The organism is Vibrio sp. 11986-1-5 (assembly GCF_963878025.1).
Classification (GTDB): Bacteria; Pseudomonadota; Gammaproteobacteria; order Enterobacterales; family Vibrionaceae; genus Vibrio; species Vibrio injensis.
The window spans coordinates 345840-446417 of record NZ_CAWNVW010000033.1; the positions used below are offsets into that span (position 1 = coordinate 345840).

Here is a 100578-nt window from a genome sequence, read left to right on the forward strand (position 1 = left end):
TTTTTATACCTTTGGTAAACATAATAGCTATGGATTAGGGCTGCCTTTTTGTCGAAAAGTCATGCACTCGTTTGGGGGTGAAATTGTTTGTCGTTCCGTCTTTGGTGAATGGACCCAATTTACTCTTCAGTTTCCCGATGTTGAGTCTGAACGCATCAAACAGATAAAACATGAGTTAGTAAAATCTAAATCGATATTATTGATTGGTGAACCGAGTTTATTAAGTCGACATTTAAATGAACAAGCGTTTTATTTAGGCTTGACTTTGCATACGCTAACACTCAATCAAGCGATGCAAAAGGAAGCGTACGAGTTTGAATTTGATCTTATCTTCGTTGATTTAGCGCCATTTGATACACAGTGGGATCAATTGAGCCAGTTGGAAGGTCAGTTGCATTTCACGGAGGCGAGAATATGTTATATTTACGACCAATCTCAGCGCTATCCGGTCAATATTTCTCGTTATTTAACGATTTATCCAATCGAGATACGTCATTTATTAAAAGATAGTATTGGAACTATTGAAAAATTACTATTTTCGATTGATGAAGTTGCAGTCGAACGGGGAAATATTCCACAACGAGAGATCAACTATCAACGAAGTATTCTGCTGGTTGATGATAACGACTCTTTACGTGCTTTCTCAGCTATTTTATTGGAAAGGCAAGGATATGATGTTTATCAAGCTCACGATGGTCAACAAGCCTTAGAGATACTAAAACAACATAAAATGGATTTAATCTTAATGGATGTTGAAATGCCCGTCATTGATGGATTAGAGGCGACCAATATCATCCGAAACTCAATGGCCGAATATCGTAAAACGCCTATTATTGGTTATACTGGGGATAACAGCTCAGAAACAATAAATTGCCTTTATCGTGCAGGCATGAACGATTACATCGTTAAGCCTGCTGATAAGGATAAATTATTAAATAAAGTCGCTGACTGGTTATAGGATATAGGAATCCTCCTATATCCTATAGTGATTTACACAGTATTTCTCAATATTAATAAAGTTGATTTTATATAAATTCTTGAGTTTATCTATAGTGATAAATTTAGAATGCTATAAATCTACTTGAGTTAATAGTTAATCATTTAAAATAGAGTTGTTTATTGTTTATCGCAGATTCGCACACTGAGAGAATTTTTTGAATATCAGATTCTTTTAGTGCACTATTTAATGATAATCGAATAATGTTTTTATTTTTTGCTGTAGCAGGTCGACAAAAGACCGCACCAAATACGCCATTCTCTTCTAGAAAATCACGCACGTTTTCGGTATTACGCTCATCACCTGTTTCTAACGCAATAATTTGCGATTGACTACGAATTGTAAAACCAAGATCAAGCAAACCTTGACGTAATCGCTCACTGTGGTGAAACAGCTGTCTCCTTCTATCATCCGCTGATTGTATTACCGATAAGGTAGCACTGAGCGCGGCGACTTCATAAGGAAGAATGGTTGAGCTAAAAATCGCGGGATAACCGACAAAAGGTAAACAGCGATCAACATGATTATTCGCCCAGATTGCGCCAGCTCGATAAGCAAAACTTTTCGCTAAGCTAACCGTCATAAAATCAACCTGTGATGATAAACCAAGTTCGGCGAGCAAACCGGCACCTTTAGGACCATGAGTGCCGAGTGAATGAGACTCATCAACTAAAATAGCGCAACCATACTGTTTGGCTATCGCGACTAAATCCGTTAATGGGGCGACAGTACCAATTGTGCTGTAAATAGAATCGACCACGATCAATCCTGGTCCATGGCGTTTAATGAGTTTCACTAAATGATCACAGTGATTATGCATAAAAGGATGCAGATGAGCGTTGGCATAGCGAGCGCCTTCCCAAAGTGACATATGAGCAAAAAAATCGATATAGACATTAGTGTCAGCTGAGCAGATCGTTTGTAAGAGTGCGGTATTCGCATTCCAACCAGACTGAGAAAGTAAACACGTATCAAATTGAGCAAATTGGGCAAGCTGTTGCTCAAGATCAGGTTTATCAGCATCATCTTGTAAAAAGATCGCTGACATAAATACGCTATCAGTACTGTCATCGATGGCTTGCTTTAAGTGAGCTTTAATGAGTGGATGATGAGATAAACTAAGGTAATCATTACTCTGCAAAATAATATCATTAGTGCTTGGACGCTTGCCAAGAACTAAGTGTTTACCATTATTATTGCTATCAATAAGGTCATTAATAAATACATCTAATCGTTGCTGAATAAACTCAGGTAGTTGTTTTTTTGAGGTGCCATATTTCATGGTTAATATCCTTTTTTGAAAGTAAGCGCCAGCTGACAAAGGATATATTGTCGTATAAAAAAATATTGTCATTATCGAAATATTATTATTTTGCGCGTATTAGCAAACTCAATTATAGTGCCTTTATTATGTGTTGTTGATCCGTAGGCTCAGAGAGCCTAATTAAATAGTAATCAATTTAATCGCTCTATTTATTTTTTGTCATTTGAAGGTGTAGTGGTGTAACCATGTTCATTTTTTATCTATGCTGAGGGTAGTGAAAGCTAGAATCACTCTCGGTAACGGTTGTTGTTGGATGAGAGAATTCATCACTGAGTGGTTATCTACTTATAAGATTAAGTCATTCGCAAATAAAGTGAGAATAGCAATAAAATAACCGCCGAAAACAGACGTTTTCAGCGGTATATTAAGTGTAGAGATTGAACGTTATTGGCTTTGAATAAGCGTGCCTTACTTTAAGCCAATTGGATTAAACGTTTAATTAATCGATCAATGCCGACTGCAGCTTGCGATAGATTTTCCGCAAGCATGTAAGCAGGAGTCGAGAGAACGTTATGGCGTTGATCGTAAACATAATCATCAACGGGACAATTCACGTGCTCTCCACCCATTTGATTAAATGCACTTGCTGTGTGTTGGTCATTGCCAATGGTGCCTTCTACGCCGGTTGGATAAATAAGCGGGATGAGTGCAGGCGAGATACATAAATAACCGGCGGGTTTACCACTTTGAGCAAAGTCACGACAGACTTTTGCGACCTGCTCATTGAGCGTGCAGTTGGCTCCTTTGGTGGCAAAATCGCTGAGGTTTTTGGCGACGCCGAATCCACCTGGGAGCAGTAATGCATCAAAATCTTGAACATTGAGCTCTGCCACATCTTGTACTTTGCCACGAGTCAATCTTGCTGCCTCGACCAGTACGTTTCGAGTTTCAAGCATGATTTCACCAGTGAGGTGATTCACCACTTGAGTCTGCTCAATATTTGGCGCAAAACAGGCCCATTGCGCACCTTGTTTTTCAATTGCATAGAGGGAAAGTACCGATTCATGAATCTCAGCGCCATCGAAAACCCCGCATCCACTTAATATCACAGCAATCTTTTTCATTACTCTGCTCCTTAATCAGTTAACGGATCTAATATGAGATTAACATCTTATTAAAAACAATCTACACTTGCTCAGCAAATTTGAGGAGTAAATGATGAAGTACGATTGGATTTTGTTTGATGCGGATGAAACCTTATTCCATTTTGATTCTTTTAAAGGAATGCAGTTGATGTTCTCCCGTAAAGGTGTGGATTTCACCGAGCAAGATTTTATTGAATATCAAGAGGTTAACAAGCCTTTATGGGTAGACTATCAAAATGGTGACATTACGGCAGCACAGCTAAAGCACACGCGATTCGAACAATGGGCAACAAAACTGAATACCACGCCAGCTGAATTAAATAGCGCATTTTTGACCGCGATGGCGGATATTTGTACTTTATTACCTGGCGCGCGAGAATTATTAGAAGCATTACGTGGTAAGGCAAAGCTTGGCATCATCACGAATGGATTTACCGAGCTACAAGATGTTCGATTAACCAAAACTGGTATGAAGCACTATTTCGAGCATATCGTGATTTCAGAACAGATTGGTATTGCTAAACCGGATGCAGGTATCTTCGCCTATGCCATGGAAATGATGGGGCATCCAGCTAAGGAAAAAGTATTGATGGTGGGGGATAACCCACACTCTGATATTTTAGGTGGGTTGAACTTTGGGCTTGAGACATGCTGGTTGAATACTCATCAACATCCAAAACCAAGTGGTATCAATGCGCATTATGAAGTGGCGTCATTACACGAATTAAAAACGATTTTGCTGGCGTAACTAAGATAGGCAAAACCTGATGCAAAGTTAACCTTTGCATCAGGTCAAAGCGTTTAGCGGTTATACTCGCCGTTGCGCTCTGGTTGATCGATAATATCGATGATTTCGATGGTGCGTTCAACGCCGTTTGGCATTGGCCAAGTCAGTTGCTGGCCTTTAGAAAGCCCAAGTAATGCGCTACCAACGGGAGCAAAGATTGAAATATCATCGTTACTCTTAACGTCATGAGGGTACACCAAGGTTTTTTGCATCACATCGTCACTGCCTTGAAACTTAAATTTCACAGTAGAATTCATGGTGACGACATCCGCAGGAATCTCTTCAGGCGCTAACACGGTGGCTCTGTCGAGTTCATTTTCTAGACGTTCTAACTCTTGAGACAACTTAGGTAGTTTGTCCATCAGTGCGCTAATTCGATCCATATCCAGAGTCGATACGATAATCGCGTTATTATTGTTTGGCATTTTGTTTTCTCCAAAAAGAAATACCGCCCTGAACGTATCAGGGCGGCATAGAAACTGATTTAGTGGTACCGCTTGGCACCTATTGTGATATAGAACATAAACCGAATGGAGAGAAAATACAATCTATATGCCCATAGTTTTACATTTTTGCGCTACTATCGACATGTCAGCTATGGTTGGACTCTTCCATTGGCGTTGTCGAGAGAGATATCGGCGCTATCATTTTAATCAAGGATTATCGTGCAGTATTTAGCGATTAAAGACATTATCATTGAACAGATAAGCTCTGGTCAGTTGTCTGCCAGACAAAAACTGCCTTCAGAGCGTAAGCTGGCTGAATCATTCTCAACCACTAGGGTAACTTTGCGTGAGGCGCTCTCTTTACTCGAAGCTGAAGGGCGGATTTATCGAGAAGATCGTCGCGGTTGGTTTATTTCTCCTTTGCCACTACGCTATGATCCAACACAAAATCTAACGTTTGAACAGCTAGCAAAAACTCAGCAACGTGTTCCAATGGTGCAATTACTCTCTGCTAAAAGTCGCTTAGCCAATCAACAGGCCAGTCACTTATTGCAGCTCAAGCCTTTTTCAGAAGTGTATCATCTTGAACGCGTTCGCTGTTTAGAGCAAAGGCCGGTTGCTTTTGTGACCCATTATGTTAATCCAGAACGTTTTCCGAACTTACTGACTTTAGATGTAAGTCAATCGTTGACTTTGCTCTATCAACAACACTTTTTTACCGAGTGTGCGACGATACGTTACCGTATTACCAGTCGATCACTGTTGGGTGAGATGGCACAAGCTCTACGTACGACGCAAGGAACACCGGCAACGGTTATCGAACGAATCAGATACGATGCAAAAGGTGAGTTAATTGATGCTGAAGTAAGTTATTGGCGTCATGATGCCATTGTGATTGAATCTTTATTGACGGTGCAGAGAAAGCACAGTGACGATTAACCATATTAAAAACACGACTGGATATAAGTTGAATATCCAGTCGTGTTTCAGTAAGCCAGTGGGGGGAAAACGGCGTTAGTTTTAACTGTTCGCTTCAGCGTCTTCTCGTTTTATCACTTTATGCCCATCTTCTGTTACGCCATTCTTCCAATAGCTGCTGATGTATATATGATCGCGATCCACTTGCTTGTCATTACGAAAGTATTGGCGAAGCTCGCGCATAGACTCAAACTCACAAGCACACCAAACGGTGCAACGTCCTGCTAACCAAGGTTGAGCTTTTACGGTCTGCGCTAGCGTTTCTCCTTGCTCAGTATGAGCCCAGATGATGTTGACTCCTGGTGGCGCGATTAACGATTGTTGATCGTCAGGATGAGTAATTTCAATCACGGCATAGCCTTGAGCCTGTGAGTCTAAGCTCGCGAGTGTTGTTGCCAGCGCGGGTAGTGCCGTCATATCTGCAGCTAAACAGACCCAATCGGCTGCCCAATTTGGGCCCTGGCTTTTACCTGGTCCGGCGATGAATATTTCATCTCCCACTTTTGCGTTTTCTGCCCAGCGAGCGGCAAAGCCACAGGACAGATCCTCGGTAATATGTCGGACGAAATCGACAGTCATTTGATTGGTTTGAGGATTAAATTCACGAATGGTATAAGTACGTAAAATTGGTCGCTCGTTTGGCATCAATCGCGAGAGATCAGGATCACCTTGTGGGGTGAAAATCAGTTTAAAGTAGCCGCCAATACTTTGCTCACCAAAATGGGCGATGGTATCGCCTTGCAGCACGATACGTTGAATATTGGGAGAAAGGCGCTGAGTCTCGGCCACAGTCACCAGATAGAAGTCACGTTGTTTTTCTTGATTTGCCATATACATTCATCAAAGTAGGGGGTTATTTTCTCTATTACCTTAGCGGTAAATGAATCATTCGGCAATGATAATCGTTGTCGTTTATATCTAAGCATAAAAAACCAGTGCAAGTCTCACGCCGTGTTGAGGATCATGATAAAATCCATCCTTAAGAAATAAAAAGGTCGTTTATGAAGCATTTACATACCTCTATTCATCCTGAGGTGGCTGAACTCAGTCAATATACTATTGTCCAACGCAAGGCTGCTCGTGCGATCGTTCTCGATGGCGATGATATTTTACTGCTCTACACTCAGCGTTATCATGATTACACCCTGCCCGGTGGTGGTATTGATGAGCATGAAGATATTATTCAAGGGCTCGTGCGTGAGCTGGAAGAAGAGACGGGGGCAAATCATATTCATCATATTCAACCCTATGGTATTTATGAAGAATTTCGCCCCTGGTATCGCGATGATGCAGATGTGATGCATATGATTTCCTACTGCTATTCCTGCAAAGTGGATCGTCAGTTAGGTGATACTCGTTTCGAAGATTATGAAATAAAAAATGGCATGCAGCCGATGTGGGTGAATATCCATCAAGCAATTGCTCATAACGAGCAGACGATGGCTTGTAGTGATAAAAAGGGTATGAGCATTGAAAGAGAGACCTTTTTATTACGTTTAGTCGCTAAAGAAATGGCGATGAAACCCTAAAATAAGTCATGATACCGCCTAATCGACAATGTTGTTGGCTTAGTAGGTATGACAAGCCTTGTTTCTGGTCTTGTCTGTGAGTGTATTCGGTATACACTAGCGCGAAATATTGAATGAGAAATGATCATGAGTCAAAGTGTTGACGACCAACAAGAAGTGGAAATTGAAGCGATTGGTGTAGAAGTTGATAATCAGCCGATTGAATTATATAAGGTGCTCAAGCTGGCTAATGCAGTTAGCGGGGGGGGAGAAGCGAAGCATGTCATCGCTGAAGGCTACGTTGTCGTTAACGGTGAGCTAGAAGCTCGTAAACGTCGTAAATTGTACGATGGAGACTTGATTGAGTTCAATCAAGAATATTATCTAGTGATTTGTGATGCGCCGGTGACAGAGCCGATTGAACGCCCATTAAGTGCAGAAAAAGCACCAACCAAGAAAAAATCAACCTCCTCGGCCCCTAAAGCAAAAAAATCACAATCTAAACTATCTCAAAGCTCAAGCCGCCAATCTAACCAGAAGAAGGCTAAAAGTAACAGTAAAAATAAGACAACTCATAAAGCGGCTGATGTGGTTACCGTTGATGAGCAATGTGACCACGAGAGCGGACGCAGTCGGATCCGCTTTTTTTAGTGCGATGTGGCAAGGGAGCCAGCGGCTCCCTTGCATTATTTATCGCCAATCATCATCAATAAACGTTCTTCCTTCGAGTGCGTAAGGATCTTCATCGAAAGGGTGTTCCATTTTGCCTCGAAGTTGCTCTAACTGTTTTTCAAGGTGGTTGACGGTTTGAAAATCACCTTCTGAACACGCAACGTAAATTTGTTGCTCTAAAGCATCGATGTTATCTCTAATGTTCATCTCACACCTCCGGTTATCTACGTGAGTTGGGAGTTACTGGCCATTCATGGTTAGTATATACCCTGTTTGGTGAATGTGCAGAGATGGCAACATTCATTATCTGAGGTATAAGTAAAAAATGAAAGGCACTGTTATTGATTTCAATCAGTTCGACCGCACTGGGCTTATTTCCGGTGAGGATGGTAACCGATATCCATTGACTATATACGAGTGGAAAGGCGAACAGGGGCCAAAAATTGGTCTTACGGTTGATTTTTTTGTTCAGGATGGTCAAGCCACCGCGATTTATCCGCTACCGAGCAGTAAGTCATCGAAGAAAATTGTTGCCGCTTTACTGGCATTTTTCTTCGGCTCGTTAGGGGTACATAAGTTCTATTTAGGGTATACCAAACAAGGATTGATCATGTTGTTTGCTTTTCTCTTAGGCTTTTTGTTACTGGGTATACCTTCGGCGATCATTGGCATTATCGCTTTTGTAGAGTTTCTTATTTACGTGACGAGATCCGATGAAGAGTTTGAGCAGACTTATATTTTGAGCCGTAAACCTTGGTTTTAGAGTATTTGGAGAAATAAAAACGCGCTGCTTTTTAAAGCGGCGCGTTTTTTTATAAGGAAGTGTTGAACCGTGAGATTAAGCAGTTTTCAACTCTAAAACCTCTGGACGAGTCACGGGTTTGGTCACTAAGGCCAGTACAATACACAGAGCCATCATTGCCGCTGAGATACTGTAAGCGAGCTGGTAACCACCGCCATGTGTCATGGAATAGCCAACCACCGCCGCGCCAATTGCGCCACCGATGCCCCATGACGTATAGAGAACACCGTAGTTAGTGCCGTAATTTTTTAAGCCATAAAATTCAGCCGTGATCGATGGAAATACGGCAAGTAGAGTACCGTAACCGACAGCGGCGATGGCTGTACCGATAATCAGTGTCCATTCAGAGTCAAATTGAGCAAACAACATCATATTGGCTCCTTGCAGTAAAAAGGCAATCAGTAAAGTCTTTACGCCGCCGATTTTGTCTGACAATACACCCGCAGCAATGCGCCCACCTGAGTTGAAAATCGCTAAAATAGAGGCAAGATAAACGGCATTAGGTAAGCTTGCTTGTACGCTGGCGATATTGGTTATATTGCCAATAACCATTAAGCCAACCGATGCGGCTAGGGCATACATGATCCATAAAGCGTAAAATTGTGGGGTTCTTAGCATGGCTCGCCAAGTCATATCATTATTAGCAGACACTTTTTTGGCTTGTTGTCCCGCTTTTAATACAGGTTCAGCGGGTACATAGCCACTTGGCGGATTATTGATAGTGCATGCCAACGGCACGGCGATAACCAACACGCCGATACCGAGTAAAATGAAGCTAGTTTGAATACCATAATGAGTGATCAGTGTTGAGGTTAAAGGAGCAAGATAAATAGCGGCTAAACCAAAACCTGCGGCAATGAGTCCATTAACCATTCCCTTCTTTGAAGGGTGAAACCACTTCATCGCAGAAGGAGAAAGGCAAGCATAACCAAAGCCGATACCAGCACCAGTGATGATGCCAAAAGTAATATTAAGCATGGCTACGGAGGAAACGAATCCAGAAGCAATCATGCCTAAACCAGTTAGTGAGGTGCCAAGAATAAGAATGTTACGTGGTCCCATTTTATCTTGTAGGACACCCGCGATCAGCAATGAAACTGAGAAAGCAATGGTTGCAAGGGCATAAGGGGAAGAGGCATCGGCTGCACTCCAGCCAAAATCATTAACGAGCGCTTTATTAAATACGCTCCAAGCATATAGGATGCCAAGACAAAGGTTGATACAAAAACCAGCTAGAAGAATACGTAGCGCTTTATCAATCTTGCTCATTAGTTGGGATACTCAAAGGTCAGTTCAGGAAAATGCCAACGGCATTAGTTAAAAATTAGTTTGCAATTATCAACACAAATCACAAAACGCGCGGATTATAACCAATATCGGTGTGATTGGAATCACTTTTCACATTTGATTGGTGAAAATTATTGATGCCGCTTGAGTAGAAGTGCGGACCATTGATTTGGGTGATGATATGGGGGGGGGTGAGACGAACAAGATCGACATTATGGGAGGGAAAATGCCTATCATTTGGCCTGGTAAGATTAAAACTTAACCCATTGATATTAGTTTGTTTATTTTACAAGCAAACAAACAGAAATTATTAAAAAAGGCTTTTCTTTTCTCATAACTATGGCAATATACACCACGTAAGCAAGCCAGACCAAACAAAGCGTGCGTCGTATAATGGCTATTACCTCAGCCTTCCAAGCTGATGATGCGGGTTCGATTCCCGCCGCACGCTCCAATCATAGTTAAAATCACCCAATAAAGCGCAAAATGCGCTGTTTTTTTGTCTTTTGTCCAGCAGATAGTCGTTTCCTTTATCATCACCGTTTTATTTACAAAGCAGTCCTTAGATTATTGTTGAAACTCATTGCATTTTCGTCGTAATAAAGAGTGTCTTTATCATACAAGTCTATTGTGACTTATTTCATTTCGCCTATTGCTGTGGTCGTAGCGTCGGGATAATTAAATGGAAAAGCTTCGATAGGAACGGGGCGAGAGAATAGATAGCCTTGGAAGTCTAAGCAGCCATAACTGGCGAGAGCGAGTCTTTGCTCTTGTGTTTCGACCCCTTCAGCAATAACTGATAAATTCATACTTTTCGCTAGTGAAACAATGGTACGAGCAATATCTGCATCATGAGTATTAGTTAATAAATCTCGCACAAAAGATTTATCTATTTTAAGTTGATCTAAAGGCAATCGTTTTAAGTAGTTGAGTGATGAGTAGCCGGTTCCAAAATCATCGAGGGAAAAGCTGACACCGTGCTTTTTCAGTTGCGACATTTTTGTGATGGTATCTTCAAGATCTTGATGAAGCATACTTTCTGTTAGTTCAAGTTTAAGACGATGGGGGTTTGTTCCATAACGTTTCAATGCATCTAGAACCTGTTGGACAAAACCAGTTTGATGAAATTGCTTGGCACTAATATTAATGGCTAAAACTAATGGTTCAGTTAAGGGTGAGTTTTGCCATACAGCCAGTACTTGGCAAGCTTGATCCAATACCCATTCACCTAAGGGAAGAATTAATCCAGTTTCTTCAGCAATAGGAATAAACTCCATTGGTGAAATCGTTCCTTGCTTAGGATGTTGCCAGCGAATGAGGGCTTCAGCGCCAGTAAGCGTACCATCATGGGTGACTTGTGGCTGATAATACAAAGTAAATTCATTACGAGTTAAAGCATGGCGAATATCATTGGCCATCGCAGCATGCTCTAACACTTTGGCTTGCATTTCTGGATTAAAGAATCGATGCGTATTACGCCCCGCTCCTTTGGCTTGATACATGGCCAAGTCGGCGTGTTTGAGTAATTCATCAATGCCTTTATTCTCTCCGAGAAACAGAGTAACACCAATACTTAATGTGCTAAAATGTTCAATGTTATCAATGTAATAAGGTTTAGATAGTGTATCTAAGATCTTATTGCACAATGAGTCGGCGCGTTGAGATGCAATGTCTGAATTGGTATCCAATTGTTCAAGAATAATGACAAATTCATCACCACCGATTCGAGCTACGGTATCTGTTCTACGTACACAATTAAGCAATCGTTGGCTGACTAAGGTTAAAAATTTATCCCCAGTATCATGGCCGCGAGTATCATTCAGAGTTTTAAAATCATCTAAGTCTAAATATAAAATTGCACCATATTGTCTACTTCTTTGGCTATTGAGTCTGGCGGATTCTAAACGCTCCATTAATAACTGACGATTAGGTAAGCCAGTTAATTGGTCGTAGAAAGCCAATTGCTTTATTTTACTTTCGGCAGCGTTGCGTTGGGTAATATCAATTAACGTGATAACATAATTAATAATCTCATTATCGTTATCACTCATCACGGCGGTGATCATCGTCCATTGTAGATATTCTTCACCATTTTTTCGCTTATTTAATATTTCACCCTGCCATGAACCTTGGGTTTGTAATTGTAGTTCAAGATTGTCATAAAACTCTTGATTATGACGACCCGAACGAATGACTTTAATATGGTGACCTAGTACATCCTTCGCTTGATAACCAGTGATGTCAGTAAATGCTTGGTTAACTCTGAGGATATATTTTTTCTCATCGGTTACCACCATACCTTCGGCGGATTCAAATACGGTCGCAGCAATTTTTAGATTCTCTACCATATGCTGCATGGCCTCTCCGACTTGATTGTATTCATAGACCCCAGTAGGAGAGAATCGTACTCTTAGTCCCTGTTGAACGCCTTGGATATAGTTAGTCAATTGGCTTATCGCTCGACTATGACTCAAATGTAAAAGCCAAGCGGCAAAGGTCAGTAATAGTAAAAATCCGCCAGATAATAAGACGAAAGTTTGCCAATAATGTTCAGAAACAGAACGAAATCGTTGCTTATCAATCCCCATTTTTAAGCTTAAGGGATAGACTTTATTTTGAATATTCAGAGGCGAATTTAATAGATATAGATTTTCGTAGACACGCATTTGTGATGAAGCAGCCTCTTCACTCGAACGTGCTGGAAGCGTGATACTTGGACTATATTGAATAAGTCTTGCCTGCTGATAATGAATAGACAGAGCATCTAAATCGGCCCGTTCCGCGAGCGTCTGAATAAAGCTACGGTTTTGTCCAATCGCCAAGCCAATAAACATATAACCGCGTAATTGGATACTCGCTGGGTCAAAAATTGGAGTCGCTTTGAGTAAAGCAGTTAAATTTGGACTGTGTACTAATGTCCATTCACTCGTATAGTGTAATGGGGAGCGTAGGGAGGTTAATATCGGTGTAATATTGTATAAAGGAAGTCCTGCATCCATCAAAACGGAGCCAGAAGCGTCGGTTAAAAAGAAGATATCAAGGTTGGCCCCTAATGCTGAATCTTGAAACATATAGATCATATCCTCAGCAATATTATTAAACTCAAAGCTTTCACCAGTTAATGAAGTGAACACTTGATTAGACGCCGTCGTGTGTAAATAAACCTCTAATAAGTCTAGGCGATTTTCTATTAAGCTTTGTACGGTTCTTTGTCGTTGTTCTAAACTGTTTTTAATTTCTGAATGTAAACTGACTTCTGCTGTGCGGATTGAATAAAACATCGAAACGAGCAGAGCAAACAGACTCAGAAAACCAAAAAGCAAAGTAATTCGGGTAGTGAATTTGAGTTCCCACCTGTTTCTTTTGCTTTTTTTTCCTATCTCTGAGCTCGGTGACATTAATGTGTCTCTCCTCGAATCTTATTATTCTATGATTCTGATTAGTGTATTTCAATCAGTGTTATAAAAATGTTCAACGAGACTCTGAGATTAATTGCTTATATTCTTTTACTTGGGCGTTGAATAATTCAATTAATGCTGGTTCATCCATAAATATAATGGGCATTTTTATTGTCTCTTCTGTGACTTGTTTAAATCGAGCGTCTTGAATCGCTGATTGCAGCGCTTTACTTAAAATGTCAACTTGGTCGTCAGGGGTATTCGCTGGCACGGCAATCACACGGATCGCATGCATACTGACGTCATAACCCAGTTCTCTTAAGTTGGGTACCTCTGGATAATGAACCAGTCTCTCATCGGCTAAACTTGCCAGCACACGCATCAGTCCTGAGTCAGTATAAGCGCTGTGTGTACCGCCACTAAAGGCAAGGTCGGCATCCCCAGAAAGAATTAATGGCGCCATACCCGCCCCTCCGGTGGTGGGCATAACACGTAATATAATACCCTCTCGTCGCATGATTCGATTGATTACGAATCGATCTTGAATGTTTTGTGAAGCATAAACCAACCCGGGATTGGCTTTGGCATAGTTAATAAACTCAGCCCACGTAGCAAATGGAGTATTGGGGCCGGTGACTAAAGCAATTTGATCCAGAGTAATGCCTGCTACATATCGAAAACTGTTGAGTTGGTAAGAAGCCGGTGTCGCTAACGGTGCAAATGTATAAGGCAGAGAAAGACCAAATTGAAAGGTGTAGCCTTGATCGCGGCTATTGGCCAGCATTGCAGCAGCAGAAGCACCGCCCGCGCCAGGGTGATAAATGATATTCACTGGTTGGCCGAGTTTTTCGGAAAGTACTTTCGCAAGGACTTGGCCTTGAATATCCGTACTTCCTCCAGGATTAAAACCGATCAACATAGTCAGTGGCTGACTAGGAAAATTAGATTGAGTGAACGCAGGTAGTGTGAATACCGATAGCAATAATAACCATAATAACTGAGTTAATCGTTTGGTTTGTCTCATTATCATGCTACCTATCTGGTTGAATTATTCTAAGTTTAGGAGTGGTTTATGGTTCTGTCTATGGCAAGCGATGATGATAAATAACCAATGACTCACCCAGTCGGCTAATTTTGCTGTATGGCATGCTAACGTTGTTTGGTGATGGTTTAACTTACTCTATCTAATGAGGAAGGCCAATACATTTTCCAGTACCCGCAAATAACCCAAGCGACCAACCCCGTCGCGACAAGCAGTTCAAATAAACCAAATAAATGTAACCAATACCAGTGTGGATAAGACTCTGAAAAATAATCGGTTAAACGGTGCATAGCAATAGCGCTGATCACCGAAGGAAAGGTAAGTGCCGCAATGGATGGTTGAAAGGCTAAGCGCAATAGTCTGAAATAACAGAGATAAATTAACAGGGTCATGGTAATAGCGATTCCTGCTAAGGCTCCCGTGAGGATGGGGTCGGGAGTTGCAAAATTGACCAGATAGGTGGCGAGAGTGAGGTTAATGGGTGCAGCCATAATCGCTAAGGTTGGCCGCGCGCGTCTGGGCAGCATGCCTTCAAAGACTAAGCGATAGAGCACGACGGGTAACATCACAAAATAGATAGCAATACAGAGACTAACCAGCGTTTCAGAGAAAACAGTATGACCAAACTGTGTCCCAGCAAGAGAGCTGCTGATCAGCCCTACTGGATAGAGAAACCAACTGGGGACAATATTGGATATTTTAAAATTCAGCAGTTGAAAACGGAAAAATAGCACCATCATGGTGATGTGTAGCAATAGAGCGAGAGCCCAGATCGGATAGGCAATAGATGGAGAAATGACCGCTAAATAATCACATAAAATCAGCAACGCCATACTCATCGGAGCCATTAAACTGCCATGTAAAGGATGGCGGAGATCATTAATAAAAGATGAATAGCTGGTGAGATATTTAGCTAAAACGGGCAGTAATAATAAACTACCAAACAGCGCAAAATAAGGATGGAAAAGAGAGCCCCAAGTGGGTGAGTAAAGTGTCCATGCTTGGCCTAAGCCGATAACGCCCAAGGCTAGAGCGGCTTGCGAAGCCGGTACGCTTTGTACGTGTAGTAATCTTTTCCAGTGCAATGTTCACTCCATTGAAACGCATAACCAGCCATAAAAACAGCGGCGATTCTAGCAAGTTTATGCGTTACATGGGTAATCAATCACGGGATAAGAGTCACAAAATGATCACATTTACCGATATTAGCTTTTGGGCAGCTCTTGTTGGCGCAGTTTTTCTTTTTTTATCGTTCTATGTAGAAGTTGACTATAAATAGGTTTACCACCTAAAAGCTGAGCAAAAATGACTGCACCGAGACTGGTAATGATCAAAGGTAAGATTAAATAATAATTATTAGTCATTTCAATCACTAATAAAATACCAGTGATCGGTGCTCTAACCGTAGCAGCAAACAGTGCTCCCATGCCTGCGATTGCAAACATTCCGGGTTCGATATTGAGTTCTGGAAACCAGCTTTGAACGATTAAACCAAAGGCGTAGCCAAACAGTGTCCCTAATGCCAACATGGGAGCAAAAATGCCACCGGGAGCGCCAGAGCCAAAGCAGAGTAGGGTGGTTATGATTCTCCCTAAAAATAATAACAGTAAGACGCCAGTGGTATATTCTCCCATAGCCACTGAAGGGATTAAGCTAATTCCTCCTCCGGTTAGGTCTGGGATATAGAGGAGAGTTAACCCAAAGCAACCGCCAAGTAATGACCCTGTGAGTAGATAACGATGGCGGATATTATGATGAAGGCGTATAAAAGCGTCTTGACTAAGGGTGATCAGCCGATTGAACGCGACTCCAAAAAGGCCAAATAATGCGCCAAGCAATAGGAAAAAACCGAGTGCAGAAAGTTCAGGGGTCGAATATTGTGGCAAAGTGATGACCGCTTGTTGGCCATTAATGACTCGGTACACAATATTGGCTGACACGGCTGCAATGATCACACTACGTACGGAAATGAAACTGTAGCGAAATTGTGGGCGCATTTCTTCCAAAACAAACATAATACCCGCAAGAGGGGCATTAAACGCAGCGGCAAGACCGCCAGCAGCACCAGCGGCAAGCAAAGAGTGTCGAGTATCATCGTTTTTTACTCGAAAAACATCAGATACCATTCGACCAACGGCACCGCCCATTTGTACGGTTGGACCTTCTCTTCCCAACACCATACCTGAGCCAAGCGCGCCCATACCGCCAATAAATTTAACCGGTAAAACGCGCCACCAGCGAACTGGGCGAATATTATCCATTGCTCCTTCAATTTCTGGTATACCAGAGCCTGCGGCTTCAGGTGCGAATCGATGAACGAGGTAGTAGCCGATTAAGGCTAGACCTGCACTGATCAAAAAAGCGGCTAACCAAAGAGGAACCAGTGAAGTAATCGAGCCCACTAACCATTCGGTGCGTGACTCTGAGACGAAATGCACGGCAAGTTCGAAATAAGTAGCGATCAGGCCTGCAAATATTCCGACTATCATCGATAAAAATAGGATGGGTAATGAAAGCTTATCGTTGGCAAGAAATTGGCTAAAGTTATCTTTAGGTATTTTATGGAGCAATCGATGAGAGAATTTCTCGCGGATAAGCATGTATACAATAGCCTTATAATATGTGACAAAATGTAAATTATACTTGGCGAATCTTTTAACTATAGCTTTAAAAATGAAATATTGAATTGGAAAAATAGCTCTTGTGTTATAGGTAATAATGATTTTTGGGATAAGATCGCAAAGTCGTATTTAAACTCAAAAATAGCTAAGAAAAAAATGGTGTTTTTCTAAAAATGAGCGATAGTTAAAGCGTAAGGCGAACAGAGTATTTCAACAGGAGGAAACGCAAGCCTTACCTACAACTTGGATGGATTCAACCTACAATTCAGATAGCCTCGATTATGATCAGGTTGCAACTATAGCCTTCCTGATTCGCACAACTCACGATTGAGTTACGAGGATTAAGGCGCGCTTATACAGTGCGCCTTTTACTATTCAAGTGCTTGTCTTCGGCTCGTTTCAGTCTACACCTCTTTGTTTTTTGTATATACTCCGCGAAAAGGAGTACCACGATGACAAAAAAAGTACCGACTAATATTATTACTGGCTTTCTTGGCGTAGGTAAAACGACCACGATTTTAAACTTATTGAAGCATAAACCGGCGGATGAAAAGTGGGCGGTGTTGGTGAATGAGTTTGGTGAAATTGGTATTGATGGCGCGATGATGTCTGAACAAGGGGCATTCATTAAAGAAGTCCCGGGTGGGTGTATGTGCTGTACGGCGGGTGTACCTATGTCAGTGGGGATTAATACCCTATTAAGACAGAAGCCCGATCGTTTATTGATCGAACCGACAGGCTTAGGGCACCCCAAGCAAGTTATCGCCACTTTAACTTCTGCCCAATATCAGCCTTATGTTGACCTCAAAGCGACCATTGCATTAGTTGATCCGTGTCATTTAAGTAATGATAAATATTTGACGAATCAAAATTTTAATGATCAATTAGCCAGTGCTGATGTGATTGTTGCCAATAAAGTTGATCAAGCAACGCCAACAGATATTGAGATTTTCCAGACTTGGTTCGCCAGACAGCAACCAGCGAAAGCGGCTTATCAGTTAGTCAGTCAGGGCAATTTACCGCTCTCGATGCTTGATATAGAACGTAGTGCGGAAAGTGCATCAAGCCATATCGAAGCTCATCACCATCATCATGCGCAATTAGAGCCACAGTTTGCTTTAGCACCGGGACAAGCATTCCTACGTAAAGAAAATCGTGGTCAAGGCTACTACAGTTGTGGCTGGCTATTCGGTGCGGAGTATCTATTTGATTTTGATGAGTTATTTTCAATGCTTAGTGCCCTAACCGCTGAACGAGTGAAAGGGGTGCTGAATACGAGTAAAGGTTGTTATGCTTTTAATGCCAATAACGGGGTGTTATCGGTTAACGAGTTAACCCTACAAGGCTTTGAATCTCGTTTAGAAGTCATTGATTCACAATTGATGCCGTGGGATCAATTGGAGTCAATTTTATTGACCTTAGCCAACATCAAATGATGATTGATTCAGAAAGATAAGAAGACCGTTTCTCAGCCTTCTTATCTTCTCTCTAAAGGGGGAGTTTAAGCGTCATTCGCTTTGATCGCAGGCTTATCCGATAACACTTTACCATCCTTAATAGTAATGATCCGCCGAGTGCGCTGCGCCAGTGCCACATCATGAGTGACAATAATCAGCGTTCGTCCCGCTTGATGGAGCTGATTGAACAAGGCTTCGATTTCAGCGCCTGATGTTGAATCCAGCGCTCCTGTTGGTTCATCGGCCAAAATGATTTGTGGGTCATTAACCAGTGCTCGAGCAATAGCCACTCGCTGTTTTTGACCGCCAGAAAGTTGATTGGGTTTATGATAGAGGCGATCACCCAAACCAACACTCTCTAATAAATACTCTGCCCGTTGACGCCTTTCTTTCAACTTTGTTCCGCTATATACCAGTGGCAGAGCGACATTATCAATCGCATTTGCATAATCGAGTAAATTAAAGCTTTGAAAAACAAAACCAATTTTTTGATTTCTTATCTTGGCTAATTGGTGATTGCTTAACGATGATACTGGTTTGTCTTCGAGTATATAGTTACCACTGGTGGGGGTGTCCAAACAGCCAAGAACATTCATTAAGGTCGATTTGCCTGAGCCAGATGGACCAAGAATAGCAAGGTATTCCCCTTTATTGATATTCAGTGAGACATTATCCAGCGCTTTGACGTGTTCTTCACCACTTCGATAATGCTTACAGATATTGGAGAGTTGCACGAGAGGAGATTGATCATTCACTTTGTAATGCCTCTAATGGAGTGATATTTGCTGCGCGATTAGCTGGAAACCAAGCCGCAATGACGCCGATGATAATTAATGCTGCCATAACCAAAAGCAGAATTGGCCATGATAGTTCTGGTTGAGGTTTACCCAACTGATCATAAAGAAAGTTACCTTGTAGTGGTAATTGTTGAATGAGACGGATCAGTGCGTAGCTAAAACTCAATCCAACGATTCCCCCCATAGCCATCGTTAGGATGGATTGCACTAAATAATGCAGACGAATATTGGTGCTGGTAGCGCCAACCGCCATTCTGACACCGATATCTCGCGTAGCGCGTTTGACGGTTGCATACATTACATTGGCAATCCCAATCCCTGCAACGCTTAAAGTCACAAGACCAATCACCCCTAAAAAGCTTTGCAGACCGAGTAAAAAGCGTTGCATGGTTTTTTGTCGGAGTAGCATGTCTTGGGTTTGAATTAACTGCTCATCACTGGGATCGGCAGAATATTTTCTGGCTAACACTTGTTTAATCACTTGAGCTAATTGTTCGCGATCAGCTTGTGCTGTGGGTTTGACATTAATCGCCGTAATCGCTTGATTGGGATAAAAACGTTGCCAAGTACTTAAAGGAACAAATAACGAATAATCAATGGGTAAGCCATCTTCTACTAGTGAGCTATTGGTTTTAATGACCCCAATTACTGTGAAATCTTCATCACCGACCTTAACGATTTTACCGACGGGATTGATGGTTAACACGGGCGATTGCAGGAAATCCTCATCGCTGTCTTGATTAAACAACTGACTTGCAGTGGTATAACCCAACACGATGACTTTACGCTGTTGCTGGTTATCTAATTGATTAAACCAGCGACCGCCGGGCATCATTTCTATCCCTGTCAATTGAGCATAATCAGGACTAACGGCATAGGGCGTTCGCCAACTGCTGTTTTCTTGGTAACTGACGGTTTTCTCCCACACAGCACTGACTTCTGCTTGTTGTACATTGGGCAATGCACGGATTACATCGACATCTTGAGCTTGTAAAGTCACGGCTTGACCACTAAAGAATCGCCCACTATTGATAGTGGCGTAGCCGGGAGTGATGTAAATCAGTTGACCATTACCGCTTTGCGAGGCGCGGGTTAACCCTTGTTTTAGCCCTTCGCCGCTGGCTAACATGATGCTAATGCACAAGGTCCCCCAAGCGACGGCAAGTATCGTGAGCAAAAGACGCTGTTTTTCTGCCAGCATTTCTTGAACAATTTGTCTGATTGGCAGCATGCTATCCTCTCGCACTTAAAGCTAACACTGGCGTTAAATGGGCGGCACGGCGCGCTGGAAAATAAGCGGCACATAACGCGAGGCAAGTGGTTATCAAGAGCGAACCAATGATCGATGCGCTGGTGATGATCGGCGTACCTAGCCATTCAGGCAAACCCAATTGATTGAGCGTTGCAATGGTTAAATACGAGAGGCCAATACCAAATGTACAGCCAAGAGCAACCAATAACGTGCCTTCGAGTATAAATTGCCAGAGGATAGTGTTTGGGGTTGCCCCGACCGCCAGTCTCACACCTATTTCTCGCGTTCGTTCTGTCACCGATAAAAACATAATATTCGCCACGCCTAACGCGCCAACGGCAAGTGTTATCATGCCACTCGCACCTAAAAACAGTTGAATACCGCGAAATAGCGCATTGATAAATTGAGCACCACTACTGAAGTCTGGTAAATAAACCGCTTCGCTATCTGTCGGATCATAGTGTTGCTGCTTGGCAAAAAACGTTTGTATGGTGTGACGTAAAGCCAGTCCTGGGATATCTGCTTTAGGTTTTACCAATAAAGAATAGGGTTTACTTTGCCATAAATCGGTAAAGGTCGTGCTAGGGATCATCAATTGATTACTTTCATTATTTAATGATACACCGCCTTCTTTTTGCTCAGTGATACCAATAATAAAAAAGGGTACGCCATTGACCTTAACGCTATCGCCGAGCGCCAATTGACCGACTTGGGCTAATTGCCAACCGATGATCGCTACTCTCGCATGATTGAGTACATCATTAGGGGATATCGCACGCGACGCCGGATGTAAGGTTAGACTTTGTAAAGCAAAATAATGCTGATCAACCCCAGCGACATAACCTGGTAGTGAGCGTCCTTGATCGTTGGTGACGTTGGCATCCCATTTTCCGTACATCACCGACAGTTGCTCTATCGCTGATTGTCTGGCTAACGCGTGCATTTGCTCCTCGGAGATCCGGATAGGTCGTTTCGCCGGTAGCCCTTGCCATGGTTTAGTCGTTTGACTAGGAAAAGCCATCTGAGTATCACTCATCAGTAACGCAAAGGATTGAGTATTCACTCGATAAAACCCTTCACCTAAAGCGACTAAAACCAGTACCGACAGCATTCCCCAGACAATGGCAATAATGGCTAATGTGCTGCGCAAGCGGTGTGCCAACAAAGTTTGGGCAACTTGTAAAAATAGGCTGTTCATTACTGCAGTGCTCGTGCGATTAACGCGATACTCTCATCATCTAATTTGCCAACGGTTTTTAGCAAGGCAATGCGATGATGCCAGTAGTCGTATAAACGAGTTTGTAAGGTATGTTTACTATTAAACAGTGCATTATGAGCAGTGATAACCTCAGAAGCTTCGGTCATCCCGGCGTTATACACCGCTTGCTTACTTTCTAACGCGGTTTGTCGCGCCAACACTTGTTGCTGGGCAATTTCAATCCGTTGCCATTCCAATTGCAGTTGATGAAAGCGAGTTTGAATTTCTTGTTGAATATCAATCTCAACTTTTCTCACCGCTTGCTTGTTGTTTAAGATAGTGAGTTGAGCGCGATCCACATTAGAACGTGTCGCCCCATTTAAATCGATAGGCACGCTGAGCGTCAGCCCTGCATTCAAATCACCATCACGACCTTGATCAGTACTTTGATAGGACACGCTACCTGATAACGTCGGGTAATATTTGGCTTTAGCGGCGTCATGTGCAAATTGAGCCGCAGTTAACTCTTGTATGCTGGCTAACAAGGTCGGACTGTTGTCTTTGGCAAGCTTAATCCATTGTTGTTCAGTCGCAAAAGGCAAAGTGGGTTGCTCTGATACCTGCGTATTGATTTCATTGATTTTATCAACTGGCTGATTAATGAGTGCCGTTAACGCATATTGTTTGCTAGCAAGAGCCGATTGTGCGGCGAGTAAAGCAGCTTGCTCATCAACATGATTGGCGCGCATATCTTCTAACTCTGTGGCGCGAATTTTACCGGCCAGATAGCGCTGCTCAGTGATCTGCAGTAATTGTCCACCTTCATGCCATTTTTCTTGAGCAAGATTCAAATCGCCTTGAGCGCTTGCCACATCAAGATAAGCGGTCAGTAAACGGGCAGCAAGGTTATTGTATTCCGCTTTTGCCCGCAGTTGCGTAGCGACATAGTGAGCTTGAGACTGATCAAGCGCAGACCAAGCAGAGCTATCCCAAAGGGTTTGACTTAATGTGGCGCCATAACCTCTTTGGTTGTCACCATCTTGGTTCCAACTGGTTTGCGCCGTGATATTCAGCGATGGGCGTAATACGCTAGTGGCTGTGGCGACGTCAGTTTGACTAATTTGCGATTGGATTTGTGCCTGCATGTAGGTTGGGTCAGCGGTTTTTGCCGCTTGCCAAGCTTGTTCTAACGTAATAGCAAAAGCGGGTTGACTGATCGCAAGTGCTAATAATCCATAACGGGTAAAATTGATCAAGGCATTAGTTGGCATAAGAATGACCCAGCATACTGTTATCAACAATGGTTTGTTGGTTTTCAAGTCCAGATATAATTTGCACATTGATGCCATCGGATAACCCTAATATTACTGGCTGTGCGGTGAATCCATGTTCTGAATCATCAGCAATTAATACTTCGGCTTGATTACCTTGAAAACGTAATGCACGTTCGGGGATCGTCACGACATCGTCGACTTTCTCTAAGATGATATGAGCAGTGGCTGAAAAACCGGAGCGAAGGGTAATTGTATCAGGAAAGCTCAGTTGGCTAATCTCGACTTCAAAACCATTATCAAACCCTGTGCTATTGGCCGAGCTAGGGTTATTAAGCTTTTCCGATTGCACGGCGACTTTACTTAATACGCCATCGATATTAATGGTTGGAAAGGGTGCAAGTACGACCGTAACTGGCATACCAACGGCTAATTGCGCGGCATCGTGTTCGCTGACACTACCTTTAAAAATCATGTTGTTCATATCGGCGATGGTCATTAATTCTGTCGCAGCTTGGCTGGAGGCGGTAGAGATGATTGGCTCACCCACCTCAACTTTTAAATTTAAAATAGTGCCGTCAATCGGAGCAGTTAGGGTTGAAGTTAATTTTGCGTCGCCAATTGAGGCTTCACCGCTACGAATTAATTCCAAGTTTTGACGTTTTTGCACCACATCAGCTAATTTTGACTTCAGATCCGCTTGAGCTTGGACATAGTCGCCGTAGTTTTTAGGAATAATATTTTGTTGTACCAACCGTTCTAAATTGGCAACGTTTTGTTTTGCTGATTCTAAGCTGGCTTCACTTTGCATTAACATGGTGGTTGCTTCGGTGAGTGCTTGCGGAGTTGGGTTAGGGTTAATTTTAATTAATGGCGTACCTGCAGTAACGTGTTCACCGACTTGGTGGAAGACCTCGCCAACGATACCTTCAATTTGCGATTTGACGGAAACCGAGTGAGCAGGAACGATTTTTCCTACCGCGACGGCTTGTTTTTCAATTTGACCTAATTGTGCCGTGAGGGTTGGCAGTGAAGCTTTGGGCTGAGAAAAATGTGAGTTAACCCAATAACCACTGCCGATTAATACGATGCCGACTGCAATCCAGCGTTTTTTCATGTTAGGTTCCGTAAGTGAGATAAGATCATGAACGTATGATGGTAAATTGATGATTAGGTTCCGCAGATAATCATCAGACAGTGCTTTATGAAAGCTATCTGTGGGTCTTAATACGCCAGATAGCCTAACTGACCATAACCTCGTTTGTCACTCAGTGGTGTGTCTTGAAATGTACGTTTGTGTATTGCTAAACACAGGAAGTGAGTGAATCAAAGCCTTAGACGATTAAGCGAGGGAGATAAAAAAAGCCACAACCTTAAGTGACGTTGTGACTTTTTGTGTGAGAGGTTTTGCGTTGTGCTCTCTACTCGCTAGCGTTTATTGCGTAAATAGCGTTTACGACGCTCTTCTTTTATTTTCGCTTTTTCTTCCGCTTTGCGGATTTCTTCTTGTTCGACTTCGATTAATTCATTTGGAATCATCTCTGGGTGTTCTAAGGTGATTTGCCCAAGTACCCCTTGACGAAGTTCATGTAGAAGAATTTCCGATGCTTTATGTAAATCTACTCGTCCACCAGAGCGCAGCGCGCCTCGTTTTTGGCCGATCGCTTCCATCCATTCAACGTCAGATTGCGGCGTGCCATCAACTTGATAACGTGCGGTGAGTTTGTCGGCATAATGTTTGGCGAGATACTCGACTGTGTAAAACGCGACATCTTCGTATTCCATTGCGGTATCTTTAATGGCGCCTGTCGCGGCAAGGCGAAAACCACTGTGAGGGTTTTCAACTTTCGGCCATAAAATACCAGGGGTATCAGATAGCACGATACCATTTTGTAAATTGATCCGTTGTTGACGACGTGTTACCGCAGGTTGGTTACCGGTTTGGGCTATCGCTCGACCAGCCAATGTATTGATGATGGTAGACTTACCCACGTTAGGGATCCCCATGATCATGGTGCGGACATTTTTACCCACTTCTTCACGATGGGGAACGAGTTTGCGACAAAAATCGAGAATTCGATGCACTTCTTGTGGATTTGCCGTGGTGATGGCCATGGCTTTCACCCCTTGCTCTTGCTCTAAATGAGCAATCCACAACTCGGTCATTTCAGGATCCGCCAAATCACGCTTATTCAGCACTTTAACGCAAGGTTTGTCACCGCGAAGCTGAGAAATGAGCGGGTTTTCACTGCTATAAGGGATACGCGCATCGAGCACTTCGATAATCACATCAATTTGCGGAATTGCTTCTTCAATCTCTTTACGAGCCTTGTGCATGTGGCCCGGAAACCATTGAATTTTATTATTAACCATTGGAGTTTGTAGCCTTTCGTTTTTTGGTTTTAGCTGGTGGGGTATCAGGTGGGCATCAAAACAATCGATGAGTTTGATTGGGTCGCCATACTAACCATAATGACAGCAGCTCTTATGTTGAGTATTTTAGCATTTTTATCATAGCGCGGGAATCTACATATGATGAGGTTTGGTTTAGCTCATTAGTGAAGATGAAAAGTGAAGCAATTAATCGGTTGTGAATAATGAAAAAGTTCACAGGAAAATGATAATGATAAAGCGATAAGCATTGAGCCCAACGAGAGCGTTGAGCTCAATGGCAAAGGATTAAGGAAGCTGAGTAACAAAGGTGCCTTGAGGGGTAACTGGTAAATATTTTTGATAGAAATCCAAATAGGCTTGCTCGGGGTGGAGATCAGTGAAGACATCAGGGTAGAGCGCCTTAGCATAAAACTGAATCATTGCGCCGTCCATAATGGTTCGACATGCACCATGATAGGCGGCATACATCCGGTTGTTTTTTACTGCATTAATGGAAGACCAACCCAGCCGTTGTTTAAAGCCCGCTAGCCGTTGTTTTGCCGTTTCTTCGGCGACGTCTTGCCCTATGAGCATTGCATTGCTGGCAGTGCCGGATTCATACCCTGTAATAACAATCACATCGGGATTGCTGGCAATAATTTGTTCAGGGTTAAGTTTTCCCCACCATTCGACATAAGGGACTGAAATATTATCGCCACCCGCCATGGTTGAGATAGCTCCCCACATATTTTTACCAAAGGTGTAGCCCACTTCATTTACCCCGCTTGCACCATATTCGGTATAGATTTTTGGTTGAGGTTTATTTGCCGCAGCCAGTCGTTGAGTTATCTTCTCGACACTTTCCTGATATTCATTCGCAATGGCTTCAGCCCGTTTTTCTTGTCCTGTGATGATGCCAATCAGTTGGGTGCTTTTTACATGCCGTTCTACCGTTTGAGCATTATAATCGACAACCACAATCGGAATCTCCATTGCTTCAAGGCGAGAGACTTCCGTGCTTAAGGCTTTATATTGCCAATCGGCTAATAGGATGAGGTCAGGGTTTAGGCTGATCACTTTTTCTATCGAAAATGAATTGGTATCTACTCGGCCAATTTCAGGGATATCATCCAGTGAGGGACGATGCTTAACATACATCTCCCAGTTGGCTGGCCGAGCTTGCCAGATGTATTTTGACATACCAACGACGTTGTCATAGGCCGCTTCTGTACCAATAGCCATATAGTCTTCAGGGTAAAAACCAACAATAACGCGTTGAGCGGGAGCGTTAAAGGTAACTTGCCTTTCTAATACATCAGTAACGGTAGTCACTGCTGAGAGAGCTGTGGTGCTAAAAGCCAGTGAAGCCATGATCAGGAATTTTTTGTACATACGATAAACTCTTCATTTGCTATTAAATGCATATTTGGCGCTGGAATGCGTCGGACTATTGACATGATTATAAGAATAAACTAAATAATTATGCAAATAGTTATTATTTAGATACTCAATGTGTGGTAATTATTATTTATTGAATGGTATTATTCACAGCCAAGGCCGCATAATGTGCGCTGATTCAATGCTAGTACGAGTCACGCATATACAGGCGTGTTCGAGAAAATAAGAATGAAAAGAAAGGCTTTGCTCACCTCTTTTATCATTATCCCAGTATCAGGTTTGATCACTGCAAAACCAAAAGTGCTCGATAGTGTTGTCTGGTTGTCATTGAATTTTTTCTCAACGAGTTGTTTTTGGCTACGAAAAACTGGATTAATAAAAAATGATCTCTGATACATTACAAGATGCTGTTATGACACAGCGAGAAAGTGAACGTCGCCGTAGTTGGATGTTATTTGGCTTCGGTTTATTGCTGATTGCTTCCTTTATTCTAGATATTATGACTGGTCCCTCGATGATCGATGTGACCTCGGTACTGCATGCATTATTAGAATGGATCGGGCTTCCTTTTCAGGTTGATGCTTCGACACAAGTGATTGTCAAAAATTTACGATTGCCTATTGCATTAATGGCTATCTTCGTCGGTGGATCGCTTGGGGTCGGCGGTGCAGAAATGCAAACGTTGTTGAATAATTCAATGGCGAGCCCTTATACGTTGGGAATGGCTGCCGCAGCTGGATTTGGTGCCGCTTTGGTACTTTATGTTGGTTCGCTAGGCATAGAGAACCATTTTGCGGTTCCCTTAGGCGCTTTTGTGTGTTGTATGCTTTCTGCTTGCTTTCTCTTTGCTCTTGCATCTGTACGTCATATTGGGTCTGGGCAGTTGATTTTGGCAGGCATAGCTTTGCTGTTTTTATTTCAATCTTTACTCTCATTAGTGCAGTTCATCTCTTCACCGGAGTTAAGCCAGCAAATTTTGTTTTGGTTGTTTGGCAGCTTATCGAAAGCAACGTGGAATAACTTGATGATCACCGCTGTCGTGGTCAGTTTGAGTGTTGTACTGTTACTAAAAGATGCTTGGAAGTTAACGGCATTACGTTTAGGGGAAGAGCGGGCAAAAAGCCTCGGAGTGAATATTGTTCGGCTCAGGTTAAAAACATTATTTCTCGTTGCACTGATGACGGCAACGGTGACCAGCTTCGTGGGTATTATTGGGTTTATTGGTATTGTCGCTCCCAATATCGCTAAGATTTTGGTCGGTGAGGATCAACGTTTCTTTCTTCCCTTATCCTTTTTAATCGGCGCATTTTTACTCTCTACCGCCTCTGTTTTATCGAAAGTAATTGTTCCAGGAGCGCTGTTCCCAATTGGTATTGTGACCGCCATTGTTGGAGTGCCCTTTTTCTTTTGGCTCATTATTGGCAAGGCGCGTTAATATGTTACAAGTTAACAATCTTCATGTTCGATTTGGTGATTTAGTCTTGGCGGATGGGGTGAGTTTTTCATTACAACCAGGTCAAGTAACGGCAATTCTTGGTCCCAACGGTACAGGAAAAAGTACCTTACTCAAAACCTTGTTTGGTGATATACGATGGCAAGAAGGCGAAATTCGCTTCCATCAACAAATACTCAATAAGCAGCATCTTGCGCAATGGCGTCAACAGTTTGGTTACATGCCACAAGATATTCATCTTGATGTCAACTTGTCGGTGATTGAAGTGATTTTGCTTGGGCGTTTGGATGCCTTGAGTATGCGCATTGATGATAGGATGTTGAATGATGGCCTGTCAATCCTTTCTCGTTTAGGTTTACGTCATTTGGCACATCGAGATGTCAGAACCTTAAGTGGAGGGCAGTGCCAGATGATTTTATTTGCTCAAGCATTGATGCGCAGCCCTTCCATCTTAATGCTGGATGAACCTGTTAGTGCGCTCGATTTGCACCATCAACATGTGTTGCTTGAGCATTTGGTTGAGCAAACTCGTCAGCATCAATACACTACGATTATGGTGTTGCATGATCTTAATCTTGCCGCGCAATATGCGGATAATCTTTTGGTGATGAAACAAGGGCAGTTGTTAGCCCAAGGGAAACCGCAAGATCTCTTGACTTCCGAATTGATATATCAACTGTATCAGGTGGATGCAGATGTACTGGTCGATGATAAAGGGATTCCTTTTGTTCGTACTCGACGTTCGGCATAGAAAGTTTTGATCTTCTGGTATTGTTGTGAGAATAAACCGATGAGGAGAGCCATCCTCATCGGTTTATTTAAATCATTCCGCTTTCATAAAAGGGGAAATGGATATTAATGATTTATTTTGGTAAGGCTCTGACTCATTGAACGGCTCTGTGAGCTCATAAAATAGAGACACCAGCCGAGAATAACAAGAGGTAGTAGAGGATCATAAATAGAGCCAGCGGTCCCAAAAATAAGGTTCAGTGTCATGATTAACGTACCGCCAATCGCCCAAGCAAGGGTGGTTGGAATGGTCCAAATCACCAATTGTTTGCGAACTTCTGTCACTCCCATTAGACGGTTGACAATATGGAATAGGCTGTCATTAAAATAGCCCGCGAATAGACTGCCCATTGTTGCAGCGGAAGCGGCAAAAAGCATGTTCACATCTTGAATTTCGGCTAAAACTGGCGCAGAAATGGATGCCGCGGTAATCATTGAAACCGTCCCACTGCCCTGAATAACTCGCACTAATGTTGCGATAATAAACGGGATCATGATTGGTGAGATGGGTAATGAGGCGACTTGGTTAGCAATTTCAGCCCCAGCGCCTGACTCGCGTAGTACGTTGCCCAGAGCACCGCCAGCACCAGTAACGAGAAGGATGATCCCTGATGTTGAAATGCCTTGTTCCAGCTTCGCAGTTGTCTCTGCTTTGTCTAGGTATGGCGTCAAAGTGTATACCGCCAGTAATGTACTGATCGATAGCGCAATGATCGGGTGACCAAGGAATTGAATAGCCTGGCCGAAAAAGCTGGTGCTAAATCCCGTTAATCCGAGTTGTTTCTCTGCCAGCTGTGTCAGCGAATTTGCTAGGATCAGTAAAATCGGTACCACGATAGGCATGATTGATTTAGTCAAAGAGGGTAATGCTTTTGCTGACTTTGACGCCATATAGTCCGCGTGAACTTTTTTCTGGTCTTCTGGTGCTTTAGCCAACGTCACTGGTGTCGCGTATTCGGGGAAATGCTTCTCTAGCCAACGCGCATACATGACAATTCCGGCCACTGATGGTAAAGCGATGATCAAACCAAAACCGAGCATCGAAGCGATATCTACACCAAAAATACTTGCTACTCCCAACGGTCCAGGTGTTGGTGGGATACAGTGGTGAGCCACGACAAGACCACCTGCTAATGCGACCGTAAGAGTGAGAATCGAACGTTGAGAAGTCTTAGCCAAAGACTTAGCAATTGGATAAAGGATGATTAAGGCACTATCGACAAAGACGGGAATACTGACAATGTATCCGGTGATCGCTAACGCCAGTTCTTCCTTTCGTTTACCTAGCCATTTAATGAAGTGATAGGCGATGGATTCTCCAGCGCCAGAGGTTTCCAAAATGGCTCCCATCATGACACCCAGACCAATGACAATGCCAATGCCACTTAAGGTACCGCCAAATCCTTGGCTGATGGCCGACATTGTTTCATTAACACTTAATCCACCAATCAAGCCCGCAATACAAGCGGCTGCAAGCATGGCGATCAAGACATGAACCCGAGTGCGCAGAACCAGAAATATCAAAACAAATACCGCGATGATCAAACCGATAACTGAAGTAGATAACATTATGCATCCTCCATTTCTACGACTGAGCAAGTCGTAAGGTAGCGAGAAAGAACGACATTAAAATTGGCATCAACACTGAAACCTAGGTTGAGTTCCTTTGTGTTATCAATGGCTTGAGGCCAGCTTGCTACGATCGATTCAATCGTTTTATCTTTTTTAATGGTGACGAGATCGGTGCGAGAAGGAGACACTTGCTCTGCCATGACAGCAAGCATAGTGCGTGGCGTAACTCTAATACCGGGTAAGTTAAAAGTTCGATAACCCTGGATAGCACTACGCTCCAGTCGGCTTGCGTGGATAATATTCTGAATGACAGTTTCTGGGCTGGATATCCACAGTCCGAGGTCAAGATCCACTGGACAGTTGGATGTTTGACCTTTTAGCGGTTCGCGAATCATGCCACTTACGAACGATGACGCGGCCTGATTGGGGACGCCGGGACGGATACAGATCGTTGGCAGACGAACGCTGATCGCATCAACCAGATTTTTGCGACCATAATCGTTCACCAACAGCTCGCCTATGGCTTTTTGTGTACCGTATGAAGAACTGGGCTGAGTCGCCGTCATTGGCGTCACTACCTCTGGTAATGCTCCACCAAACACCGCGAGCGAACTAGAAAATACAAAGCGTATCTCTGAATTGACTTGACGGCACTGTTCAAGCATTAACTGTGTTGCCGTCAAGTTAACCTTGATGCCAAGATCGAAATCTTGTTCTGCATGACTTGATACAATCGCAGCAAGGTGAAATACATGAGTGGTTGTCGGACCAATCAAGGTAGCCACTTGTTGTGGATCGGTGATGTCGGCGACGATGGCACTGACTCGTGGATCTTCAGTGATAGTACCGTTGGGTTTGACTCGATCGACAATCATTAAAGACTGAATCGAACCTGAATCTTGTTGGAGTAGGGTTTGAGCTAGTAGAGATCCGAGAAATCCGGCACCACCAGTGATTACGATGTTCATACACATGTCCTTGTTGTATTGCTTGTTATTATTGTTATGAGCGTTATAAGTAAGGCTTTACCCAGCCTAAGCCTTGTTCGGTAGTGGTTTTAGGTTTGTATTCGCACCCGATCCAACCGTCATAACCGGAGTTATCCAGTACATCGAAGAGATACGGGTAGTTGATTTCACCGTCACTAGGTTCATTACGGTATGGCACTGACGCAATTTGAATATGGCCAGTAAATGGCGCTAAATCGCGGATCAGAACATCTAGATCGCCATCCATGATCTGTGCGTGGTACAGATCGAGTTGTAATTTCACATTCGGACGATTAACCATCTGAATCAATTCAACGGCACGCCGTTGATGAGCAATGAAGTAATGAGGAACATCGCGCTGGTTTAAAGGTTCAATCAGTACATCAATGCCATGTTCGGCAAAGGTATCCGCAGCGTAACGAATGTTGGCGATAAAGGTATCGATGTGTTGTTGCTGGCTGTACGCTGGATCGATGATGCCTGACATAGCGTGTACTTTTTTGCAGTTGAGTGCTTTGGCATACATCAGTGTGGTGGTGACACTTTGCCTAAATTCTTGCTCACGCCCCGGTAGAGCCGCGAAGCCTTTTTCACCGGCATCCCAGTCGCCGGGAGGCATATTAAACAGCGCTTGTTCAAGCCCGTATTGCTCTAATTTTTTCGCCAACACTTGTGGTTCGAAAGCATAAGGAAACAAAAATTCGATCGCCTTAAAGCCAGCACGATGTGCATGCTCAAAGCGTTCTATAAAAGGCACTTCGTTGAACAGCATGGTAAGGTTCGCAGCAAATTTAGCCATTACTTTCCTCTCCCTTGTAGGTCTTCCACCTCGACATTTGTGAGATAACGAACTGGATGGTTATTGAGTAAAAACATTAACTTGGCCGTTTCTTCTAATTCTTCAGCGTTATCCACGGCATCTTCTAGATCGGCGCCAGTGATGACTGGGCCGTGGTTAGCCAGTAAGAATGCACGGTAATCGGCGGCACGTTTAGCCAGTTCTTCGGCAATACGCGGTTCACCCGGGCGCAAATAGGGAATGACAGGTAATTGGCCGATACGCATCACGTAGTAAGGTGTGAAAGGGCGAATAGCATTATCAGCATCGAGATTATCGAGGCAGGAGAGCGCTGTCAGATAAGTAGAATGCAAATGCACAATTGCGTTACATTTCGGATTGTTTCGGTAGATAGCCAGATGGAAGGCTATCTCTTTTGAAGCACGTTTGCCGGAGAGTTGATTACCCTCAATATCTACCACAGATAATTCTTCGGCGATTAAACGGCCAAATGAAGAGCCTGTTGGTGTAGCGAGAAAATGGCCGTTCGGTAATTTCAATGATAGGTTTCCTGCACCACCCGTGGCGTAACCACGTTCAAACATGGAGCGTGCAAGGCTAACCATCTGTTCTCTAAGTTGTTGTTCTGTCATAGATAAAAATCCTGTGCTTTTTCGAAGAAGCGTTCATCGCCGAAGTTACCTGACTTAAGTGCCAACGATAGTGAGCCGTCGATAGATTGGACCCAAGGCACACCTGGGGCGATTTGTGGTCCGATGTGAAAACCTGTGACACCAAGACTTTGGGTTACAATTCCGGACGTTTCACCGCCAGCAACAATAAAGTTTTTAACCCCAAACTCTTGCAATTGATGGGCAAGTTGACTGAAAAATTGCTCTACCGCTTCACTTGAAGTGGCCGCACCGTATTGCGCTTGAATGTCCTTGAGTTTGTCCGGATCTGCGGTGGCATACACCATGGGTGCGTAGTGACTATCAAGTTGCGCGGTGACCCAAATAAACGCTTGTTGTACATAGTTTTTATCGCGTAGGCACGCTTCGACGTCGACGGCAAAATGCGGTGCTACCGATTGATAACGGGCGACTTGTTGATTCGTCATGACTGAGCAAGATCCAGAAAGCACGACACCGGGTGCTTTTGTCGGTAAGCCTGCCGATTGAGCTTCGCTTTGATCGGCCAGTTTGTTGGCCCAATTTTGAGCGATACCTGCAGCTAAGCCTGATCCACCAGTGATCAATTTGAGTGATTTCACTGCCTGACCGATAGTAATCAGATGATTGCTATTAATGGCATCAACAACCGCGTAGCGTTTTCCCTCCTCTTGTAATTGAGCAAAACGTGCAACAACGGCGTCTACACCTTGCTCAATGACTTGATAATTAACCAGACCACATTCACCTTGAGATTGGTTATTCATCAGACGAACTAAGCTCGAATCTGTCATTGGTGTTACAGGATGGTGGCGCATGCCCGATTCGTTCAGGAGTTCACCAAGCACAAATAGATAACCATTGAATACGGTACGGCCATTAACTGGCAGTGCTGGGCAAACGATAGTGAAGGTTTCATTCAGTTCTGCTAGTAGGGCATCGATCACCGGACCGATATTGCCTTGTGCAGTACTATCGAAAGTCGAGCAGTATTTAAAATAAAACTGCTGGCAGCCCTGAGCTTGCAACCAACGAAGCGCTTTCAGTGATTGGTTGACGGCTTGTTCAGCGGGACATGAGCGGGATTTAAGGCTGATGACCACGGCATCGGCGTCTACATGAATGTTTTTCTTTGGTATGCCGTTGAGCTGTACAGTGCGCATGCCATTTTCAACCAGAAAACCTGCAATATCGGTTGCGCCAGTAAAATCATCAGCAATGACTCCAAGTAACATAATTATTTCTCCATGCCAGGTAGATTGATGCCATCAAAAATCTTGATCACTGCGCTGTCATCTTCTTGACCAAAACCTGCATTACTAGCAGAGATAAACATGTTGAGTGCTGTACTCGCCAGTGGCAGAGGGAATTTCAGATCTTGTGCGGTATTGGCGACCAGATTAAGGTCTTTAACAAAGATATCGACCATTGATTTTGGCGAGTAGTCACCATCAACAACGTGTTTCATTCGGTTTTCAAACATCCAAGAATTACCTGCTGCGTTAGTGACCACGTCGTACATTAAATCGAGAGGAATATTGGCACGAGCGGCCAGTGCCATCGCTTCAGCTCCGGCAGCAATATGTACACCTGCCAAAAGTTGGTGAATGATTTTAACAGTAGCACCAAGGCCAATTTCGGTACCGATGTTATAAACTTTGCCTGCCGTTGCCGCTAACACGGGAGCCAATTTAGTGAATGCCTCTATACTTCCGGATGCCATGATGGTCATATCACCGGCTTCGGCTTTTATTGCACCACCGGAAACGGGGGCGTCTAACATCAGCAAGTGGTAAGGCTTAAGGCCCGCTTCAATATCTTTTGCATCTTGGGCAGAGATGGTGGCAGACACCATGATAGCTGTGCCTGGTTTTAGGTTGGCGGCTAAACCTGAATCGAACAAAATCGATTTCACTTGCTTGGCGTTGATGACTAACAATAAAACCGCATCGAGTTCGTGAGCAAATAGATTGGCGTCGCTAGCTACCGCTTTCGCCCCGTAGTTACCTAGTGTTTCGAGAGCGATTGGGTTGAGGTCAATGCCGTACACATCGAGTCCTGCGCGAATACAGGATTTTGCAGCCCCCATTCCCATAGATCCTAATCCGATCACCGCTATCGATTTCACGGTTTGATTATCCATATACTTATCTCGCATTAAAGATTGATGTTAATTTGTGTTATTAATTGTGATTATATGTGATGCTTGGTGAGGTGTCATGCGTCTTCCGTCACAAAAATTAACAATTATTAGTAATAATATGGAAATTAACTAGATGTTCACACTTTATAGCTTCAGTCTTTCTCCAGAACTTGTTTGTTTTTAACAATAGTTAACACAACTTCACACCATGGCTGATGACTGGTAATATGAGTACACTCATTACTTATAGCTAAGTCATTATGATTCCAGCAGAACGTCACAAAACTATCCTATCTCTGCTTTCACAACAGGAAGTGATCAGCATTAACGAACTGGTTGAGCAATTAGAGGTGTCGCACATGACCATTCGTCGCGATATCGCTAAACTTGAAAAATTGGGTAAGGTATTGTCCGTGTCAGGCGGTGTGCAACTGACTAAAGTGCTGCATCAGGAGCCTTCTCATGATGCTAAAGCGACGCAACACGCTAACGAGAAAGCGATGATTGGCCTTATTGCTAGTCAGTTGGTGCCACAAAATGCTACGGTTTATCTTGATGCTGGGACCACTACACTGGAAATCGCTCATCAACTTGCTAGCCGTAATGATCTACTTTTCATTACTAACGATTTTGTTATTGCGGCTTTTCTGACCCATCACAGTAAAAGCGAGCTTTATCATACGGGCGGAAGAATTGATCGTGAGAATCAGTCCAGCGTAGGGAGTAAAGTGTCAGACTTTCTGGCGGGAATGAATGTGGATATCGCGTTTGTCTCAACTTCATCGTGGAATCTGCGCGGTATCTCTACGCCCAGTGAGCCTAAAGTCATTGTCAAAAAGGCAGTCGCAGCGGCAGCACAAAAAGTCATCCTTGTTTCTGACTCCTCTAAATATGGCAAAGTTGCCACCTTTCATGCGCTCGATATGCAGTGTTTTGATGTGGTGATCACTGACCGGGCATTTCCAATCAGTGTTCGACAAGAATTAGCAGAAGAAGGGATTTCTGTGTTGATCGAGAGTAAAAACTCTTAATCATTGCCCCATAAGCTCGTCATGTTTTTCAAGATTGGTGTCAGCTGCTAATTAGATCAATGGGTTAGCTGACGTCTACCTTTTTCGGCCAATAATTAACATCATAAAAACCATAAACACCATAAGCGGTACGGTAAAAAGTGTCCTTCCTCTCGTTAATTTACTTTATTGTCACTTAATGTAAACAAGTTGAAAACATTATAAGTTGTTTTAATTAACCATTTGTTAATGGAGCAACAATATAAGCCAGATTAAAAACTATAAAAATAATTTACATTAAATCAGACACAAGGATAGAATGATGAATAAATTAAAATATATCTCTGTAACATGGTTGATACTACTCAGCTCTTTATTAGGGGTATCCTCTGCTTTTGCGAAATCATATCCTCCAAGAACCATTAATATGGTTGCTCCAGCGGGTGCGGGGGGAGGATGGGATATTACGATTCGTACCGTAGCTAAGACATTAAAAGATGAGGGGATTATTAATGCTAATCTACCGGTGATTAATCGTCCCGGTGGTGGAGGCGCAGTCAATTTGGCTTATATGCAAAGTCAGAAAGGCAAAGGAGACTTAATTTCTGTTTATTCTCCTCCAATCTTACTGACTCATTTAGTTGGTTTAACACCATACAGTTACCAAGATACGACCCCTATTGCGCGTTTAATTACGGATTATGCCGCTTTTGTTGTGCCTAAAAATTCTCCTTATACCTCAATTAATCAGGTTATGGAGGCACTAAAAGAAGATCCTAAGTCTATTAAAATAGGTGGAACATCCGCTGCTGGCTCAATGGACCATATTCAATTTCTCTTAGTGGCGAAAGCTGCTGGGGTTAATAATTTAAAAAATATTGACTATATATCATTTCAAGACGGTGGAGTTGTTGCTCAGATTTTAGGCGGACACATTGATTTGATTTCAACAGGGTTAGGCGATGTAGCTGGTTTAATACAAAGTGGTGAGTTGAGAGCATTGGCTCAAACTGCTGATAAACGAGTTGGTGAAGGGATGATGGCCGAGATTCCTACCGTTAGAGAGCAGGGAATTGATGTAGTTTTTGAAAATTGGCGTGGTTTATTTGGGCCGAAAGATATGCCAGAAGAAGCCATCAATTATTGGCGTGATGCTTTAGAGAAAATGATTCATACCGATAGCTGGAAAGCCGCATTACAACGCAATGGATGGGATGATGCTTATCTGGATTTTGATGATTTTCAACCATTCTTAGAAAATACGAATCAACAATACAATGCATTGATTAAAGAAGTTTTCTAGAGTTATATAAATTTTCAATACAGAAATAAACCAATTTCCTAGATAAAAATTATAGTTATAGGTATTGGTTTATTCTCTTGTATATTTATGGATGATATAAATATGAAAGATTATAGTAAATCTAATTGGGATGGATTGACCGGTATTATCAGTGTTCTCTTTGGCTTAAGCTATGGTGGTTACGCCTATTTATTACCAAGACCTATATTTGGTAATGAGTGGGAACCAATTATTATGCCTTTATCGATTTCGGTATTTATGATTGTGATTGGATTATTATTGATCGTTAATGGTCGATTTTCTCCATCAATGACAGCAATAATGAAGACGATTGATGAGCATTCAAAAAATAAGATTAATACATATAGGGTACTATCAACGTGTTTAATTTCATTGCTGTATTCTTTTATGTTTGAGCCAGTTGGCTTTGTTATAAGTACGATATTTTTTATGCTGATGATGTTAATGGTTACATGTGGTATTAAACGTTGGAAGCAATCATTAGTCATTGGTGTGGTTTTTTCTGTTGGGATTTACTTCATTTTCAATGAATTATTATCCATTAATTTACCTAGCGGAACACTTTTTAGTTAAGGAAAATTAACTATGACAGATATATTTACGAATCTTTTTAATGGCTTTGGGATTGCTTTACAGCCTTATTATCTTCTACTGATAACACTTGGTGGGATCATGGGAACGATTATCGGCATGCTACCAGGTCTTGGTCCGGCGACGGGGGTTGCGGTTCTATTGCCCATGACTTATGCCATGGGGCCTACGGCATCATTAATTACGATGACAGGGATCTATATGGGGGCGATGTTTGGTGGTTCCCGTAGTTCAATTTTAATCAATACACCCGGAGACGGTGCTGCCTTAGCGGCAACCTTCGATGGTTATCCGATGGCAATGAAAGGGCGTGCAGAAGCGGCACTTGCTATCTCAGCAATCGCATCATTGATCGGAGGTACTATCGCTGCGGTGCTCATGACCTTTCTTGCTGAGCCTGTAGCCAACTTTGCGATTAGATTTGGCCCAGCAGAATATTTTATGTTAATGCTAGCCGCCCTTTCGATGACGGTTTCTATGTCTAAAGGCAATATGCTGAAAGGTTTCTTCTCTATGGCAATAGGATTAGCGATTGCAACAATCGGCATTGATGCTCAATCCGGATTAAGTCGTTTTACTTTTGGCTCCCTTGAGCTCCAAACAGGTGTTGACTTCTTGGTGGTGATCATTGGCATTTATGCATTAGGAGAAGTGCTGAAAAGCATGACAACTTTAGGTGATGGTAGTAAAAAAGCACAGACTCAGTTTAAACGGATTTGGATCAGTAAAGAGGATTGGCGCAGATCAAAATGGCCAATTTTACGCAGTGCCCCTGTTGGTTTTATTGTCGGAGCACTTCCCGGTGCAGGGGGAACAATGGCATCGTTACTTTGTTATAATAATGAGAAACAACTCTCACCCAACAAAGATGAATTTGGCAAAGGTGCCATAGAAGGGCTAGCCGCTCCTGAATCAGCGAATAACTCAGCATCCATTGGAGCGATGATTCCTATGCTCTCATTAGGTATCCCTGGTTCCGGTACGACGGCAGTCATGATGGGAGCCTTATTAATGTTAGGAATACAACCTGGGCCGCTTTTATTCACCCAGCATCCAGAAACAGCGTGGGGATTGATCGCAAGTTTATTTGTCGCGAATATTATTCTGGCTTTTGTAAATATTCCATTAGCAGGTGTTTTAGTTCGTATGCTCGCTATCCCTGCGAATGTTTTATATCCTATTGTTCTAGGGCTTGCATTCGTGGGCTGTTATGCTATTGGGAATTCAGTGGTAGATTTTTATATCTTAATTTTATTAGGTATCGTTGGGTTTATTATGCACAAACTGGTTATTCCTACCGCGCCAATGATTCTTGCTGTTATTGTTGGCAGCCAAATGGAACAGTCGTTTAGACAAGCATTTCGGATCTCTAATCAAGAGTTCAGTATTTTTGTTCAATCAGGAATTGCTCAATTTCTATTGATAGTGACGATTTTTTCAATCTGTTGGCCATTAATTAACGCATTTAGAAATAAAAGCCTTTCAAATATGGCTTAAGATAAATATTTCAAAGGGTAAAGTCATTTTGTGACTTTGCCCTTTTTTTTGTTACATGCTGGTAGCAAAGTTGTTGTCTTTAGGTATGCTGTGGAATAGAGGATTTGTGCAATTATATGAGTGAATATGTATAAAGTAATGCGTAAAAATCTGGATGTGGTTCAGATAAATAACAATCAAAACCGATGTTTTTATATACATTTACGCTTTCGTAATAAGATATTCTTATTGCTGACTTTTTTACTCCTGATTCAATTCCTTTACATGGCCTGGGGATTCTATCAAGCATTAGCTTCTTCTATTGATGATCAAGTTCGCACTCGTGCATTATTACAAGCTCAAGATATTGCTAGTGATCCAGAGTTGATTACTTTAGTAGAAACAAAAAACATTACAGAAATTCAAAAGGCGATTGAGCGTATCATGCATTATTCTGATGCGAGCTTTATTGTTATTGGTGATAAAAATGGTATTCGCTTATTTCATCCAGAGCCGGATCGTATAGGTTATCCAATGCAAGGTGATGATAATGCGGGGGCCTTATTAAGAAAGGAATCGTATACCTCTTTACGAGAAGGGAGTTTAGGTTATGGTATACGAGGGAAGTCACCGATTATTGATAGCCAAGGTAATATTATTGGTGTGGTTTCAGTCGGTTATCTATTAACACGGTTTCAATATTGGCTTAAAGACTATTTTCGTCCTTTGCTTGTTGATGCCTTATTATTAATTTCTATTTCATTATTATTAGTCTGGTTGTTTTCTCGGCACATACAAAGAAAAATGAATAATATGGAGCCAGAAGAAATTTCGCTCTCTTGGGAAATTCAGCAATCTATTTTATATGCTGTCTATGAGGGTATTATTGCGGTTGATTTACAAGGTAGGATAATTGTTATAAATCCAGCAGCAAAACGCTATCTTCCATGCGGTTTAGAAGAAAATATTAATATTAGAGATTATCTTAATGATTGTAGTTGGTTAGATAATAAGAGTTCGCTCATCGATAAGCAAAAAGATGAGTTTTATCGATTAAACCATCATCAAATTATCGCTAATCGAGAACCCATATTACATAATAAAAATCTTGTTGGTTGGGTTCTGAGTTTTCGTGAGCAGAATGATGTGTATGCGGTCTCCGCAAGCTTAACTCAAATTAAACAATATAGTGATAATTTTCGTGTTCTTCGCCATGAGTTTTCTAATAAATTAACGACACTTTCTGGATTGTTAAAAATGGGGAAAATCCAAGAGGCCATGATATTAATTAATAATGAAAGTAGTAGTAAACAAGAGCTTTTAGACTTTATTCAGCATTCTATTCGCGTCAATCAAGTCGCTGCATTTTTACTAGGGAAAGCTTTACGTGCACAAGAGTTAAATATTGATTTTCGTTTAGATCCAACTTGTCAGTTAAGTAACAATCAAACAAAGTTAGATGATCATCAATTATGTACAGTATTAGGAAATTTGATCGAGAATGCCTTTGATTCATGTCGAATAAATCAAACGAAGAATCCTTATGTCGGCATTTTAATTACTGATGCAGGACAAGATATTTTGATTGAAGTGTCTGACAATGGAAGCGGTCTGTCTAGACAGGAGAAGGAGATAATATGGAATCGAGGTGTGACTCGTAAAGATGATAAGGAAGATCATGGTCTTGGGCTATATCTTGTCGATCACTATGTAAAACAAGCGGGTGGTTTTATTAACATTGATAATGCTGAACCTCAGGGATGTATTTTTTCTGTATTTATCCCCAATTATATTAATAATTAGCATAAAATAAGGAGGGAGGAATGGAAACGATTGATATCGTTATTGTTGAGGATGACGTAAATATTACTAATATTTATTTGGATATCATTCAAGGTTTTAGTCGATTTACTGTTGTTGGGATCGCTGAAACCCAGAAGACAGCTCGCACTATTATTCAAGCTTATCAACCACAGCTTATCTTACTCGACAACTATCTGCCAGATGGTTTAGGTATTGATTTATATCGTGATATTCTTGCTCAGAAAAAGAAAAGAAAACAAGATGTTGTACTTATCACAGCATCAGATGACGTAAACACGGTTCAAGAAGCGATGCAGCTTGGTTGTTTTGACTATTTACTCAAACCTATATCTTTTGACCGATTTCAACAAACATTACAACGGTATCTAGATCTCAATAATGCAATGAAAGCTTATGATAATTTAAATCAAAAATACATTGATGAATTATTTAACATTCAGCATAGAAAGCAGCAAGTTAGCCTTCTACCTAAAGGTATAGAGCAGATAACATTAGATAAAATTATTCGTCTATTATCTTTAAATAATGGCGATAAGTTTACCGTTGAAAAGGTAAGTCTACATACTGGTGTGAGTAAAACGACAGCTCGGAGATATTTAGAATACTGTGCTACTCATGGTCTTATTATTAGTGAAAACGAATACGGTAAAGTTGGTCGTCCCGAGCGTGTTTATACTAAAAATTAACCCTTTTTATTTTAAATGATCATTTTTTCAGTAATACTGTATTCAAAATTGGATGTGTTTTTCATATTGATTACGGTTTATTGTCTATTTTGTTAGATGAACGATTTGTCTGCAAATTTAGGTGATATTTGTCACAAAAAGTGCTACCATCGGCGGCATTTTTTAAAGGTAAGTAAAACTAACCTTTTGTTTATCATCATCCAACAACTTGGAATTTTTTGTGTTAACGACTGCAAACATCACCATGCAATTTGGCGATAAGCCATTATTTGAAAATATCTCGATTAAATTTGGTAATGGCAATCGCTATGGCCTGATTGGCGCAAACGGTTGTGGTAAATCCACCTTTATGAAAATCCTTAGCGGTGAACTTGAACCCTCTTCTGGTACGGTTTCCACTGATCCCAATGAGCGGATGGCAAAGCTTGGTCAGGATCAGTTCGCTTTTGAGAACTATACCGTGGTCGATACGGTGATCATGGGTCATAAAGAATTGTGGAAAGTAAAAGAAGAACGCGACCGCATTTATGCGTTACCGGAAATGACCGATGAAGATGGTATGCGAGTTGGTGATCTTGAAACTGAATTTGCTGAAATGGACGGCTATTCAGCAGAAGCTCGCGCTGGAGAGTTGCTACTTGGGCTCGGCATTCCTGAAGCGCAGCATTTTGGTTTAATGAGTGAAGTGGCTCCAGGTCTGAAACTTCGAGTTTTACTGGCGCAAGTGTTATTCGCCGAGCCAGAAATTATGCTACTTGATGAGCCAACCAACAACTTGGATATGCATACTATCGCTTGGTTAGAGCAAGTGCTGTTGGCGCGCAACTGCACCATGATCATTATTTCTCACGACCGTCACTTTTTAAATACCGTATGTACCCATATGGCGGATTTAGACTATGGTGAACTGCGCCTTTTCCACGGTAACTACGATGAATATATGAGCGCCGCTGAACAAGCTCGTGAGCGTTTACATGCTGATAATGCCAAGAAAAAGGCGCAAATTGCTGAGCTACAAACCTTTGTGAGCCGCTTCTCTGCTAACGCTTCAAAAGCGAAGCAAGCTACGTCGCGTCAAAAGCAGTTGGATAAAATCCAGCTACAAGAGGTGAAGCCATCAAGCCGTCAATCACCGTTTATTCGTTTTGACCAAAAGAAAGAGCTATTTCGTAATGCGCTAGAAGTTGAAGGGCTTAAACAAGGTTACGGCGATAACATCTTGTTTGATAACGTGAACTTAATGGTAGAGGTGGGTGAGCGCATCGCCATCATCGGTGAAAACGGTATCGGTAAATCAACCATGCTCAATACCCTAGCGGGTGCAATGGAGCCGATGGCAGGCATGATTAAATGGTCTGAAAATAATAACATCGGTTTCTACGCGCAAGATCACGCTCATGATTTCAGTGACGATATGACGTTATTGGATTGGATGAGCCAGTGGAAAAACGAAGGTGAAGATGAGCAAACGGTGCGTGGCATCTTAGGTCGTATGCTGTTTTCGCAAAACGACATTAAAAAGTCGGTCAAAGTGATTTCAGGTGGTGAGCAAGGTCGAATGCTATTTGGTAAGTTAATCATGCAAAAACCGAACATTTTGTTGATGGACGAACCAACCAACCACATGGATATGGAATCGATTGAAGCGTTGAACTTGGCGTTAGAGAACTACAAAGGCACCTTGCTGTTTGTCTCCCATGACCGTCAATTCGTTTCGTCTATTGCAACGCGGATCATTGAGATCACTAAACAAGGCGTCAACGATTTCCACGGCACCTATGATGAATACTTAGCCAAACAAGGTTTGATAGGCTAATCAGGTAAATCATGAACCTTTACCAAGCCACCGCATTGCGCGGTGGCTTTTTAATCGTAAAGCGGTTTAGGGATGACTAATTATTTTCACCATCAATGAAATGATAAATTATACCGTACAGCGTTCAACCACTTTATCTATATAATGACGAGCCACCCGATTAGTTAATTTAATCGTTAATTCATAAGGAATGGTACCAATATGTTTCGCTACTGTTTCTACTGGTAAGTTTTTCCCCCACATCTCTACGTTATCACCCACTTGATCCATCGCATCAGGCCCAAGATCTACGGTTATCATGTCCATGGATACTCGCCCGACAATTGGCACTTGGCGACCATTAATAAATACTGGCGTACCTGCTGGGGCGGAGCGAGGATAACCATCACCATAGCCCATAGCGATAACTCCGATTTTCGTATCTCGTTTTGCATGCCAAGTTTCACCATAGCCTATAGGTTGATTCGCGGTATGTTGACGAACAGCAATTAAACGTGTACTGACGGTCATTACTGGCAGTAATTGGTGATCTATTCCCGAATGATAAAGGCTAGGGGAAATGCCGTACAAAGCGATCCCCGCTCTGGCGACATTGAATTGTGATTCTGGCCAAAATAAAATACCTGCCGAATTAGCCAAACTTTTCGGGCCGGAATACGGGAACGCCGCTTGTGAAAAACACTCGATTTGTTTCAGCGTCGCAGGATGAGAAAGATCGTCTGCACAGCTAAAATGGCTCATAAAACCGAGTTGACCTTTAAGTTTTCCGCATCTTTCAATGCGCTGCACATATTCTGTCACTTGTTCTGGACGAACGCCAAGCCGATGCATTCCAGTATCAATTTTCAACCAAATACTGATAGGGTTAGCCAAGTTACTTTGTTCTAAATCTCGTAATTGCTCTTCACAATGAATGACGGTTGCGAGCTTGAGTTCGGCGGCACGTTGTAAATCATCAGCACAGAAACAGCCTTCCAGTAGCAGGACTGGTTGATCAATACCATGAGCGATAAGCTCTTCTGCTTCTTCGACTCGTGCTACGGCAAACCAATCTGCCATTAGCAGTGCTTTTGCCAACTGGACGGCACCATGACCATAGGCATCGCCTTTGATGACAGCAATCAGTTTTTGCTGTCCAGATAGTGACTTTAAACGTAAATAGTTATGGCGAAGTGCGATTAAGTCTATTGAGGCCTGAGCGGTTTTCATACAACATCCTATGTACTTGAAATTCGTCTCTCTACATCAGAGATAACGGTCAACTTTTGGTTATTATGTAGCAAATTTGTATGGTTTGTTAGTATATTGTGGTTTCATTGACTGTGATCTTGCTAATAATGTTGTATAAAATGTTGTTTGTTTTTGCTTGGAGAGAACGCTGTACCTTTCTCAAGGTGATTTTCAATTAAAAATACTGGCTTTAAGATAAAAACAGAATGTTTGATTTTGGTTATATAAAGATAACTAATTGGAGATAGTTTCTGAAAGGGGGGGATAATTAAACCATCTCTATTGTATAAGTTTTTGTTTTAAAAATAGTTAATACGTGCTGCAGTTCATACTTTAAGCCATCATAATGGTCTGTGTCTTGATTCCGCTTTCCGACTATTAAAACCATTGGTAGCATAAGGTTATTGATGAGTAAACGATGTGGATACGATGATGACCGATGATCTTTTCTCTATTGTGACCAATCCAATCTTAAGCCCGAAACAAAAAACGCTTGCTTTAGCGGCTCAAGCAGAAGCCAGTTTACCTTATGTCTCTCGCAGTCAAGAATTAACCCAAGCAATGGAGCAAGGTATTATTTGCGATATGTATGAGGGGCATGCACCGTTTAAACCTCGTTATGTCTTACCCGATTATCAACGCTTTCTAACTCAAGGTTCGCGCTATTTAGAATTGACTCCTGCAGAAGATTTTGACGATGCATTAATGAAATTAATGGTGTTATATCATCATGTACCCTCAGTGACCAATATGCCGGTATTCTTGGGCTACCTTGATCAACTGTTGTTACCTTATTGTGATGATGTGACGGACGAGCATCTTTACCGTTCCTTAAAACGTTTTTGGATTCAATTAGATAGAACGCTTCCTGATGCCTTTATGCATGCGAATATTGGTCCAGAGGATAATCGTATTTGTCGCATGGTGTTAAACATTGATGCGGAACTGCAGCAGGTCGCTCCTAATTTAACGCTCATGTATGACCCACAGCGCACGCCAAACAGTTTACTTCGTCAAGCAACGGATAATATTATCCACTGCAGTAAACCACATATTGCGAATTGGCCTTTACATCAAGCCTTCTTTGCAGAGCAAAATAGGCAGCCAAGTTTCGGTATTGTCAGTTGTTATAACGCTTTGCCCGTGGGTGGCGGTGCGAATACCTTGGTACGCTTAAATCTTAAAGCGGTTGCTGAACAAGCACAAAATATCGATACGTTCTTAAATCATACGCTACCTTATTATTGTCACTTGATGTACGAATTAATTGAACAGCGTTGCCGCTTCTTACATGAACAATCCCACTTCTTTACGGGCTTTTTGGTCGAAGAAGGGCTCATTGAAGAAGCTCGCTTTGCACCAATGTTTGGTGTTTATGGCATGGCCGAAGCGGTCAATCATTTATTATCGGGTAAGGCAGAATATGGGCGCGACCCTGCGGCTAACCAACTCGCATTAACGATCAGCCAAACTTTAAGTGACATTGTCACCACAACGCCAGTCACTTATGGCTTAGCCAATCGAGCTTTACTGCATTCTCAAGGTGGGCTATCCATTGATACGCAGACCACCCCAGGAATTCGAATTCGTTATGGTCAAGAGCCAGACCCGGTTAGCCATTTATTAGCCTTAGCACCGCAGCACGCTTACTATCCTTCTGGGGTTAGTGAGATTTTAACTCTAGACGAAACCATTAAAGCGAATCCTCAGGCGTTAACCGATCTCTGCTTAGGCGCTTTCGCTCATGGAATGAGGGAGTTCACGGCTAATACTCACGGAAATGATTTAGTGAGAATTACGGGCTATATGGTAAAAAAATCGGACTTAGAAGCGTATTATCAACAAGGCTCTCGCACGAATACAACGGCGCTTGGTGCTGAAGCCTGCACTGAAACAAAAGTCACTCAACGAGCACCAAGAGTGGTGAGTCATGAATTTATTGCAGGTGAGTAATGCCGACCACAGTGATTCAGGATAATGATGAGATAACGATCCAGCGTTCAATAACGGGGCAAGTTGCTCGATTATTACCTTATTCTGTGGTCGATGGACCCGGCAACCGCTTGGTATTTTTTCTTCAAGGCTGTAATTATCGCTGCCCTGCTTGTCATAATCCGCAAACTATTGCTCGCTGTCATGAGGATTCTCAAGCGATGACGGTGTTTAACGCTGTTGAGCAGATCTGGCAGCGACGACACTTCATTACCGGCATTACTCTCAGTGGTGGTGAGGCGAGTTTACAAATCAAATTTGTTCGCGAGCTATTTAAAGCGGTGAAAACCACCCCAGAGCTATCGTCATTAACTTGCTTACTCGATAGTAATGGCAGTCTTTCGCTCAAGCACTGGCAAAGCTTGTTGCCTTGGATGGATGGAGCAATGATCGATTTAAAAGCGTGGCATGAAAGGTGTCATTATCAATTAACAGGGCATAGCAATGTGCCCGTTAAACGGTCGTTACACTTTCTGGCTGAACATGGCAAATTAAGCGAAGTACGTTTATTACTCATACCTGAAAAAACGGACTACGACTTATATAGTGACCCATTAGCGCAATTTTTAAATCAGTTACAACAGTTACAGTCAGCCAAAGGCTCGGCTTTTCGACTCCGCATTAATGCTTTTACCAATCATGGTGTTTCTGGCATTGCCAAGTCTTGGCCTGCGGCTACCGCAGAGCAAGTAAGCCGTTTGATGACAAAGCTTACTGGCGATGCTTTATCGAATAATCTTGAGCTAAATATCAGTTGTGTAATGGATTAGTGGTGGTTATGATTTCGTCTGCAAATTAATATCTAACAATGTCAGTAGGCTTAATATCACAAAAGCTAGGTGCTAACAGGCCTAGCTTTTTCTTTTCTTGTTAACTTCACCCCTCCTACTTGAAGCTGCAGCGGTTTTGGTTATGTTCGTTCACCCCAATCATACAGTCTGCCTATGCTCATGGGGACAAACTCACTTTCCACCTGCCACTCCAAGTTGTTTGGGTATACCCCTTTTGATGTTGCTCTTTTACAAACGGTGTTTATTTTAAGTTCGTTACGAAATGTGGAATAGAGTAACCATGTTTTGCTTTAGCTATTTTTTTCTCTTTATTACGTATCATTTTTGCGTGAGTTAACAAAAAATCAACGCTATTTTTGAATAACATTATGTTTTTTCTTATCGTTTTATATAATTGTTTGGCTACTTTTTGTCGATGTAGTGTATTGTTTAATATGTACTTTTCAAATAACAACGGTTAATTATCGTCCATTTTGACAGCGCAATGGACTCTCTTCACGTAAAACAGGAATAATGATGTTATTTATCAAGGATTTTTATCATGCGCTTTTGCATGCGCTAAAAAATTTATTGCCGATTGTTGCTGTCGTGCTTTTCTTTCAGCTCGTGATATTACGCCAAGTTCCGGATGATGTATGGACAATGACGTTTGGTTTATTAGTCGTAGCGATTGGTGTCGCTCTCTTTCTACAAGGATTAGAGCTAAGTATCTTTCCTATCGGAAAAAGCTTAGCCAACCAATTTGCATGGCGTGGCTCGATTCCTATTCTGCTCAGTTTTGGGTTTGCTATCGGCTTTTCTGCCGTGGTCGCTGAACCAGCACTGATTGCGGTGGCTGAACAGGCGCAAACCATCAGTGAAGGACGAATTGATAGTCTTACCTTACGTTTATTAGTCGCAACGTCGGTTGGTTTTGTTATTGCATTAGGCGTTTTTCGTACCATCATGGGATATCCCTTACGTTGGTTTATGATTATCGGATACTTATTAGCGATTGCTATTACGTATTTTGCACCGGAGGAGATTATTGGGATTGCGTATGATTCGGGGGGAGTAACGACCAATATTGTAACGGTACCATTAATTACCGCGATTGGTGTTGGCTTAGCGAGCTCGATTCGTGGGCGAAATCCACTGATTGATGGTTTTGGCTTAGCTGCGATGGCTGCGATGGCACCAAGACTAACGGTTCAACTTTATGGTATCTACGTCTATTCTTTTGATACATCTCAAGTTTCTTCTTTTATTAGTACTCTACCTACAGATGAACATTTGATTTGGTATGTCCCCTTTATAGAGCTTCTAGGAACCGTGAGGGATGTATTACCTATAATGCTAACTATTTTATTTTTCCAATATTTAGTGTTAAGGAGGAGATTAAATAATCCGAGAAGCATTATTTTTGGTTTTGTTTTAGTGGTTATTGGTTTGCACATTTTTGTTTTAGGTTTAAAACTGGGGCTTTTTCCAATAGGCAATTCTATGGCAGAACAGCTGATTATGAGCGGTAATGTACTTTACGTATATCTATTTGCTTTTATGATCGGTTTTTCGGCGACAATGGCTGAACCTGCTTTAATTGCGGTTGGCAAGCAAGCTGAGGAGTGTGCTTCTGGTAAAGTAAATGGTTCATTGATTAGAATATTTGCCGCTTTAGGTTTAGCGATAGGTATCACTATCGGAGCTTATCGAGTTGTCAATGGTGCATCGCTTTATGAATTTATTGTTGGTGGTTATGCGCTAGTTATAATATTAACATTAATGACGCCAAAATATATTATTGCATTAGCGTATGATTTGGGAGGGGTAACGACATCTGACATGACTGTTCCTCTTATTACCGCTCTTGGTATTGGCTTAGCGACTCATATCGAAGGCCGAAACGTATTGATTGATGGTTTTGGCTTGATTGCCTTTGCCTCAATTTTTCCGATAGTTACAGTAATGATCTACGCCATTTTCACACAATGGTATTTTCAATTTTCAAAGGTGAAATCATGAAGTTTTCCGTATTAGTTGCCGTCGTACCTGAAGAATTCGAGCAAGAAGCGATTGATACCGCTCGTGAGCAAGGCGCAGGTGGTATTACCGTATTGGCAGGCCGAGGGATCAGTAATGAGACCAGAAAAACGTTTTTTGGCTTAACCTACGATGGTAGTCAATCCGTTTTACTCATGGTGTTAGAAAAATCTCTTTCTTTACAAGTCTTAAAGTCGTTACAAGCACTGTTACGTCCAAGTGAAGAAGATTCAAGAGGAATTGCTTTTACGATTGGATTAGAACATTTAGCAGGGATTGACCTCAATCAACTGGATAAATTTGAACAGCAGCTGTTCCAACAGCAGTTAAAAGATACATTATAAGGATAAACACCCTATGTTAGTAAAAGATGTTATGATTCGTGACGTTGTCACAATATCGCCGTTCGCTAAGTTACGTGAAGCCATGATGTTGATGAAAAAACATCATTTAAAATCTCTGGTCGTTGAACAGCAAAATGCTAATGATGCGTTTGGTTTAATCACTTATACCGATATTGTCAAAACAGTGATCGCGGAAGGTGGTGATATTGACTTGTTGAATGTCTATGACGTATGCGCCAAACCGGCGATATCCGTTGGTGAAAATCTGGCGTTAAAACATGTAGCGACGCTGATGACTCAACAACATATTAAACGTCTACTGGTTTTAAATGATAATCAACTGCTCGGGTTTGTATCGATGGATGATATTATGGATGCCTTACTGGCGCGCATCGATTAATATCATGACAGGATCCAGCTTTGAGTACGGCTTAGGTGGACACCTAGGCCGTAGTATCTATGGTGTTAAGCACCCTGTAATACGGCATAAAGCTGAATGTATTTACGTACGAGTTGTTGATTTTTAGAGCGTTTAAGAGGATGCCCATATTTAATATAACAAGGTGTCATGGTAAAAGTGGATTCTAAGGTTTGCAGCAGTTGTGATTCACTTTCATAGAGAGTGATGCCCTGTGCTTGATAGTCAGCTAGCTCATCAGGCAAGCGGCCTGTCCACCAATGTAACAATTCACGACTCTTTTGGCTGCGACTAATCCAATGATCAGTGAGCAAGAGTAATAGATCGTTGGGTTGAATGGCATAAGCGTACTCTTGTTTCCAAGCACAAATATCTCGCAATAGTTTTGCGCGGCACGTTTTCCCAGCACTGACCATATGTTGCGTTATTATCCACACTGTCCCTGCATCACTACTGACTCTAAAATGATAAGGGAGATCATTGTTGGGCATAAAGTCTAACGGTATGTATTCGCAGGAATGACCAAACTCAGTTAATGTTCGCGCTAATCGTCGGGCAAAAGCATGGCTGAGGTGATGTTGACTCATTCCTTGATTATGAATAGTGGGGTAGTGCTTTTCACACAGTTTTAAACAATCGGCTTGAAACTCATTGACACTTTGCGTCACTATATCCAACAGCAAGACGATGTACTCCTTCGCAAAATTTACTTAAAACGATCCAACCTCAATCGTTTCCTAAAATTCAAATCCCGTTGATCTCGAAAAATTAACCATCAAGCATCGATAGCCTAATAAATAATAGTGTACTGTCAATCAGTTGGCTCTGATGAAAAGATCAGCATCATTACCAGCATGATGAAGCAATCGCGCTGATCTTGGCAACTGAAAGCAGTGTAGAGTGTGCTTTAGCATACATTTTTCTTTTCATTTTTCTGAGTCAAGCGAAAGCATATCAAGGCAATGTATTTCATAATGTTACCATTTAAGTTGAAGTGCATATAAGCCAATTTCATTAACTCGTTGAAATTAAACAATGATTTGTTCTTCGGTGTCAGTCACACTGTGTGAAATATGGCATGAAAAAGTTTCTTCAAATAAATTGAACAACATCATCAAGTGCCTTGTCTATCCAGAACGGAGCAAATGGTAAATACTCTGTTATCAAGATGTATCAACTCGGCACTTTTACACAGAGAAATCCTATGAAGACCCAAGTGACACATTACAATCGACCGTTGCAAATTATTCATTGGCTATCCGCTGTTGTTGTCATTGGTATGTTTGCCGCGGGCCTATGGATGGTTGATTTATCCTACTATAGCCAGTGGTATCACACGGTTCCGCATTGGCACAAGTCAATTGGCATATTGCTGGCAGGGTTAACCTTATTTCGTTTTATTTGGAAGTTAGTGACGCCGTCACCTTCAGTAGAAGGTAAACCACTTGAGCGTATCGCTGCCAAAATTGTTCATAAGCTTATCTATGTAAATTTGGCAGTGATCTTTATTTCTGGTTACTTAATTTCTACTGCCGATGGTCGGGGCATTTCGGTGTTCGATTGGTTCACTGTACCTAGCCTTGGTAGTTTGTTTCCAAGACAGACAGATATTTCAGGTGATGTTCATTTTTATGCCGCTTGGTTTTTGATCATCATGGTTTCTATTCATGCCTTAGCTGCACTGAAACATCACTTTATCAATAAAGACAATACATTACGTAAAATGACAGGAGCAAAAAAATGAAAAAGAGCTTACTTGGATTAGCGTTCGCTTTGGCATTACCTTTTAGTGCTAACGCTGCTGACTATGTAATCGATACTCAAGGAGCTCATGCTTCTATCAACTTTAAAGTGAACCATTTAGGTTTTAGTTATATTAAAGGTCGTTTTAATACCTTTAATGGTGAGTTTTCTTATGATCCTGAGAATATTGCAGCTTCAAAAGTTACGGTAAATGTTGATACACGCAGTCTCGATTCTAATCATGCTGAGCGAGATCGTCATATCCGTAGCGCAGATTTTATCAATGCCTCGCAATTTTCCACCGCGACATTTACCAGTACTCAGGTGGTGGATAAAGGCGATGGTAACTTAGCGATTACTGGTGATCTTACTCTGCATGGCCATACTAAGCCAATTACTATCGATGCTCAGTTTATTGGTGCAGGTACGGACCCTTGGGGTGGACAGCGTGCCGGATTCATGGGTACGACTCGTCTAGAATTAAAAGACTTCGCGATTAAAGTGGTTGGCCCATCAAGTTACGTTGACATGGAGCTGCACGTTGAAGGCATCAAAAAATAATCGCTGTGCTGATTTTTATTTGAGTCTCTAAATGGAAAAATTCCCTGAGTATTCAGGGAATTTTTTTCTACTGCATTAACATTGCGATGGGGTGATTATCGCTTAGGCTCTTGCTAACTCTTTTTCTGTTTTAACCGCAGTCACTCGTTCACCATAAATTGCACGTAACTCGGCCAACACATTATTGCGATTCAGAACTCCGACAAATTGCCCTTTATCTAAAACAGGCAGCACATGGGGTTTACTGACTTTCATACTTTTTGCACGCTCTTCAACGGACAGCGCATTAAATCGAGTGGCAATACCCATGCTGGTCGTTGGGAAAAGTTGCTCTTTGTCGATGCAAAAGAACTCTGCCACATCAACTAAACTATCACTCGCATTAATAGCAATTACATCACGAGTCATTAAATCAACCACTTTTTGTTCTGCATTCGGCAAATAGTCTTGGCACCATAGTTCGACCATCACATCGTGAGCTGAGAACATGCCGATCAAACGACCTTGGCGATCGATGACAGGAGCGGCGGTAAGATAATTATCCAGTAGAGTATCGATAGCAGATGGTACTGGAGTCTCTGCACTGAGAGTAATGGCTTTTTTATCCATCATATCTTGAACGATAATTGCGTTTTTCATAGTAGTTTCCTTAACCGACTGAAGAGGGGTAGTTTTTGTTATGGTGCTCACATGAGCGGCTTTTAAGTGTGGGCGACGATAGATTGACCAATTCGCTAAACCAACCAAAACGGCACCGCCGACAATATTTCCTAAAGTGACAGGGATAAGATTGGCCGTAATAAAAGCAGAGATATTGAGGTCGGCGTATTGAGCAGGAGTGCTGCCGACCTGTATCCAGAAGCTTTCTGGAGCAAAGGCATGAATCACAATACCTAAAGGGATCATGAACATATTGGCCACACAGTGCTCAAAGCCACTAGAGACAAACATCGCTACTGGCAATATTGTCATCGCAGCTTTTGTCATTGCATTGGCTGAACTAAAGGTTAACCAGATGGCTAAACATACCAAAAGGTTACAAAGCACCCCTAAGGCGAAAGCTTGAACAGCCGTATGATGCAGTTTATGTTGAGCGATATTTAGCGCATTAAGCCCCCATTGACCGTTATCTAATTGATACAAGCCAGCCGCCGCCACCAATAAGAGTAGGAACATCGCACCAATAAAATTACCAATGTATACTTTGCCCCAGATAGCGAGCATTTTGCTAAAGCTTATGTGTTTATTCGCCCATGAAATGCTCGATAGTACTGAGCTGGTGAATAGCTCACCGCCACAAATGACAATCAGTATTAGCCCCATACTAAAAGCAAGGCCACCAGCAAGGCGGCTTAATCCCCAGCCTGCACTTTCACTGCCTGTCGTGACGGTAATGTAAAACAGAAAAGCTAAGCCAATAAACGCACCAGCCATCACCGCTAAACTTAGCGTCAGTCCACTGGTCTTTTGCGCTTTACTTAAAGCAAATTTTTCTGCTTCAGCCATCATTTCATAGGGTGAAAAATAGTGTTGATTTTCAGCGTTGGCTGTCGACATACGCGCTCTCCAGACTCACATTCATAATTACCTCCTGACAAATTAAACAACGCCGTATGGGTTGTTACCAAACCAGACTAGGGCAGACGAGCAGGGCGGTAAAATGGATAATTCTTGGTTACCCTATCAATTTTATTGATATAGTTGGGTGAGCCAGTAAAATGAAACGAATTGCTCATTATGGGCAGGGTAATGATGGTTATAAAAAGGATGGAGAGTGCGATATTCATTAAAACAGTTGGCCGTTTTCGATGCGGTAGCGGATTCCGGTAGTGTCAGTGTCGCGGCAGATAAACTCGCCTTAACTCAGTCGGCCACCAGTATGTCGCTCGCACAGCTAGAAAAAATGTTAGGACGTCCACTATTTGAACGTCAAGGCAAGCAGATGGCACTGACCCATTGGGGGATGTGGTTGCGTCCGAAAGCGAAACGCTTACTGCAAGATGCTCAACAAATTGAAATGGGCTTTTATGATCAGCATTTATTGAGTGGAGAGATTCGTCTTGGTGCGAGTCAAACCCCTGCCGAGCATCTTGTCCCCGATCTTATCAGTATTATTGATAGTGATTTTCCAGAGATTCGTATAGAGCTGGGCGTCAGAAGTACCCAGAGTGTGATTGACGGTATTTTAGACTATCGCTATGACTTAGGTATTATCGAAGGTCGCTGTGATGATAGCCGAATTCTTCAAGAAGTTTGGTGTCGAGATCACTTGTGTATTGTGGCTTCCGCTCATCATCCGTTTGCGAAACGTGATGTGGTGAGTTTAGCTCAGCTAGAACAGGCAAAATGGGTATTGCGTGAGCAGGGCTCAGGTACTCGTGGCATCTTTGAGAGTGCCATACATAAGCTTATCCCTGATTTGGATGTATGGCGTGAATATGAGCATGTTCCAGTACTGCGTAGTTTAGTAGAAAATGGTCCCTATTTAACCTGTTTGCCTTATTTGGATGTCGAACGATTTATTCAAAATGGTCAGTTGGTCGCGCTGAATGTCCCTCAGTTAAGCATGGAAAGAACGCTAACTTTTATTTGGCGAGCAGATATGGCTGAAAACCCGTTAGCTGAGTGTATTCGTCGTGAAGGATTACGGATGATGAAGGGTAAGCCTTATGTTCTTTAGTTTCAAAATATGTTGATTTACCGTTTGCGTCACAAATTTATGTATTAAGCTTCATTCGTTACCTCAAATATGTGTTCATGATCACTAGTTATTGTGTGGGTTCCCCTTTACTATGCCGCTTGTTGATAACGTTGTTTTCAAGCGGCTAGCTGCGGAGAGGATCATGAATATATTGTTTGCTATTTCACTGACGACGGGGATCTTATCCGGTATTTGGGGATGGATTGCTGTGTCGTTAGGGCTTCTCTCTTGGGCTGGTTTTTTAGGTTGTACCAGTTTTTTTGCTACCCCGAATGAAGGGATCAGAGGATTACTGCAAAGTTTACTGTGCAACATCAGCGGGGTTTTTTGGGCGTTAGTGATTATCTACAGCTCTTCGTGGATGGGTGTTGATGTATTAGGTTATATCATCACTGCAATCGTTGCCTTTATGATGTGTATTCAAGCCAGTAAAAGTTGGCTCGCTTATATTCCCGGTACCTTTATTGGATCTTGTGCGACGTTTGCAGCAGCAGAACAATGGCCCTTAGTGATCCCTTCTTTACTGCTTGGCGGTATTTTTGGTTATTTGATGAAAACGAGCGGGGTATGGCTTCATCAACGCGCACAAAGTGCTTCTCAAACTAAACGCTTAAAATCCATCAATCGGGTCAGTTAAACCGTTTATTTGATAATGGAGCCATTATCCAAAATACGATGGTTGCCTTGCTTATTTTTGTATCAATGACGTCATATCATCTTTTCTGATATCAACATTCATATTTCCCCTAAATGTGACTGTTTTGCTCCTTTGATACTGAGCACAGCCTAACATTAATGGCTGTGCTTTTTTTGGTTGATTTAGGTTCTAATTGATTTTGGCTCTAACTGCTGCCATTTGCCATTGTAATGACACGTTTTAGTGTCCAGCGTAGTAAGACCGGGATAGATTCAAGACCATTTTTATCGCAGTGAGAAACTATCGCTAGAGCTAGGTCAGGCTTTGCGTGTTTTTTGAGCACGCGGCTAACCACTTTTTTAGCCGGAATAGGATGATCATGAGGGATCTTGACCATGTCTTTAAAAAAGTCTTCAAAGCCGTGAGAATAGAGAAAATGCTCGATATCACGATCAGGAAGTTCGGTTAACCGATCTCGAGGTTGATCATTGCCTAGCATACTGATCACTGTTGCCGCATACTTTTTACCTGCAGGATCGCCGTCGGTAACCACATGCCACTCAATCGAAAAAGCTTTGGCCACTTTGATCAATGACTTTAACCCTGATTGAGCAAACTCGATAATTTGTACGCCTTCTGCAGCCAAGTTATAACCACATTGTCTCGCTAATTCACTGAATAACCAGACTTCAGTTTCGCCTTCTACCAGTAGCCAACAGCGCGCAAAGAGTGCACCAGAACGATGAAAGCGAATATGGAAACCAATTCTTCTTAACTCATCTCGGCTAACGCCATGAATAGGCATACTGGTAGCGATCGTTTTATCTGACTGTCGGACTAAACGGCGGATCGAATGTAGTGGCACAGAACCGAGAAGATCACCACTGTTGGTGGTTAAGATCTTTTGCATCGGTAACAACTCCAAAAGGCTCCAAGCTCTGGCTAAGTGAGTGGGGTGTAAACGTCCTTCTGGATCCTCAACGATTAAAATCGGTCGCGCATAGCGACGAAGATCATTCGGTCCTTTTGCTTGAAGATAGGCATTAAGCAGCCCGAGCAGTAGCAGCCGCGTTTGACGATTTTTGGTTTCATCGACAATTTGCGTTAAGCTTTTATCATTACTTGGAGAGGCGTAAACTAAGCTTTCGCGCTCACGACGTGGATTTTTGCGTTTTTGATCTTTAAAAGAAAAATAATGTTCGACTAAAGCTTGCATAGCACTCAGGCTACTGCGCATTTCACCTTTATTAACATGACCAGGAATGGCCATTAGACGGCGACATGTGTTACTGATTCGTTTTTCAACACGGGTATTTTTGCCGTTACCTTCGACGAAAGGGCGTTCAAATTGTCGAGAATCTCGCAATCGGATCACCGGATGTAAACTCATGAGCGTGTGAGCGATTTGTGCACTGTTATGAACTAAAATAGGATTACCGTCTAAATCTAAAAAAGCATAATCCGTTGAGATATCGTATTGTATTCGCGTTCCACTGACACGATAAATGATTCGTTGATTACCCTGTTCGTCTTGTCGCCACACGGGTTTCAGCTTGCGATAACGCCCAGCTCGATGTTCGCGAGGTTCTGTGGTGACAAAACTTAAAATGATTTGAATGTCTTGGGTTTGGGGATGAGAGACAGAATAATCGACATGGAAATCTTGCAATTCGAACTGGTAAGGCCGACCATCGGCAGGTAGCATGATCGAGAGTGCATCCAATAACGAGGATTTGCCCCATGTATTCTCCCCAATGAGGGTGGTTAACTCATCGAAAGCGAGTGATAAACGGCGAATGCCACGAAATCCTGATATTTCAATACGTTCTAGATGCATCGGCAAGGTCCTTTTTCTCAACGCGTGCCTGCTTGCGCTGAGCTTTTCTTTTAGCATAAAGGAAAAAGTCTGAAAAAGCAGACTGTTAAGGCTTGAAACTTGTCCTCATCTCACAAATTCATCCCTTTTATCCCGTGTTACGTAATAAACAATAGGACAGTTGAGCACTTTTTTTGCAAACCTATTTCATAAAAGTCACGATTCTGTCATGATTTTTCCGCTAGGATGAGCGCGAAAGAGAGAGAAAGTTATGAAAAAAATAAAAAATATTACATCAATCACTCTGGCTCATATCAATGATACCCATTCTTATTTTGAGCCAACATCATTACAACTGACCTTAAATATTGATGGGCAGACCATGACGCCTTTTGTCAGTGCTGGCGGTTTTGCGCGTATTGCCACTCGCGTTGAGCAGTTAAGAGCGGATGCTAAGCGGATGCAGAGAGAATTTATCTTGGTTCACGCTGGCGATTGTTTCCAAGGCACGCTCTATTTTTCGTTATTCAAAGGATTAGCAAACGCGGAAATGCTCAATTCACTGGGCCTTGATGCTATGACTTTAGGGAATCACGAGCTGGATATGGGTAATGATCCGGTGGCGCAATTTGCTGAGCGTATCCAATTTCCTTTACTTGCCGGTAATTGGGATTTATCGCAAGAGCATGAAGATAAACCTCACCGTTTAGCGATTAACCCGCGTGTGCATGCTTTTGATGTTGATAAGCAGTGCGCTCGATGGATTGTTAAATCCGCGCAGGGGAGTGATATCGCTCTCTTTGGTTTATCTTTGGATAAAATGGATGATATAGCCAACCCAGATGCTGATACACCATTTATCAACGCCTTAGAAACAGCTAAGAATACCATTCAACAGATCCACAATGCTGGGATTAATAAAATTATTCTCGTCAGCCACTTAGGCTATGAAGCTGACAAAGAGTTAGCGGCTAAGGTTGATGGGATAAGTTTAATCGTTGGTGGTCATACTCACGTATTGCAAGGTGATTTTAGCTCACTAGGTTTAAGTTGTGAGGAATCCTATGGACAAAAAATTAACCAAACTTACGTTGTTCAAGCTGGGCTGTATGCATTGGCGTTAGGCCACTGCCAGATAGACTTTGATGAACAAGGCAACGTAGTGAATTTCTCAGGGCGTAATGAGTTATTGCTGGGTCGACGATTATTCCTTGATGCGAGCATGAGTGAAGCAGGCAGTGATTCTGCTTATCTCGATGCCTGTGATTTTGTCAACAACCACCCTAATGTCGTGGTGTGTAAAAAAGATCCGCAAGTGCATGCTATTTTGCGCAATAAATACATTCCTCGCGTGCGAGAGTTGCAGCAGCAAATCATTGGTCATGCTACTCAAGCACTACGCCATGTGCGTATTCCCGATCAAGAAGGCCCCAGTGAATTGGCTCCTTTAGTCGCCAGAGCCTTTATGCATGTGATGCGTAAACGTGGCTATCCGGTTCAGTTTGCAATTCATAATGCGGGCGGTGTGAGAACCTCTTTATCTGCTGGTGCTGTTTCTGTTGCCGATATTGCCGGAAAGTTGCTTCCGTTTGCCGTGCCGATTGGCGTCTATCGTTTAAAAGGTAAAAGCCTGGCTAAAGCCCTTGAAGGGGCAATTAATAACGCTTTAAATAATGGTGTCGAGGGCACCGGAGCGGGAAGTTATCCTTATACCCATCACCTTTCCTTTGAATATCTGCCCGAACGACCACTTGGAGAGCGAATCACCAATTTACAGATCTGGCAAAAGGGGCAGTGGCATCCTGTGCAAGCGGAACAGGAATATTGGGGAACTTCCTCTGCTTACACTATGAAAGGGAAAGAAGGCTACCAAGGACTGACAGAAATGAAAGGGGAAGGAAAGATAACTACGATTTCCATGGCCGATGCCTTTATTGAGTTTTTAACCGATAATCCTTCGATACTCAGTAATGACGCTGAACGACAAGAAACGGGACAATACACACGTTAATATGGCGTGTTCTTTGCAAAGCATTGTGTGCTGTGACTCAAACAGGGGAGAAGCCAATGTGGAGTAAAGACTGGTTAGATGCTTTAGTGGTGGTTGTTTGGATTAGTTTATGGGCAGGTTTAGTGTATGTTTTGCCCTTTGCAGGTGTTTAATTGCTATAAACTCTAGACGAAAGTAGCGACTCAGCATAAAATGGCGACGTTTGGGGAGTAGTCGCCATTTGTTTATTTGTCGTCATCACGTTAAGCATCGCTTATCCGGCAAATATAAATAGTCTGTTTTACCACTTCTATTTCGACGAGACCAACGCATTCCATACTGCTGATTTAGGCAGTGAACTAACTGGTATGCGGAAGGTGTCGTTTTCCTATCGAGAATCCGTTTTCCTTCCGCCTGTGGAGGAATCATGACCCCGATCATCTATATTTCGTTTACGTTGTTAACCTTTGCTCTGGTTGCTATGGATATTTGGCAAACTCGTGGTAACCGAATTACCCTGCAACGCGCGTTAAGCTGGAGCGTGGTCTGGATTTTACTCGCGTTTTTGTTTGCGGCAGTCCTTTATCTCTTTTGGGATGATTATGCTGTTCATAGCTCTTACAGCGCCTCGCAAGCAACATTAGCTTTTCTAACCGGTTATCTACTCGAGAAATCACTTAGTATTGATAATTTGTTTGTCTTTGCGATTATTTTTCATCAATACGCCGTGCCGGAGTCGCTTCGTCCAAGAGCTCTTTTGTTCGGAGTGATTGGTGCTCTTGTGTTGCGTGCGGTGATGATTATCGTTGGTGCTCAATTACTCGAACAATATCATGGCTTATTGTATGTGTTTGCTCTGTTCTTAATGTGGACGGGTGTGCAGTTATTACGAGAAAAGCCAGCGAGTCACGCTAATCCATTAGCAGAAAAAATCATCCGACGTTGCTGTCGAGTAACGAATCAATACCAAGGACATGCACTTTGGGTACGTGTTGGCAAACGTTGGTGGGTTACTCCGATGTTGATCGTTGTTGGTGTGATCGCCTGTATGGACGTGATGTTTGCACTGGATTCTATTCCAGCCATCTTTGCAGTGACGAGAGAGCCTTTTCTCGTGCTCGCCGCTAACGTTTTTGCTTTGCTTGGCTTGCGTTCATTATTTTTTGTTTTACAAGGCTTGCTGGATAAGTTTATCTATTTAAAACCGGCTTTAGCATTCATTATGATGTTTATTGGCGTAAAAATGTTACTGGTTGGTTCTCGTTGGGAAATACCAACTTGGATATCATTGTCGGTGCTATTAACCACTATGCTATTTGCGATCATCGCATCACTTGTTAAAGGGCAGGCTCGATCTCAAGCTGCTGTTATTAAGTTAGAAAATAGTGACTTTCCGCGAGAGTAAAATATTTGTTAATGAAGTATCTAGAAAGTCGTGGAGCGGATTGTTCTTATGCATAGGATGGTCAAATATCAGTTTTAAATGCGATTACATTGAATATATATTCCGCAGTTGTTATAGGGTTGTTTCATTAGTTTTTTTAATTCGAAATGACAAATTTTGTCACTTCTTTTGTAGCAATAGCTTGCTTAAAATGCGCGCAAATAAGTTACCGAATTAAGAGAGGCTCACATGGCACAAGCAATGCGTTTAGGTACTTTAACAGCACCAACCTCTATGGATAAAAAAACCTATGCGGTTAACTTCAAAGGATTGATAGCTCATTTGGTGGATATTCTTTTTGTGGAAACAAAACAAGCAACGTACTACCACACCGCAGAATTATCTAGCCATATTCAACGTGATATTGGATTAACACGTTAAGCAAAAAGACAAGTTGTTAAAAGACAAAAGCCGACGAAAACGTCGGCTTTTTGCTATATACATTTAGCGCTTACCAAAGATAAGCACAAAGTTGCTTATTTCTTGCGGCAATACTCAGCGATAATGTACATAGTTTGACCATTAACTTTACCCTGAATGTGCTTTGGATCATCGGTTAAGTTAATACCACGTACCGCCGTTCCTTGTTTGATTACCATGCTTGAGCCTTTCACTGGAAGATCTTTGATTACCGTGATGTCATCGCCTTTTTTGAGTTCAACACCATTCACGTCACGGGGCTTATCTTCATCATCGTTCATACCGATTTCGGCCCATTTTTGAAGATCTTCTTCCATATACATCATATCGAGCAAATCTTGCGCCCAGCTCTCTGCTGCGGATAAACGCTTGAGTTGACGCCATGCCATTACCTGAACAGGTGCTACTTGGCTCCACATACTGTCATTTAGACAGCGCCAGTGATTCGCGTCCATCGTTTCAGGTTGTTCGATTTGTGAGCTGCAGGTGGCGCAAAGCATGATAGCGTGATCGACGGTGATCTGTGTATGTGGCGCAACCACATAAGGAGAAAGTGAGCTTTGTGCCGCGCACAGTTCACATTTTGAGTCACAGCGTTCGAGTAAAGTTGCTTCAGTAGACATTGATTCCCACCTCTATAAAGTTAAGTTCGCGGGTATTATCCACTTTATGCCTACGATTGGAAGGGCTATACCCCGAGAATGTTCAGTGTTTCCCGGGGATCTGAAGGTAATTAAAGCCGTTTTGAACGAGATGTTAGTTTATGGTCCACAATTGGGCGCTTGTCGAGTGGTATCTGGCAATGTTGATATCTTCGCAGCCAGATCATTAATGCGTGTGCTGTGGGAAGGATGGGTCGATAGTAGCTCAGGGGGTTGTTGTCCCATCGAAGCTCTTGCCATATTTCGCCATAGTTCGATACTTTGTGTCGGATCAAACCCAGCTTGGGCCATTAAGGTTAATCCTAAGCGATCCGCTTCTGATTCTTGGCGGCGGCCATAAGGCATAATCACGCCATATTGAACACCGACACCTAAAGCCGCCATGGTCAAATCACGATATTGTGCATATTCTGAAGCTCCTAAAGCAACATCAGTGACTTGTAATCCGACATTGGCCAGTTGGGCTTGAGAGAGGCGTTCATTACTATGATTGGCAAGTACATGAGCAATTTCATGACCAATCACCGTTGCCAGTTGATCTTGATTGACGGCAACGCTTAGTAATCCGGTATAGACTCCGATTTTGCCGCCAGGTAGGGCAAAAGCATTCACTTGTGGACTATCAAACAGGACAACTTCCCATTGCTCGACGCTAGGCTGTGCTGGGACGTACTGAAGAAGGGCATCGGTGACGCATTGTACGTAGCGAGTCAAGGCCGCATCTTGACTGATCGGCAACTCACTTTTCATTTGACTAAAAGATTGCACACCGAGTGTGCTCATTTGGGTATTCGAGAACAGCAATAGCTGGTTGCGCCCAGTTGGCGAAGCGCTGCAGGCGGTTAAACCAATCAACGTCATCGTTAAGCTTAAGATTTTTATTCTTAAACGCATAACACATCCTTAATCATAATCATCCCTATAATGACTCGGTAGGATAGATAGCCAAGTGGTTGTACAATATACCCAAGTTTATTGGAGATGCAATATTGCTGGATACGCGTTGTTGACGGCTATTGATGTATTTTATTAAGGGTGAACATGGAAATTTGGAAAAAGCCAATCAGCTTAGAGCGATTAAATGCCACGTCAAAAAATACTATGATGGAGCATTTGAATATTATTTATACCGAGATCACGGAAAACTCTATTTCGGCAACCATGCCTGTCTGTTCGTATACACATCAACCATTGGGTATGTTGCATGGCGGAGCCTCAGTGGTTTTAGCCGAAACCTTAGGCTCCATTGCCGGTAATTTTGCCGTCGATGAGACTCGCTATTGCGTAGGATTAGACATTAATGCTAATCACTTACGGGCCATGCGACAAGGTGAGGTAATTGGCACGGCGAAACCTATCCATCTCGGTATTTCCACTCAAGTTTGGCAGATAGATATTACCGATGAACAAGGCCGCTTAGTTTGTGTCAGTCGTTTAACGTTGGCGGTCAAACAGCAGCGTAATAAAGTTAGGCAAGATAGCGAGGCAATCGAATGATGATTGAATTTTCCGGTGGGAAAATTATTGCCACCGCACATGAAGTGGTGGTGCGCTTACTGGGTGAGCATTCAATTAGTCTACAATCTTCAAGTGACAATGTCACTTTACTTGGCAGAGGCGCAAATGTAATGCTGGCCAACAGTGGCGGTGTAAAATGGTCAGTTAAACTCGATAACAACGAACAATTATCTGAACTTGCTCAATCTTTAGGTTGCGATATCTCCTAAACTGCTGGCCTGCTCTTGCACTGAAGGACCTAAATAGAGGAAACTGTAGTAAGTTTTTAAGATATAGAGTTTCCTCCTTTATGAGTAGCCCTCGCTTACGTGTCCAGTTTGAAACCTTATTTGCTCATTTTCATGGTCAAGATGCAGAGACACAATTAGACGATATTACCGACATTTTATTTTGCACTCGACGTAATGCGCGTATTGTACTTAATAAATTAGAAGATGAGGGATGGATTGAATGGCATCCCGCTCCAGGACGCGGCAAACTCTCACAGCTTATTTTTAAACGTAGTCGGGCAGATGTCAGTGAAAACCTTGCTCGTCGTTATCTGCAAGAAGGCAAGATAGGTCAAGCGCTGGCGGTATTGGATCAAGATGCCGCTAAGTTAACTCAAGTTATCCAAAGTTATCTAGGTGTACAACACCAAGAAGGCTTACAAGTGGTGCGCTTGCCGTATTATCGGCCACTCTCTATGCTTAATCCTACGAAGCCGATGCGCCGATCTGAGCTGCATATTGCGCGACAAATTTATTCAGGTTTGACTCGTTTAGATGAAGAGGAACAGCTGCAAGCGGATCTTGCGCATCACTGGCAAGCGTTAAGCTCAACACACTGGCGGTTTTATTTACGTCCAGGAGTACGTTTTCATAACGGTGAATTAATGACCACTGAGATAGTGGTGCAGAGTCTATGGCAATTACGTTTGGTCAATTTGTTTGCACACATTGACGCCATTACGACTCCTGATGATTGGGTTGTCGATATTCATCTAGCTAAACCCGATACTCGTTTACCGCTATTATTGGCAGAATCTTGTGCAAAAATTTTATTGCCAGAGTCATTAAGAGCGGATGATTTTGATCAAAAACCAATAGGTAGTGGCCCTTATAAGGTTTTGATTAATGACGAAAAAAGACTAGTGCTACAAGCATTTGATGGCTATTTTGGTTTTCGTCCGTTGCTGGACCGTGTCGAAGTATGGGTTATTGATGAAGTGCACTCCTCAATGGTATTTCCGAGCTTAACGCACCCGATAAAAAGTCAGCGCGGTTCATTTAGTGAAGATGTTGAACTCGATCCAGGTTGCACTTACTTATTACTCAATCGTCGTAACGGGATTGCGTCTAATGAGACTTGGGCTAATTATTTACAAACCAAACTCAGTGCGCTGAATTTATTTCGTTTGTTACCAGAAGAAAAGGTGGTTGAACTGGGCGTATTGCCTGCTTATGGATTAAAGCCGGGTTGGTATCATCAAAATGGGCCAATGTCAGCCGTTGAACCACCAATCGGTAAAACCGTTACGGTTGCTTATCATGCTCAACATCCTATGTTTCCTACTTTAGCGAAGTGTATTGAACGCCTACTTAAAGAAGATGGTATAGACGTCAGCTTCATTAAATATGAATTAACCGTCGATGATGTCGATCAGGTAGACATTTGGATCAAAGCTATGGGTATTGCGAACCATCGGGATGATGCACTGGCTGGCTGGTTATTGGATTACTCTGATATTGAACCAATGAGTCAAGTTGAGGATTTTTATCGTTGGTCTGGATTGATTGATCAATGGCGTGCGAGCGATGAATCAATCCCTTTTCCCGCTCAAGAGCTCGGTAAGTCCTTAGTCGCCAGTAAACAGATCATTCCAATGTTTCATTGCTGGTTAGGGGTGAATAAAGATCAATGTGGTGCGTTACAAAATGCAAAGTGCAATGCCTTAGGTTGGTTTGATTTTAGCCAAGTATGGGTAAAACCAGAGTAAAACGATCGTCAAATCACCGATCTTGTATGAGGAAAAAAGAGATGCAAAGCCCGATTACTTTAGAAGCACTACATATCCTAGATGCGATTGAGCGGCGGGGCAGTTTTGCCGCGGCGGCCAATGAGCTGAACCGTGCACCAAGCTCATTGAGTTATCAAATTCAAAAGCTTGAACAAGATTTGGATATGATGATTTTTGATCGCTCTGGTCATAAAGCCAGTTTTACTGATGCTGGACGGTTGATCCTTGAGCGTGGGCGAACCATTTTGTCCGCCGCCGAGAAGCTAGTTAACGATGCGACATTACTTGCTAACGGCTGGGAGCTAGATATTACATTGGCTTTTGATGGCATCATTCCGGTCGCGAACTTTTTTCCTTTGGTGGATGCATTAGGTAATGTCAGTAAAACTCGAATTCGTCTACAAGAAGAGATTTTAGCCGGAAGTTGGGAGTCTCTCGCTACAGGAAGAGCAGATTTACTGATTTGCCCCAAGATAGACAGTTTACCGCAAGAGGTAAAATCGGAGCGATTAGGCTCAATGTCACTGATTTGGGTTGCCGCGAGCGATCATTATGTTCATCGCCGCCGTGGCGAATTTGATGAGCAGGCTCGACAAAAGTATCGAGTGATTGCGATTGCCGATACAGCGCGTGAACAACCAGCGATGAGTGTCAATATTTTAGAAAAGCAGCCGCGTTTAACGGTGAGTAATTTTAATGCCAAGTGCCAAGCGCTGGTGGAAGGATTAGGTATTGGTACTTTGCCGATACAAACTGCACAACCGTTAATTGCCAGTGGGCAATTGAAAAAAATATCCGGTAGTGCAGATAAACACATTGATATTGTTATGGCTTGGCGCAGAAACACGACTGGTGAAGCAAAATCGTGGTGTATTCAATATTTGAAAAAACATTGGGATCTTGTTTGATCTACCAGAGTATTGGTTTACGGTTCGGTTAGGGTCAAGACCATGTCTGCCGTTCCATCTTCAAAGTGGATCTCGATACTAAAGCCCAGTTTTTGGGCTAAATTAAGCATCCCTTTATTGCTAGGCATGGTCATACCTGAGATGCGGGCAGTCCCTTTCGCTTGGCAGTAATCAATGATCTTTTTCATTAACAATGATCCGAGCCCTTTGCCTTTAAGATCGGAGCGGATCAAAATGGCAAATTCAGCATCACTGTTATCATGGTTGATTAATGCTCGTGAGACACCAATGATCTCTGCTGGTGAGGTTTTATGGCTGACAGCAACAAAAGCCATCTCTCGGTCATAATCAATTTGGGTAAAGTTGGCTAGGGCTTCGTGATTAAACTCACCGACATCCGAAAAAAAACGTTTGTATAGATCTTCTTTTGAAACTCGATTGATAAAAGCGGCATGTTGTGGCTCATCTTCGGGGAGAATCGGTCGAATCGTTAGCGGCTCCCCATCTTTAGCTATGATATTTTCGACCAATTCAGAAGGATAGGGGCGAATAGCTAATCGACTTTGTGCATCCCCTTCGAAACGCTGTAATATCAAATCGGCATCTAGAATCGTAAATTGATCGCCATTGACCAGCAAAGGGTGAATATCTAATTCGTGTACTTGTGGACATTCAATAATCAGTTGGGAGATTCGGACTAAAAACTCGGATAAACCGTCAATATCAATAGGAACTGGTTGTTTTTGCAAACGAATTTTACCGCTGCGTAGCGCTCGAACAATTAAGTATCTTGCCAGTGTCATGTTTAATGGTGGTAATGCCGCGACCGCATCCAGTGATTCCTCCCACTCTGATCCTCCTTGGCCCAGTAAAATCACTGGACCAAAAATAGCATCGTGTTTGACTTTAATACGCAGTTCTTCCCCTCCAGCCAGTTTGGCCATCGCTTGCACTAACAAGCCATACACTCTGGCTGCCGGATAGGAGAGTTGAGTTCTATCAAGGATCGATTGCGCGGCATTAGCCACTTCGTTACGGTTGCGTAGGTTAAGCATAACGCCTTGCACGTCGGATTTATGACTAATATCTGGAGATCGCAATTTTACCGCAACCGGATAGCCAATCGTTTCTGCTATGTGTACCGCCTCGCTACTGTCTGAAGCTATCCAGGTAGGTAACACATTAAAATGAAAGCATTTGAGGAACGTACCTATTTGATGAGTATCAATGTGCACACTTTCTTGTTCGCTTAAATGCTCGGCTATCCACGCTTTGGCGCTATTGATTTCTGACGCGGTCACCAACTCAGTGGTCGTCGGGGTTTCCATCAGCTGTTTTTGGTTACGCCTAAATTCAACCAAATGCATGAAGGCCACGACCGCACTTTCTGGGGTGCGGTAGGTCGGGATGCCAGCTTGAGTAAAAATGTGCCGAGCCGGGCGAGCGGTGAGTTCCCCAGACCAATTGGTCAGAATATTAAAACGCCTCGCCCGAGGGTGAGTTTTGATCACCTCAACAATAGCCATTGCTGTTTGCTCTGAGTGCGCGATGGCGGAAGGAGAGTGCATAATCAGAATGGCATCGATATCATCACTATCAAGCACTGCTTTTAACGCATTAACATAACGAATGTGGTCAGCATCTCCAACAATATCTATTGGGTTGTTTTGCGACCAACTACGTGGAAGGCATTGATCAAGCTGTTGATAAACGGTTGGATTTAATTGTGCTAATTTCCCCCCACGTTCGAGCAACGTATCGACGGCCATAATAGCAGGTCCACCACCATTAGTGATGATTGCCAGTCGCTCGCCTTGGAGTGGTACGGCATGAGTTAACGTTTCAACGGCGGCAAACAGCTCATGCGTATTATTAACCCTCAGCATACCGGTTCTGCGAATGGCAGAGTCATAAATAATATCTAGGGTATCTTCGCCTCCAGTGTGTATTTTAGCTGCCTTTCGTCCTGCCGCGGTTCTACCCCCTTTTAAAACAAGTATTCGTCGATTACGAGACGCGGCACGTGCTGCGGATAAAAAGCGACGTGCATCTTTGATGGTATCGACATACAACAAAATAGCATGAGTGTGTTTGTCGATACTGAGCGAATCGAGCAAATCGGCGAAGTCGATATCGCAGGCGTTGCCTAGGGAAACAAAAGCCGAAAAGCCAATTTGTTTATCATTGGCCCAATCGAGAATCGTCGTGCATACCGCAGCCGATTGGGAGATAAAAGCAATATGTCCCTTTAAGGCATTAACCGGAGAAAATGAGCCATTGAAATGTATCCAGGGCAGAATAATCCCAAGGCTATTAGGGCCTAGTACGCGAATTCCGGCTTGCTTGGCAATCGTTAGGCACTGTTGCTGAATTTCGTGCTGTTGAGCATCTTCACTGTACATATCGGCGGATAATACGATAACGCATGAGACGCCTTTTTCTGCCAATTGGCTAAAGAGTTGTAGATTACGAGAAGCATGAGTACAAAGAATCGCAATATCGGGGACGAGAGGTAAATCAAGTACGGTTTTGTAAGCCAAGACGCCACATACCGATGGGTAACGTGGCGTCACCGGCATAATTGCCCCATCGAAACCGCCCTGAAGTAGGTTTTTCATAACGATATTACCCGCTCGAAAAGATCGCGTTGAAGCGCCGATCACAGCCACAGATCTTGGATTAAGTAGCGGGTTGATAGAATTCATGATGTGAAGACCTAACAGGTAATGAGCCTAATAACCAAGTTTTGCCTCTGGTGTGAAATGTTTACCAAAGGTCAATACCGCCTTATGAACAATACTTTAGTTAAAATTGTCTGATGGTGTTGATGTATTTAGTCTGGATGTGATCTTCATGACATCATCTCTCTTCCAGTTTGTGTCATAAATCACAGGATAATCAGAGATAATGACATCCTATACTTGATTATAAGACGCGCTATCGGCATGATTTACATTACTTTCTATCTAAGGTGTGTATTGGTTTATGAAAAGAATTGCGATTGTTGGTTTGTGCGCGCTGCTCGCCGCCTGTGCCTCGGAAAATTATATCACGGATGTAACAACTCAAAGTCATACGGAAGAGTTTGCTGTAGCCGATATTCCTAAACCTATCGTCTCAGAAAGGGGCAATGCTGACGGAGTATCCGAACGCAATGTTCAAGCTCAAGTGATCAAAATGACGCCTGCCGAAGAGCAAAAAATCGTTAAAGCCACGCCACCAGCTAAACCTAAAGTTACCATTGCTCCACCAACTGAGCAGCAATTGGCAATGAATCCACGTTATGGCTTTACCATTCAAGTTGTCGCTGTTGGCGCACAAACCAAAGTTGATCAATTTGCTAATCAGTTACCTAAAGATGGCCAACCAATTTGGGAAAACTACAAGGTTGTTAATGGTACTAAATGGTACACGGTTTTGTATGGTGATTACGCCACTCGTCAGGAAGCATTGAATGCCTTGCAAGGATTACCTGAAGAATTTCGTGACTTGAAACCATTTGTTAAGAGCATCGATAGTATTAAAAATTCAGACTTCCCTACATTAAATAAACTCAATTAATGAACATCTACAACAGGGGCTTTTGCCCCTGTGCTGTTTATTCTCTACACAATTAAACTAAGATTAGGTAATAAATCCTTTTCTATGGTGTACCTCTGTGCTGAATTGTCTATCATAGCCGATAGAATGAATGTGGTTGCCACATCAGTTGGTCTTGTGGTCTGCAACCAAATTTTGGTGTAACGGAACGGTTTAATGAATAAAACAACAATTTTACTTTTATGTGGTGGAGGCTCGTCAGAACACGAGATCTCGCTAGTTTCTGCTGATTATTTACAGCAACAACTGACGTTAACGTCATCGTTCGACGTGATTCGAGTAGAGATGAAACCCACGGGGTGGTTTACTGATTCCGGTGATATGGTTTACCTTGATACGAATTCTGCCTCACTAAATAGCGATCATGGCTCTCGTCACATCGATTTTGTTGTGCCTTGCATCCACGGCTATCCGGGTGAAACGGGCGATATCCAATCAATGTTAGAGCTGGCCGGTATCCCATATTTAGGATGTGGACCAGAAGCCAGCAGTAATAGTTTCAATAAAATCACGTCGAAACTGTGGTATGACGCACTCGGTATTCCTAATACACCCTACTTATTTTTAACAGAAAATAACGATGAAGCTTTACGTCAAGCCCAGCTAGCTTTTGATAAATGGGGCTCTGTATTTATCAAGGCGGCTCGGCAGGGTTCATCGGTTGGCTGTTACAAGGTCACCGATAGGCAGCAAATTGCCAAGGCAATTGATGATGCATTTACCTTTTCTGATCAAGTGCTGGTTGAACAAGCCGTCAAACCGCGAGAGTTAGAGGTTGCTGCTTATGAGCTTGGGGGAAAACTCCATATTACTCAGCCTGGCGAGATCATTGCTCCTGATGATGCTTTTTATAGCTATGAAGAGAAGTACAGTGCCAATAGTCATTCAATTACTAAAGTAGCTGCGGATAATATCACTGTAGAGCAAAGAGATCTCATTAAGCGCTGTGCAGAGAAGGTTTTTGTGCATATGAAATTAAGGCATCTTGCTCGAATAGACTTTTTCCTTACCTTACAAGGCGAAATTTATCTTAATGAAGTGAATACTTTTCCTGGAATGACGCCCATTTCCATGTTCCCGAAAATGCTGGAACACCACGGCCACTCATTCTCGGTTTTTTTAGCTGATTGTGTCCAACGCTCACTTATGTCCAAGGTTTAATTCGAGTAAATTTTATTTTAGTAACTTCTGCGGTGTGTAATTTACCTAAGTATTGGTTAGGCATCGCAGGGCTTAACCAACGCCCAAAACTTTGAATATCTTTAGTATGATAGCCTTGTTCGGCTAGCTCTTTTACGGCACCAATTCGGGTCGATTGACCTGAAAATTTTAAATGTGGTAGAGCTAATAAATCACCAGCACGCCTTAATATACGGTAGATGGATGAATCATCTAAAGGTTGATTATTGATATTGCCATGCCTATCAATCGAGCGAAAAACTGCGCCATCTTGCTGAGAGATCAATGCCGTCCAACGAGCTAATATTTGCTGCGCTGAAGGGGATAATTGATAGATTTCATTGCCAATGCTAAGTTGACTATGATCTTCTGCTATATCTTTGAAGCTGAGCTTTTTAAGCTCTCCTCGTTTCATGGCACATTCAAACATCACGTGATAGATAGCCAAATCACGTATTGCTAGACTTTCATTGCTTTCGGCCATTAATTGATAAAGTGATGCCAAGTGTTGACGAGTAAAACATTCAGCCTGTTTCTCATCGCCGTATTTTTCCGCCCTTAAGCGTTGAAGAAGTTGACGAACTTGCACATTCAACGTCGGATCTTTTTGATTCAGTAAGTAATGAATCATACCGATAGTGACAGAGTAACGTCTAATGGTACTAAACTTTCTTACCTTGGCTTCACTTTCAAGAAATAATCTAACGGCGGTAACGGAAGCCGGTAAAGGGTTTACCGATTTTCTTTGGCAAAATTCAGTGAAAATATTCCAATCTTTACTGAAGGCGAGTAATGAATTTTTTTGATAATGTTCTTGGGTCAATAGAGCAAGCTGCTGTGGTGTGATAGGATGCTTAAATTCCAATAGTTTAGCTTTGATCTGTTTTGCTTCAGTCAATTGTACAAGAGGTCTTTTCATGTTAACGCACTATAACTTTCTAATTAGTTACTAAATATACTTGCGTACCGAGAAGATACAATTATTATTTAACTATCAATGACAAAAATAAGTAGGTCATCATGGCAATTACTACATACCGAGGGTTTACTTTAAAATCTGCAGATAACTCCCCAGACATCTGGCAAGTGCAGATCAAAAAAAACGTTTTAACTGGAAACCTCGCTGCAGTAAAAAAAAGTATTGATTGGTTTTGTGATACTGCATCGCTGATTGACCCAAGTGAATTTGAATCGATTGGCAAAAAACGGGAAGGTAGTGCACAAACAATTCAAGAGCAATTTAACGGTTTCATGTTAAAAAATGATACCGGAGAACCCAATGGATGGTATTGCTTTTTCAATGGCCGCTTGATCAAAGGAGCAAAAGTTGCTATTCAAAAACATATCGAAGCTTATCTGATTGCAAAACAGAAAGCGGAAGCCCAACAAACTCAATTAAAAAAATAACAAAGAACGAAGTATATTATGACTCTTGTATATTCAACGGAAACGGGCCGTATTAAGCCTGAAGCCCCAAGCATTGAGCGTCCAAAAGGTGATGGGATTGTCAGAATTCACAAAGAAACAAAAGGCCGAAAAGGCAAAGGTGTGTCGATTATTAAGGGTTTAGATCTTGATGATGCGCCTCTAAAGTTGCTGGCTGCTGAGCTAAAAAAGTCCTGTGGCTGCGGTGGTTCGATAAAGGACGGCCACATTGAAATTCAAGGTGAAATGCGTGACAAAATTAAGCAGTTGCTTGAAAAAAAAGGTTACACGGTAAAGCTTGCTGGCAGCTAATAACGACACTTGTATGTTGATAACAAGAGTAGTTATTAGCTATTTTATGGTAAATAGACCTTATGTTTAATCTTCGGCGTATGCTGAGTAGAAATAGAGTAAGGTCTATCTCAAGCTCTCTTTTTATCGTCCACATTGAATAGATAAAACCACCTTTACCTTCTCTAATTTCATTTAACATAACAATGATAATACGCACTCATTAACATCTAAAAAAGTCACTGCAAATCCCACGTAAGCCATTGTTATTGTTGTTAATCCTAGCCCGTTAAACTTTTTTGCAATGTTCGCCCAGGCCTGTCGCGCTTCGTAGCTTTTCGCTTTATCCATCGCTAAGCCTATCATTGCTTTTTCTTTATCCTCACCAACGGCTTCCGCCATCATAAGCACTTGATTTTCCTTGAGGTACGTTCTTCCTTTTCTTACGTCTGTTAGCATTTGTGGGCTTATACCCAAGTCAGGTGCTATTTGTTTGTATTGAACATAGTTCATTTGGTCTTTATAGGCGTCTATCAGCTTGTTTGTATACATTTCGCCATTCCTCAATTTGTCATCCTCCTACGATTCTAGCGCATTTATACGTTAATCATCGTATTTACACTATGAGAAATATCGTATTAACTATACGTAAATTATCGTATTGGCCGTTCTGGTCGCTCCCTAGCTTCTGGGGCGGCCACTTCAAACAAGTAGCTTTAGGGGGTTACATGCAAGCCACAATTCAACTTACATCAGGTGTTCATCCTCGTTATGTCGCTCATTGTTCAAATGATGCTGATTGTCTCGTTATAACTTCTAACCCTGATGATGCCATGCTTTTTTCTTCTGATTTTGCTCGGTATCTTTTAGAGCAGCTTGAGCCTATGTGGCCTTTAGCTCAGCTTTCTCACGCTGTTTCTGAGGAGGCTTAATCATGGAATTTAAAATTCTTTCAATGCTTTTAGCCTTGGCTCTTATAGCCATCTTTTTCACTTTTCCTAATTTTGAAATTCATTCATTTCATTATCAGACTCTTGATAAGCAATTATCTCGTCATCCAGACATTGAGCCTCTTGTTTCAGACGCTATGGCTGACGGAAAAATTACTTTCTCTGAATACTGGAATATTCTCGACCAACTTTCTCCCAAGCAGCGCTTAATTAATCAAATTGGGAGTGCTAATCATGGCGATTGAAATCAAAAAAGCCTCCCTAGCCTCTGGCCCTGTTGCAAAGCATTACGCTTGTACTTCTTGCGGTAGCGTTTACCAGTCTTTTTTATCTTGCGTCTGTCCGTCTTGTCACTCTGGAGTTGTTCGCCAGCGTCCATTGACTCCTGAAGAAGCTCATGAGCGAGTAAGCTACACGCATTTTAAAAAGCCTATTGAGCGTTCATCGTCACCGTTTTCTAATGTTCCCGACATAAACGCTCAGGAAGAGTATCAACAATCACAAGTTATTATTGATGCGCTCTCTTTCTCTTTCAAAATAAAAGATTTACAGCATTGCTCAAAGTCCGGAAAGTACAGCGGCTTTCGTTTTCCTGAAGCTCCAAGCATGTCAGAAATGAACAACTTTGTTGCTCGCACTGAAAATGAAGCGGACGAACTTGCTGAATTTAGAAAGCGTCTTGTAACTAACTACCTTGAAGAAGTCTTGAGAGTATTCATTAAGCGTGTCCTCGGTTTTTCTTTCGGCCCATTGCGCGGCAAAGGCTTTCAGTTTTACGAAGACTCATTTGCTCTTTTTGATGACTCTGGCAACGATTATTGCGGTCAGGTTGGTATAGGTGGTAACAATGAAACAGTTCACTTTCAAATATCTGGTACTGGCTGTAAACACCTTTTCACTAATCGCTCTCGCGCTTTTGTACATCACTGGCTCGCTGACGTCCTTGGCATCTCTCTTTTAGCTCGTTGTGATTTGGCCTTTGATGACTTTGATAATCTCCACACCTGTGAAGCCTCTGAACGTGCTTATTACTTCGGTGGTTTCAATCGTAATCACGGCAAATGCCCTAAATTTAAAAACGGCGATGAGTTTTCTATTAATTCCGATGGTGAAAAAGTCTTTACCATGGAAGCCCGCTTTATCGGCTCTCGTCAGTCGCTTGTCTACTGGCGCATTTATAACAAAAAACTAGAGCAAAAAATTACTAAAGATGGTTTTTACTGGTACCGCTCTGAAGTTGAACTTAAAAAAGTATCCGTTGATATTTTACTTGATATCGAGGGTCATTTTGTAGGTTTAAATGAATATGCAGCTTCCCTACCCTCAAAAACTATTGAACCGAACTTAATTAAACTTACAGCAAAAAAGCGTGTTGCGTGTGACGTCCTGCACGCTTGTTTTTGGGCTAAACGCCAATATGGACGTCTCGTTAATTCGTTATTAACACTCTACAAAAACGACTTTGAAAAAGTAGTAACTTCTTTAATACGTGATGATACAAACATAGGCTTTACGTCTATGCATCAAAAACTCATAAATGAACTGGGGTAAATATTATGGCTCGTATCTTTGGCATTCGTAGAATGCAATATCCAAACAATCCAAACAACAATAAACCATTTTATGAATTGGTTGTTGTGCGTCCCATCGAAAACGTGGACGCCGAAAACTTCAAGAAATCAGGCTATGGCCTTGATACTGAAATTCCGTATAAAAAGGAGCCGTTAAAAGTCGTTCCAGAATATGCGCAATCATTAATTGATACAGGCGCTTTCGTTCCTGACCGTGAATACTCGATTGAATTCACAACTGACCCGAACGATATTTATACTCAGCTTGTTTCTAAGCTCATTCCGCATGATGACGATATTAAAAAGCATTTTGCTGAATGTTTTAAAAAATAGGTGACTTATGGAAGCGGTATTGATAACACCCGAAGATATAAGCGTCATTGCTGAGAGTATCGCAATTTATACTTTCTGTGCCATCTTTGCCGCTCTGTTTTTGATATCTGCAATCAGGTTTGTCTTCATCCTGTTTGTACCTAATTCTGAAATTGATGAATTGATTCAAAAAAGAAATGATTTGATTTCTGAAATTGCCAGATTGCAAGATAAGAAAATAAAACTTTTGGAAAGTGAATAAATGAATACTTGCGTAATACAATACAACGGTTATTTGATGTTGGCTCCGCAAGGGTTTGATTGTACTTACGTCATATTAACGCCTAGTGAGCTTGAACACTTGAAATATAGCTCAATGGGTTCGTTAACCATCGACCAACAATTATTTGTTGATGTCACCGGATACATGTTGTTGGCTTTTGTCTCTGGTCACATTTTAGGTCGTATTTTAAAAACCCTCGGAAGAGGTTAACTTAATGAGAGTAAATACTATGAAATACTTCAATGTTTTGAAGAAATACAAGGTTCAGTCTGTTGCTGTTGCTTCGACTGCTTTTGCTTCTTTTGCTTCTAACGCTACTGTAGAAGAGAGTTTGACTACTGCAATTAACACTGGTCAAACAAACTATACCACTGTTGTCATTGGTTTGATTGCTCTTGCTGCCATCGGTTTTGGTCTTCGCGCAATTATCCGTGTAATGAACAGCTAATCATGGTTGAGCTTTTCTCGGATGTAATCACCGTTTTGATTGCGCTTTCTGTAGCTGGCGCTTTCATTTACGGTGTTTACACTGGCGTCAACGCCTCCTAACGGGGGGCGTTTTTCTTTATTCACTGGTGAAATTATGCGAACTGCAATCAATACATGTTTAACGCTTCTTTTATTGATGATGATTTTTTTATCATCCCTCGCGTTCGCCACTGATGCAGCTTGTCCAATTGGTTATGATATGGGGTCTCGCTCGTGGGATGGCTCTATTTATGGCGACCGTCCCTATATTTGTTTTCAAACCAATAGATGCAAAGCTCGCGCTAGTGATGTCTCACTTTGTTTTACAACTGACACAACATGTGTTGCTACGTTTTTAACGACTGGTGAACAATGCACTGAAACTGAATCCGTTCAGTCAGGTACTATTTTCCCAGGCGGTGATATTGTCACACCTCCTGACAATGGCGGCGGTGATGGTAGTGACGGCGGTGGTTCTGACGGTGGTGATGGCGGTGGTTCTGACGGTGGTTCTGACGGTGGCTCAGATGATAACAAAGGTATGCTCCCTAATGCTTCTTCTGTTGGGTCTGTCATTATTAATCGTAATGGCGTAACAGACCTTTCAAATGCCGTGCAACGTGTTGTTAATTCAAGCCGTACAAGTGCTCAATATATCGAGCGAGCTATATATAATCAATCTCATAATCTTTATGAGATTGGTCGTGAGAATAATAATTTACAGAAAGCAGTTATCCAGAATCAAAATACTCTACAAAATACAGTTAGCGGGGGGTTTACTATCGTATCTCAACAGGAGGATACACAAACTCAGCAGCTTATTGCTATTCGTGACCGTCTCACTACTAGTAGTAATCAAGATAACTCGTTTTACGATGAGTCATATGTATATCAAGCTCGACAATTAAGTCAAAACGATACGCTTATTAATCGTGCTGATACTACTAATCAGCGTTTAGATAATGTTAAGCAAACATTAGATAATAATTTCTCTACATTTATGAATTTTTTCGCTAGGAAAATGGATTCATTGGAGTCTGCAATTTTATCAGGCGGTAGTGGCGAATCAAATGTTAATATGGATGGTTTAACACAACTCGTTAGTGATGCTTTACAAGCAAATCAAATGCACTTAAATCAGCAAACCGATGCTATTACTGGCTCTATATCTGGTCTCGGTACTGATTTAAAAGGCATTAAAGACGCATTAACTACTAAATTTGATGAACGTGCTTTTGTGGGTAAAATTGATTTTGATGTTGATGGTGTATTATATAAATCGTCTTTATACGATGATTTATTTATTGAGCGCGAAGAGCTAGAAAACGAATACGAGCAATTATTAGATAAAGTTAAAAATATGTTTAGTTTTGATACGTCTGATTTAAACAGCGGTGAATATAAAGACCATATTCTTGATTTTTTAGCTCCTGACGGTTCTGGTCGTCAATTTAGTTTTAAATCTGGTGTATTTCCTGCATTTATACAGCAAGCTAATTTGATAGCGACTATTTTATTATTTATCGCCGCTGTTATTGCTGTTCGCGTAATTATGGGAGGCTCTAAATAATGGAATCCATATATCTAATCATTCAATCAATCGGTGACTTCTTTCAGTCAATTATTGATTTTATTTTAAATATTCCAGCTTACTTTGAGCAGTTTGTTATATTCGTTTACGCTTGGTATATAAACATTAAATTAAAGTGGATGATTTATTCACTCGCTTTCTATTATAAAGTTGCCTCTTATTTACTAAATGAAATTGGTTTTACTCAGCTTGTCGTCATGACGTTTAATGCACTTCCCGATGAAATTAGATACTACGCTTTTCTCTTTAAGATCCCCCAAGCGCTCAATATTATTTTCACGGCTTTTACTACTGCATTTGTTTTGACAGTACGGAGGTTCTAACGTGGCTATCACTATCAGAACGGGCGCGAACGGCTCTTACAAGTCTTCTTATGTTGCTTATTTTGTCATTCTTGAAGCCCTCAAAGCTGGTCGCGTTGTTGTTACAAATTTAGAAGGCATGGAGCCATTGGATATTATTCAGCAACGTTTAGATATTGAATTCCCAACCACGACTAGATTAATTCGGATATTTTCTAGGGATGAAAAAGGCATTGATTTGTGGCAGCACTTTTTTTGTTGGTGTCCGCTTGGTGCTTTAATTGTCATTGATGAATGCCAAGATATTTTCTCTAAAAACATTGGCTTTCGTATGGAGAAAGTAAGGTATCGTCCGCTTTCTGAATTCCTTCCTTATTTGCCTAAAGATTACGAATCGTTTTTTAATTCTCGTTACACACCTGCTGATATGACTCAGTTGAAGCCCTGTGAAATAGATGATAGGGGGCAGGCTGAATATGACGACCAGGGTCGCATTATTTACCCGTTTACTTTTAACGAGGGCTTTATGCGCCATCGCAAATATAACTGGGATATTGAGCTTTTATCACCTGACTGGGGTCAGATTGATACGGCCATTCGCGCATGTGCTGAGCAGTGTTTTTTTCAAAAGGGCCGTGATGCTTTTCCTTTGACTGTCAGAAAGCCTTTGATTTACAAGCATGCTAAAAACACATCGACGCCAGTGATACCGAAAGGTAAAGACCCGAACGTCTTTCCAAAGAAAATCCCACTCGATGCTTTTTTGATTTACAAGTCTACGTCCACTGGCGTAGCTAAACAGTCTGGCGCTTTAAACATTCTCACTCATAATCCTAAGATTGTGATCATCTTTATTATTGGTTTACTGTTGGCGGGGTACTTTCTTTATGCGTTATCCAATTTGGTTTTTGGTTCTTCTACGGAGGTTCAGAACGAGGAAGCGAACTCGACTCAATCTAGCATTTCTCAGTCGTCCAATGTCAGCAATCAAGACCGTTCTCAAGGTGATTCTACTGTATCTCGTCGTGGGGATAGCAATACGTCTAACACTCGTCCCGCTAATCAGTCTAATCGTTTAGATGATCTGCGTTCGGTTCTCGGCCTTTACGATATACAAAATCTTTACTATACAGGCCACACGACACGCCGTGGGCCTGACGGCTTTAAGTTCTATGTCACTCTTGAGGCTAAGACGCCAGACGGTACTTACTACATCAATGACAGCTTTTTGACTGCCAATAACATTCAATATGTTCATTATGACGATTGCTTGCTCAAACTAACTAAAGATGCTGTTGATTTGAATGTCTTTTGTAAGCCCGTCCAACGTGACAACGTTAATTCTAATATTCAGGCTGACATTAACATGCAGCCTTTGTCCGGCGTCTTTTAGCTCTTAGTGCGTATTATCATTTATATTTTTTGCTATCAAATCATCGACCGGTATCTGTGATCGATTTATTATTATGCTATCATATTTAAACCAGGTAATTTCTGCAGAAAGGAAAAATGATGGCAATTACAATTAGAGATACAATAGAACATGAAGAAATGCTTTCAGCTCTCAAGAAGCAGACCAGCACTTCAACAATGAGCAAAGCATTGATTAAAGGCGGTTATGAAGCTTTGAAGTATCGAGAGTTGTATCTTTCAGAGTGTAATAAGAATAAAGATCTTAGGGAGCAACTTTATCGCAATGGTGAGGCTGTAACTGACTTTCTTGACGCTTTAGATTGCCTAAAGCGAATACGCTCTTAGTGAGTATTATCATTATGAGTTATAAAGTCTATCTAAAGCCCCGCAGGGTGTAGTGAGCAAGCCTGCGAACGGTGACACCAAGCCCACGCCTAATCTAAAGAAATAAACTTAATTCAAAAGGCGCGGAGTTTCTCGTTTTTCTGGTTTCCTGCCCCTCCCCCTTCCTGCTAAGCCTAAAAAATGCAATACGATAAAAAGGAACGTTCAGCATTTGCCAGTTGTATTTTCAGCGTGGAGGTTTTAGCGGCTGACGATGATGAAGACTGAAGAAGAGGAAGCCGCTAAAACCCCCGTTACTGTATTACGGGGGTATATTCCACAGAACACCTTACCATACTGCTTCCTCTTTTCTGTTTGCCTGTTATAATTCGGCAAAAGGATATGCAATCAATTTATATGGAATGGTGATGACTGCTTTTGGTATCGTAGCAATAGTAACGAGTGTGTTGGGGATAATCACCCCTACTTTAGGTCTTCTCTTATCAGGGTTATCTGGTTTTTTTGCTTTATTCAGCCTTAGGTATAAAGACCCTTTTGCGCAAGCTGCACTCGTTCTTAATTGTTTGAATTTGACTTTACTTTCACCTCTGACTGTCGCATCAATTTTTTCTGATTACGCTTTGTTTGCTAAAACAACCCAAAACCTGAAAATCATGTATTGGCTTTTTCTTTTTATACAGTCAATTGGGCTGGTTCTTTGGTTCATCTACTCTAAAGAGGATGATGCGGGGGAAGCGGGACAACTCGTTGATAAGCCAAAAGAGCGAATTGAGCCACGGTTATGATATTGGTGGGTTAATTCTTTTTAGTTTTATCATGAGGTGTGCAACTTGTTTTACATTTTATCTAGGAGCACTTTACAATAGGAGATGTTAATGCAATCGAGAAAGTTTGCAGCCTTGTTAATCTTTTTTATTCTTTTTTCTCTTTCGTCAATGGCTGCTTATAGCGTCTATGGTGATTTCGTGGAAAAAACGATAGCTTTTTTGACAAGCTTAATGGTGTTTTTTGTATTAGTAGCACTTTTTGACATATATAGACAGGGGCATAATCTAACAATGAAAGAGAAGAAAGTGATTGCTATATCTTTCCCTCTGTTAACTATCATTGAATACGTATATCCCGTTTTAAAATATTCTGAGCAAAAACATTCAGATTACGTGTATCCATTTCTTATGGATTTCACCATATCTTTATTGGTTTTTACCATTATCTGGAGTAATGTAAAAAATGTCCGTAGTCAGTAGTGCGATAAGAAAATTAAGTCCGGCATCTCCATTCTTTAGCTTGCTTTTTCGTATGAAAAAACAAATTGATAATAGAGACAATGCTAATGAAATTTATAGTAACGCTGTTGTCCTTCTCCATGATTTGTTGCAAAGAGGCTATAGATTTGAATCTCCAGAGGTACAAGCGGCTGTAGAAATCCTTCGAAATTTACCAGCAAGGGGAGCATGTACTCGTAACTTTGAAAAGCTTTATTTACAAGACGAATATACGCTTAGGAATCTCCCTCGTGACCCAAGACTGATTCCAAAAGGTCATTGGCATTGATTTTTTCGTTATCTAGAATATCAGAGGGACATAAGAGTCCCTCTCTTTTTTACTTCATCAATTTCGCTATTACTCTCGCATACTTTAGTAGCCTTGACCTTGTTCTAATGTCGTCACTTGATGCGATTTCGACAAGCGCTGCACCCATTATGATTTGTTGAGGTTCTAGTTTCTGTCCACTCGGTAATTCAAGTTGATCATTAACGATTCTAAACCCTTTCCACTGTTCGGATTTACTTAGCTCGTGTTTCCTTTGCATTCGCATTAGTCTTTTGCATTCCGGCGGAATCTCTTTTCCCTTGTCCCACTCTTTGACTGTCCTCACAGTTTTGAAACATAGTTCTGCCGCGTCTTTTATGCTTAATCCGCACTCTAATTCACGAAAAACATAATTTTTTGTCATTTCGTAGTATTTCATTAATGAAGCCTCTAAATATAGAAGCTTCATTTCTAAGTTGTTGATATGCAAGACTTAACATAAGCGCAGATAATGCGCACTAAAGTGTGACCGTTAACATTGACAGGAATATCATGCCCATGGTTCTATACATGCCTTACGTTTATCACTATAAGGACATGTAATGAAACGTGAAACGATAGCTTTACACCATGGTTATCATGCTGATAATCAAAACTCTGTTGCGGTACCTATTCATCAAACTACTTCATTCAGTTTTAATGATGCACAACATGCAGCCGATCTTTTTGATTTAAAAGTTCAAGGTAATATTTATTCAAGAATAATGAATCCAACCTGTGATGTGCTTGAGCAACGTATCTCGGCGCTTGAAGGTGGTATTGGCGCTTTGGCGGTAGCTTCTGGTATGGCTGCGATTACTTATGCTATCCAAACTCTCGCTCAAGCCGGCGATAATATTATTTCTATCAGTGAGTTATATGGTGGAACTTATAATCTATTTGCTCATACTTTGCCCAGACAAGGCATTGAAGTTCGATTTGTAGACAAAAATAATTTTACTCAATTAGCTCAGCTAATTGATGATAGAACCCGAGCGGTTTTTTGTGAAAGTATCGGTAATCCATCCGGCAGTATCGTTGATATTGAAACGCTGGCTAACTTAGCTCATCAACATGGTTTACCATTAATTGTTGATAATACTGTTGCGACCCCCTTTTTATGGCGACCTTTTGAATATGGCGCAGACATTGTTGTTCACTCTGCGACCAAATATATTGGCGGTCACGGAACCACGATTGGGGGTCTGATTGTCGATTCAGGTAAATTCCCATGGCATGCTTATCCACAGCGTTTCCCATTATTAAATGAACCCGATATTTCATATCATGGTGTCAACTATGCTCAAGATATTGGTGCTGCGGCTTTTATTGCTCGAGCACGGGTCGTTCCTTTGAGGAATATGGGCGCGGCGCTGAGTGCTCACGCGGCTTGGAATCTGTTACAGGGATTAGAGACATTAGCTTTGCGGATTGAGCGAATTAATGACAATACTTTAGCTGTAGCTCAGTGGCTTAACCAGCACCCACAAGTGAATTGGGTCAATTATGCAGGCTTAAGCACTCACAAAGATCACTCACTTGCCCAAAAATATATGCACGGAAAGGCGTCTGGCATTCTCAGTTTTGGTATAGTCGGTGTCCGAGAAGCTGGAACACGCTTTTATGATGCATTAAATCTAATTCTTCGTTTAGTGAATATTGGTGATGCTAAAAGTTGTGCTGCGATTCCAGCATCGACGACTCATCGCCAGCTCAATGATCAAGAATTACAAGCTGCGGGTGTTTCAGCCGATATGGTTAGGTTATCGATAGGTATCGAGCATATTGATGATTTGCTTGCGGACCTTGAACAAGCATTACAAGCAACATTGTAAACATGTCAATCATGGCCCTGATGAGTATCGAATTAGTGGCCATGATCATCACCCTTCCCCCTTTTTTATTAAGCTTATTTGCTCTTTAATTATTTCGTCTAATTCTATTATTTAAACTATTTCGTATATCAATAAAGTTACGCCGTATCTTAAGTTATAGTGCATTAGATTGTTGGGTTTTTAGTAAAGATAGGTCTGATATAAGTGCATGATTTAAAATAAATAAGTAAGTGGTATTAATGAACGAAGAGCACATGAGTGCTCTTCTAAATCAGATAGCTATTCGGTTTTATTCTGTAAATCTTCAGCATACTGACGGCGAATTTCCTGAGAAACGATTTGAATCGCCTGTGCAGTGCTGATCCCTTCAGCCATCAATTTCTGAATTTTTTCTACAGCGGCTTGCTGTTCACTGTGAGTTAAAGTCGGTATATCGTCAAACATAAAAAAGGCTCCTATTACGGAGCCTCACTATAAAGAGACAATCAGTAACTAGCAAGAAAGTTTACGTATGCCCCCATAGCATTTTCATTGGTATAACTTGCACCAATATCAAGCTGAATGATATTCAACGGTGATAAACCAATCCCTGCAGTGATGGTGCCATCTCGGCCACTATAAGCTAGGTTTTTATTATACCCTACTCTCAATTTTAATTGACGCATGATATCCACTTCACCACCAATACGGATCATCTGCGTATCATCGGCAAAGTTATTAAATCGGCGGTCGGTATTCAAATCATAATCCACACTCAAGGTCGCATAATCAGCAACGATACCTGCACCGAGGGTTATTTGTGGGCGGATTTGATAATCATACTGAACAGAGTTAACCATTTGTGTCGTAATATCTCGACTGATCAAATTGGTGGCTGCCGCACCTAAACGATAAGGCCCATAAAACCATACCGCGCCAGCATCAATGTTAAATGTCGTTTCTCCCGTACCGTTATCTAACAAATCTTTGAATTCATAGTTGTTAAAGCTGGCTTGATAAACATAAGTATAAATGCGTTGTAATTTCGGAGTGATACCAAAAGCCATATGTTGACCGAGGAAGGTTTGATATTTGGCTAACGAGATACCAACTTCAGTAACGGCAATAGAGACGGCATTAATACCACTATTCTGTGCTTGCTCAAGAATACATTCAGGACTACCGGGATTAGCACTTACAGGGCAATCTGATGCGATGCTGGGAGCCGCATATACTTCTGTGTACGCTTTACCAAATATATTCGCAGAGATGTAGCGGTTTGGTATACCAAAAGCGATAACCCCGCCCAGGTTTGCGTTAAGGGTATCGCCGTCAATATCATTAAGCGCCGTCTGTAATTCGGTGGCTTTACTTGGATCATTACTATTAATAAGATCAGCAATATTATCGATACTTTTCACTAATTTATCAGGATCGTTATAAGTAAATCCAATGCTGGGTAAAATCATCCCTGCGTCATCATTACGTCGATAAATAGCGACTAAAGCAGGATTATAGAACGGAGCAGTAAGATAGTTTGCTGAGACCACGCCAACGCCACCCATGGCATCTCCGCGGGCTTCTATAGCATAATTTGCCGCGAGAGTCTCTGTGGCAACCAGCAGCGCAGGAAGCGTTAAAAGCCAAATGTGTTTTTTATTGTTCATATCCAATAAACCGTTGGTTACTTTGTTGTTATAACGGCTTATTGTCTATCAACTTTAATCATTCCTCTAGAGAAACATTATAGGTTTTACTGATAACTTGAGCTTGCTCTATGATTATTGGTCCTTGCCAGCGCTTATGAGTCATTGAAACCGCAAGGATATAGCGATCCGATGTTAGTTCTGTGAGCTCAAGTTGAGTCGGATAGTTTGATTCATAACTTTGTTGCCAAATTTCTTTATACTCACCATCAAAATAATCGTACACCGACACATCTAACCGAGGCAATGGGCAATGGCGATTTAATAATGCATTTTTATCGACAGTCCATTGATCTTTACTCGACCAACGAACCGTTTGCTTAGCTTTAGGTTCGCCAAAGATAACCCAAGTACTCCACGAATCTTGATCTTCAGCCGTAATATCGATTCGATACAACCCCATAGATAACTTAGAGTTCAGATTGTAATGCTTGCGATAGGTTATCGCACCATCAGTGACGCCGTCACCAAGGTGAATAAAGCTACTGTCTGTAGAAATTGGTTTCTCGATCCATTGAGTTAACGTTATATTATTCAAAGCCTTATCGCTTTGTGCTTCTAATATGACTTGATACGCATCACGACCAGGACTTTGAATATCCACCTTACGAACCACAATACTGTTTAACCATGATGGAAACGTCTTACTGGCTAACCCCTTACCACAGTCAACCGATAACGATTGGATCAATAAATCATTTAAATGTGTTTTGGTATTTTTCGTTTGGTTGAGTTGCCAAACTTCAACCAGAGAATGAAACATTCGGTCGAGATCGTTATTGAGTAGGTGTTGATGTACCTGAGTTAACGGGCTATTACTCTCAAACCATTCCACACTCTGTGCATAAAAAGGCACGCACATAAGCGTGCCAATAAGGCCTATTTTTCTATACATAATTTAGGCTTTCATCTTATACCCGACGCCACGAAGCGTTTCTATTTCTAAACCTGGTAGCTTTTGCCGCAATTGTAATACATGCGTATCCACCGTTCGTGTGGTCGGGAAATGATTATAACCCCACACATGATCCAATAATTCATCACGAGTAAATACTCGACCTAAATTACTGGCGAGGAAAAGCAACAAATCAAACTCAGTTCGCGTTAAGGTAATACACTGTTGGTTAAAAAAGACTTCTCGAGTGGCTTTATCGATAACCAAATTTGGTGTAATCACTTTGCTATCATCACTATCCTCACCATCCGGCGAACGAAGCTGCGCTCTTATCCGAGCAAATAATTCAGCTTCTGCAAATGGCTTGGTCAGATAGTCATTCCCTCCTGCGTCTAAGCCCGTAACTTTATCTTTGACGGTCACTAAAGCGGTCAATAAGATAACCGGGATTTCTTTTAAAGCCTTCCATTCAGCAAGATGAGCAATAGAATCACCATCAGGCAATTGTCTATCTAAAATAACTAAATCCGCTTTTTCCCAATATTGATTCACTGCAGCGATAGTTTCTGCATGTAAACAGTCATATCCCGCTTGCTCCAAACTTACCAATAAACCGTCAGCAAGGTTTTTATCATCTTCAACGAGAAGCAATGTCTGTTTCACAAGGTATCTCCAATATAAACGTGGTTGGTGGTCCGATTAAGGTTAAACGGCCCCCCATTCGACCAACCATCGATTCAACAATCGTTAAGCCAAGTCCTAAGCCACTTTTACTTACAAAGGGCTTGCGTAAATGACGCCAATCTTTATGAGTCAACGAACCTTGATCGGTTACTTTAATCGTAACTGAATCAGTTTTTGACGTCACTTCTAGGGTTATAGGTGCAACACCATATTTTACGGCATTGCGAATCAAATTATCGATACAGGTACCAAGCCAATACACATTGAGCTTTGCCGCTATATCTTGTTTAATAATTAACTCAATAGGTTGAGTAAACTCTTCTTCTACTTTGTATTGCAACCATTCTTCCACAGAAGGAACCCAAGCGGTCGCTAGTGGTTTATTATCCGACTGTAAGTAATCTTTGCTGGCTTCAGCAAGCTGCCTTAAACGACGAGAATCCTCGCAAAGACGACGAAACTCATCGTATACAGTTTCGGGTAAATGTTCAAATTCTCGACGAAACCCTTCAACCGTCAACGATAAACTGGCAATTGGTGTTCTCAATTCATGGGTAAGAATTTGTAAGATTAGCATCCTACTTTTCATTTCTTGTCGTTTAGAGTTCCAGCGATAAATTGACCAACTGATCACCAAGAAAATATTTGCCAACACTAGTACAAACATACTGATACGAAGCAAATCCGTATGATCTTGTACGTTCCAGCATAAATTGCCTCGTTGAACAAAGCATGTGGTATCACTCTCTACAAAACTAAAAGCCAAACCGGCTTGACTGGCATTTTTTTGCCAAATGCTGTCATCGAATAAATAGTATTCATCGCCTTTTCTTAACCAAAGCTCATCCTTATCACCAAACATGATTGCACCAGAGATCAGCGCATTCATCGCATCTTCGTTCATTCTTTGCAAACGTCCCAATAAAGATTGACTAGGCGCTTGCGCTCGCTCTTGAATATGCATAAAAGGCTCAAGTTGCGCATACTGATCGGGATAAACTTCTGCATAACGCGCAGCATAAGTACCACCACCAGGATGAATCAATGAGCTTCTGGCAAACCAACGTACGGGTAATTGACTGCCTTTACACAACGCTCGAGTAAAAACTAAAGGTTCGGTCACTAAAGGGTTCAGAGGTAAATTACCCGAGCAGTTTTGTGCTAACTGATATAACAGTTGGATATCTTTTAATGGATAAGATGCCGTTTGTGGCAACATGGTTTCTGGCGTTAATAATCGAGTTGGATACTCTTTTTGAATCGTACGAATATCATAGGTGACCATGGCTGCTTGCTCATCAAATAGCGATACAAACAGTTCAATCCGCTCCGGTAGGGAATCGGCAAAAGCTGAAACAGTAAAAGTGCAAGTGGCTAGCACTAGGCTGCGGATGAGTGTTTTTGTCAATGTGAATAATCGTTTGATCATAAAACCATAAAGTGATGATGCATTATCTATAAACAGAAACAGCGCTTGTTATATCACTGTCAATAATATACCAAAGTATCGCTCTTATTGACTCAAACAACGTTACCTACCCTGTTGACCTTAGATCGAATACTCGAATACCAGAAAGCAAGAAGCCAGCAAAATGCTGGCTTCTTGCTTCGGTTTAAGCAGATTACAATGCTTTAGAGATGGCGTCTACACTCTCTTTTGCATCACCAAATAACATGAAAGTATTGTCTTTGAAGAACAACGGATTTTGCACTCCAGCATAACCCGTATTCATCGAACGTTTGAATACAATGACCTGTTTCGCATGCCACACTTCTAATACTGGCATACCTGCTATTGGGCTATGAGGATCATCTAACGCTGCGGGATTGACTGTATCATTCGCTCCAATCACTAACACTGTATCGGTTTTGGATAGATCGTCGTTAATTTCATCCATTTCTAATACAATATCGTAAGGTACTTTAGCTTCGGCTAGTAGCACGTTCATGTGACCCGGTAACCGACCAGCCACAGGATGAATACCAAAACGGACATCAATCCCTAATGCTCGTAACTTCTCTGTGATCTCGTAAACAGGATATTGCGCTTGCGCGACAGCCATACCATAACCCGGGGTAATCACGACTGAACGAGAGTTTTTGAGAAGTTCTGCCACTTCTTCAGCATTCATTTCTCGGTATTCACCTTGCTGTTCATCACTGCTGATCGCTACTTCTTGACCAAAACCACCAGCAATAACACTGATGAATGAGCGGTTCATCGCCTTACACATAATATAAGACAGAATCGCCCCAGACGATCCGACTAAAGCGCCGGTCACAATCAGCAAATCATTGGCAAGCATAAAACCAGCGGCAGCGGCGGCCCATCCCGAATAAGAGTTGAGCATTGAAACCACAACCGGCATATCAGCGCCACCGATTGATGCAACCAGATGGTAGCCAAAGGCTAAAGCAATCACGGTCATGATGATCAGCGGCAATAAGCCACCATCAAGCTTTAGAAATTGCATGAGTAATAGAAGCGATATTACTAACGCCGCGAGATTTAACTTATGTTTATGCGGCAAATTTAGAGGCGACGAGCTAATTGAACCGCTCAATTTACCAAACGCGACGATCGATCCAGTAAACGTCACCGCACCAATGAATACTCCGATGAAAACTTCGACCAAATGAATCACATGTTCCGCATGAGTATCCACCAAAGGAGCAGCGAGCAAACTGTTATAACCGACCAATACGGCAGCCATACCAACAAAGCTGTGCAACATCGCAACGAGCTCTGGCATCTGTGTCATCTCGACTTTATTAGCGAAACGGATCCCAATGACGGCCCCAATGATCATGGCCAAAATAATCCAGCTCAATCCTTGTGCTTCAGGACTGAAAATGGTGGCTAGCAGCGCGATCGTCATACCAGCCATACCGTAATAGTTACCGGTACGTGCTGATTCTTGTTTCGATAATCCCGCTAGACTCAAAATAAAACATAAGGCAGCAATAATATAAGCCGCGTGTACTAATCCTGCAGACATTATTATTCTCCTTTAGTCTTTACGGAACATGTCAAGCATACGTTTCGTGACCGTAAAGCCGCCAAAAATATTGATACTTGCAATCAAAACGGCAATAAATGCCAAAAAGGTTACTATCCCATTGCCTTGGCCGATTTGTACTAAAGCACCGACGATAATAATTCCAGAGATAGCGTTGGTTACTGACATTAAAGGGGTATGTAGTGCATGAGTTACATTCCACACCACGTAATAGCCAACTACGCAAGCTAGTACAAACACCGTAAAATGGCCGAGAAAAGCCGCCGGAGCTACTGATGCTATCCAAGCAAATGCACCGACGCCAGTCGCTAAACCAACCAACTTTTTCCAAGGTGATGCTGGTTGCTTAGCTGTTTTTTCTAGCATCGGTTTGCTTTGAGCTGGCTGCTGCGCAGAGACTGGGATAGGCGGAGCAGGCCAGGTGATCTCACCTTGCTTAATAACGGTGACGCCACGCAGTACAACATCGTCAAAATCGATGTTAATTACGCCGTTCTTCTCTTTACAAAGCAGTTTCAATAAATTGACCAAATTCGTTGCATAAAGCTGAGAGGCTTGAGTGGGAAGACGACCAACCATATCGGTATAGCCAATAATTTTTACGCCATTATCAGTCGTGATCAACTGATCTTTGACCGTATACTCACAGTTCCCGCCATTGGCAGCCGCTAAATCAACAATCACACTCCCCGGTTTCATACTGTCTACCATCGATTTGGTGATGAGTGTCGGTGCTGGTTTACCAGGGATCAGTGCGGTAGTGATAATAATATCGGATTTTTTTGCTTGTTCTGCGTAAAGCTCTGCTGCTTTTTGATTGAAATCATCCGACATCTCTCGAGCGTATCCATCACTCGAAGCAACCGTCGGCAACTGTTCAATTTCCAGAAACTCAGCCCCCATCGATTGCACTTGCTCTTTAACTTCTTGACGAACGTCGAACGCTCTAACAATTGCGCCAAGGCTTCCCGCAGCCCCTATAGCGGCAAGGCCTGCGACCCCAGCACCAGCGATAAACACATTCGCGGGAGGCACTTTGCCTGCAGCGGTGATTTGTCCAGTAAAGAAACGGCCAAATTGATGCGCCGCTTCAACAACCGCTCGATAGCCGGCAATATTCGCCATGGATGATAGTGCGTCTAACGCTTGGGCACGAGAAATACGAGGAACACAATCCATCGCCAACACATTGATACTTTTCATTGCCAGTTTTTCCATCAACTGAGCATGTTGAGCTGGCCAGATAAAACTGATCAGAGTCGCTTGATCTTTTAATAACGAGACTTCATCGATTTGCTGATTGTAAATTGGCGCATTCACTTTTAAAACAATATCGCAGTTCCACACTACCTCGGAGGATTCAATTATCGCACCAGCCGCTTGGAACGCACTGTCTTCAAAACTTGCCAATGAACCAGCTTGAGACTCAATCACAACCTCAAAGCCGAGTTTTATCAGTTGCTCTACTGATGAAGGTGAGGCAGCCACTCGAGTTTCACCCGCGAGCCTCTCTTTTGGCACACCAATTCGCATATCATTTCCTTGATTTTGGGACAAAAAATAAAAGAACGCTAAGCATAGCGACTTAGCGTTCTTTTATTCATGACTTCTGTCAACGACTGGAGAAATTAGTTAAAGATCTGACCACTCATCTGATCAATAAAAAGTTGAGCTTTTTTTAACATTAACTGATCGGCATCATCTTTAGTTGACAAAATATCAGAACGAATAAAACGATGAGTATGCAGCTCTCCATTGATCTCTTGAGTAATTCGGCCTGCTACTCGATATTGACCGTTTTCAGCCATCGATTCTGGATAAATGAGCATACCTTTATATTCAACAGGCTGAATTGATTCTGATTGCTTTTTATCTCTTCCCCCAAACCAACGAGCAAATAATCCCACAACTACTCCTTATGTTTCTTATTGTTTTTCAGAATTGGCTCTTCATACCATTCTAACGGATTATCGTGATCAAACCGAGCTTGAGATAAAATAACAGGAATCTCTTTATCTCGCATAGTACGACGATCTTCAATGATCATAGGCTCCGCCGCTTGAATGGCAGCGAGAGCTTGTTGCTTTAAAATCACCAACCGCTCTTCAGGAAGAGCGGAAAGGAAATCAACATCATGTCGGATATAAACCGGACGCATTTGACTTAATGCAAGACAGGCAAGATCCGCTAATTGGTCATGATTGTATTTATCGCTATATTGACGCTGAACTAATACTTGCCCAACCAACGTTTCCATATAGTTATGTACATCAACATTTAACTGCATCCGTTTTCTCCTGAATCATGCAAGCTTGTCCGTAAGTATTATCGGGCGATCGATGATGCTAAAAATAAGTGACCTGAGTAAAAGTATCACCACACCGCACTATCGCCTGTTCAGTGTAGCAAAAAACTTGGCAATTATTAAAATCAACGTATTCTTATAAGCAAAGACACTTAAACCTTTTGCCTGATTTTTACCAATAAGGAACTGCATTGATTCAAATGGCGCATGAATAATCTATGTCGACAGATTTTGCTTCTTCGTCTTGGTTTCGTTTTGCCTTCCCTATCCTGTTACTCATCACAGTCTGGATCGGAATCGATAACCTTGTTATGGTCGTGCAAAGCAATATTGGCTTTGCGCAAAATTTGCCTTACGTGCTTTTTATCTCCGCTATTGCTATCGCTCATTTATTCAAGCAAAGTCGGATAGCCATGATCGCCAGTGTATTGCTGATAAGCTATCTAATAATCCAATACCGACTGCAATCCCCCCTCTCCGATGGTTCAACATTACTTGAATTATCTCTCTTGGCAACGTTACTTCCTGTCGCTTGCCTGATTAGTTATGCTTTCTTCAATCAAGGGCTTGCTACACGCAGTTTTGTCAAATTCATTGGCTTGCTACTCATGTTGTTGTCATGGGGAATATTGAGTGTAACTCACTTTTATGATGGCTCCGTCATCGATTTACATGACAGCTTACTTTATAGCGTACCGCAAATTTCTCGCTTGCCATTTATTCTAGTACTTTATCTTTTCGCTTTAGTCGGTATCTGTGCGATTTTAGTTTTAACAAGGAATCGGATGATCGATGCCACTATTTACAGCGCTTTATTGTTAACCAGCACCACTTTTATTTTTTTCCATGTTTCCTTTATATCCAGTATTCTTTTTTCACTCGCTGGTGTCTTATTGATCTTGTATTTGATCGCGGCAGGCCATGCATTAGCTTTCAATGATCGATTAACTCAACTACCTGCTCGGCATGCTTTGGATCTTGATCTACAGCGTTTAGGGAAAAACTTTACGATTGCAATGGTTGATATCGATAACTTTAAAGCCTTCAATGATACCTATGGCCATGAAACCGGTGATGATGTGCTAAAACTCGTTGCCAGTCGCTTAAGGCTCGTTCCCGGTAATGGCCGAGCTTATCGTTACGGTGGTGAAGAGTTCACTTTGCTTTTTAAAGGCAAAACAGCAGAGCAAGCAAAACCACATTTGGAGTGGTTACGTCACGACATCGAGCATTATGATTTAGTTATTCGAGATACTGATACTCGCCCTACTAATCATCAAGAAGGTTCAAAAAAACGCAAACGTCATAAAGCATCATCCGTTACTGTTACTATTAGCATTGGCGTTTGTGATAGCCATGTAGAACCCACTGCAAAATCTGCATTAACCTTAGCCGATCAAGCACTGTATAGTGCTAAAAAATCCGGTCGAAATTGCATAAAAGTCACTAAGTAAGTAGCAATTATTATCGCCTATCGCAACTTATCAAATAAAAGTATGCTAATGTTTTCTAGGGATTAATTTTTTAACCGCACTGTATAGAGAATCGATGCATTGATCATTTCTGTTAAAGTCATCAATAAATACTTTATTAAAATGCTGTGCCTAATGACATTAGCTTGTCCAGCTATGGTATGGGCAGACAGAGATTGGTCACAGCAAACTGTACGGATGTGTGTCGATCCTGATTGGGAACCTTTAGAGAAAATCACCACGGATGGTCAGTTTATCGGTATTGCTGCTGACTTACTTCGAGTGATCTTTCAGCGAGCGAAACTAGAGTTTGTGATAATACCGACGGCAGATTGGAATGAAAGCTTAGTCAAATCACAAGCCGGAGAGTGTGATATTTTGGCACTACTCAATAAAACTGAACAGCGCAGTCAATGGCTCAATTTCACTCGTCCATATCTTGTTAATCCGAACGTCTTAATTACTCGACACGAACATCACTACATCGATGATTTAAACGATCTCGCCAATACCAATAGTAGTATCGCCCTTCCTATCGGCACCTCCGTATATGAGTTTCTTAAACGTGACTATCCAAACATTAATTTAATACCAGTGGATACCGAACGAGAAGCTTTTGATTTGGTTGATAGAGGGCTGGCCGATGCGACGTTACGTTCATTATTAGTCGCAGCGTATACCATTAGAAATGAAGGCTGGTTTAATCTGAAAATCGCTGGTGAAATCGGTGATTATAAAAATTTATTACGAATTGGCGTGCTTCATCAACATCCATTATTACTAGAAAAATTAGATCAAGCGATTGCGACATTGACCGTTGAAGATATCAACCAAGCCATTAATCGGCATGTACCTATCTCTGTGAATTATCGTTACGACTGGATAATGATCGTAAAAATCATCATGATTTCTATGATCATTATCTGTGCTTTATTATTTGCAGGGTTACTACAGTACCGCTCTCATCGACGATTACTACTGCTCAAATCCCAATTAGAAACCACATTGGTGGAAAAAGACAATATTGAGTTACGCCTCAGAGAAAGTGAACGCTTTTATCGATCGTTGGTCGATACAGCCCACGAAGGAATTGGTGTTATTCAGAATCAACGTTTTGTATACGCCAACCATCATTTAGCGCAGATAGTCGGTCTTAGTATTGAGCAACTTCTTGAGCTTTCTTCATTCCTCGATTTAGTCAGTCCAGAATACCAGCCAGCAGTATTAAAAGCGCATCATCAACGTCTCGCTAAGGAAGCCACACCGCCGCAACGTTATCAAGCTCAGTTAGTTCATGCTCAGGGACACATCATTGACATTGAAGTCAGTGGCGTTATGGTTGACTGGTATGGAGAGCCCGCCTCTTTAAATTTCATCAGTGACATTACCGATAGAAAAAAAGCAGAACGTGAAATTACCCATCTTGCTAATCATGACACATTAACTGGACTAGCAAATCGAAGACTCCTAATGGAAAGAATGGAACAGTTAATTTTACAAGCTAAACGTAATCCTATTCAATTTGCTGTTATATTTATTGATTTAGATAAGTTTAAGCCCGTTAATGACTACTGGGGTCACCAAGTAGGTGACGAACTTTTACAAGCGATCTCACAACGCTTGACGGAAAGCATTAGAGCATCAGATACCTTAGCTCGTATTGGAGGGGATGAGTTTGTCATTTTATTGCCTCATTTACCGAGTGAACATATCAATGATGTCGTGCGAAAAATCGAAAGTACCTTTCAAATGCCTTTTATTTTACAAGAAAAAACCTTATCGATTCATGCCAGCCTCGGAGTAGCCAACTTCCCTCATGATGGAGATACTGCCTCAGAATTGCTCAACCGAGCTGATAGAGAGATGTATCGTAATAAACAGATTAATCTGTAGTGTTGGTATAACCTGAACGTATTGTCATCGATTAAATCCGGTAATCCCCCTATTTTTAACGGCAGTTAAAAGTAGAGGCTAAGCGGCCATCAATTGTGGTTTTCCGCCATTTGCTTTGTGTGACCGTTCATGATTGTAAAACCAAAGCCATTGCGTGGCATAGTCTTGAACTTCTTCAAGCGTATCAAATAAATGTTTGCTGACCCAACTGTATCTTATTGTTTTGTTGTGTCGCTCTATATACGCATTTTGTTGTGGCTTACCAGGTTGAATGTAATCAATTCGGATCCCCAGTTTTTTCGCCCACTCTGTAAATTCGTGGCTGATAAATTCGGGTCCATTGTCACAGCGGATCGCCATCGGTTTTGCGCGCCATTCAAGAAGCTGATTTAGCGTTCTTAGGACCCGTATTGTTGGCAGTGAGAATCCTGCTTCAATCGCCAAACCTTCTCGTTTGAAGTCGTCGATGACGTTGAACAATCGATAATTTCTGCCATCCGCGAGCTGGTCATGCATAAAGTCTATCGACCACACTTGGTTTGATTGGGTAGGTTCTTTCAGCGGTTCTGGTGCGTTTCTTTTGAGTCGTCCGGTGTTTTTCAAGTTAGTTGTCATCATTTGCTTAGATATTAAGCAGCATCTTTTTCTGGATTTAAATGCACTTCACCAACAGGATCACAGTTTCTGATATCACTAGACCAACGCCCTGGATTTTTATTTTTCGCACTCAGTAGTACCTCTGCACGATGCGCTAAGATCTCTCGATCCTTTCCACTATGACGCTCGGAAGGTGTAACATAATTTAACTTGCTATGCTTGTGCTCAGTATTATACCAACGTACAAACCCGTTGACCCAACAACGACTTTCTTCCAGACCATCAAAGCCTTTCGTGGGCCAGCTCGGTATATATTTCACGGTTCGGAACAGCGACTCAACATAAGGATTATCATCGCTGACTCGTGGTCGGCTGTACGATGAGGTAATACCTAGCTCATCCATCTTTGCTTTGAGCGTGAGTGATTTCATTGGCGCACCGTTATCTGAGTGAAGCACTAAGGGCTGATTAAAGCATTGCTCGCGTAGTAATGTACGCTGTAAGAGTTGTGAGGCTAACTCACCACATTCACTCTCATAGACATCATAACCAACGATTTTTCTGCTGTAGATATCTTCTATAACGCACAGGTAATAGTGTTGCCCAATCACCTTAGATGGCAAGTAAGTAATATCCCAACTGTATACTTGATTTGGCCCTGTCGCTGTGTAGCTTGTTGGTTTAGCATGTCGTTGTCTTCCTTTCTGTCGACCACGCTTATGCAGTTGACCATGTGCCTTCAATATCCGGTGGTAGCTTGAGGCAATATCTTCGCCTTTATCCAGCAAAGTCGGAACGATTTGAGTAGGTGGCAAACTAGCATATTCAGGTCGATTACATATTTCGATGATCGCTTCTCGCTCTTGTTGTGTCAGTTTATTAGCAGGCACAGGCCTGGTGCATGTTGGTCTTTTATCAGCTTGAACATTGCCCTGTTGATACCAGTGTCGATAGGTTATCAAGTCAATCTCAGCCTCATGACAAGCTTGCTCTAAACGGCAACCATGTTGTTGAGCATCGCGAATAAGTGTTATTAGGTATTGCCTTTCATCGGTTGAGGTTAGTCGTCCTCGGGTTCTTCCCCGTAAAAGGCTCTCAGCTTTTTTCGTAGTACCAACAAGGCTGCCGTTTCCGCTAAGGCTTTTTCTTTAAAACGTAACTCTTTTTTAAGCGCTTTGATTTCCATTTTATCGGCTTTCGCTTGTTTTTTTGCTTCTAGCTCCTGTTCTTTCGTTGTCATAAATCCTTGCATGCACTCATTTCGCCAAGCTTTGATTTGTTCAGGGAACAGACCTTTCTCGCGACAATATTGGCTGAGTTCATGCTCAGTCATTGAGTAAGTTTCAGCGATGATGGCGAGTTTGGTTTGTGCAGACCACTGCTCTGATGAAGTATTGCTATTGGGCACAGGAGATCCAGAATGTCTGAGTTGTTGCCGCCAATAATACAGGGTTCCAGGACTAATGCCTTCTTCCTTTGATATTTGGCTTACAGACATCGAAGATGGAGGCAGTAGCTTCTTAAGTATTACTTCTTTTCTTTCAGTAGAGATACGAGACACGATAAACTCATTGCCGCCCAATCTGGTTAAATTTTAACAGTGACAACTATCCTGCCAGAGGGGGCGTCTGCGTGGTTTTATGCGCAAATTCAGCGCCAAATCGCAGTAAATTCGGTAAACCCGCTTGTGGTTCCAACCAAAACCTTTCACGTTGCGCAGGTAATGAAAATACTGGGCAACTCCCCAATCCGTTTCTTTCTCAGTTAAATCAATAAGTAAATCCGCGATCTGCGCATTTTCATCGTCATTGATCGGCTGATATCGGTAGCAGGTTTGGCTATACAAAATGCCGCACAGGCAATACGGATAGTCACATTCCGATTGGCCACCGCGTGTTGCGCCATCGCTTTACGCTGCGACGGCTTAACCACTTTTTTGCCATCGCTTCCTGAATAATTTCGGCCTTTAAGCGCTCTTCGGCGTACATTTTTTTTCAGCCGTGCATTTTCGGCTTCCAGCTCTTTTAAACGAGCCATCAACGACGCATCCATGCCGCCAAATTTGGCTCGCCATTTGTAAAAAGTAGCCGAACTCATGCCATGTTCACGGCACAGCTCAGGAACTGGCGTTCCCGCTTCAGCTTGTTTGAGGATCGCCATGATTTGGCTGTCGGTAAATTTTGATGTTTTCATAAAGAATCTCCTGCGTTTATGGTACGAGAAAATTCTACTTTTGACGTCAGTTAATTTATGGGGCGATTACCATCCCTACTTACCATGCTCAAAAAATAGATAGAAAATATTGAGACTCGAATCGAAAAACTCATCGAGACATGCCCTGATTACCAAGCCAAAAATGAGCTATTACAGAGCGTACCTGGCATCGGAAAAATTGCGGCAGCCTCCATCATCAGTAACGTACCTGAGCTGGGCTACATCACCAACAAACAAGCGGCTTCATTAATCGGTGTCGCTCCCATTACTCGAGAAAGTGGCAGTTATAAGGGCAAGCGAATGATCAAAGGCGGACGCATGCAAGTCAGGACAGTTTTGTACATGGCCATGATGTCTGCAATGCAATGTAACCCTGTTTTTAAACAGCACTATCAAAAGTTATTAGCCGCTGGCAAACCTAAAAAAGTAGCGATCATTGCTTGTGTCAGAAAGATGGTAGTTATCCTAAATTCTATGCTCAGAGACGGCTGCATGTGGGATGCAAACAACGCCAAAAATTAACTCTTGACACCATAGTCTCTTGTTAGCTTGCGTGCCAAAGTGACACAACGATTGCTTTTTGTATATTTAAACACCATAATAAAGATGTGACATTTTGACACAAAGGAGAACACATTATGGCTACCACTTTACCTCGTATCACTGCGAGAGTTGATGTTGATACGCAAAACTTATTAACCAAAGCAGCTGCTCTCGCTGGCATGTCTAGTATTAACTCATTTGTACTCAATGCTGCAATCGAAAAAGCAAAACAAGTGATTGAACGCGAGCAAACACTAAAATTAAGCCAAGCAGACGCCATTTTGCTTATGGAAGCTCTCGATAAACCAACAACATTAAATCAAAAGCTTAAAACTGCCGCCGAACGCTATGAGACCAAAACCCAATGATGAAAACGGTATTACTCGATAAAGATAAACACGACAGAAACCGATTCAACTGCGGAATTGATGCGCTTAATAACTATTTGAAAGTAATGGCAAGTCAGCAAGCTAAAAAAGACAATACCCGAACATTTGTTTTAGAGGATAAAAATAACACCTCACTTATCATCGGTTTTTACACTTTAACAATGACACCCATTGACCTAAAAGCATTACCCGATAAGTTACAGAAAAAGCATCAGTCATCAACTTCTGGCGGACTCATTGCTCGCTTAGCTATCGATGAGCGCTATAAAGGCAAAGGATTTGGCGAGTGGTTACTTATCGATGCTCTACGAAAACTACTAGCAGCTAGTGATAGCGTGGCATTCCCAGTCGTTATTGTTGACGCAAAAGATGGCGCTAAACATTTCTATGAACGCTATGGTTTTAAGGCATTTCAAGATGCAGAAAATAAGCTATTTATCACCATTTCAGATATTAGGGCAAGTTTAGGCTAGTATTGCTAGCCTTTAGCAAGCTAACGCCCGGTTAAGGGGCAGACAACGCCACTACCAAGCTTCTGCATAACACCGTAACCACAAAAAACCAACGCATAATAAAAATGCCGCGCGTTGGCTGTCCCTCTTGAACCGTTTGTATGGATAATAACTAACGAATAAGGGTAAAGTGAGACCCAGACTTTAGCTGCAACTAAAGTTCTCTATCTGATAGTTCGATTGAATTGTGGCTCCTCTATCGAGAGACCGATAACAAGAGCGAA

Annotated in this window: 98 protein-coding genes, 1 tRNA gene and 4 pseudogenes (1 of these 103 cut by a window edge); 58 read left to right on the forward strand and 45 right to left on the reverse strand. The window is 42.0% G+C overall.

Features of this window, described 5'->3' with window-relative positions; translation table 11 throughout:
• Positions 1-958, forward strand: the final stretch of a protein-coding gene (locus AACS00_RS09395; protein ID WP_072671117.1) for an ATP-binding response regulator. The gene continues 1091 nt to the left of window position 1, outside the view; the window shows 958 of its 2049 coding nt (coding positions 1092-2049); its start codon lies beyond the left edge, outside the window; the stop codon is at positions 956-958.
• A gap of 139 nt (positions 959-1097) precedes the next feature.
• Here the strand turns inward: AACS00_RS09395 and cqsA are convergent, their stop codons facing one another.
• Together cqsA and elbB are read right to left on the reverse strand one after the other, a co-directional pair.
• Positions 1098-2279, reverse strand: coding sequence for an alpha-hydroxyketone-type quorum-sensing autoinducer synthase (gene cqsA, locus AACS00_RS09400; RefSeq protein WP_110167215.1), 1182 nt, complete (start codon positions 2277-2279; stop codon positions 1098-1100).
• Between the two features lie 455 nt (positions 2280-2734).
• The gene (elbB, locus tag AACS00_RS09405; RefSeq protein ID WP_110167216.1) at positions 2735-3385 is read right to left on the reverse strand and encodes an isoprenoid biosynthesis glyoxalase ElbB; all 651 of its coding nucleotides are present in this window, start codon (positions 3383-3385) and stop codon (positions 2735-2737) included.
• Between the two features lie 94 nt (positions 3386-3479).
• Between elbB and yjjG the strand changes: the two genes are divergently transcribed.
• Positions 3480-4154 carry a pyrimidine 5'-nucleotidase gene (yjjG, locus tag AACS00_RS09410; RefSeq protein WP_110167217.1) on the forward strand — a complete coding sequence of 225 codons (675 nt, stop codon included), beginning with the start codon at positions 3480-3482 and terminating at the stop codon, positions 4152-4154.
• Between the two features lie 53 nt (positions 4155-4207).
• Here the strand turns inward: yjjG and rnk are convergent, their stop codons facing one another.
• The gene (gene rnk / locus AACS00_RS09415; protein ID WP_072671121.1) at positions 4208-4618 is read right to left on the reverse strand and encodes a nucleoside diphosphate kinase regulator; all 411 of its coding nucleotides are present in this window, start codon (positions 4616-4618) and stop codon (positions 4208-4210) included.
• 240 nt (positions 4619-4858) lie between these two features.
• Between rnk and phnR the strand changes: the two genes are divergently transcribed.
• A complete protein-coding gene (gene phnR, locus AACS00_RS09420) occupies positions 4859-5578 on the forward strand; it encodes a phosphonate utilization transcriptional regulator PhnR (protein WP_110167218.1) in 720 nt (239 codons plus the stop codon).
• An 81-nt stretch (positions 5579-5659) separates the two neighbouring features.
• Here the strand turns inward: phnR and AACS00_RS09425 are convergent, their stop codons facing one another.
• Positions 5660-6448, reverse strand: a complete 789-nt coding sequence (locus AACS00_RS09425; protein WP_072671123.1) for a siderophore-interacting protein — start codon at positions 6446-6448, stop codon at positions 5660-5662.
• Positions 6449-6618: 170 nt separating this feature from the next.
• Between AACS00_RS09425 and AACS00_RS09430 the strand changes: the two genes are divergently transcribed.
• Together AACS00_RS09430 and AACS00_RS09435 are read left to right on the forward strand one after the other, a co-directional pair.
• The gene (locus AACS00_RS09430) at positions 6619-7146 is read left to right on the forward strand and encodes an NUDIX hydrolase (protein WP_072671124.1); all 528 of its coding nucleotides are present in this window, start codon (positions 6619-6621) and stop codon (positions 7144-7146) included.
• A gap of 126 nt (positions 7147-7272) precedes the next feature.
• Complete coding sequence (locus AACS00_RS09435; protein ID WP_110167219.1) at positions 7273-7776, forward strand: RNA-binding S4 domain-containing protein; 504 nt, start codon at positions 7273-7275, stop codon at positions 7774-7776.
• 39 nt (positions 7777-7815) lie between these two features.
• Here AACS00_RS09435 and AACS00_RS09440 read toward each other — a convergent pair whose 3' ends face one another.
• The gene (locus tag AACS00_RS09440) at positions 7816-8004 is read right to left on the reverse strand and encodes a hypothetical protein (protein WP_004396488.1); all 189 of its coding nucleotides are present in this window, start codon (positions 8002-8004) and stop codon (positions 7816-7818) included.
• Positions 8005-8122: 118 nt separating this feature from the next.
• Here AACS00_RS09440 and AACS00_RS09445 point away from each other — a divergent pair, with 118 nt between their 5' ends.
• Positions 8123-8560, forward strand: a complete 438-nt coding sequence (locus AACS00_RS09445) for a TM2 domain-containing protein (RefSeq protein WP_072671126.1) — start codon at positions 8123-8125, stop codon at positions 8558-8560.
• Positions 8561-8635: 75 nt separating this feature from the next.
• On the opposite strand, the gene AACS00_RS09450 is transcribed toward AACS00_RS09445, so the two are convergent.
• On the reverse strand, positions 8636-9868 hold the full coding sequence (locus AACS00_RS09450) for an L-lactate MFS transporter (protein WP_072671127.1): 1233 nt from the start codon (positions 9866-9868) through the stop codon (positions 8636-8638).
• Between the two features lie 397 nt (positions 9869-10265).
• Between AACS00_RS09450 and AACS00_RS09455 the strand changes: the two genes are divergently transcribed.
• Positions 10266-10340, forward strand: a tRNA-Gly gene (locus AACS00_RS09455).
• A gap of 181 nt (positions 10341-10521) precedes the next feature.
• Here the strand turns inward: AACS00_RS09455 and AACS00_RS09460 are convergent.
• The 4 genes from AACS00_RS09460 to clcA form a co-directional block, all read right to left on the reverse strand.
• Positions 10522-13284, reverse strand: coding sequence for an EAL domain-containing protein (locus AACS00_RS09460; RefSeq protein WP_110167220.1), 2763 nt, complete (start codon positions 13282-13284; stop codon positions 10522-10524).
• A 73-nt stretch (positions 13285-13357) separates the two neighbouring features.
• Positions 13358-14308, reverse strand: coding sequence for a tripartite tricarboxylate transporter substrate binding protein (locus AACS00_RS09465; protein WP_110167221.1), 951 nt, complete (start codon positions 14306-14308; stop codon positions 13358-13360).
• Positions 14309-14454: 146 nt separating this feature from the next.
• Positions 14455-15411 (reverse strand): TDT family transporter, encoded by a 957-nt coding sequence (locus tag AACS00_RS09470; protein ID WP_110167222.1) that lies wholly within the window; start codon positions 15409-15411, stop codon positions 14455-14457.
• A 120-nt stretch (positions 15412-15531) separates the two neighbouring features.
• Positions 15532-16926, reverse strand: a complete 1395-nt coding sequence (clcA, locus tag AACS00_RS09475) for a H(+)/Cl(-) exchange transporter ClcA (RefSeq protein WP_110167223.1) — start codon at positions 16924-16926, stop codon at positions 15532-15534.
• Positions 16927-17399: 473 nt separating this feature from the next.
• On the opposite strand from clcA, the gene AACS00_RS09480 reads away from it, so the two are divergent.
• The gene (locus tag AACS00_RS09480; protein WP_110167224.1) at positions 17400-18383 is read left to right on the forward strand and encodes a CobW family GTP-binding protein; all 984 of its coding nucleotides are present in this window, start codon (positions 17400-17402) and stop codon (positions 18381-18383) included.
• A gap of 65 nt (positions 18384-18448) precedes the next feature.
• Here the strand turns inward: AACS00_RS09480 and AACS00_RS09485 are convergent, their stop codons facing one another.
• The 7 genes from AACS00_RS09485 to AACS00_RS09515 all read right to left on the reverse strand — a co-directional run bounded on the left by AACS00_RS09485 (position 18449) and on the right by AACS00_RS09515 (position 26687).
• On the reverse strand, positions 18449-19159 hold the full coding sequence (locus tag AACS00_RS09485) for an ABC transporter ATP-binding protein (protein ID WP_072671133.1): 711 nt from the start codon (positions 19157-19159) through the stop codon (positions 18449-18451).
• Positions 19152-20432 (reverse strand): ABC transporter permease, encoded by a 1281-nt coding sequence (locus tag AACS00_RS09490; protein ID WP_072671134.1) that lies wholly within the window; start codon positions 20430-20432, stop codon positions 19152-19154. Before AACS00_RS09490 ends, AACS00_RS09485 begins: the two co-directional genes overlap by 8 nt.
• 1 nt (position 20433) lies before the next feature.
• Complete coding sequence (locus AACS00_RS09495) at positions 20434-21651, reverse strand: ABC transporter permease (protein WP_110167225.1); 1218 nt, start codon at positions 21649-21651, stop codon at positions 20434-20436.
• Positions 21651-22922, reverse strand: a complete 1272-nt coding sequence (locus tag AACS00_RS09500) for a TolC family protein (RefSeq protein WP_110167226.1) — start codon at positions 22920-22922, stop codon at positions 21651-21653. The genes AACS00_RS09495 and AACS00_RS09500 overlap by 1 nt, the downstream gene beginning before the upstream one ends.
• Positions 22912-24039 (reverse strand): efflux RND transporter periplasmic adaptor subunit, encoded by a 1128-nt coding sequence (locus tag AACS00_RS09505; RefSeq protein ID WP_110167227.1) that lies wholly within the window; start codon positions 24037-24039, stop codon positions 22912-22914. The genes AACS00_RS09500 and AACS00_RS09505 overlap by 11 nt, the downstream gene beginning before the upstream one ends.
• A 311-nt stretch (positions 24040-24350) precedes the next feature.
• Positions 24351-25295 carry a ribosome biogenesis GTPase YlqF gene (ylqF, locus tag AACS00_RS09510; protein WP_110167228.1) on the reverse strand — a complete coding sequence of 315 codons (945 nt, stop codon included), beginning with the start codon at positions 25293-25295 and terminating at the stop codon, positions 24351-24353.
• A 306-nt stretch (positions 25296-25601) separates the two neighbouring features.
• On the reverse strand, positions 25602-26687 hold the full coding sequence (locus tag AACS00_RS09515; RefSeq protein ID WP_110167229.1) for an ABC transporter substrate-binding protein: 1086 nt from the start codon (positions 26685-26687) through the stop codon (positions 25602-25604).
• Between the two features lie 388 nt (positions 26688-27075).
• Here AACS00_RS09515 and AACS00_RS09520 point away from each other — a divergent pair, with 388 nt between their 5' ends.
• Complete coding sequence (locus AACS00_RS09520; RefSeq protein WP_072671140.1) at positions 27076-28128, forward strand: FecCD family ABC transporter permease; 1053 nt, start codon at positions 27076-27078, stop codon at positions 28126-28128.
• Position 28129: 1 nt separating this feature from the next.
• On the forward strand, positions 28130-28897 hold the full coding sequence (locus AACS00_RS09525; RefSeq protein WP_110167230.1) for an ABC transporter ATP-binding protein: 768 nt from the start codon (positions 28130-28132) through the stop codon (positions 28895-28897).
• A 104-nt stretch (positions 28898-29001) separates the two neighbouring features.
• Here the strand turns inward: AACS00_RS09525 and AACS00_RS09530 are convergent, their stop codons facing one another.
• Genes AACS00_RS09530 through ltnD form a run of 6 tightly spaced genes read right to left on the reverse strand, consistent with a single transcriptional unit; the run spans position 29002 to position 35088 of the window.
• Complete coding sequence (locus AACS00_RS09530; protein WP_110167231.1) at positions 29002-30504, reverse strand: GntP family permease; 1503 nt, start codon at positions 30502-30504, stop codon at positions 29002-29004.
• Positions 30504-31475, reverse strand: coding sequence for a D-erythronate dehydrogenase (gene denD, locus AACS00_RS09535; RefSeq protein ID WP_110167232.1), 972 nt, complete (start codon positions 31473-31475; stop codon positions 30504-30506). Before denD ends, AACS00_RS09530 begins: the two co-directional genes overlap by 1 nt.
• Before the next feature lie 43 nt (positions 31476-31518).
• Positions 31519-32295, reverse strand: a complete 777-nt coding sequence (otnI, locus tag AACS00_RS09540; RefSeq protein WP_110167233.1) for a 2-oxo-tetronate isomerase — start codon at positions 32293-32295, stop codon at positions 31519-31521.
• On the reverse strand, positions 32295-32927 hold the full coding sequence (gene otnC / locus AACS00_RS09545; RefSeq protein WP_072671145.1) for a 3-oxo-tetronate 4-phosphate decarboxylase: 633 nt from the start codon (positions 32925-32927) through the stop codon (positions 32295-32297). Before otnC ends, otnI begins: the two co-directional genes overlap by 1 nt.
• Positions 32924-34180: a 3-oxo-tetronate kinase gene (gene otnK, locus AACS00_RS09550; RefSeq protein WP_110167234.1), complete on the reverse strand. Its 1257-nt coding sequence runs from the start codon at positions 34178-34180 to the stop codon at positions 32924-32926. The genes otnC and otnK overlap by 4 nt, the downstream gene beginning before the upstream one ends.
• A 2-nt stretch (positions 34181-34182) precedes the next feature.
• The gene (gene ltnD / locus AACS00_RS09555; protein ID WP_072671147.1) at positions 34183-35088 is read right to left on the reverse strand and encodes an L-threonate dehydrogenase; all 906 of its coding nucleotides are present in this window, start codon (positions 35086-35088) and stop codon (positions 34183-34185) included.
• Between the two features lie 260 nt (positions 35089-35348).
• Here ltnD and AACS00_RS09560 point away from each other — a divergent pair, with 260 nt between their 5' ends.
• The 7 genes from AACS00_RS09560 (at position 35349) to AACS00_RS09590 (ending at position 43815) form a co-directional block, all read left to right on the forward strand.
• Positions 35349-36119: a DeoR/GlpR family DNA-binding transcription regulator gene (locus AACS00_RS09560; RefSeq protein WP_072671148.1), complete on the forward strand. Its 771-nt coding sequence runs from the start codon at positions 35349-35351 to the stop codon at positions 36117-36119.
• A gap of 301 nt (positions 36120-36420) precedes the next feature.
• Complete coding sequence (locus AACS00_RS09565; RefSeq protein WP_110167235.1) at positions 36421-37401, forward strand: tripartite tricarboxylate transporter substrate binding protein; 981 nt, start codon at positions 36421-36423, stop codon at positions 37399-37401.
• A 102-nt stretch (positions 37402-37503) separates the two neighbouring features.
• On the forward strand, positions 37504-37995 hold the full coding sequence (locus AACS00_RS09570) for a tripartite tricarboxylate transporter TctB family protein (RefSeq protein WP_110167236.1): 492 nt from the start codon (positions 37504-37506) through the stop codon (positions 37993-37995).
• 12 nt (positions 37996-38007) lie between these two features.
• Entirely contained in the window at positions 38008-39510 is a 1503-nt protein-coding gene (locus AACS00_RS09575) for a tripartite tricarboxylate transporter permease (RefSeq protein ID WP_072671151.1), read from the forward strand.
• A 126-nt stretch (positions 39511-39636) separates the two neighbouring features.
• Entirely contained in the window at positions 39637-41292 is a 1656-nt protein-coding gene (locus AACS00_RS09580) for an ATP-binding protein (protein WP_110167237.1), read from the forward strand.
• Between the two features lie 20 nt (positions 41293-41312).
• Complete coding sequence (locus AACS00_RS09585) at positions 41313-41999, forward strand: response regulator (RefSeq protein WP_072671152.1); 687 nt, start codon at positions 41313-41315, stop codon at positions 41997-41999.
• A 220-nt stretch (positions 42000-42219) separates the two neighbouring features.
• Entirely contained in the window at positions 42220-43815 is a 1596-nt protein-coding gene (locus AACS00_RS09590) for an ABC-F family ATPase (protein ID WP_072671153.1), read from the forward strand.
• 108 nt (positions 43816-43923) lie between these two features.
• Here the strand turns inward: AACS00_RS09590 and alr are convergent, their stop codons facing one another.
• Positions 43924-45024, reverse strand: a complete 1101-nt coding sequence (gene alr, locus AACS00_RS09595; protein WP_110167238.1) for an alanine racemase — start codon at positions 45022-45024, stop codon at positions 43924-43926.
• Between the two features lie 450 nt (positions 45025-45474).
• Between alr and AACS00_RS09600 the strand changes: the two genes are divergently transcribed.
• The 6 genes and pseudogenes from AACS00_RS09600 to AACS00_RS09625 all read left to right on the forward strand — a co-directional run bounded on the left by AACS00_RS09600 (position 45475) and on the right by AACS00_RS09625 (position 50591).
• Positions 45475-46998, forward strand: a complete 1524-nt coding sequence (locus tag AACS00_RS09600; protein ID WP_258306853.1) for a YjjI family glycine radical enzyme — start codon at positions 45475-45477, stop codon at positions 46996-46998.
• Entirely contained in the window at positions 46998-47807 is an 810-nt protein-coding gene (locus AACS00_RS09605) for a 4Fe-4S cluster-binding domain-containing protein (RefSeq protein WP_110167240.1), read from the forward strand. Before AACS00_RS09600 ends, AACS00_RS09605 begins: the two co-directional genes overlap by 1 nt.
• A 537-nt stretch (positions 47808-48344) precedes the next feature.
• Positions 48345-49025: pseudogene (locus tag AACS00_RS09610) on the forward strand (DUF1538 domain-containing protein); the annotation flags it as partial.
• A 75-nt stretch (positions 49026-49100) separates the two neighbouring features.
• A complete protein-coding gene (locus AACS00_RS09615) occupies positions 49101-49829 on the forward strand; it encodes a DUF1538 domain-containing protein (RefSeq protein WP_374058305.1) in 729 nt (242 codons plus the stop codon).
• Positions 49826-50191 (forward strand): hypothetical protein, encoded by a 366-nt coding sequence (locus tag AACS00_RS09620; RefSeq protein WP_004396364.1) that lies wholly within the window; start codon positions 49826-49828, stop codon positions 50189-50191. Before AACS00_RS09615 ends, AACS00_RS09620 begins: the two co-directional genes overlap by 4 nt.
• A gap of 13 nt (positions 50192-50204) precedes the next feature.
• Positions 50205-50591, forward strand: coding sequence for a CBS domain-containing protein (locus AACS00_RS09625; RefSeq protein WP_004396362.1), 387 nt, complete (start codon positions 50205-50207; stop codon positions 50589-50591).
• Between the two features lie 65 nt (positions 50592-50656).
• Here AACS00_RS09625 and AACS00_RS09630 read toward each other — a convergent pair whose 3' ends face one another.
• Positions 50657-51292, reverse strand: coding sequence for a hypothetical protein (locus AACS00_RS09630; RefSeq protein ID WP_072671157.1), 636 nt, complete (start codon positions 51290-51292; stop codon positions 50657-50659).
• A 521-nt stretch (positions 51293-51813) separates the two neighbouring features.
• On the opposite strand from AACS00_RS09630, the gene AACS00_RS09635 reads away from it, so the two are divergent.
• Complete coding sequence (locus AACS00_RS09635; RefSeq protein ID WP_072671158.1) at positions 51814-52353, forward strand: cytochrome b; 540 nt, start codon at positions 51814-51816, stop codon at positions 52351-52353.
• Positions 52350-52913, forward strand: a complete 564-nt coding sequence (locus tag AACS00_RS09640) for a YceI family protein (RefSeq protein WP_004396355.1) — start codon at positions 52350-52352, stop codon at positions 52911-52913. The genes AACS00_RS09635 and AACS00_RS09640 overlap by 4 nt, the downstream gene beginning before the upstream one ends.
• Before the next feature lie 102 nt (positions 52914-53015).
• Here the strand turns inward: AACS00_RS09640 and focA are convergent, their stop codons facing one another.
• The gene (focA, locus tag AACS00_RS09645; RefSeq protein WP_110167241.1) at positions 53016-54470 is read right to left on the reverse strand and encodes a formate transporter FocA; all 1455 of its coding nucleotides are present in this window, start codon (positions 54468-54470) and stop codon (positions 53016-53018) included.
• 217 nt (positions 54471-54687) lie between these two features.
• Between focA and AACS00_RS09650 the strand changes: the two genes are divergently transcribed.
• Positions 54688-55593, forward strand: coding sequence for a LysR substrate-binding domain-containing protein (locus AACS00_RS09650; protein WP_072671160.1), 906 nt, complete (start codon positions 54688-54690; stop codon positions 55591-55593).
• A 163-nt stretch (positions 55594-55756) separates the two neighbouring features.
• Entirely contained in the window at positions 55757-56251 is a 495-nt protein-coding gene (locus AACS00_RS09655; RefSeq protein ID WP_072671161.1) for a DUF1097 domain-containing protein, read from the forward strand.
• A 205-nt stretch (positions 56252-56456) separates the two neighbouring features.
• Here AACS00_RS09655 and AACS00_RS09660 read toward each other — a convergent pair whose 3' ends face one another.
• Complete coding sequence (locus tag AACS00_RS09660) at positions 56457-58088, reverse strand: ATP-dependent endonuclease (protein WP_110167242.1); 1632 nt, start codon at positions 58086-58088, stop codon at positions 56457-56459.
• Between the two features lie 250 nt (positions 58089-58338).
• Between AACS00_RS09660 and AACS00_RS09665 the strand changes: the two genes are divergently transcribed.
• The 3 genes from AACS00_RS09665 (at position 58339) to AACS00_RS09675 (ending at position 61882) form a co-directional block, all read left to right on the forward strand.
• A complete protein-coding gene (locus tag AACS00_RS09665; RefSeq protein ID WP_110167243.1) occupies positions 58339-60078 on the forward strand; it encodes a bifunctional metallophosphatase/5'-nucleotidase in 1740 nt (579 codons plus the stop codon).
• A 406-nt stretch (positions 60079-60484) separates the two neighbouring features.
• Positions 60485-61462, forward strand: coding sequence for a TerC/Alx family metal homeostasis membrane protein (locus AACS00_RS09670; protein WP_110167244.1), 978 nt, complete (start codon positions 60485-60487; stop codon positions 61460-61462).
• 228 nt (positions 61463-61690) lie between these two features.
• Complete coding sequence (locus AACS00_RS09675) at positions 61691-61882, forward strand: hypothetical protein (protein ID WP_072671165.1); 192 nt, start codon at positions 61691-61693, stop codon at positions 61880-61882.
• Positions 61883-61977: 95 nt separating this feature from the next.
• On the opposite strand, the gene AACS00_RS09680 is transcribed toward AACS00_RS09675, so the two are convergent.
• On the reverse strand, positions 61978-62544 hold the full coding sequence (locus tag AACS00_RS09680; RefSeq protein WP_110167245.1) for a PhnA domain-containing protein: 567 nt from the start codon (positions 62542-62544) through the stop codon (positions 61978-61980).
• Between the two features lie 138 nt (positions 62545-62682).
• Positions 62683-63477, reverse strand: coding sequence for a M48 family metallopeptidase (locus AACS00_RS09685; protein WP_072671167.1), 795 nt, complete (start codon positions 63475-63477; stop codon positions 62683-62685).
• A 147-nt stretch (positions 63478-63624) separates the two neighbouring features.
• On the opposite strand from AACS00_RS09685, the gene AACS00_RS09690 reads away from it, so the two are divergent.
• The 4 genes from AACS00_RS09690 (at position 63625) to AACS00_RS09705 (ending at position 67008) form a co-directional block, all read left to right on the forward strand.
• Entirely contained in the window at positions 63625-64080 is a 456-nt protein-coding gene (locus AACS00_RS09690) for a hotdog fold thioesterase (protein WP_110167246.1), read from the forward strand.
• Positions 64077-64310, forward strand: coding sequence for a DUF3389 domain-containing protein (locus AACS00_RS09695; protein ID WP_072671169.1), 234 nt, complete (start codon positions 64077-64079; stop codon positions 64308-64310). Before AACS00_RS09690 ends, AACS00_RS09695 begins: the two co-directional genes overlap by 4 nt.
• An 80-nt stretch (positions 64311-64390) precedes the next feature.
• Positions 64391-66079, forward strand: a complete 1689-nt coding sequence (locus AACS00_RS09700) for an SgrR family transcriptional regulator (RefSeq protein WP_110167247.1) — start codon at positions 64391-64393, stop codon at positions 66077-66079.
• A 41-nt stretch (positions 66080-66120) separates the two neighbouring features.
• On the forward strand, positions 66121-67008 hold the full coding sequence (locus AACS00_RS09705) for a LysR family transcriptional regulator (RefSeq protein WP_072671171.1): 888 nt from the start codon (positions 66121-66123) through the stop codon (positions 67006-67008).
• Positions 67009-67025: 17 nt separating this feature from the next.
• Here the strand turns inward: AACS00_RS09705 and AACS00_RS09710 are convergent, their stop codons facing one another.
• Positions 67026-69713 (reverse strand): bifunctional acetate--CoA ligase family protein/GNAT family N-acetyltransferase, encoded by a 2688-nt coding sequence (locus AACS00_RS09710; protein WP_110167248.1) that lies wholly within the window; start codon positions 69711-69713, stop codon positions 67026-67028.
• Positions 69714-69993: 280 nt separating this feature from the next.
• Here AACS00_RS09710 and AACS00_RS09715 point away from each other — a divergent pair, with 280 nt between their 5' ends.
• Together AACS00_RS09715 and AACS00_RS09720 are read left to right on the forward strand one after the other, a co-directional pair.
• Positions 69994-70569, forward strand: a complete 576-nt coding sequence (locus tag AACS00_RS09715) for an SPOR domain-containing protein (protein WP_072671172.1) — start codon at positions 69994-69996, stop codon at positions 70567-70569.
• 195 nt (positions 70570-70764) lie between these two features.
• Positions 70765-71769, forward strand: coding sequence for a D-alanine--D-alanine ligase (locus AACS00_RS09720; protein ID WP_110167249.1), 1005 nt, complete (start codon positions 70765-70767; stop codon positions 71767-71769).
• On the opposite strand, the gene AACS00_RS09725 is transcribed toward AACS00_RS09720, so the two are convergent.
• On the reverse strand, positions 71753-72706 hold the full coding sequence (locus AACS00_RS09725; protein ID WP_110167250.1) for a tyrosine-type recombinase/integrase: 954 nt from the start codon (positions 72704-72706) through the stop codon (positions 71753-71755). The two genes, AACS00_RS09720 and AACS00_RS09725, sit on opposite strands and share 17 nt — an antisense overlap.
• A 101-nt stretch (positions 72707-72807) precedes the next feature.
• Between AACS00_RS09725 and AACS00_RS09730 the strand changes: the two genes are divergently transcribed.
• Both AACS00_RS09730 and yciH read left to right on the forward strand, forming a co-directional pair.
• On the forward strand, positions 72808-73194 hold the full coding sequence (locus tag AACS00_RS09730) for a DUF3319 domain-containing protein (RefSeq protein WP_072671175.1): 387 nt from the start codon (positions 72808-72810) through the stop codon (positions 73192-73194).
• A gap of 18 nt (positions 73195-73212) precedes the next feature.
• On the forward strand, positions 73213-73524 hold the full coding sequence (gene yciH, locus AACS00_RS09735; protein WP_004396328.1) for a stress response translation initiation inhibitor YciH: 312 nt from the start codon (positions 73213-73215) through the stop codon (positions 73522-73524).
• A gap of 174 nt (positions 73525-73698) precedes the next feature.
• Here the strand turns inward: yciH and AACS00_RS09740 are convergent, their stop codons facing one another.
• Positions 73699-74055: a DUF3693 domain-containing protein gene (locus tag AACS00_RS09740; RefSeq protein WP_110167251.1), complete on the reverse strand. Its 357-nt coding sequence runs from the start codon at positions 74053-74055 to the stop codon at positions 73699-73701.
• Positions 74056-74231: 176 nt separating this feature from the next.
• Between AACS00_RS09740 and AACS00_RS09745 the strand changes: the two genes are divergently transcribed.
• From AACS00_RS09745 to AACS00_RS09810, 14 genes are all read left to right on the forward strand, one after another.
• Complete coding sequence (locus tag AACS00_RS09745) at positions 74232-74435, forward strand: hypothetical protein (protein WP_110167252.1); 204 nt, start codon at positions 74232-74234, stop codon at positions 74433-74435.
• A gap of 2 nt (positions 74436-74437) precedes the next feature.
• Positions 74438-74698: a hypothetical protein gene (locus AACS00_RS09750; RefSeq protein WP_110167253.1), complete on the forward strand. Its 261-nt coding sequence runs from the start codon at positions 74438-74440 to the stop codon at positions 74696-74698.
• On the forward strand, positions 74688-76004 hold the full coding sequence (locus AACS00_RS09755; protein ID WP_110167254.1) for a replication initiation factor domain-containing protein: 1317 nt from the start codon (positions 74688-74690) through the stop codon (positions 76002-76004). Before AACS00_RS09750 ends, AACS00_RS09755 begins: the two co-directional genes overlap by 11 nt.
• Positions 76005-76009: 5 nt before the next feature.
• A complete protein-coding gene (locus AACS00_RS09760) occupies positions 76010-76357 on the forward strand; it encodes a DUF1293 family protein (protein WP_110167255.1) in 348 nt (115 codons plus the stop codon).
• 7 nt (positions 76358-76364) lie between these two features.
• Complete coding sequence (locus tag AACS00_RS09765; RefSeq protein WP_110167256.1) at positions 76365-76598, forward strand: hypothetical protein; 234 nt, start codon at positions 76365-76367, stop codon at positions 76596-76598.
• Positions 76599-76829, forward strand: coding sequence for a hypothetical protein (locus AACS00_RS09770; protein ID WP_181397540.1), 231 nt, complete (start codon positions 76599-76601; stop codon positions 76827-76829).
• Between the two features lie 4 nt (positions 76830-76833).
• The gene (locus AACS00_RS09775) at positions 76834-77067 is read left to right on the forward strand and encodes a hypothetical protein (protein ID WP_258306851.1); all 234 of its coding nucleotides are present in this window, start codon (positions 76834-76836) and stop codon (positions 77065-77067) included.
• Between the two features lie 135 nt (positions 77068-77202).
• A complete protein-coding gene (locus tag AACS00_RS09780) occupies positions 77203-78657 on the forward strand; it encodes a hypothetical protein (protein ID WP_110167258.1) in 1455 nt (484 codons plus the stop codon).
• The gene (locus AACS00_RS09785) at positions 78657-79001 is read left to right on the forward strand and encodes a DUF2523 family protein (RefSeq protein ID WP_110167259.1); all 345 of its coding nucleotides are present in this window, start codon (positions 78657-78659) and stop codon (positions 78999-79001) included. The genes AACS00_RS09780 and AACS00_RS09785 overlap by 1 nt, the downstream gene beginning before the upstream one ends.
• A gap of 1 nt (position 79002) precedes the next feature.
• Positions 79003-80373, forward strand: a complete 1371-nt coding sequence (locus tag AACS00_RS09790) for a zonular occludens toxin domain-containing protein (protein WP_110167260.1) — start codon at positions 79003-79005, stop codon at positions 80371-80373.
• Between the two features lie 119 nt (positions 80374-80492).
• Complete coding sequence (locus AACS00_RS09795) at positions 80493-80738, forward strand: hypothetical protein (RefSeq protein ID WP_110167261.1); 246 nt, start codon at positions 80493-80495, stop codon at positions 80736-80738.
• 407 nt (positions 80739-81145) lie between these two features.
• Positions 81146-81523 carry a hypothetical protein gene (locus AACS00_RS09800; protein WP_146205768.1) on the forward strand — a complete coding sequence of 126 codons (378 nt, stop codon included), beginning with the start codon at positions 81146-81148 and terminating at the stop codon, positions 81521-81523.
• A gap of 90 nt (positions 81524-81613) precedes the next feature.
• The gene (locus tag AACS00_RS09805; protein WP_110167263.1) at positions 81614-81985 is read left to right on the forward strand and encodes a hypothetical protein; all 372 of its coding nucleotides are present in this window, start codon (positions 81614-81616) and stop codon (positions 81983-81985) included.
• Positions 81969-82292: a hypothetical protein gene (locus AACS00_RS09810; protein ID WP_110167264.1), complete on the forward strand. Its 324-nt coding sequence runs from the start codon at positions 81969-81971 to the stop codon at positions 82290-82292. The genes AACS00_RS09805 and AACS00_RS09810 overlap by 17 nt, the downstream gene beginning before the upstream one ends.
• A gap of 49 nt (positions 82293-82341) precedes the next feature.
• On the opposite strand, the gene AACS00_RS09815 is transcribed toward AACS00_RS09810, so the two are convergent.
• Positions 82342-82740 carry a DUF3653 domain-containing protein gene (locus AACS00_RS09815; protein WP_309048868.1) on the reverse strand — a complete coding sequence of 133 codons (399 nt, stop codon included), beginning with the start codon at positions 82738-82740 and terminating at the stop codon, positions 82342-82344.
• A 133-nt stretch (positions 82741-82873) separates the two neighbouring features.
• On the opposite strand from AACS00_RS09815, the gene AACS00_RS09820 reads away from it, so the two are divergent.
• Complete coding sequence (locus AACS00_RS09820; protein WP_110167266.1) at positions 82874-84145, forward strand: O-acetylhomoserine aminocarboxypropyltransferase/cysteine synthase family protein; 1272 nt, start codon at positions 82874-82876, stop codon at positions 84143-84145.
• A gap of 279 nt (positions 84146-84424) precedes the next feature.
• Here AACS00_RS09820 and AACS00_RS09825 read toward each other — a convergent pair whose 3' ends face one another.
• The 9 genes from AACS00_RS09825 to AACS00_RS09865 all read right to left on the reverse strand — a co-directional run bounded on the left by AACS00_RS09825 (position 84425) and on the right by AACS00_RS09865 (position 92716).
• A complete protein-coding gene (locus AACS00_RS09825; protein WP_110167267.1) occupies positions 84425-84589 on the reverse strand; it encodes a YoaH family protein in 165 nt (54 codons plus the stop codon).
• A gap of 41 nt (positions 84590-84630) precedes the next feature.
• Complete coding sequence (gene traF, locus AACS00_RS09830) at positions 84631-85791, reverse strand: conjugal transfer protein TraF (protein ID WP_072671178.1); 1161 nt, start codon at positions 85789-85791, stop codon at positions 84631-84633.
• A gap of 58 nt (positions 85792-85849) precedes the next feature.
• The gene (locus AACS00_RS09835; protein ID WP_072671179.1) at positions 85850-86725 is read right to left on the reverse strand and encodes a DUF2861 family protein; all 876 of its coding nucleotides are present in this window, start codon (positions 86723-86725) and stop codon (positions 85850-85852) included.
• A gap of 3 nt (positions 86726-86728) precedes the next feature.
• Positions 86729-87388: a response regulator transcription factor VxrB gene (gene vxrB / locus AACS00_RS09840; RefSeq protein WP_072671180.1), complete on the reverse strand. Its 660-nt coding sequence runs from the start codon at positions 87386-87388 to the stop codon at positions 86729-86731.
• On the reverse strand, positions 87363-88838 hold the full coding sequence (gene vxrA, locus AACS00_RS09845) for a sensor histidine kinase VxrA (protein WP_072671181.1): 1476 nt from the start codon (positions 88836-88838) through the stop codon (positions 87363-87365). Before vxrA ends, vxrB begins: the two co-directional genes overlap by 26 nt.
• Positions 88839-89031: 193 nt before the next feature.
• A complete protein-coding gene (gene pntB, locus AACS00_RS09850) occupies positions 89032-90408 on the reverse strand; it encodes a Re/Si-specific NAD(P)(+) transhydrogenase subunit beta (protein WP_110167268.1) in 1377 nt (458 codons plus the stop codon).
• A 12-nt stretch (positions 90409-90420) separates the two neighbouring features.
• The gene (locus AACS00_RS09855; protein ID WP_110167269.1) at positions 90421-91962 is read right to left on the reverse strand and encodes a Re/Si-specific NAD(P)(+) transhydrogenase subunit alpha; all 1542 of its coding nucleotides are present in this window, start codon (positions 91960-91962) and stop codon (positions 90421-90423) included.
• Positions 91963-92057: 95 nt separating this feature from the next.
• Entirely contained in the window at positions 92058-92336 is a 279-nt protein-coding gene (locus AACS00_RS09860; protein WP_072671184.1) for an HlyU family transcriptional regulator, read from the reverse strand.
• A gap of 2 nt (positions 92337-92338) precedes the next feature.
• Positions 92339-92716, reverse strand: coding sequence for a late competence development ComFB family protein (locus AACS00_RS09865; RefSeq protein ID WP_072671185.1), 378 nt, complete (start codon positions 92714-92716; stop codon positions 92339-92341).
• A gap of 236 nt (positions 92717-92952) precedes the next feature.
• On the opposite strand from AACS00_RS09865, the gene AACS00_RS09870 reads away from it, so the two are divergent.
• Positions 92953-94188, forward strand: coding sequence for a GGDEF domain-containing protein (locus tag AACS00_RS09870; protein WP_110167270.1), 1236 nt, complete (start codon positions 92953-92955; stop codon positions 94186-94188).
• Between the two features lie 99 nt (positions 94189-94287).
• On the forward strand, positions 94288-96099 hold the full coding sequence (locus AACS00_RS09875; protein WP_110167271.1) for a diguanylate cyclase domain-containing protein: 1812 nt from the start codon (positions 94288-94290) through the stop codon (positions 96097-96099).
• Between the two features lie 78 nt (positions 96100-96177).
• On the opposite strand, the pseudogene AACS00_RS09880 reads toward AACS00_RS09875, so the two are convergent.
• The 3 genes and pseudogenes from AACS00_RS09880 to AACS00_RS09890 all read right to left on the reverse strand — a co-directional run.
• Positions 96178-96693 (reverse strand): annotated as a pseudogene (locus AACS00_RS09880) (DDE-type integrase/transposase/recombinase); the annotation flags it as partial.
• Positions 96694-96728: 35 nt separating this feature from the next.
• Positions 96729-98257 (reverse strand): IS3 family transposase gene (locus tag AACS00_RS09885; protein WP_110167272.1). Its coding sequence is split into 2 segments (ribosomal slippage): positions 96729-97795 and positions 97795-98257, totalling 1530 coding nucleotides; the frame shifts between segments, so codons are not numbered across the junction.
• Between the two features lie 63 nt (positions 98258-98320).
• Positions 98321-98889 (reverse strand): annotated as a pseudogene (locus AACS00_RS09890) (transposase); the annotation flags it as partial.
• Positions 98890-98988: 99 nt separating this feature from the next.
• Here AACS00_RS09890 and AACS00_RS09895 point away from each other — a divergent pair.
• The 3 genes and pseudogenes from AACS00_RS09895 to AACS00_RS09905 all read left to right on the forward strand — a co-directional run.
• A pseudogene (locus AACS00_RS09895) lies at positions 98989-99432 on the forward strand (transposase); the annotation flags it as partial.
• Between the two features lie 116 nt (positions 99433-99548).
• A complete protein-coding gene (locus AACS00_RS09900) occupies positions 99549-99821 on the forward strand; it encodes a type II toxin-antitoxin system TacA family antitoxin (protein ID WP_010319336.1) in 273 nt (90 codons plus the stop codon).
• Positions 99818-100315: a GNAT family N-acetyltransferase gene (locus AACS00_RS09905; protein WP_110167273.1), complete on the forward strand. Its 498-nt coding sequence runs from the start codon at positions 99818-99820 to the stop codon at positions 100313-100315. The genes AACS00_RS09900 and AACS00_RS09905 overlap by 4 nt, the downstream gene beginning before the upstream one ends.
• The last annotated feature ends 263 nt before the right edge of the window (positions 100316-100578 follow it).

Bases quoted from the DNA above. Each gene is read 5' to 3' on its own strand.
- cqsA (WP_110167215.1), bottom strand. From the start codon at position 2,279: ATGAAATATGGCACCTCAAAAAAACAACTACCTGAGTTTATTCAGCAA.
- elbB (WP_110167216.1), bottom strand. From the start codon at position 3,385: ATGAAAAAGATTGCTGTGATATTAAGTGGATGCGGGGTTTTCGATGGC.
- yjjG (WP_110167217.1), top strand. From the start codon at position 3,480: ATGAAGTACGATTGGATTTTGTTTGATGCGGATGAAACCTTATTCCAT.
- rnk (WP_072671121.1), bottom strand. From the start codon at position 4,618: ATGCCAAACAATAATAACGCGATTATCGTATCGACTCTGGATATGGAT.
- AACS00_RS09425 (WP_072671123.1), bottom strand. From the start codon at position 6,448: ATGGCAAATCAAGAAAAACAACGTGACTTCTATCTGGTGACTGTGGCC.
- AACS00_RS09430 (WP_072671124.1), top strand. From the start codon at position 6,619: ATGAAGCATTTACATACCTCTATTCATCCTGAGGTGGCTGAACTCAGT.
- AACS00_RS09435 (WP_110167219.1), top strand. From the start codon at position 7,273: ATGAGTCAAAGTGTTGACGACCAACAAGAAGTGGAAATTGAAGCGATT.
- AACS00_RS09440 (WP_004396488.1), bottom strand. From the start codon at position 8,004: ATGAACATTAGAGATAACATCGATGCTTTAGAGCAACAAATTTACGTT.
- AACS00_RS09445 (WP_072671126.1), top strand. From the start codon at position 8,123: ATGAAAGGCACTGTTATTGATTTCAATCAGTTCGACCGCACTGGGCTT.
- AACS00_RS09450 (WP_072671127.1), bottom strand. From the start codon at position 9,868: ATGAGCAAGATTGATAAAGCGCTACGTATTCTTCTAGCTGGTTTTTGT.
- AACS00_RS09460 (WP_110167220.1), bottom strand. From the start codon at position 13,284: ATGTCACCGAGCTCAGAGATAGGAAAAAAAAGCAAAAGAAACAGGTGG.
- AACS00_RS09465 (WP_110167221.1), bottom strand. From the start codon at position 14,308: ATGAGACAAACCAAACGATTAACTCAGTTATTATGGTTATTATTGCTA.
- clcA (WP_110167223.1), bottom strand. From the start codon at position 16,926: ATGCTTATCCGCGAGAAATTCTCTCATCGATTGCTCCATAAAATACCT.
- AACS00_RS09480 (WP_110167224.1), top strand. From the start codon at position 17,400: ATGACAAAAAAAGTACCGACTAATATTATTACTGGCTTTCTTGGCGTA.
- AACS00_RS09490 (WP_072671134.1), bottom strand. From the start codon at position 20,432: ATGCTGCCAATCAGACAAATTGTTCAAGAAATGCTGGCAGAAAAACAG.
- AACS00_RS09495 (WP_110167225.1), bottom strand. From the start codon at position 21,651: ATGAACAGCCTATTTTTACAAGTTGCCCAAACTTTGTTGGCACACCGC.
- AACS00_RS09500 (WP_110167226.1), bottom strand. From the start codon at position 22,922: ATGCCAACTAATGCCTTGATCAATTTTACCCGTTATGGATTATTAGCA.
- AACS00_RS09505 (WP_110167227.1), bottom strand. From the start codon at position 24,039: ATGAAAAAACGCTGGATTGCAGTCGGCATCGTATTAATCGGCAGTGGT.
- ylqF (WP_110167228.1), bottom strand. From the start codon at position 25,295: ATGGTTAATAATAAAATTCAATGGTTTCCGGGCCACATGCACAAGGCT.
- AACS00_RS09515 (WP_110167229.1), bottom strand. From the start codon at position 26,687: ATGTACAAAAAATTCCTGATCATGGCTTCACTGGCTTTTAGCACCACA.
- AACS00_RS09520 (WP_072671140.1), top strand. From the start codon at position 27,076: ATGATCTCTGATACATTACAAGATGCTGTTATGACACAGCGAGAAAGT.
- AACS00_RS09525 (WP_110167230.1), top strand. From the start codon at position 28,130: ATGTTACAAGTTAACAATCTTCATGTTCGATTTGGTGATTTAGTCTTG.
- AACS00_RS09530 (WP_110167231.1), bottom strand. From the start codon at position 30,504: ATGTTATCTACTTCAGTTATCGGTTTGATCATCGCGGTATTTGTTTTG.
- denD (WP_110167232.1), bottom strand. From the start codon at position 31,475: ATGAACATCGTAATCACTGGTGGTGCCGGATTTCTCGGATCTCTACTA.
- otnI (WP_110167233.1), bottom strand. From the start codon at position 32,295: ATGGCTAAATTTGCTGCGAACCTTACCATGCTGTTCAACGAAGTGCCT.
- otnC (WP_072671145.1), bottom strand. From the start codon at position 32,927: ATGACAGAACAACAACTTAGAGAACAGATGGTTAGCCTTGCACGCTCC.
- otnK (WP_110167234.1), bottom strand. From the start codon at position 34,180: ATGTTACTTGGAGTCATTGCTGATGATTTTACTGGCGCAACCGATATT.
- ltnD (WP_072671147.1), bottom strand. From the start codon at position 35,088: ATGGATAATCAAACCGTGAAATCGATAGCGGTGATCGGATTAGGATCT.
- AACS00_RS09560 (WP_072671148.1), top strand. From the start codon at position 35,349: ATGATTCCAGCAGAACGTCACAAAACTATCCTATCTCTGCTTTCACAA.
- AACS00_RS09565 (WP_110167235.1), top strand. From the start codon at position 36,421: ATGAATAAATTAAAATATATCTCTGTAACATGGTTGATACTACTCAGC.
- AACS00_RS09570 (WP_110167236.1), top strand. From the start codon at position 37,504: ATGAAAGATTATAGTAAATCTAATTGGGATGGATTGACCGGTATTATC.
- AACS00_RS09575 (WP_072671151.1), top strand. From the start codon at position 38,008: ATGACAGATATATTTACGAATCTTTTTAATGGCTTTGGGATTGCTTTA.
- AACS00_RS09580 (WP_110167237.1), top strand. From the start codon at position 39,637: ATGTATAAAGTAATGCGTAAAAATCTGGATGTGGTTCAGATAAATAAC.
- AACS00_RS09585 (WP_072671152.1), top strand. From the start codon at position 41,313: ATGGAAACGATTGATATCGTTATTGTTGAGGATGACGTAAATATTACT.
- alr (WP_110167238.1), bottom strand. From the start codon at position 45,024: ATGAAAACCGCTCAGGCCTCAATAGACTTAATCGCACTTCGCCATAAC.
- AACS00_RS09600 (WP_258306853.1), top strand. From the start codon at position 45,475: ATGATGACCGATGATCTTTTCTCTATTGTGACCAATCCAATCTTAAGC.
- AACS00_RS09605 (WP_110167240.1), top strand. From the start codon at position 46,998: ATGCCGACCACAGTGATTCAGGATAATGATGAGATAACGATCCAGCGT.
- AACS00_RS09620 (WP_004396364.1), top strand. From the start codon at position 49,826: ATGAAGTTTTCCGTATTAGTTGCCGTCGTACCTGAAGAATTCGAGCAA.
- AACS00_RS09625 (WP_004396362.1), top strand. From the start codon at position 50,205: ATGTTAGTAAAAGATGTTATGATTCGTGACGTTGTCACAATATCGCCG.
- AACS00_RS09635 (WP_072671158.1), top strand. From the start codon at position 51,814: ATGAAGACCCAAGTGACACATTACAATCGACCGTTGCAAATTATTCAT.
- AACS00_RS09640 (WP_004396355.1), top strand. From the start codon at position 52,350: ATGAAAAAGAGCTTACTTGGATTAGCGTTCGCTTTGGCATTACCTTTT.
- focA (WP_110167241.1), bottom strand. From the start codon at position 54,470: ATGTCGACAGCCAACGCTGAAAATCAACACTATTTTTCACCCTATGAA.
- AACS00_RS09655 (WP_072671161.1), top strand. From the start codon at position 55,757: ATGAATATATTGTTTGCTATTTCACTGACGACGGGGATCTTATCCGGT.
- AACS00_RS09660 (WP_110167242.1), bottom strand. From the start codon at position 58,088: ATGCATCTAGAACGTATTGAAATATCAGGATTTCGTGGCATTCGCCGT.
- AACS00_RS09665 (WP_110167243.1), top strand. From the start codon at position 58,339: ATGAAAAAAATAAAAAATATTACATCAATCACTCTGGCTCATATCAAT.
- AACS00_RS09670 (WP_110167244.1), top strand. From the start codon at position 60,485: ATGACCCCGATCATCTATATTTCGTTTACGTTGTTAACCTTTGCTCTG.
- AACS00_RS09675 (WP_072671165.1), top strand. From the start codon at position 61,691: ATGGCACAAGCAATGCGTTTAGGTACTTTAACAGCACCAACCTCTATG.
- AACS00_RS09680 (WP_110167245.1), bottom strand. From the start codon at position 62,544: ATGTCTACTGAAGCAACTTTACTCGAACGCTGTGACTCAAAATGTGAA.
- AACS00_RS09685 (WP_072671167.1), bottom strand. From the start codon at position 63,477: ATGCGTTTAAGAATAAAAATCTTAAGCTTAACGATGACGTTGATTGGT.
- AACS00_RS09690 (WP_110167246.1), top strand. From the start codon at position 63,625: ATGGAAATTTGGAAAAAGCCAATCAGCTTAGAGCGATTAAATGCCACG.
- AACS00_RS09695 (WP_072671169.1), top strand. From the start codon at position 64,077: ATGATGATTGAATTTTCCGGTGGGAAAATTATTGCCACCGCACATGAA.
- AACS00_RS09700 (WP_110167247.1), top strand. From the start codon at position 64,391: ATGAGTAGCCCTCGCTTACGTGTCCAGTTTGAAACCTTATTTGCTCAT.
- AACS00_RS09705 (WP_072671171.1), top strand. From the start codon at position 66,121: ATGCAAAGCCCGATTACTTTAGAAGCACTACATATCCTAGATGCGATT.
- AACS00_RS09710 (WP_110167248.1), bottom strand. From the start codon at position 69,713: ATGAATTCTATCAACCCGCTACTTAATCCAAGATCTGTGGCTGTGATC.
- AACS00_RS09715 (WP_072671172.1), top strand. From the start codon at position 69,994: ATGAAAAGAATTGCGATTGTTGGTTTGTGCGCGCTGCTCGCCGCCTGT.
- AACS00_RS09720 (WP_110167249.1), top strand. From the start codon at position 70,765: ATGAATAAAACAACAATTTTACTTTTATGTGGTGGAGGCTCGTCAGAA.
- AACS00_RS09725 (WP_110167250.1), bottom strand. From the start codon at position 72,706: ATGAAAAGACCTCTTGTACAATTGACTGAAGCAAAACAGATCAAAGCT.
- AACS00_RS09730 (WP_072671175.1), top strand. From the start codon at position 72,808: ATGGCAATTACTACATACCGAGGGTTTACTTTAAAATCTGCAGATAAC.
- yciH (WP_004396328.1), top strand. From the start codon at position 73,213: ATGACTCTTGTATATTCAACGGAAACGGGCCGTATTAAGCCTGAAGCC.
- AACS00_RS09740 (WP_110167251.1), bottom strand. From the start codon at position 74,055: ATGTATACAAACAAGCTGATAGACGCCTATAAAGACCAAATGAACTAT.
- AACS00_RS09745 (WP_110167252.1), top strand. From the start codon at position 74,232: ATGCAAGCCACAATTCAACTTACATCAGGTGTTCATCCTCGTTATGTC.
- AACS00_RS09750 (WP_110167253.1), top strand. From the start codon at position 74,438: ATGGAATTTAAAATTCTTTCAATGCTTTTAGCCTTGGCTCTTATAGCC.
- AACS00_RS09755 (WP_110167254.1), top strand. From the start codon at position 74,688: ATGGCGATTGAAATCAAAAAAGCCTCCCTAGCCTCTGGCCCTGTTGCA.
- AACS00_RS09760 (WP_110167255.1), top strand. From the start codon at position 76,010: ATGGCTCGTATCTTTGGCATTCGTAGAATGCAATATCCAAACAATCCA.
- AACS00_RS09765 (WP_110167256.1), top strand. From the start codon at position 76,365: ATGGAAGCGGTATTGATAACACCCGAAGATATAAGCGTCATTGCTGAG.
- AACS00_RS09770 (WP_181397540.1), top strand. From the start codon at position 76,599: ATGAATACTTGCGTAATACAATACAACGGTTATTTGATGTTGGCTCCG.
- AACS00_RS09775 (WP_258306851.1), top strand. From the start codon at position 76,834: ATGAGAGTAAATACTATGAAATACTTCAATGTTTTGAAGAAATACAAG.
- AACS00_RS09780 (WP_110167258.1), top strand. From the start codon at position 77,203: ATGCGAACTGCAATCAATACATGTTTAACGCTTCTTTTATTGATGATG.
- AACS00_RS09785 (WP_110167259.1), top strand. From the start codon at position 78,657: ATGGAATCCATATATCTAATCATTCAATCAATCGGTGACTTCTTTCAG.
- AACS00_RS09795 (WP_110167261.1), top strand. From the start codon at position 80,493: ATGGCAATTACAATTAGAGATACAATAGAACATGAAGAAATGCTTTCA.
- AACS00_RS09800 (WP_146205768.1), top strand. From the start codon at position 81,146: ATGACTGCTTTTGGTATCGTAGCAATAGTAACGAGTGTGTTGGGGATA.
- AACS00_RS09805 (WP_110167263.1), top strand. From the start codon at position 81,614: ATGCAATCGAGAAAGTTTGCAGCCTTGTTAATCTTTTTTATTCTTTTT.
- AACS00_RS09810 (WP_110167264.1), top strand. From the start codon at position 81,969: ATGTCCGTAGTCAGTAGTGCGATAAGAAAATTAAGTCCGGCATCTCCA.
- AACS00_RS09815 (WP_309048868.1), bottom strand. From the start codon at position 82,740: ATGAAGCTTCTATATTTAGAGGCTTCATTAATGAAATACTACGAAATG.
- AACS00_RS09820 (WP_110167266.1), top strand. From the start codon at position 82,874: ATGAAACGTGAAACGATAGCTTTACACCATGGTTATCATGCTGATAAT.
- AACS00_RS09825 (WP_110167267.1), bottom strand. From the start codon at position 84,589: ATGTTTGACGATATACCGACTTTAACTCACAGTGAACAGCAAGCCGCT.
- traF (WP_072671178.1), bottom strand. From the start codon at position 85,791: ATGAACAATAAAAAACACATTTGGCTTTTAACGCTTCCTGCGCTGCTG.
- AACS00_RS09835 (WP_072671179.1), bottom strand. From the start codon at position 86,725: ATGTATAGAAAAATAGGCCTTATTGGCACGCTTATGTGCGTGCCTTTT.
- vxrA (WP_072671181.1), bottom strand. From the start codon at position 88,838: ATGATCAAACGATTATTCACATTGACAAAAACACTCATCCGCAGCCTA.
- pntB (WP_110167268.1), bottom strand. From the start codon at position 90,408: ATGTCTGCAGGATTAGTACACGCGGCTTATATTATTGCTGCCTTATGT.
- AACS00_RS09855 (WP_110167269.1), bottom strand. From the start codon at position 91,962: ATGCGAATTGGTGTGCCAAAAGAGAGGCTCGCGGGTGAAACTCGAGTG.
- AACS00_RS09865 (WP_072671185.1), bottom strand. From the start codon at position 92,716: ATGCAGTTAAATGTTGATGTACATAACTATATGGAAACGTTGGTTGGG.
- AACS00_RS09870 (WP_110167270.1), top strand. From the start codon at position 92,953: ATGTCGACAGATTTTGCTTCTTCGTCTTGGTTTCGTTTTGCCTTCCCT.
- AACS00_RS09900 (WP_010319336.1), top strand. From the start codon at position 99,549: ATGGCTACCACTTTACCTCGTATCACTGCGAGAGTTGATGTTGATACG.
- AACS00_RS09905 (WP_110167273.1), top strand. From the start codon at position 99,818: ATGATGAAAACGGTATTACTCGATAAAGATAAACACGACAGAAACCGA.